This is a genomic window from Synechococcus sp. CC9616, from assembly GCF_000515235.1.
GTDB lineage: Bacteria > Cyanobacteriota > Cyanobacteriia > PCC-6307 > Cyanobiaceae > Parasynechococcus.
On the sequence record NZ_KI911558.1, the window covers coordinates 305204 to 395287 of the forward strand.

The window sequence follows — 90084 nt, forward strand, 5'->3', positions numbered from 1 at the left end:
CACCAGATCAAGAAAATCATTTTCCTTGGTTTCCTGTGTGGGGCTTGAGAGGGCTGCTGCAGGCAGCATCACGGTGGCGACGGCAATCAGCAGAACACGGAACATGGTTCAGAGAAAGTTGGGATTTCAGTTGGTGGTGACGAGCACCGGCGTGCCGACCTTGACGCGGTTGAAGACCTGAATCACGTCGTTATTGAGCATCCGGATGCAACCAAGACTCACTGCGGAGCGAAGTTTGACCCAGTTGGGCCAGGCGGTGCCGTGAATGGCATATTCACCGGTTCCGATCTGCACATAGGCCATGTAACGCACCCCGACCGGATTCTTCGGCCCTGGGGCGATCACCTTGCCTTTCTTGTGATAAGTCGGAGCTGGCTCCATCTTTGTGATGGCATAGCTTCCTGCAGGAGTTGGCGATTCCGGAGCCCCGATAGCGACCGGATATTTACCGATCACCTTGCCGTCATCGAAAAGGGTGAGGTAGCGATTCTTCAGGCTGATCTGGATGGACGTTTCCGCCTGAGCCGGAGTCACTCCAGCAACCCCAACGGCGGCGCTGATTAGTGATGCCAGCAGAATCGGACGGATGGTCATGGGCTCCTGCAACGCTCAACGCAGGCATTTTGACCTATTTGAAAGGGGCTAGCGTCAGACCGTCGAAATGACTGTCTCCGCCCCATGGCCCTGTCTTCAGGATTCCGTCGCGCTTTGCTCGCCAGCGGCGTAGCCGTTCTCTCTGCTCTGACATCAATAGCGCCGGGACGGGCGGGGTTTTCGCCGGAACAGCTGGCCGGTTTTGAGGTGACCCATGTCCGTGGCACCGTCACAACGGTCCTTCCGGATCAGAAGGTTCTGGAGATTGTTGATCCCGAGGGGCACAAGGAGATCATCACGGTCGGAATCGAGATGGCTCCGCTTGGAATCCAAGTGGGTGACGGCGTCGATGTCTCGGTGCTGGATGGACTGGTGGTCGATCTGACGCTCAGCGGTTCCCGGGAGCTGAGTTTCGACAGGGAAGACATCATCATTCCCACCGATATGGGCCCGCTTAAGAAGGGGATGAGGGTGGCGCTTGCCTCGGGAACTGCTCGGGTGATCAAGGTGTCCAGCGAGGACCGCAGCATCAGCCTGATGGGCCCCCTGGGTGGCATTCACAACCTGGATGTTGTGGTGGATGCCAGTGACGATCTCTTCCCCAGGTTGAAGATTGGCGACGTGGTGGACTTTCGTTTGATTCAGCCTGTGGCGGTCGGTTTGGATCGCATCGCCGTTGCTGACGGGATTCCAGGCACCACCGATGCTCAGCCGTTGGTGGCGAAGATCGTCAACAGTGATGCAACGCTCAAGGCGGAACTGCTCCAGGCCTTCGAAATCACCAAGGTGAAGGGCAAGGTGATGCGTCTTTCCCCAGCAGATCGTGTGTTGGAGATCCAGAGTCCATATGGTCACTCCATGCTGATCACCAGTGGCGTGGACCTCTCGTCCTCCGGACTGGCTGTTGGTGACACCGTGACGATTGATTTACTGGATGGTCTTGTCGTGGATCTGCGTCGCAGTCCCGTCAAACGCCTCAGCTTTCGTCGCGAGGACATGATTCTCTCTGAAGACTTCGGGCCTGTTCGCCAAGGTGCTCGGGTAGCCATGGCGACCGGCACGGCGGAGGTGGTGAAAGTGTCAGCCAAAGACCATGAAGTGAGTCTTCGCGGTCCCTTCGGTGGTGTTCACAACCTTGATGTTCGCGAAGGGATCAAAGGTGATCCGGCCAAGACGTTGAACGTTGGGGATTATGTGGAGTTCCGCATGATCAAGCCGATTGCGATCGCCATTCGCAAAAGCGAGTGATCACGCGTCCTTGTGGGAAGCCAGGGCGCGAACCACATCGCCCCTGGTGAGCACACCCACAGGACGACGGGCTTCATCCAACACAAACAGGCGCTGTGTGCTCTTGTCGTGCAACTGGGACGCGGCTTTCGGCAACGGCATGGTCCCAAGGCAACTGTGGGTATCCCGTTGCATCAGATCGGCCACGCTGGTGCCAAGAACCTGATGCACCTGGCGATCCCAGTTGAGGGGATTGCGGAGATAGATCACGCTGTCCAGAAGCATCACGTAAGGCCCCGCATCCACCCCGCTTTCCCGCACCATCAGGTCCTGTTCGGTGAGTTCGCCGATCAAGGCTCCGTCGTTATCCACAACCGGCAAACCACTGATGTGGTGGTCGCTGATCAGCTGCACGGCGTCCTGCAATGAGGTGTCTGCCTTAACGCTGAGCACCGGCTGAGTCATCACATCAGCGACCGTCAGCTGCAGGACCATGATTTGGGTACGACTTCTCGCATTCTGCGCTGTTGGCATCCCTGCTCCGCTCCACAGCCAATGGCCTCACCGTGGCGCGGGCAGTGGTGGGCTTGCCATTGATCCTCGCTTTCGAAGGAGGGTGGTATGGATTGGCTTGGTGGCTGCTGTTGCTGGCTGGCCTGAGCGATGCCGCCGATGGTTGGCTTGCCCGCCGAGCCGGTGGAGGGTCCAGCTGGGGTGCTCGCCTCGACCCCCTGACGGACAAAGTGCTGATTGCAGCACCTCTTATCTGGCTGGCCTCCACGGGAGCCTTGCCGTCCTGGGCGATCTGGTTGCTGATGGCCAGGGAACTGCTGATCTCCGGATGGCGTTCCCAGGCCTTGGATGGGGCCCCCGCGTCAAGCGGGGGGAAGATCAAAACGATCCTGCAGTTCGTATCCCTGCTGCTGCTTCTCTGGCCGCCGGGTTGGAGTGGATCTTCACTTCTGGTTCAGGTGGGCTGGTGGCTGTTCTGGCCATCGCTGCTGTTGGCGATGACCTCAGCCGTGGCTTATCTCAAGCCCCGATCAGCTGGGAGTCTGAACTGAAATCCGGCTCGCTGGTTGGGCTGAGGGTGTAATCGTTCCGGTAACTGTCGGCCAGCCCTGCCGCCAGATCAAATCTGGGCTGCCAGGCCAGTTCCCGTTGAACCCGCGTGATGTCGGTCAGGAAATGGCTGATGCGCAGCGGAAAGGCCTTGCGAGCCTTCGGATCGAGGCCGGAGGGATCGAACGAACGCATTTCAACGCCATCCGGATCCCTGCCGCAGGCCACCGCCGCAGCTTGGATCAGTCCCTTGAAGCTGATCCCCTGGCTGCCAGAGCAGTTGTAGATGCGATTGGCCGACGTCTCCACGTCGATGCATCGGGCCATGGCTTCAGCGAGATCCTCCACATGCCCGAGCTGTGTGATGGTGCTTCCATCTCCTGGTAACGGAACAGGGCGGTCGTTCACGATGCGATCGAAAAACCATCGTTCGATCGGGTTGTAGTTCCCCGGTCCATAGATGTAGGTGGGGCGGAAGCTTGTGAAGGGAATGCCTTCGGAGCGCAGCCAGTTTTCCGTGTCAGCCTTGCCGGCATGGCGGCTCTGGGGGTCTGTGGGGCTGGATTCATTCAGGGGCCAGAGCTCCGAGGCTGCGTAGACCCCGGCCGAACTCACGTAAACGAAACGATGGCTGGGGGCTCCAGTGAGTTCCAGCACGCGTCGACTGTCGTCGAGTTTTCGCCCTGAGCTGTCGACAATCACGTCGAATCCACGTCCCTGCAGAGGCAACAGCCCTTCATGGCTGCTGCGGTCTCCGCTGAGATGTTCCACTCCGTCTGGGACAGCGTTTTTGCCACGGGTGAACAGGGTGAGCGCATGGCCCTGAGCCTGCAGACGGGCCACCAGCGGCTTGCCCACAAAGCGGGTTCCGCCCATCACAAGGATTCGCATGAAATCAGGCCTTAAGAGTGAAAAACGTAGTCAAAGACTGAGTAAAGCTTCCGAAGCTGTTCTGGACGGTTCCAAAGCTAAATGCCCTATGAATTGCCTAAATCACCTACTACTACCCCAATATGTGGAAACCGCCGCTAGGGCATTGGCACCGAGAAAGGCGGATCGGGACCACTGGGAAACTTTGTTGCGGGATCGGCTTAGGAGACTGCCCAGTCCCTGTGGAGTTAAATCAACGTCTGGAGCAATTGACAATACAAACAGTGAACGATAAATCAGTTTTGCTGAATCAAAATCTTGATCATTTTTTTCGATAACGCACTGCCCACTTTCTAACCCCACCATTGCTGACAGGGAATGCTTTGGAAGAGTTGAAATCAGACAGCGTCAGATGTCAGCACTGATTTCTTACCCATTTAGCAGCGTCCGTATCCCCAAGCTCAGCTGCTTTTCTCCAATCGGTGCAAGCTCCTTTGAGATCACCTAATTCTTCCTTTGAATTGCCACGATTGTAGTAGTAGTCTGCATCATTGGGGTCAATTTTAATTGCCTTTGTATAGTCAGCAATTGCTTCCTGATAATCCTTTAAATTATGCTTAGAATTACCACGATTGTTATAGGCCCTACCATAATTAGGGTTGATTTTAATTGCTTTTGTGTAATCAGCAATGGCGCCCTTGAAATCGCCTAATTTTTTTCTCGCAAGCCCACGATTGTAATAGGCAAGGGCATATTGAGGATAAATCTCGATTGCCTTGGTCCAATCAGCAATGGCTCCTTCTAGATTTCCACTTTTTGCTTTATCAAGCCCTGAATTCAACAGATCGACAGCATTCTGTGCGTAGGCTGTCTGCGTTGACAGCAACCCTGCTCCAATTCCAACAGCAGGAGTAAGCCCTACCAGTAACGGGCGTCCTAATGGCAAGAACAAGGCCAAGGCAGCGGCAAAGGCTGTTGTGAAGCGAGGCATCCTTAAGGCTGTATGGCTAGTCCATCTCTAGCCCTAATTGACGATCCCTGTCTGTATCTGGTCTGCCAACACAGAAACCCCACCATAGGGTTGTACTGCGCCCCAATACACCCGATAATAGGCTTAACAAAATTATGTCAGTTTTTATGAGGTCATTACTTAGAATTATTCCACTCATCGGTGTACTAGTTCTTTCTGCAATTCCAATAAAAGCTCAGGAGTTCGATCTTGCTGAAGTTTGCTCTGCCAGCGTAGAGGCTTCGACAGTATGCGGTGCAAGTTATTATCACGGAATGCTTATTCTTTTATGCAGCTTAGAGAAGAACGGTTACGTACCTCCTGAAGTGAAAAAAGCGATTATTCAAGACACCAGAGAATCAAAAGAACAATATAAACTTATTGCACTAGCAGCAGCTATCAAACTAGTCAGGTCACAAGAACCTGATTGCAGAATATGATTCGGCTTGAATTCTTTGAATCTAACCAACTACCCAACATAAAACCCTGTGAAACTCATTCCACTCATCGGTACACTGCTTCTTTCAGCAGCACCAGCTCAAGCCTCTCCGACACCTGAGCAGATAAAAAAACCTGTGAAGCTTCGGAAAAAGTATTGGACGCATGTTTTGGAACAGGAGTGTATATGTCATCGATAACTGGGTTTACATTGCTTTGTATGCTAAGGGAGGCCGGTGAAATAACACCAAAGATATTTGCAGAGACAGAGAAAGGACTTGGAAAAGGACCAGATAAAGAGTATGAAAAGGTTATGTGGAATGAAGGGATGAAAATTGTATTGGAAGAATATCCAAATTGTCCACTCAAACCTATTCCCTAGTTATCGTCTTCAACATCATTTGTTCTTTCAGGCTAGTTCTATGAAACTCTCTCCACTACTTTGTAGACACCTTCTTTCAGCAGCTCCTAGTCAGGCTTTTAATAACTATTGAGAGTTAGATAAAGCTTGTGATGAAACAAGATATTGAATATTTGCATCAGCCAATTGGTCGGCCTAAGCCGATACAGGGACTTTCGCATCTGTAGACCATCCAGCATGCGTAAACGATTCTGAGCGGGGATACCACCCTGGATTCGTTAACTGGTCACTAGGCTGATCGCTATTTTTTCGATTCAAGAGCGCAAGCCGCCACTCCAACTCATGCTTAAGACTGTTTGAATGTTCAGCAAGCTGGACTTGGCCCCGCAATCGAAAGTATTCAGAACGTAATTCCTCCCACTTGATTGCATATTCAAAATCGTGGGGTGTTGAAAGCCTCGGTCGTTTCATGTTTTGTTGGAGTAGATACTTACAACCTAAAGACGTCAAGAATGACCATATTGATTGCAGTAACTTTCCTTTATCGTAATTACCGTACCTGCACTTTGCTTAATATTTTGCTTAAATAATATATTTGCTTAAACATTGATATGGACAATTAGTGAAATGAAAGTAGCCAATCAATTGTCAATGCCTTTCTGGGACTAGGGAATACACATTTCATCCCCATCCTGCTTGAAGCCTTCCGCTCGCCTGCGGATCTCTTGATCAGCGTGTCGGTTCACAGTCCTCAGGGAAGAGACGCGAAACATCGGGATATTGCGCCCAAAGCCCCCTGAGATTCCCTCTCCTTCCAATCCTGTAAGACACAATCCCGTGTTGATTAGGGGCAGGGGACCAACTCGAGGCCAACACATTGCCAGTTCGAATCGCAATGCCATGGTGAACTGCTCCTCCGATCGTCCAAGTCAACCGATACCCGTCGCCTGAACGTTCAATAACGATGTTTGCCTGATATTGGCCGCCGTTGGGATTGCTACCGACGCAACGATACCGACCGACAAGATCTGCAGCTGCTGCTGGAGCAGCCATGAGTGCGGCCATGGCTATCAGCCTTAGTAAGAACAAACGATTCAAATTTCGAACCATCGTAGTCATCTTCGTAACAGCAAAGGCTCAACTGAACACGATGCCTGCAGATCGCATTCCTGAGCTGGTCGCAGAGTCGGCGGAATCAGAATGGATATACGGGGGAAAGGCATGGACATCAGCTGGGGGCCGCAGATCGAGATGGGCCGCATTGCTACGCAAGGGCTCGAGCTAAAGGATCCGGGTGTCGGCCTGGTTGTGCTGGGACTGGCGCTGTTTTTTCTTGAGATTCAGCTGTCGTCAGAGGTGGTCAAGGCTGATCTGCTGGCTGAGAACGAGCAGCTAAGGCTTCGATTGCGGCAGTAGCCACCCATTGAAAAAGACCGGTTGTCTCTCTTGGCTAAGGCCTGCATCGGCTCCACTAGCTCAATCGGGATGCTGGCCAGGACACGTTTGGTTTTCTCGGCGTTGACCGGCACAGCTCCTGCAGCCTTCAAACACGTACGTCACCTGATATCAATTCCGAGTCAGTTCATACAAAAGTATTGATAGGTGATACACCTCTTCTAAGCATTGCGCTTTCAGCCGTCCTAAGTCAGCCGCGCTGCCTGGATGCCCTAAAAAATGCCCTGGCCCGGCTATTCAAAAAGGAATGAAATCCAGTCATAGCCTCAATTGCGAGTCTTCTTTTGCTTGCCCACAAAGCGGGTTCCACCCATCACCAGAATCTTCATGACGTCAGGCCACGGGAACGAAGGTCGCAGGTGCGGCAACAGCAGTGCCAGGTTGGCTCATCGCATGCCGACCATGGCCATGCGGCGCTCGCCCTTCACCGGCATTGGCTTGCTACTGGCTCGCCAGGGATACGGAGTCAGTGAATCAAGGGACTCAAAATATCTGGCCCTCCATCATCTAAGGGGATGTTTGCTCTGGTGAAAGCGTGTGCATTGTGTTGATGACTGCGTTGTACTGAGTATCATGAATCAAATCGGCATTTGATCCGGAATGGCAATCTCCGAGGCCCTGTCGAAGCAGCTGATCAAAAGAAAAGAACTGCTCTACAACATCGGGGCGATCTCTTCATATATATCGATGGTGATTTTTCTGTGGCATGGCATAGTCCTTCTTGTGTCAAAGGAGCAACCAAAACATACGCTGGTTTTGTATGCAGCTTCGACGCTCTTTTCTATTTTGGTGATGGCTCCCTATAAGTGGGATAAGAAGTGGATGAGGATCAAGACCTCGGTTGGAATATCCGTTTTCGGCTTGTCCCTTTTGATCTATCTGATCTGTCTTGTGATGTATTGATTGCGGTTTGGATTGCTCTTGCGTAATCGGTTGTTGATAGGATTTCTCACTTTTTAATATTTCGTTGTTTCGTTAGTGGTTGCGATTGTTTGTTCCATTTACAATCGTCTCCAGAAGTTTCAGGCTTTCAAGGCACGCCAATTTGTGTTGTGCATCAGCAAGCATTGGGCGTCCTTGCGGAGCGCAATCTGCAACCAAGGAGGCTGCTTCAGAGGCTTGAACCTTCAGCAGTTCAATGCAGCGAGAAAGGCGTGCGCCAGGATCTTCAGCCATGGCAGAGGTCTGCTGAGCCATGTTTGGAACAAGTGCTTGAAGCAATTGGTTCAGCGCTCGATGTGCGCCTGATTGATCGGTTTGAGAGGTCATGAAGAAATTTTTATAAACAAAAGCCTTTGGCTTTAAGCGATGAAGCGGGCAGGGAGATCAAATATGTTGGGAATGAAGGCAAGTATGTTCATTCAATGATGCTCTAATCCTAGATGCGCACTTCTTGCTCGATGGGTGCATTCAGATCATCTCCGAGGGAGACGAATTTGAGTTTTTTGTTGCTGATCTCAAGGATTTTGTATTTTTCTGGTCCTTGAATGTAGCCAAAGTCTGGTCCGGTGATCAAGCAGTCTTTCTTGAAACAACGTGTTGTAAAAGTGTGCAACATGGCTCCTTGAATGCCTGGTGGAGTCCAGATTTGGAAGGTGTTTTTGCTGCGGTCGATCTTGACCTTGCAATAGGTTGGACGACCTCCACCGTGGCGGCACAGCGCTTCCAGCGAATCCTCTGGTGCTCGCTCCCCTGGATAGGCTCGTGCTGAATCTGTGGTGATGATGTTATGGCTGAACAGGAAGAGTCCAATAGACATAAGGCATGATTGATTCAACCGAAATGTCATGTCCAGTTAGAGCAAAGTTTCGATCTTAAGCAGTCTGATTGTGTCGACATCAGTTTCTTGTCGTGGCCTGTTGGTTCTTTGTTGATCACACCTTTGATTGTGTTTCTTTTTGGTTTTCAACGTGATCTGATTGTGTTGCGGTGATCGTTTCGCAAAGGAGTGTCATCAATCTGGGCTTGACCAGTTTTGGAGCTGAGTCACAGGGTCCTGAAGAGCGGCCATGAAGCATGGCGCTGCAGGATGGGAGTGCTCCCAAAAGCAGGTCATGGAGATCATCCCTGCCATCGATCTGCTCGATGGTGCTTGCGTTCGCCTCCATCAGGGTGATTACGAGCAGGTGACTCGCTTTAGTGAAGATCCTGTTGCCCAGGCCCGCAGCTGGCAGCAGCAAGGTGCCTCGCGGCTTCACCTTGTTGATCTCGATGGAGCCAAGCGTGGGGAGCCTGTCAACGACGAAGCCGTGCGCGCGATTACGGCTGCACTCGATATCCCTGTTCAGCTCGGCGGTGGCGTGCGCTCCTTGCAGCGCGCTCAGGAGTTGCTGGCCTGCGGCCTTGATCGCGTGATCCTGGGCACCGTGGCCATTGAGCAACCCGACCTCGTGCGCGAGCTGGCGGCGACGTTCCCTAACAGAATTGTGGTTGGCATCGATGCCAACAATGGCCGGGTGGCGACCCGCGGTTGGCTTGAACAAAGCGATGTTCTGGCCACCGACCTGGCGTGTCTTTTCAGTGCGGACAACCTCGCTGCGATCATCACAACGGACATCGCCACTGATGGCACCCTTGCAGGCCCAAATCTGCAGGCTCTGCGGGAGATGGCGGAGGTCAGCCACGTGCCTGTGATTGCTTCCGGTGGCATTGGATGTATGGCAGACCTTCTGTCGCTTCTGGCTCTCGAGCCCCTCGGCGTTTCTGGGGTAATCGTTGGACGAGCGCTCTATGACGGACGCGTTGATTTGGCGGAGGCGATTCGGGCCATTGGTGAGCAACGTCTGCAGGATGTCACCAGCCAGTTGTTAGACATGGCCTGAAGCCTCCACTGGCGGAAGGTTTTAAGGTGATGTCAACGAGCCCCCCTTTGTGGTATAGCGTCAGACCTCCACAGCTTCAACGTCGCCCCTGAATCAGGGGTTGATGGAGGTTTTCGATCGTTGCCGCAACCTCGGAATGCGATTGAGCCGTCAGCGCCGCATGGTGCTCGATCTGCTCTGGAGTGAACGCAGTCATCTGAGTGCTCGCGACATTTTTGAAAAATTGAACGCCCGCGGTCGCAGCATCGGCCACACCTCCGTTTATCAGAACCTTGAGGCGCTTCAGTCGGCAGGGGTGATCGAGTGTCTGGATCGTGCCAATGGACGGCTCTACGGCTACCGCAGCGATCCCCACAGTCATCTCACCTGTTTGGACAGTGGCTCCATCGAAGACATCGATGTGGAGTTGCCGTCTGATCTTCTGGAGCAGATCGAACGACGGACAGGTTTTCGCATCGAGTCGTACACCCTTCAACTCAACGGCCGGCGCACCCTGGAGGATTGAGCCGAGGCTCGTTACCTTGACGGTCTGACCTGCTCGGACCGCCCCTTGGCTGCTTCCAAACCGGTGAGAATTCTCCTCCTGGCACCGGGCCTTCTGGGTGAATCTCTTGCGTTGCAGCTCACGGCGGCGGACAACGACCTCGAGGTTTTGCTGAAGCCCGACCAGCTCAAGGGGCATCCCGCCCTGGTGATCTGGTCGATCGAGGCGATCACCAGCTTCAACGCTATCCGCCGCGAAGCCTTGCTACTTCAGGAGCGCTGGACACCATCCCCGCTCCTGCTGTTGTTGCCTCCACAGGTTTCAGTCAGTCGCGACGAACTGCTGACCCTTCCGGCTGCCGGCCTTTTGCAGAACAGCGACGTTGCCACTCTGCAAGAGGCCATCCCCACCCTGATTGGTGGCGGCCGTGTTGTGGAGATTCACGCTGCTGATGTCGCTCGATCTGAGGCTTCATCGGCCATGGGGCTTGGCCAATGGCTGTTGATCAGTGGCCTGCAACAGATCAGTGACGATCTGCGGGTGATGGACGCCATGTTGAAGCCGCCGCCAGAGCATCCACTGCTACTGCTGATCCTGGAAGGCCGATGCCGTGAGCTGCGTTGTGCCCGCTCCTTGCTGCTCTGGTTGTGGGGCCCTCTTCAGCTCGGATTCGATCATCCGGTGCCGTTTCAGTCCGAACCAGACCACTCCCGCCGGCTCGATGATTCCACCGCAATCACTCTGCGGGAGCGCAGTGCGGTGGCTGTCTGGACGGCCATCCGTGATCGTTTGGATACGGCTGTTCAGGGCGGCCTGAACAATGCCACTGGCAGGTTGCTGGCCATCGATGGGCTTAATCCGGAGCGGAGGCGAGATCTTCTTTTGGCTCTCCTGCACCAACTCGACCAGGTGCTCCAGGAACTCCGTTGCGCCGACGACACGCGATCGTTTTCCCAGGCCTGGACGTCTCTTCAGCCGGAACTTCGTCGTCAGGCTCTGACCAGTGTGGCCGGTCGCTACGTCCAGCTGCCCCAGGGTGACGACCTGCTGCCGGTGGCCGATCAACTGCTCACGCAAGCTGATCTCTCCGGAACAGACGATGAATTGCCGGATGCCAACAGCATGTTGACCCCGTTGCTGGTGAATCAGCCAGTGCTCGTCAATGGCCAGCTTCTGCCCGCGGACGATCCCAGAGCACTGCTGCAGCTGGAAACCCTCGTGAGCAACTGGCTGGTGAGAACTGCAGAGTTGATCGGCGCAGAACTGCTGGATGCCTGTGGAAGCTGGCCGGAGTTGCGTCGCTACTTGTTGCGAGATGCCTTGGTGTCCACAAGGGAGCTGGAGCGTCTCCGGAACCGGCTGAACACTCAGATGCGGATTGCTGACTGGATCGAGCGGCCGGTTCAGCTCTATGAAAGCCGCCGCACCTTGTTCCAGCTTCGACAGGGACGGATTGAGCCACTGCAGCTCACGGAACCCCGTGATCAGGAACTGAATCAACTGGGATGGTGGCAGCGCCAGGTGGCGCTGCTTGTGGAGACCCGTGATGCCCTCGCTCCTCAGGTGCAGGCCTTGGTGAGGCGTCTCGGGGATCTAATGGTGGTGGTCCTCACCCAGGTGGTCGGCCGAGCCATCGGTCTGATCGGCCGTGGAATCGCCCAGGGGATGGGACGCAGCCTCGGACGGGGCTGAATCGAACTTCCAGCAACCAGCCAGCAGTCAGGATGGTCGCTTGCAGCAACCCCCCATGCCCCCTCTGGTCTCTGCACTGATCGGTCTTTGTCTGTCCCTGTTTCTACTGGTCTCCCCCGTTGCGGCTGCCAGGGATAGCAACAGTTACGACGGCAATATCTACGCGTTGTATGCCGGGAACGGGTCGCTGGTTCCCCCGGCGAGCACCCTCGCAGATGCATTAAAGGGCGGCCGCAGCAGCGTTCTCGTTTTTTATCTAGATGACAGTGCCGACTGCAAACGTTTTGCCCCCGTGGTGTCTGAGCTGCAGAGGCTCTGGCTCAGCAACATCGAGTTGTTGCCTCTGAGCATCGACCCCTTGCAGGGGCGTCCCCCGAACGGCCCGCAGGATCCAGCCTCTTACTGGAAGGGACAGATTCCGCAGGTGGTGGTGATTGCTCCGGATGGGACAGTCGTGCTGGACCGTGATGGTCAGGTGCCTCTTGGTGATATCAATGAGGCCATCAGCAAGGCCACGGGTTTGCCTGCTCCAGAGCTGCGGACTGTCAATCCAGGTGGCAATTTCAATGAAGTGAATATCGAGGTAGAGGTGGTCCCTGGGTAGGCCGCTTACGCTGCCGCCGGTTTAAACGGCTGTTGGCCGAACGCTTCTGTGGTTGTGCTGATTCTTCTTCTCCTGCTCGGCCTTGCCGTGGCCTGGATCGAGCTGCGCCATCGCTTGCGGCCCGCTTCCCCCCTCACCATGCGTGCGATCGACTGGGCCGTGGCGCCCCTCGGCAGCGAAGTGCGTGTGACGGGTGTTCTGGAGATCAGCAATCCCCATCACCGCATGGAGGTGTTCGTTCCAGAACTGCGTGTGGATCCCGTTCTGCTGGGCAAGGCTGCTCCGAGCCAACTGCAGGTGTCGACGACCATTGATGCAGACCACCCCGATGAGGACAGCCGGGCAGATGGTTATTGGGCGGCTTACATCGTTAAAGGTCGCAAGTCGACCCGAGCGAAGGTCACCATCACCCTTCGGGACCCATCCGGGAGCAATCCACTGGATCGATTCGACAGCCTCTGGGCTGATGTCCATTGGATCAATTACGGACCGTTCGGACGGCTGGCACGTCGTCAGGGGTTGCTCGTCTCCCTGAATCGGCCGCAGCCACTGACAGCTGCGAATGCCGAGTTTCGAGTCGGAGATGGCTGTCGGGTTCTGCCCCTGCGAACCCATCTGCTTGGCACGCTGGATGATCCGATCGAGATGCTGCGGACCTACGCCTCCGATCTGCTCCAGCCAGGGGATGTGCTCACCATCGGTGAGACCCCTGTTGCTGTGATCCAGAGCCGCTACCGCCACCCGAGCGAGGTGCAGCCTGGCCTGGTGGCGCGTCTTGCCTGCCGGGTGTTTCATCCCACCAGCAGCCTTGCAACGGCTTGTGGTCTGCAAACCCTGATCGATCTGGTCGGTCCAACCCGCGTGCTCGTGGCTTGGATCGGTGGGTTGCTGCTCAAGCTGGTGGGTGTTCCCGGTGGCTTTTATCGACTGGCAGGTGATCAGGCTCGTCTGATCGACGACATCACCGGAACGACACCGCCCTATGACCAGACGATTGTTCTCGGACCTGACGAACCGGAGGCCCTCTGCCAGAGAGCGGCCACGGAGCTGGGGGTTGCCGTCGCGATTGTCGACGTCAACGATCTTGGCCGCGTGAAGGTGCTGGCCTCCAGCCGCGGTTGCGATGAGGAGCTTCTTCAACGGGCGCTACGTCCGAACCCGGCCGGCAATGCCAACGAACGAACTCCTCTTGTTCTGGTGCGCCCCGGCATTGCCTGAGCGATACATTTGAGTCAGTGCTTGGGAGGGAGATCTGGATCTGAAGACCTCTCCCACACTGAGCATTGAACCGCTTGCGATTCGTCACCTGCAGCAACTGCAGATGTCGTCCGAGGCCGATCAGTTGCCCCGCCTGCAAGCGGTGCTGCTGGGCGATTGGCTTGCTCGAATTGAGCAGCGTTTCCCGGATCTGCTGCCGAGTCGCTCGCCACGCTGCCTTGTGGCTCTTGAAAATGAGCACCTGGTCGCCGCCGTCGTGGTGCGGCCCTACAACCGCCGCGGCAGCTGCTGGTCGGTGCAGATGCCTGAGGCCCTGTCTTCCACGACCATCCACAGTGTTCGCAGCATCCAGCTCAACCTGCTTCAGCAGGCTTTGCAGCTGGGCAGCCCACTGGTGCGCAGCTGGGTGGTGCGTTGCCCTGCTGCCGATGTCGATCGCATTGCATTGATGCGGGAACTTGGATTTCAGCCTTTGCGTTCCCTGCAGGCCTGGCGTCCCCCCGAGTCCAGCTCCACTCCAGCTGCAGATGTTGATCTACCCAAGGGTCTGAGCTGGCAGGCGATCAACCGCCGCACGGCCCAGCTGCTCTGGCCGATTGAGTTGGGAGGCAGTTTCAGTCACCTGCGTCAGATCACCGATCGCCACTGGCTTGATCTGCTGGATCGCACGGGGCCGGGCTGTGGTGTGCTTCTCGCCGACGATGCCGTTCTTGCCGGTTGCCTGCAGCTGGGAGAGGGACGTCGCGGGGATCAACTCGAACTCCTGCGCGACCTGGCCTGGGATCCCCGCCTGGAAGAGGCTCTTTCAGCTCTGCTGCAACGCATCCAGCGGGACGCAAACCCTTCGATGTTGATCACCGCTCTCGATGATGAGCCTCTCTCCGATGGTCTTCTCGCTGAGGGCTGGCAACGGGGTGAGGAGCAGTTGCTGCTTGGCCGCAGCATGTGGAGGCGCCAGGCCAGTCCGCGCAATCTGCAGCTGGTGCGGCCCCTCGGGCAGGTGTTTGGAAGGCTTCGGCCGGGTCAGGCTCCCCTGCCAACCCCAAGCCTGGGGCGGCGCTGACGGCCTTGAAGGGGCCCTGTTCCGTGCTCAGCCTCGATGTTGGCCGTCGCCGCATTGGCTTGGCGGGATGTGATCCGCTTGGCATCACGGTGACACCGTTACCTGCTCTGCATCGTGGCCGCTTCCAGAATGATCTTGAGCTGCTGCAAGCCCATTGCACGACCCGCCTGGTCAGGGGGCTTGTGGTCGGGCTGCCTCTTGATGCCGCAGGGGCTCCAACGGCTCAGGCCGTGCACTGTCGCCGCTATGGACTGCGGCTTGCTGCAGCGCTGAAGCTGCCGCTGGCCTGGGTGAATGAGCACAGCAGCACCTGGGCAGCAGGAGAGCGCCATGGATTGACAGGTGATCGGAGCGGTCGTCTCGACAGTGCTGCCGCAGCCCTTCTGCTGGAGCAGTGGCTTCGGGAGGGCCCCTCGCTCAAACCGGTCGATTCGGCGGCCCAAATCCCGGGCGTGGGATTCGATCATGGTGGATCCTGAAGCGACTGAGGATTTGGTCCCATGCGTGATTCAGGGCCCAGTGGCAGTGGCGACGTACCGACCGTGCTGGTCCGGGATGCGGAAGGCCGTGATCTGCTGTGTTTCCTAGAGCAGCTCATTCCCCTCGATGGCAGTGATTACGCCCTGTTGACGCCCGTGGACACCCCGGTGTCCCTGTTCCGTCTCAAGGACGGCGATGAGCCGGAACCGATCACCACCATCACCAGCAGTGAACCGATCCTTTCGGTGGCGGATGTGGTGCTCCAGGAACACGACCTCACATTGGTGCGTTCCGCGGTGACGCTGACGGTGAGTGGAGAACTGGATGAACCCGATCCGGAGGATCTCGAGGACGATGATGAGGATGAGTCGGACGAGGAATCGGAGACCTACGAGTTGCTGGTGAGTTTCATGGTTGATCAAGGGGAATACGGTCTTTACATCCCCCTGGATCCTTTCTTCGTCGTGGCCCGCATGGTCGATGGGCAGGCTGTGCTGGTGGAGGGTGAGGATTTTGATCGGATTCAGCCCCGCATCGAGGCGGAACTGGATGAACGCGAATGGCCGGATTAACCACCCAGCACTGGCTGCATCCGGATTGGGAACCCGGGCTCACGATTGCCCATTTGCCGTTGCCCCATCTGATCGGGTGTGACATCAGGGCGGCAGTGGTTGATGTCGACAGAACCCTGCTTCCCGGCAGTGATGTGAGGCTCCCCGACAGTGTTCGAGCCTGGATGCAGAACGCCGGCGGCAGTCTGTCGCTGCACCTGTTCAGCAACAACCCATCAAGGGCCAGGATTTCGGCCGTGGCCGATCAGCTGGGCCTCAGCTTCACCTGTGGGGCAGGAAAACCCCGTCGTGGAGCCCTTCGACGGGTGATTGCTGAGCTTGGCCTGGATCCCCGTCAGGTGGCGATGGTGGGCGATCGTTTGTTCACCGATGTGTTGTGCGGTAATCGGCTTGGCCTTTACACCGTGCTTGTGCGCCCCGTCAGCGAAGACGGGACACCTTGCCATCACGATCGGGTGCAGCGGTTGGAACGACGGCTCGCGCGTTTGATGGGGGCGCCTTTGGCATGACGCTGTGGGTGTTGAAGCTGGGGACCAGCCTGCTGCGCGGTGATGCCGCGTCCGCCATTCAGGGCTACAGCAACTGCATTGCCAATGCCATCGCTGCAGGAGACCGGGTCGTTCTTGTGACCAGCGGGGCTGTCGGTCTTGGTTGTCAGCAGTTGCAGCTGGCTCAGCGTCCTGATCGGGTGGTTGCCTTGCAGGCAGCCGCGGCGATTGGTCAGGGTCACCTGATGGCTCTCTACGACCAGGCGATGGCCCGCCATGGCATCTCCGTGGCCCAGGTGTTGCTGACCCGTTCCGATCTAGTGGATCGTCGCCGGTACACGAATGCCTCCAGCACCCTCATGCAGTTGCTCGAGTGGGGGGTGATGCCGGTCATCAACGAGAACGATGCACTTTCGCCGGCGGAACTTCGCTTTGGGGACAACGACACCCTTTCGGCTTTGGTGGCGGCAGCCGTGGCCGCTGATCAGTTGGTCCTGTTGACCGATGTTGATCGGCTGTACTCAGCAGACCCTCGGACGGATGCCCAGGCACAGCCGATTGCCGATGTTCACCATCACCGTGAATTGCAGGAGCTTGAGGCGGTCGCCGGTGGGGGGGGGGGTTGGGGAACCGGTGGCATGACCACCAAGCTGGCGGCCGCCCGGATCGCCACGGCGAACGGGATCACGGTGCATTTGGCCGATGGACGCGACCCCTCCTGTCTCGATCAATTGCTCAAGGGTGGGCGCGGCGGAACCGTCTTCCATCCCAGCGTCCATCCTCTCGGCAATCGACGCAGCTGGTTGGCCCATGTTCTGCAGCCTGTGGGCGAGCTGCATCTTGATGAGGGAGCCTGCCGGGCGATCCGGGACCGGGGAGCATCGTTGCTGCAGGTTGGCCTCACCGATGTCAGCGGGGAGTTCGACGCGAATCAGCCGGTCACGCTGCGGGATCCAGCCGGTGGAGAGCTTGGTCGCGGACTCTGCTCCCAGACCAGTGATGAACTGCGAGAAGCCTTGCTGACCTCCGCCAGGGACGGTGCTTCACCCGTTGTGGTGCACCGGGATGTGCTCGTCCTGAGCGATCAGTATCGGTCCTGATCCTGCATCGCCTCTACGATCCGGCCGCTACTCCGCCCATCCATGCGTTTCAGCACTCTGATCAAGGCTCTGCAGCAGGGCCAGGCTGGACTCAAACGTGCTGAGGTTGGCGGCGATCCATTGATCGCCAGTGCTGCTGCTCTCGATCAGGCCCGCTCCGACCAGCTCAGCTTCCTGGAGAAAGGCAATGCTCTCACCAGCGCTTTTGGGAACAGTGCGGTCGGTGCCGTGTTGTTGCCTGATCAGGAGGACTTGATTGCCATCGCCTTGGAGCGTGGCCTGGCGTTTGCTGTTTTGGTCGATCCCCGTCTCGCCTTTGCCGAGGCTCTTGAGCTGCTGCACCCCCGGCGCCGTGCCCAGGCCGGTGTTCATGCCAGTGCGGTGCTGGATGAGCGCGCGGTGATCGAACCAGGTGTGTCCATCGGCCCGCGCGTCTGCATCGGAGCTGACAGCCGGATCGGCGCCGGCAGCGTGCTGCACCCAGGCGTGGTGATTTACGACGATGTGATTGTTGGTGAGAACTGTGAACTGCATGCCAACGCCGTGCTGCACCCCGGCTCAAGGCTCGGCAGATCCTGTGTCGTCCATTCCAATGCGGTGGTCGGTTCGGAAGGATTCGGTTTCGTGCCAACCGCCCGGGGTTGGCGCAAGATGCCGCAGACCGGTCTGGTCGTTCTCGAGGATGGTGTTGAGGTGGGCTGTGGCAGCACCATCGACCGCCCCTCGGTTGGGGAAACCAGGATCGGTGCCGGCAGCAAGATCGACAACCTTGTGCAGGTCGGTCATGGCGTGACCATGGGCCGTGGGTGTGCCCTTGCGTCCCAGGTGGGCATTGCCGGTGGGGCCAGGCTCGGCAATGGCGTGATCCTTGCGGGTCAGGTTGGTGTTGCCAATCGGGCGGTGATCGGTGATCGGGCGATTGCCAGCTCCAAGAGCGGGATTCACGGCGAAGTCGCTGCTGGAGAAGTGGTCAGTGGTTATCCAGCGATTCCCAATCGGCTCTGGTTGCGCTGTTCAGCGGCCTTCAGCAAGCTTCCCGAGATGGCAAAGCTGCTGCGGGAGTTGAAGCGGAGCACCGCTCAGTAGCCTCATCGGCTGTCTGGTCCGGTCCTCCCATGGTTCAGCACCGTGTTGTTCTGCTGTCTGGTGATGGCATCGGCCCAGAGATCACGGCTGTTGCCAGAAGGCTTCTCGAGGTCGTGAGCGAGCGGCATGGCTTCAGCCTCACGTTTGACGAGCAGCTGATCGGCGGAGCTGCCATCGATGTCACGGGAGAACCACTGCCCTCCACAACGCTGGAAGCCTGTCAAGCCGCTGATGCCGTTTTGCTGGCAGCGATTGGCAGCCCTCGATTTGACAGCCTGCCGCGCGACAAGCGTCCTGAGACCGGTCTGCTGGCGCTGCGCTCAGGTTTGAAGCTGTTCGCCAATCTGCGACCCGTCAAGATCGTTCCGTCCCTGATTGAGGCCAGCACGCTTCGCCCGGAGGTGATTGAGGGGGTGGATCTGATGGTGGTGCGTGAACTGACGGGGGGGATCTACTTCGGGCAACCCAAGGGCCGGATTGAAGCGGATGGGGATGTCCGTGGCTTCAACACCATGACCTACTCAGGCAGCGAGATCGATCGCATCGCCAAGGTGGCGTTTGAGCTGGCTACAGAACGTCAGGGCCATCTCTGTTCGGTTGACAAGGCGAATGTGCTGGACGTCAGCCAGCTCTGGCGTGACCGCGTGGATGCGATGGCGTCCGGTTACGGCGGTGTTGAGGTGAGTCACATGTATGTGGACAACGCGGCGATGCAGCTTGTTCGAGATCCCCGTCAGTTCGATGTGCTTCTCACGGGCAACCTGTTCGGCGACATCCTCAGCGATGAGGCCGCGATGCTGACCGGTTCGATCGGCATGCTCCCATCAGCGTCCCTGGGCAGCGATGGGCCCGGTCTGTTTGAGCCTGTGCACGGCTCGGCACCGGATATCGCAGGACAGGACAAGGCCAACCCCATGGCCATGGTGTTGTCCGCCGCGATGATGTTGCGCATTGGCCTGAAGCAGAGTGCTGCGGCCGCGGCTCTGGAACAGGCCGTGGACAGGGTGCTTGCAGAGGGGTTCCGAACGGGCGACTTGCTCTCGGAAGGCTGTACAGCTGTTGGTTGCAGCGCCATGGGAGAGCAACTGCTTAAGGCGCTTTGACGTCAGCGTTGGTGATTTTGGGCTCTGATCTGGCAAACTCGCCGAATCTTGTCTCCCAGCGTCGATGTCGAAGCGTCACCCGGTTGTAGCTGTCACCGGTTCTTCCGGAGCTGGAACCAGCACCGTTAAGCGCGCCTTCGAGCACATCTTCGCCAGGGAAGGCATTACACCGGCTGTCGTTGAAGGCGACAGCTATCACCGTTACGAGCGGATGCCGATGAAAGAGGCCATGGCGGATGCCCTGGCCCGTGGCGAGAACTTCTCCCACTTCGGACCGGAAGCCAATCTCTTTGACAAGCTTGAGGAGCTATTTCGCACCTACGGGGAAACCGGTGCTGGTCAGAAGCGTTACTACCTGCACAGCCCTGAAGAGGCGACTGAGCACAACGCCCGCCTCGGAGTGGATCTCGGGCCCGGTCAGTTCACCCCATGGGAGGACATTCCATCCGGGACCGACCTTCTCTTCTATGAGGGATTGCATGGTGGCGTGAAAGGGGATGGCTATGACGTTGCGGCCCTTGCGGACCTGCTGGTGGGTGTCGTGCCGATCACCAACCTGGAGTGGATTCAGAAGATCCATCGCGACAATGCAGAGCGCGGTTATTCGGCCGAAGCGATTGTGGACACGATCCTGCGACGCATGCCGGATTACATCAATCACGTCTGTCCACAATTCAGCGAAACCGATATCAATTTCCAGCGGGTCCCCACGGTGGACACGTCCAACCCTTTCATCTGCCGCAACATCCCCTCGCCTGACGAAAGCTTTGTGATCATCCACTTCCGTAAGGGAGCGCGTGAGAAATGGGGAATTGATTTCGGTTACCTCCTGAGCATGATTCACGACTCCTTCATGTCCAGCCCCACCAGCATCGTGGTCAACGGCGGCAAGATGGGTTTTGCGATGGAACTGATCCTCACGCCAATCATTCACCGCATGATTGAAGAGAAGAAAAACATCGGCTGACCTGGATCAACGGTTCAATTCATCTCTACACTTGACCTATCTGGGCGATCAGGTGGGTTTATTTCTGTTGTTGTGCCCTCCTTTGTGATCAGCGGTGCAGGTGCTCCGTCGAACACCCCCCGATGGGATCGTGTGAACAGTTCAAAGCTGATTCAACTAGCCCGTTCGGTGTACTTCAGCTATTTGTCGAATACACCATCAGCCCCTGATCCGGTGGGTGTGGTGGTGGATCAAGGTCGCGACGATGGTCGTGTTGTCTTCGAGTCGCCTGTTCTGCTTCCGGATGAGGATTACATCAGCTTCGAGCTGATCCGGCAGCGGGGCTCCCGCCCCAGGACCCGATGCAAGGGTTGATGCTGCCTCTCTGGCTTGGCTTGACCGGAGCCTGTGTGGGCAGCTTCACCAATGTGGTCGCCTGGCGTCTGCCCCGGGACGAGTCCGTGGTCTTCCCTGCCAGCCACTGTCCTCGCTGCGGGCATGCCATTCGCTGGCATGACAACGTTCCAGTGTTGGGCTGGCTGCTGCTGGCTGGACGCTGTCGCGATTGCCATACGCCGATTAGCTGGCGCTATCCGGCGGTGGAAGCTCTGAGTGCCTTGCTCTGGCTGAGCTCGCTGCTGGTCGCTCCCATGGGAGGTGGAGGTCTGCCCATCTGGCTGCAGCCTTGGGCTGGTGTCTTGCTGGTGGCGTTGCTGCTTCCCCTGGTGCTGATCGATCTGGATCATCTGTGGCTGCCGGAGCCGCTTTGCCGTTGGGGGCTGGTGTTGGGGTTGCTGTTCAGCTCAGCGGCCGGAATCCCCTTGTTGGCAGATCATCTGGTCGCTGCTTCCCTGGCCTTGCTCACCCTGGAGGGTCTCAGCGCTCTGGGGGAGCGGGTATTGGGTCAACCAGCCCTCGGTCTCGGCGATGCCAAGCTTGCGGCGATGGGTGGTGCCTGGCTGGGGCTTCCGGGGATTGTGGCTGCCATGGCCGTTGCGGTGATGAGCGGAGCCGTCGTTGGCAGCCTTGCCAGACTCACGGGCCGGTTGCAGGCGAGGCAGGCGTTCCCTTTTGGCCCCTTCATCGCATTGGGTATCTGGCTTGTCTGGCTGCGTGGCCCGTTCTGGTGGTGGGATCAATGGCTGGCCTTGTTCAGGTTTTGAACAAAGGAACCTGTTGTTCAGGTTCGCTTAGGTGTGCATTGATCAAGACGCTGAATCAGAGCATCAAAGCTGCGGGGACGATCCGGCGTGCTGTCTCTGGACTTGAAAGGACTGCGAACAGCAGAATCCTGAATCTTCACCGTTAATTGTTCTTTGGGGCAATCTGCGGATCAAACACCAGATTTTGATGATGCGCCAATTGCTTAAATTTGAGGCGAAGAATCGATGCTTCTTCTCTCTGGTTTTTGGATTGTCTGATGATGTCGGGTCGCTTTTATTTTTGCCGTGGTGGGTATCGCTTTCGAGAGCACTGTGGTGAAAGTGTTTTCGTGAATACGCCTTCTTGTAAGTCTGTTCTTGGATGACATTTCGAGCAGTTTTTACGTCATTCTCAATTTATTTGTGTTGTCGTCACAACAGTCTTTGTAGTTTTAGCGCACCTGTCTCATGCGCGGTTCCTTGAGCTCTTTTTTCGATAGCAACCAGCTTTTGCCGCAGCCCAATTTCCGAAGTTCCAAGCGCTGTTCGCCTTTGCTCGCTGGGTTGGCATTTGCTGTGGCAGGAACTTGCGGATTGGTTCAGCCAGTTTCAGCTGAAATGCCCGATCTTGAGTCTGTTAATGATGATGTTCCGCTCCACGCATCATCGCGAGAGCAGGTCACCAGCATCACTCAGTTTTCTGATATTTACCCAACCGAGTGGCGATTGACAAAATCTATTACTCCTTGCCTGTTGCTTGAAATGGCTTGCAGCTTTTCGGTGTCGCTGTGTTTTCCCTCAAGGAATTGCTGGCCTGAGGGATGTTTCGAGTGCACCGACTTGCAGGCACTGAACTGGGTTTGATGCGATTGGGACTGCGTAACGCCGGGTACGATTGGCAGCGACTTTTCACACCGTTGTCGGACAGTCTTCTGTTGAAGGTGCGGGCTCAGTGACGGGACTGATCCCTCTGCCAGGGCTGCTTAACAGCGCCGGTCCAGACCATTTCCCAGTCGTTTTTCAGGGAGCTTGAGCTGATGTCACTCTTCGACTGGTTTGCGGATCGCCGCAAAGGACAGTTTGTCGGCAAGGTCAGTCAGGAGTCCGACGAAGGGGATGGGCTTTGGAGCAAATGTCCTGAATGCGGCCAGGTGGTCTACGTCAAAGACCTCAAGGCCAACGCGAGCGTCTGCACCAACTGCGGCTACCACCACCGGATCGACAGCCAGGAACGCATTGCCGTGATCGTTGATCCGGGCAGCTTTGAGGCGCTGAATGAGGAGCTGGTTCCCACGGATCCGCTGCTGTTTAAAGACCGGCGTGCCTATGCCGACAGGTTGCGCGAAAGCCAGGCAGGAACTGGTTTGAACGATGCTGTCGTGACAGGACTCTGTCGGGTTGAAGGCATCGCCATGGCGCTGGCGGTGATGGATTTTCGCTTTATGGGCGGCTCGATGGGATCCGTTGTGGGGGAAAAGATCACGCGATTGGTGGAACAGGCCACCGAGCGAGGTCTCCCCCTTCTGATTGTTTGTGCTTCTGGAGGTGCCCGCATGCAGGAGGGCATGCTCAGCCTGATGCAGATGGCCAAGATTTCAGGAGCCCTTGAGCGTCATCGGGAAGCGGAGCTTCTCTACCTGCCTTTGCTGACCCATCCCACGACAGGTGGCGTAACGGCCAGTTTCGCCATGCTTGGAGACCTCATTTTGGCGGAACCGAAGGCTTTGATTGGCTTTGCTGGGCGTCGTGTGATCGAACAGACCCTGCGCGAGAAACTTCCTGACAATTTCCAAACGGCGGAATATCTCCAGGACCACGGTTTTGTGGATGCCATCGTTCCGCGGGTTCAGCTGCGCAGCACCCTGGCTCGCCTGTTACGTCTTCATGGTTGTCGAGCTCTGGAGCTGACCAGCGCATGACAGGTCGCTTGATCGCTTTTTTCGTCGCCGTGGTGCTGGCCTGGGCGTCTCCGGTTTGGGCGGGTCCCGTTGAGTGGGTCGAGGTTCCAGCAACTGAGGCCGGCCAGCAATGGTGGGATCGCGGCAGTGTGCGGGCTGATCGGACGGGTCTGCGCACCGTCCTCAGCCGTTTCACTCCTGCGGTTGAAGACGGTGAATCGCAGCGTCGCGGCTCTTTATATGTGATGCAGATCGATTGTGCTCAGCAGCTGTATCGCGACAAACAGGTCAACGGAATCCCTCGCTTCCAAGCTGACTGGCAGGCAGCAGGATCGGACGATCTGATCGTTTCGGTGATAGATGCTGTCTGCGACGCCCCCTTGACGAGCTGAGATGACTTCGAAGCGTCCGATCGGAGTGGCGATTGCTGGGCTCGGTTTCGGTGATGCGGTTCATCGTCCCGCCCTTGCTGCCAATCCCGGTCTTGAACTTGTTGCCCTCTGGCATCGGCGCCAGGAACGCCTTGATCAGGTCTGTGCCGACTCAGGATTGAAGGGATACACCGACTGGGATGCCCTATTGGCTGATGAAGCGGTGGATGCCGTGATCATTGCCACTCCTCCAGCGCCACGCCATCAACTGGCTTTGCGAGCGCTTCAAGCGGGAAAGCATCTGCTGCTTGAGAAGCCTGTTGCGCTTGATGCGCAGCAAGTGGCGGACCTGCAACGGGAAGCGATCAGCCGGCGACTCAGTGTTGCCGTGGATTTCGAATACAGGGCTGTTCCCCTCTTTCAACAGGCAGCTCGCCTTCTGCAGAACCGAGCGGTGGGACTGCCCTGGCTGGTCAAGATGGATTGGTTGATGAGCAGTCGCGCCAATCCGAATCGAGCCTGGAGTTGGTATTCACAGGCGGATCAAGGTGGAGGCGTGATTGGAGCGCTGGGCACCCATGCCTTCGATACCCTCGCCTGGCTTGTGGGGCCCGTCCAACAGCTCCAGTCCATCACGCGTACAGCCATCGCTGAACGCCCCGATGCCGAGGCTCGACAGCAGCCTTGTGATGCAGACGACATCGCCTTGATCAATGCGGAGCTCGCCAGCCATCAAGGCGGGACTGTGGCGGCTCAGATCGCGCTGGCGTCGGTTGCGCGCAACGGACGAGGTTGCTGGCTTGAGATCTACGGCTCGGAAGGAACTTTGGTGCTCGGCAGTGAGAACCAGAAGGATTATGTCCACGGCTTCTCTCTCACCCTGCATCGCGACGGTGAGGCGTCACGCAGCATTCAGGCCGATGATGATCTGCGGTTTGCCACCACATGGAGCGATGGGCGCGTGGCTCCGGTGGCGCGTTTGCAGAGCTGGTGGGCCGACAGCATCACAACTGGCAAACCGATGGTGCCCGGTCTCTCCGAAGGCCTTGTCAGTCAACAGGCTTGCGACCGCGCTCTTGCGATCTCGCTTGTTTCCGAGTGAGTGACATTCAGATCTGATTGAACGATCTAGTGGATCAAGACGTAGTCAAAATTCGATCAAAACAGACAAATGATGCATTTGCGCTGCAGCAAATCGCACATGCATTGGTAAAGACGGAATGGAGTGAGCTTTTATCGGCCACGAAAATTTCCCTCTACAAAATTTTCAAATGGCATTATCTGATTACCAGTCGGAACTCATCGCAACAGCTCAGTCGCTTGCTTGCCCTGGCAAAGGAATCCTTGCTGTCGATGAATCCACCAAGACGATTGGCAAGCGTCTGGGTTCAATTGGCGTAGAAAACACCGAAGCCAATCGTCAGGCTTACCGGGGGATGTTGTTCACAACAGCCGGTCTGGGAGAGTTCATCAGCGGCGCCATTCTTTACGAAGAGACCCTCTTCCAAAACCATGCAGATGGTGAGTCGATGGTCAAAAAGCTCAACCAACTCGGCATCATCCCCGGCATCAAGGTTGATAAAGGCCTCAGGCCACTGGTGGGGGCCGGAGCTGTTGAAACCCTTTGCACGGGTCTGGATGGCCTGGTTGAACGCGCTGCCGATTACTACGCCCAGGGTGCGCGCTTTGCCAAATGGCGTGCCGTTCTCCAGATCACTGCAGATGGTTGTCCTTCTCCACTGTCTGTCCGAGAAAATGCCTGGGGACTGGCCCGCTATGCCCGTTCAGTTCAGGAGTCGGGCCTGGTTCCCATCGTTGAGCCGGAAATCCTGATGGATGGTGAACACACGATTGAAACCACGGCCCGCATTCAGGAGCACGTCATTCAGGAGGTGTATCACGCCTGTCATGCCAATGGTGTTCTGCTGGAAGGCTCCCTGCTCAAGCCCTCGATGACGGTGCAGGGTGCCGAGTGCACCCAAAAAGCTGACCCCGCCCAGGTGGCTGCCACCACTGTCTGCACGCTGGAGCGCAGTGTTCCCGCCAGCGTCCCTGGCATCGTCTTCCTGTCTGGAGGGCTCAGCGAGGAAGCCGCCTCTGTGTATCTCAATCACATGAACACCATTGAGCGGAAGGCTCAGTGGAACCTCGGCTTCTCTTACGGCCGGGCCCTGCAGCATTCCTGCCTCAAGCAATGGGGAGGCTCGAATCTTGAAGCGGGTCAGAAAGCACTGCTCGCTCGGGCTCAGGCCAATTCGGAAGCGTCCCTTGGTCGCTATGTGCCCGGCTCTCAACCGTCATCCGACGAACAGTTGTTTGTTGCCGGCTACACCTACTGAAGCCATCTGAATAACAAGCCGTTGCGGATTGAGAGACACCACAACGTGACATATTGAACGTCTCATGGGTAAAGTCGCTGCCCTACGGACTTTGCGTCCGCTAGGGCTCTTCTTTGGACTTTCTCTATGGCGCTCGTTCCGCTTCGGCTACTGCTTGATCACGCCGCCGAAAACGGCTACGGCATTCCTGCTTTCAACGTGAACAACCTTGAGCAGGTGCAGGCCATCATGGAAGCGGCTGATGAGACCGACAGCCCGGTGATCCTTCAGGCTTCACGTGGAGCCCGCAGCTACGCCGGTGAAATCTTCCTGCGTCACCTGATTCTGGCCGCAACTGAAACGTATCCCCACATCCCTGTGGTGATGCATCAGGACCACGGCAACGCCCCGGATACCTGCTACTCAGCGGCCATCAACGGTTTCACCTCCGTGATGATGGATGGCTCGCTTGAAGCCGACGCCAAGACACCTGCCAGTTACGAGTACAACGTTGATGTCACCAAGAAGGTCGTCGACTTCGCCCACGCCGTTGGCGTGAGCGTTGAAGGTGAACTTGGTTGCCTTGGTTCTCTGGAAACCGGCAAGGGTGAGGCAGAGGACGGCCATGGCTTCGAGGGTGAGCTGTCCAAGGACATGCTGCTGACCGACCCATCTGAAGCGGCTGATTTCGTTGCCAAGACGAAGTGTGATGCCCTGGCCATCGCCATCGGCACCAGCCATGGTGCCTACAAATTCACCCGCAAGCCCACGGGTGAAGTGCTGGCTATCAGCCGCATTGCCGAGATCCACAAAGCCATCCCCAACACCCATCTGGTGATGCATGGCTCCTCCTCCGTTCCTCAGGAATGGCTGGACATGATCAACCAGCACGGTGGTGCCATCCCCGAGACCTACGGCGTTCCGGTTGAAGAAATCCAAGAGGGCATCCGCAATGGTGTCCGCAAGGTGAACATCGACACCGACAACCGTCTGGCCTTCACGGCTGCTGTGCGTGAAGCCGCCATGGCTGATCCGGCCAACTTTGACCCCCGTCACTTCAACAAGCCTGCTCGCAAATACATGAAGCAGGTCTGTCTTGACCGCTACCAGCAGTTCTGGGCTGCCGGCAACGCCAGCAAGATCAAACAGCAAAGCATCACCCATTACGCCGGCCTCTACACCAAGGGCGCACTCGAGCCCAAGACCGCCGTCGCTGCTTGATCGCAGGCACCGTACACGTTGAAAAGGGGGCCTTTGGCCCCCTTTTTTGTTGTCAGCTCAAGAGGCTGAGTTGGCCCGTCCTGCCATCAAGACGCGCTTGTTGGCCAACCGGCAAGGCCATGTTGGGGCGTCCATGGCCGAGAGGGAGATTCATCACCAGGGGAATGCGGAGGTCCCCGAGTCGTTGTTCAAGGATTTCTTCCATCGTGAAGTCCCCCGGCAGGATGTCGTCTTTTTTCCAGCTGAAGCGTCCACACGCCACCCCTGCAAGACCCCGCATCAAACCGGCGCTGCGCCAGTGCGTGAGCATGCGGTCAATCCGGTAAGGCGCTTCTCCCACATCCTCCAGAACCAGAATGGCCCCCTTGAGATCGGGGAACCAGGGCGTTCCGATCAGGTGGGTCGCCACCGTGAGGTTGGTCACGATGAGGGGGCCGGTGCCCACCCCGGAACGCATCGGTGTTCCGGCAAGTGGTGGGACCGGTTCCCCGCTGAGGAGGGCTGCGGTGCGCTGCCAACGCTCGTCCGGTCCTCCGCTGGATCCGTGGATGGCCCCAGCCAATCCCGCAGCCCATTGGGCCAGCAGCAGAGAGCTGGAGTCGGAGAATCCCACACTCCAGAGGGCGCGTTGAGGAAAACGGAAACCAGCCTCCAGAACCCTGGCACCGCCCCAGCCACCGCCCACGTAAAGCACGCCATCAATCGAGGGATCGTTCCAGGCCGCCTCCATTTCCTTGACCCGGTCCCCATCGGTTCCGGAGAAATATCGCCATTGCTGCCGGACGGCATCTGGAATCTCAAGTTGCCAGCCACGTGCTTCACAGCGTTGCTGCAGGGCAGAGAAATCCGTGTCCGGATCCATCCAGGTGCCGGGATTGACCGCCCTGAGTTTTGATTCGGGGCGCAACGGTGGCGGTGTCTTGCGAGGGGAGCGATTGATGCCGAAGCCAGGACGTGACAGCAGGGAGGCCGTGAGCGCGGTCGCTCCTGAAATCAGTAGCCGCCGCCGGCCGTTCATCAGCTCAACAGCGCTTCCAGCACGGCGCGGCCATCGAGGCCGCCGGTGGCCGGATCACAGGCCCGCTCAGGGTGGGGCATCAGCCCCAGAACATTGCCGGCCGAATTGGTGATTCCCGCGATGTCGGCCACCGATCCATTGGGGTTGTTGAGGTAACGAAGCGCGATGGCATCCTCATCCTGCAGTTGTCTGAGGGTCTCTTCACTGCACTGGAATCGTCCCTCACCGTGGGCGATCGGAAGAACCAGGGGATCCTTCTGGTCGTAGGCCTGAAGCCAGGGACTGCGACAACTCGTGATCTCGAGCGCAGCGTTCTCGCAGATGAAATGCAGATCCTGGTTGCGTGTCAGCGCTCCAGGAAGCAACCCCAGTTCGGTGAGCACCTGAAAGCCGTTGCAGATGCCCAGGACCCGTCCTCCCTTGCCAGCAAAGTCGACAAGTGACTGCAAAACCGGTGCGAAACGGGCGATCGCTCCGCAGCGCAGATAGTCGCCATAACTGAATCCTCCCGGCAAGACCACAGCATCCAGTCCGCCCAGATTCGTTTCCTCATGCCAGAGGCGACGGCTGGCCATGCCCAGGCAGCCTTCCACCGCCCAGCGCACATCCCGATCGCAGTTGGACCCTGGGAAGACAACAATGCCGATGCTCATGGGTTGTCCAGTTCGAGGGACCAGTCCTCGATCACGGGGTTCGCCAGCAGACGGTCGCTCAGCAGCTCGAGGCGCCGACGTGCTTCCTGCTCATCAGGTGCATCAAGTTCAATATCGACGGCCTTGCCGATGCGAAGGCGTTGCAGTCCTTCAATCCCCAGCCTGGCGGCGGCAGCGCGCGTGGCCTCTCCAGCAGGGTCCAGCACGGAGGGACGGAGGTGCACCAGAACGCGAGCTTTAAAACGCGGCACGGGGTTCAAAGGTGCTGGAGGAATCCTGACAGACACCCAACCCTTAAAACATTCATCGGCTCGGCGGTTCCGTGCTTCTCAACGGACGCATGTTGAAGATGACGGTGTCGCCCCTCCGTGTTCCACGTCTCTCCAGATCTGCTTCTGGGCTGCAGGTTGCTTGGCCTCGCCCTGTTGGGCGTCAGCAGCATTGCTGTGGGTGTTCATGCCGCTGCTGATGATTTGCAGTGTCGCCATGGCGATCAACAGTGGACAAGCTGCCAGATGCGTCAGCCGTCACCCGGAGAACATTGGTTCCTCGAGATGGAGAGGCAACGCGTTGAGTTTCGGCACGATGGCAGCGGTCGCGTCCGTATGCGCATCGGCAACGATGCGTCCTGGATTTTTGTGGAACCGCGCTGGACCAGCGGTCACGATCTTTGCTGGGGATCGATCTGCGCACGGGGGCCGATCTCACTGGATTAAGCCGGTATGGGCCATTGCACTGGTCTCTGCCAGTGTGGTTTGAGTCCCGACGGGAATAACGGTGTTCGCGCTCACCTGCCGCGACTGCGGCGCTCCTGTAGAAATTCCCGGTCGTTACGGCTTCAAGCTCAAGAACACGGGAATTAGCACCACGTTGTGCTCCGCATGCCGCCAGGGCACCTTCTTGCAATCACGTGTGGATGGAATCTCTTCAGCCGATCAGCTCGGTGTTTCTGGGGAGCGACGGCGCTGGATCCCCCTGGCAGTGTTGGCCGTCACGTTGGTTTTGATCACAGGAGGACTTTGGCTTCGCAGGGACATGCTCGGGCCGTTGAACAGTCAGGAGGGTTTGCCGACAACGGCGTCACCCTCCAAGTAAATCGTTTGCGTTGGGAATGCAATCTCGACGCCACGCTGTGCAAAAGCCTTCAGGATGTTGAGGTTGATCTCCTGTTGAGCGTTGAGTGCAATGGTGTAATCGCGTGTGTCGATGTAATAGACGAGCTCGAAATTAAGGCTTGAATCAGCAAATTCGGTGAAATGACAGCGATTAAAATTTGTATGTTCAACAGCGTTGACAATGTTCTCAATAAGGGTTGGTATCTCTTGCATAAGGTCGACAGAGGTTTTGTAAGCGACGCCGATCTTATAAATCATTCTGCGCTGACTCATGTCTGCAAAATTGTAGATTGTTCCGCTGGTAAGAGCTGAATTATTCATGACAATGATTTCCCCCCGCAGGTTGCGAAGGCGGGTGGATCGTACGCCAATATGTTCGATCGAGGCCCAGACAGATCCGATGTTGATGAACTGACCAACGGTAAATGGTTTGTCCAGAAGGATCATCAAATAAGCGAATAATTCCTGGGCAGGTTCCTTGAGAGCCAGGCCGATGCCGATGCCGCCGGCACTCAGCAGGCCCCAGATGACGCCCATGCTGACGCCCATGCTCTGGAGCAAAGCAAGAAATCCAACAGCCCAGATGGCGGCCTGAATAAGAGGAGTCAATGCCTCCGCCAGGTGCATTAATTCTTCGTCGCCTGTTCTTCTTGCCAGGCCATGCACAAATCTGGAACTGACGCGAATGGAGAAGCGCACGAACACCAGGGTCAGCATCACCCTGAGAGCAATTTCGTAAACGTTCTGAATGTCTTTGTTAAGGCTGAGGTCCTCTTTAATTAAGTATAAAGTGAGTATAATGCCAAGAGGAATTATCGATTGCGATAATGTTTTCAGGACGAAATCATCGAAATCTGTTTTTGTTCTTTTTGTGATACGCGTTAACACCTTCTTGAAGATCAGTAAGGTGGCCAGGGTGATTCCTATTCCTATCAGCAGGTCGATCACAACCTTGGGCATCATCATCTAAATGCGGAATTTGTTAAGTATTCTGCTTCTAAATTGCCTTCATGGCAATGATTGATTGCGACTCAGCACGATTGCAAGGTTGTTGGCAGGCATGCTGATGCATGCGTTGAGTTCAAAGGCGTTTCGCTCGCTGGCGAGTTCCAGCAGCCATTCCAGGTCACGCACGCCCCAGCACGGATTGCGCTCCTTCAAGGATCGATCAAAAGTGGCATTGCTTTCACTGATGTGACCTCCGTCTCTTTTGAAGGGTCCATAAATGATGAGGGGGGCTCCCTGAGGCAAGAGACGTCCTGCCTGTTCAAGCAAGGCGCATGTGCAGTTGGCAGGGCTGATGTGGAGAAGATTGATGCAGACCAGAGCTGCCAGATCAGTGATGACTGGCGCCGGAAGCTCCCAGGGTTGTTTCTCTACATCGAGATCCAGGGCTGAAGGCATGCGACCGTCTAGGCCTGATGCGGCGATCCAGGCATCAATGCTGCGCCGATGCTCCGGTTCAAGATCGCTGGCCTGCCAGCAGATCCCTGGAAAGCGGCTTTGAAAGGCCACGGCGTGTTCGCCGCTGCCGCTTGCTATCTCCAGCACCGTTCCCGATTTCGGGAGCCAGTTGGCAAGAACGTCAGCAATCGGCTCTCGGTTGCGGGCTGTGGCTGGAAAGATAAGACGTTGGTCGTCGCTGATCATCGGATCAGTCTGGGCAGGGAGTGGCCGCTGTGCTGCTCGCCTGGATCAGCAGTTTGCGGTTGCCACCGCTTCAGCCGGCTGAACCTATTAGTGGAGTCTGAAAGTTGCCGTCGTGGTATGGACGCATACAGCTCAGTTTCGTCGACATGGCGTGAATGGAGATGTCGCTCACCTCTGCATGATTGACGAACACGGAAGCCCCGATTGCCGCCTGGTGATGGAGGCAAAACGATCTCTCGAGGATGTGCTTCGGGTGCTGGATGGCCTGCCCCATACCGATCACATTCGTCGCCAGTTGCTGTCGGTGTACAACCAGCTGGAGGGGATGCATGATCTCAAGCGTGCTGGCGGTGCCGGCGTGTCCTTCCGCTCTTCCGATTGGTGTTCGAAAACGACCGACGTCCCGGCTGGCTGAACTGGCTGTTTCTGGTGATGTTCCTCTGGTCGACCTGGCAGGTGGCCGGCTATTGGCTTCAGCGCCTCAACGGTTGACTCAGGCGATTCCCAGGCCCGTGAGTCGAACGGTTCCCCAGAGATCGAAGACACAGAAAATCAACCCGATCACAATCAGATCCCAGGCACGGTGACGAACAGCCCAGGGGGCAAGAAACAGTTCGGCGACGCCGTGCAGAGCAGTGCCCATCGCGATGTGTTCAAGAACCAACAGGCCATGAGCCAGCAGGAACAACCCGCTGGCCACGCACCGCATCAACACTTGCCACGACCCGCTCAAATTCTCCTGGGAGAGAAAGAACAGCACCTTAAGGGGGTTGGAGCCACAGCTCAAGGGCTTCACCGGCCATGATGTAACAAATTCGTTACAAAGCTCCCATGACCGTCGGCGAAGTGTTCCTTGAGTCCCTGAACAGCGGCGTTATCACGCCGAATGAAGTGGATTGGGTGGCGGCCCATCAGGACGGGTTTAGCCGTGCAGAGGTTGCAACGGCCTTACGCCTCGGACGTCTGATGGATGAAGGACAGGTCAACCTCGGGTGCCGGATCCCCACTCGGGCCATAGAGCATGCGCAGATCAGAGTTGATTGGATCGAACCACTCTGACCCTGGACATCAATCGTCCTACGGATAGTTGTTCGGCACGAAGAACTGCTCGTTGAAGGGTGGACGCTTGTATTCGCCCTGAGGCGGACGATCCGGCATTTCGATCGGCTCAGGTGTCATGTCTTCATAGGGCACTTTGCTCAGGACATGACTCAGGCAATTCAGACGAGCACGACGCTTGTCGTTGGCTTCCACGGTGAACCAGGGGGCTTCAGGAATGTGCGTCTTGGAGAACATCATGTCTTTCGCTTTGGAGTACTCAACCCAGCGATTGCGAGACTCGATATCCATGGGACTGAGTTTCCAGCGGCGTTCCTCGGATTCAATGCGATCTTTGAAGCGTTTTTCCTGTTCCTCGTCGTTGACTGAAAACCAGTACTTCAGGAGCAGGATTCCGTCCTGCGCGATCAACCGCTCGAACTGCGGACAGGTGACATAAAACTGCTCCACCTGTTCTGGGGTGGCGAAGCCCATGACCCGTTCAACACCAGCCCTGTTGTACCAGCTGCGATCAAAGACCACGATCTCCCCTGCGCTCGGAAAATGTTCCACGTAGCGCTGGAAATACCACTGAGTTTTTTGTTGATCGGATGGCGTGCCGAGTGCAACCACCCGGCAACCGCGGGGATTCATCGGTTCGGTGAGTCGTTTAATCGCGCCACCCTTTCCAGCGGCATCCCGTCCCTCAAACAGGATGATCATGCGGTAGCCGGTCGCCTTGATCCAGTACTGCATCTTGACCAGCTCTGATTGAAGCTTGGCCAGGTCTTTTTCGTATTTTTTCTTCTCGAGACGCTTATGGTCGCTGGAGAAGCCTTCTTGGAGCTCCACTAGCAGGTCTTGCGGGTGTTCGACGTCATTATCGCTGTGATCTAGAGCATCGAGCACTGCGTCCATATCGTGCTTGTGGTGCTTGCCCATCCAGGAAGGATTGAATTCCATTCCCTTCATGCCAGAGACCGGTTAAGAAGTCATTGATACTTAGTTTTTTTGAATATTCCCTGTGCCGACGTGTTGTGGGGTAGGCATAAAGCGGCACAAAAGCGGCCTGGAGCTGGTCCCGCGGCGTCGTCGGCCAGCTGGAATTTGAGAGTCCCGCCGTGGCGCTCGACCACGTGGTTGACGATGGCCAGTCCCAGGCCGCAGTGACCCTGTTCGCCGCGGGCTTCATCGAGTCGTTGAAACGGTTGCAGCGCGCGGTCCCACTGATCCGCTGGTATTCCTTCACCCTGATCCCAGACCTCGATCTGGAGATCGTTCTGTTCCTGTCGTAGACGCACCACGATGGGTGCGGTGCCGTAGGTGAAGGCGTTATTGATCAGGTTCGACACGGCTCTGCCAAGAGCGACCGGCCGAAAAGGGGCGTTGATGGGTTTCAGATCAAGCTCAAGTTGTTCGGGGGAGTAGCCGGCCACCACCTCTGCCAGCCATTGATCGAGTGGACAGGTCACCACCGCTTCATTTTCCCCACCGCCGGCATACAGCAGAAACTGGTCCGTAATCCTTTCCAGTGCATCAAGATCGCTGCTGCAACGCTCCTTCTCACTGGGATTGAGCGTCGGCATCGAGAGCCGAAACTGCAGCCTGGTGATCGGTGCTCTCAGGTCATGGGCGATGCCGGCAAGCATCGTGGCCCGTTCGCGGCGATTGGCGGCCAGGCGCAGAACCATGGCATTGAAGCGTGAGGTGATGCGCTGCACCTCCGGGGCTCCACGTGCGGGTACGGCCGGTGGGTCAGAGCCTTCACCCACGCGAGACAGGGCTCGTTCGAGGCCCCGAAGCGGCCGTTCGACTTCCACGAGCAAGTACACGACCCCGGTGATGACCACAGCACCGGCCAGCCCCACCATCAGCAATGTCGGTTCAGGTGGCCAAGCGCGCACCGTGGGAAGTTCAGCGCGCAGCCAGACCGGTTCCAGCGGGGAGATCAACTCAATCCAAACCTGATCGCTTGTCCCGGATCGGCGGGCTGGTACGACCAATGGGCAATGGGACAGACGTGCGCACAGTTCTCGTTGCAGGCCGGTGATTCGCGAATCCCCTTCCCCCCGCGTTCTCGGTAGACGAGGTGGCTGGATGATCACGGCCAGCTGAAGACCCGTGAGTTCATTGATCAGGATCGGCGGGTATCGCTCCAACGTCAGTTCGGTGAGGCGGATGCTCAACGCCAGCTCACGACCGAGTTGAACGGTCTGGAGGCGTTCGAGTTGACGGCCGAACAGCGCCTGCAGCAGCAGCAGAGACAGCATCCAGCTGCCCAGCAGTAATCCGCTCCAGAGGCTGAGTCTGAGGATCAGCCTCCACCAGGGGATGGCCCGGCTCATCTCAGCGGGACCGCAGCGTTGCGTCTGGTATGAAGAATTGGCCTTTCAATCACCCGCAAGAGCACTACTAATAAGTTGCCGCAACGATGCCCTGGTTCAGTACAAAAATCGAAAGTTAGTTGGAAAACCAAGTGATTGGATTTTTTCGGTCAACGAAACCTGGGTCAGAGCATGTAAAAAATTACACATCAGGACTGGTTAACATCTCTTTACAATTGGCGGAGTTAATCAGCTTCCATGGCTTCCGCTCCCGATCCGACGAAGGTTTTCAATGAAAAACTCAACGGCAGACTTGCAATGCTCGGGCTGACCATCGGGCTGGTTACCGAATGGATTACAGGCCAGGGAATCATCCAGCAGGTTTTTGGCATCTTCAACTAAATCGAACATCTGGACAATCCTTTGGTTCAATTTTTTTCGAGAGGGCTTCAATGTAGAACCCTCTCTACCGTCAGTGCGACGAATTATGGGCAATATGATTTGATTGATTGAAAACTTTCTTTGCTCAAGAGGTTTTCTTTTCGAAATATGGTCTGAGACGTTGAAAACGTTTTGGATTTGGAATATCGCACGATTAGAAATGTCAGGTTATGCTGGTTGGTGTCGAGTCTATATTTTGCAAAATATTATGTGCCCATTCTAGAAACAAAACGACGAAAATATTGTTTTGATTTTTAGCGCATATTCCAAAAATCTGAAAGGATGTTAAGTCTCGTCTGTCTTTTTAATGGCTGAATCGATCAATCCTTGTGTGTCCGTATTGAGAGAAGCCACGACGAAAAAAATAATGGAGACCACTCCTGTTAAGGCAATTGCTAAAGCGCTGAGGTTGCTCATCTCGAGATTGCCATATCTAAAGGCGAAATAAAACATTGACTGTACGATTTCCCAATAAAATTGCATTACAAATTTGATGCGGTTTAACGCATTTCAAGATAGAAGAGCATTGTTACGAGACCAAGATGCAAAATAATACAAAAAGAAATTGTTGCTACTCAGATCGTTTTTTGGTGGATTAATTGGATCTAGATATGATTTAAGGATGCTTAAAAAGTAATTTGTTGGATTATTAATTTTACCCAAAAAAGACACTGTAGATCTCTCTAATGAAGGCGTTGGTGTATAAAAACCAGGCGAATAATGCACCACCGCAACCTCCTAACCAAAAGCCATTAGTAAAGTCCCCCCAGCTTGATCGATTGAACAATTCAATGGGAGGTTGGGCAACGGTGGGGCTGGGAAGAGGGTTATAAAATTTTCCGCCGCCCTGACCGTAGAGAAAAAACAAGGCTGTAAGAATATGGATAGCACCAACGGAAGAGAATAAACCGATCAATGTTCCATATTCAGTTGATCGCATCGGTCCAAGGAGAGTAAAGGGCCCGTAAAGGATGTAGCCGAAGGAAGCCCCTAGTTGAACACCTCTCGTCAAGGGTGAAAGACCTTGTCGGTACACCGGCAACTGATTGATCAGAAACTTGATCAGAAAGCTGCTGTTGACTGGTGTTACGAGATCTCCGACGCACGGATCCTGAACTGGCCGGACAAGACTTTTGGAGATTTTTTGAAGCTCTGTCATTATTTCTGAAGACGGTGCTCATTGACCATTTTTGGCAACGGCGAATGGTTCAAGAGAACGATTGATCTATTTCCGTGTAACGGAAGCTTCTGCTTGAAGACCATTCATGCCTCAATTGCGAACATTGGCAAGCATTATTCGATCACAATAGACCTACTTAGATAGCAAATGATATGCGAAATTGACAATATAGTAAGCTGTCAATGTCTATATTTATCATCATAGGATGAGATCATGGATACAATAAAAATAAAAGATGATCTATCTCAGTGCAGTCATCGGGCTGAGCTCCATCCTTTGGATCGCTATTGGTATCGTTACTCATGCCAAATGGACTCAGAAAGTATTTATTCAGGAATCGCTGAAAATACAAAATCAGAATGCAATCATTAAAAAGTATGGATATAGTGCAATTTCTGCTTCAAGAAATCTTCAATTAAAAAAAGGTTTTGTATTTGGTTATTGGGACGAGGATAATCAAGCCAAGGATATAAATATTGCAGGCGCTAAAAGTCCGATTATTTTTGATTTGGTGAATGTCAGTCTTATTGCATTCACGTCCACCGCAATTCTGATTGTCTTAAGCAAAGGGACATTTGCCTCACTAGGTTTTTCGTATTGAATTCTCTTAATCAGCTCATTTATTCTTTACGTCTGTAGATATTTTGCTCGTGCAATTTCCTCGAATTAATTATAATTCTATATCGATATTAACATAAGTTTTAATTGATTAAATATATATGCAGAAATAAATGAGCCCAAGAACAAATATGCATACAGAAAAAGGTAAAGACAAGAATTATTCAGCATGGTTTCATTCAGGCGAACCACCTAATGGTTTTTGGTACAAATCTGGAAATGATATGACTAAGACTTAGTTGTCCTGCACCTGTAACTATGAGCGACAGATATGTAATTAGATATAAGCCCGATGTTTCAAAGTCATAGTTGTGCGCTTCTACGATTGCGAAAGGTGCACCTTGGAGACCGCTGTCGAGAAAATGAAAGACCAAAGCAAATAACATGGTCATAGATAGGCTTATTAATGCAGGCCTGAAAAAAATTCCAAGGGCAACCAATACCGATGCTATTAATTGAGTATATGCTGCAAAATATGTCCATAGTAGATGACTTAGTGGTAGATAGCTGAAATATTTATCTATTACAAATGTAGTGAATCCTTGGGGGTCAGATAGTTTTTCGAGGCCGTGATGGAACATCAATATTGACACCAAAAATCGAATCAGGATAATTACCCCAGATTCAAAAAGGCTAAATGCAAGTCTTGTTTGCATAATCATTTTGCGACACTATTACACTAAACAACGTCAGCCTTTGCTGATGATAGAAATAGTGATAATGCAATGTTGCAAATTTAACATTTTACAGGACAATGGTAATGATCTGTATCCATATATGTGCAAGCGGTAATGCATTAAGAAACATTGGGCCAAGTCATTTAGTACACCCTACGTTTGACATCTAAAAACAACTGCCGCTCAAGAATATAGTTGAGGATATTGAACTGTCGGTATGAATAGTACAGCGCAAAGTGGTAGGAAGAAGATCAATTAAATTTTCGGCGAATGCTGTTCTTAACCAATTTTCAAATTGCCTATTTGGTTGCTTTAATCTTTTCCATAAAGGAACTGATGATATGAGTACAATATCACTTGTTTTTCAAGAAAGGTGGTCAATAGCAGTAACGCCTTCAAATAAATTCTTGACTATATTTCAAAATATTCAATGCAAATGATACCGCCAAGTACATTTGCGACATCTTGATGTTATTGTATGAATCAAAACATTTAATGCAGTCAATGGCATTCTGTGGAGTATGTGACCACAATTGAATTGTGGTGGGAATTTTTAAAATGTTGATGCATCAAATCACGATGAAGCTCGATGACAAGAGTCAATCGTTTGAGTGTTCTGAAGACCAATATATTCTTGATGCTGCAGAGGAGAATGGTGTTGATCTTCCATATTCCTGTAGAGCAGGTGCGTGCTCTACGTGCGTAGGCAAAATTCTTGAAGGCACAGTAGATCAAAGTGACCAGAGTTTTCTTGACGACGACCAACTAGAAGCTGGCTTTGCTCTGTTGTGCGTGTGTTATCCAACCTCAGATTTGGTTGTCGAGAGTGACGTAGAAGATCAGCTTTACTGACTAACGACGAAGTAAAACATTTTCTACAGGGGAAGTGGTCAAATGTTTTTAGTTAGGTATTTTTTTCGATAAGGTAATTCATTTAAGGGTATGAAATTTACGATTGTTTATTCGACAGCTACTGGAAATACCGAAAATATTGCCGAACGATTGCAACAATTAATTCCAAGCTCGGAGTTAAAGGATCTTGACTACGTCGGGCAGACAAGCGATTTAACGGCAGCCGAAGCATTGGTCTGTTGCATACCAACCTGGAATACCGGTGCACCTGAAAAAAGATCAGGAACATCCTGGGATCAACATTTGGATAATATTCGAGGACTCGATTTTTCAAATACTGTTGTGGCCATTGTAGGTCTTGGTGACTCTGCTGCATTTAGCAAGTACTTTTGCGACGCAATGGAAGAGCTTTACACAGCATTCTTAAACACTGGGGCTACCATCATCGGCAAGGTGCCAGCCGAAGATTATATTTTTGACCACTCAAAAAGTAATATCGACGGATTGTTTTGCGGTCTTCCCATTGATGAAGACAATGAATCTGAAAAAACCGAAAGAAGGCTTTCACAATGGGTGGCCCAAATTACTTCTCAGGTTTAAGGATTTTCTATTAATTAGGGGAGCTCTGGATTTAACTTTATAGGTCAAACAGTCAATTCCAGGTCTGGCCATAATTCCTTCTTGAAGTCTAAGTTTGGCTTATTGATGGTTCTTGCAATTTTCCCTGGGCTTCATGCTCTGCGGCGATGTAATAACGGGGTCATTGTCATTTAATAACATCGTTAGGAGCTCATGAATATTGATTTCACCTATTCCTTAAAGGATGCCCCTTTGCTTCTTTTCGGAGAAATGTGTTGGTATTGGAAGGTAAGACCCTTGAAGGATGCTCGAACCTCTGAGTATTCACCTGAATGGGAAAGCCCTAAAACAGCTTGGCGTTCATCGTGCTACTGCAGCGTGTAAATCGCTATCCGATCAAATCATCAAGGGGTGGTGATCATTTCTTCCCTCATGATGCGTTTTGAGGTGGTCGATTATCCAACAAAAAGACTGGGCCAAGCTTGGAATTTGACTACCGAGTTACGATTAATAACCAGCGAAAGACACTGGTCTCAATCACAAATCTTTGGTCATCTTTTAGCTCATATCAGATGTTCACAAGATTTCAGCTCGAGCGAAATTCTTACCAGTCATGATCTTGAATCATTAAATCATCCATTATCTCTCCTTGGAGTATGGCGTCCAAGCCGAACCCACCAAATCTCTGAGGACGATGGTTGGATATCAGATTGTGATAGAGATCATATGATCAGTTTGATTATCGGTAAAAATCTTCTCTTCCGAGTGGAGTCTTACGAGTATTATTCCGCACATAGAAAAAAGCTGTTGCCGCAACCGCAGCTAGAGGTATGGCAGTTAATAAAAGAAGTGCAATCGCTGTATAGTCTTGATTCACAGAATTAAAAATTTTTTATAGTCTATGCTCGGTTTTTGTAGCTGCTTGTTTCTAATTTTACTTGCTGAGAGACGCAAATTTCCAATGGTTCGTGACAACTCTTTCGAGGAGTTGTTTCATACAAGCCATTGCTTCAAGAGGGCTCTGGGACGATTGAAATTGGATTTTAAAAAATCATAAGTAAGTATTTAAGCTCTTCCTAAAATGGGTGAATGAATGGTGTTTTCTAGGCTGTGTAGGAATTGCAACTGGTGAAAGATCCTTTCAAGACTTCTTCATACTTCGCCTATCCTCCTGCCCTTGCTGAAAGGCCTCTAAATCCTTTTTTGCCTCCCACCATTTCACCAAACGTTCGTTACTTTGATATTCTATCCAGTTTGCTTCAGACGCCACAACTTTGGCATGAAGCGCCCTTTCTGTTTTGGTTTCAAAGCGAATGATTCCTTGGTTTAAAGGTGCGTTAATAAAATAATCCCAATTTGGCTCGATCATTTTGTACCACGGTTCTAAGTCCTTTAATAAATTAGTCGCGTCCTCTTTTGAATCACAATCAGATTTGACGAGATTAGGTAAGCAGGAATATTGGAATCAGTTAAATATAATTCATGCAAAATGATTGCCGCGGTTGAGTAAAATTTTAAACTTGATTGTTCATTTTGTTGGTTCATGTTCACGCGTTTGCTCTAAAATTTTTCTTGATATTAGTGGACCTTCATCTTTCGTTGCATGCATGGATTTCCGGATTGTTGCTGTAATCGTCCCAGTGCTTTTAGCCCTCTCTTGGGCTGGTTACAATATTGGTCGAGCTGCGTTGGGTCAGTTACAGATTGCTCTGCTTGATTTCAAGAAAAATACCCAGAACAAATGAAAGTTTCCTTCAAATCTTTGTTTTTTTTATTCAGCTATATCCTTATTTGTGTGGGAATCCTGGTCCTTTCGACACGTCAATCAACACCACAGCCGACAGGCTTGTTGTTGGTCGCCATGGTGACGACCCCATTTATCGTATCAATATGCGGCGGACTTCCGGTCAATTGTCTTCAGAAACTTTAGTTGTTAAGGCTGCTTTTGAGTTTGCTCTTCCAGTCTGCGTTGATGTTTGAGGCTGGATCCTGGCAGGCTGGCGAATTGAGGTAGGCCTAACGTATTTCGTTGGCGATTTGTGTGTGTGGTACACGATGAGTATTGGCTTGATGCGTGAATGCAAGGTTGATATTGTTTCTGCCTCTGGCTGTAATCGTGTATCCATTTCGAGCTATGTCTATGTTATGAGCTTCGATGTTTGCGTGGTTTTATGCCGTTGTGTTTCTTTGGCGCTTGACATGTCTAATGTTTCAGAATATCGATCTCCAAGATTTGTTCCTGACGATATAATTGCCCCAAAAATAGAGTGTAAGAGCCAATGTCAGTACAAAGCCCATCCCTGTTCCCCATTCCAGGGTTTGTTCGACCCCTAAGAAATCGATGCAATGGAAAAAAGCGCCGCACATAAAAAATGCAAAGCCCAAGCCCCTAAATCCCCTGGGCAAGTTATTGATTGATTCAAGCATTGTCTGGTTTGGGGAAGGTTAGTCGAATGACAGCCAGCCATGCCATTGTTATGACTGTGAGTGCTGGCATGACGGCAACAAAGAAGCTTGTCAGGTCATCGCTATTCATGAGTATCTGAAACAAGGCGCTCGCGATTAAAAATAAAAAGCAAGTGGACGCGAATGCTTTTGATCGTATTAGCCTTTGCATCGATCTGGCTGCTGAAATTTGTGCTTCAAGCATTTGATACATTTATCCACTCATCACTATGGCACTCGTGCGTTGATATGATGTTTAATTGATTTATTGCGCGACGTAAAATGATTCATTCGCTTATCTCATAATGGCAAGTCTGCTGATTTAAATTTGAATACTTTTGCGCAGGCTAAACGCCGACCTCACCGAATACAATTCACCACGTTGGGTCAATAGGCTGTTTCCTGGTATATCCAAAGGAAAACCATGGCTGTCATCCTCTTGCTTGTCTGCTGAAGAGTCCATGCCAACCCGTGCGTACGTCTGAGGGCAGAGTCTTCCTCAAATCCTGGTTTCGGTTTCATTGGGTCTGTTCTGGGCTCGTCGCCAATGAGCAGACCTGTCGCAGAATTATTTTCTCGAGCGAGGTTCGCCGTCTGGCACGAAAACGTAGCCATAGCCCCAAACGGTCTGGACATAGCGCGGACGGGTTGGATCCGGTTCCACAAGTTTGCGTACCCGGGACACCTGTACGTCCATGCTGCGGCTGTCGGTGTCGCAGCCCGGGCCACGGGCCAGTTCGATCAGTCGGTCTCGGGAGAGGGGACGGTGCGGGTGCTGCACGAACGAGGCGAGCAGACTGAATTCCCCACTGGTGATCACAACCGGAACCCCATCCTTGAACAGGGTGCGCGCTGAAAGATCGAGCACGTTGTCTCCGAAGCGCACCTGACCGCCCTCCGCCACAGGGGTGCCCGCGGGCATGGTGCTGCGACGCCGCAAGACAGCCTCGATTCGGGCCGTGAGTTCACGTGGCAGAAAGGGTTTGCCCAGGTAGTCGTCGGCGCCTTGTTCAAGGCCGATGATGCGATCAACGGCCTCCCCTCGAGCCGTCAGCATCACAACCGGAAGATCATCGCCGGCATCCCTGAGTCGACGCAGGGCCGTCAGTCCGTCGTCACCCGGCATCATCAGATCGAGGACGAGCAGATCAGGGCGTTGAATTTCCAGTCGAGCCTCGAGTTGCTTGACATCACAGAGGCAACGCACGTCATAACCCTGGTCAAGCAGGTAAGTCCCGACCATCTTTCGGAGTTCCGGGTCATCGTCGACCACCCAGACCATTGACTCTCGGGTCATGCTGACGAGCCAGAAAGGTTGTCTGTCGATCGTATGCAGAGCCTGCTGCTCTGTCGCGACGTGGATGGACCCTGTCACAGCTGCAGGCTGCCGGTCATGTTTCAGTCATCGTCAGCTCCGGGTCCCGTCCATAGGCTGTTGCCATGACTGTCCTGAAGAGATCTGGGGTGCGATTGCTGCCCCTCATCCTTGTTTTGTCTGGCTCAGCCCTGGCTGGCCCGAGCGGACAGGTCATGCGTGTTTACAACAACCGGATGGAGGAGATGTTCATCCGTCTCGATGTCAATCGAGACGGTCGTCTGGATGCTGGTGAACTGGACGGCCATCGCGCGCTCAAGCGCCGGTTGAAGCGTCAAAAGAACCGCAGCTATCTCGTGATTGATGATTTCGGGCCCACGCCGGATGCTCCAAGCGGCCGCCGTTTGAAACGTCGCTTCCGCAAGGCCGATCAAAACAACGACCAGAGACTGAGCCGCCGTGAGGCCAGCTCGATTCCCTGGCTGGAACGTCAGTTCAATGGGTTTGATCGAAATGGTGATGGCAGCATCACACTTCAGGAACTCTGGGACAGCCAGCGCTCTCTGGCTCCTCCTCAGCGTCGCCCCTGAGTTGGCTTGCCGGTCAGCATTCGGATTAATCGCAGCAACCGCCAGAGTCCACCAAGGATCAGGACGGTGGCCAAGATCACGAGTGCTGCGATCAAGACGACGGCGGCAAGTCCGAGGAACGCTTCGAGCAATTGCTGCACGCCGCGGATGAGATCGGCAACGGCCTCGCTCACCAGTAAGACAACGTCAACCTGCTCGGGAAGTTGCTGGATCCCGATGATGATGCCGCTGCCTCCGGCCAGCATCAGCAGCACCGCCGACAGCTGGCGGAACACAACACCAGCTGGAACCCTTCGACGTCTCTGGAAGACACGTCGCGAGCGTGGGTCTCGATGATTTGGAGGTCTCATCGAGGTCATGGCACAAACTGGTGGCCAGCGCCCCGCATCCAGCGTTCGAACTCGATCAGTACCAGCTCATTCGGGCAGTCGATCAGGGTGAGCTGGCCGACGGTGCAGTCGCCGTAGCCGCTGTGATGCAGCGTCAGGTGATACCCGGAACCGCTGAGTCCGCAAACTTCGGGATCACTGCGAACGACAACATCCAGCGAAGCTCCCATCCTGGCCACCCGTCGTCGTAGTTCGGACCAGCTGGCCACCATGAAGCCGAAACCTGCGCGTGACCAGAGTCATCATTCTGGTCGTCACGCCTGCAGAGTCAACGTTCCGCTTCGCTGCTGTCCGCTGCGTCGGTTCTGGTCTCATTTGTTTCTGCTGCTGTTTCTGGCAACGGTTGCGGAATCTCGTTGTTCGGCAAGGGGATCACCATGGCAACCAGGGCGCTGACGGCCAGGGCAAGACCGCCGAGCACAGGGGCTCCAAAGCGGCGCTGGATCGGGATCCGCTCCACCAGTTCGTGGCGGGCCAGCGGCTGATCGACAGGAAGCTGCCAGGACAGGTGGACCCGTTGATCGAGCCTGAGGCGATCCAGAACACGCACAAGGTCGCTGAGTTCAGCGTCATCAAGAAGCAGTTTCAGCGGCTCGACCCCGTCGCGGCTGCTGCGCAGCTCAAGTTGATGACGGCTTCCCTCGGGAGAGACGACTACAAAGCCCTGATCGTTTTCAAAGCGACGGCCGACCCCGGACAGCTGATGACGGGCGTAGGGCATGACGACCGCCATCAGGGCCTCGAGATGTTCACGAGTGCCTTCCAACTCCGGGGCTGCCACAAGCTGGAGCTGCCATCCGGACAGGATGCCGATGCTGTCGTTGCCCTGATCGGCGGACAGGTCGGGATAGCCCTCCACAACCAAGCGGGCTGCCGTTTGTTCGTATCGGTAGGTGTTCTTCTGCATGGTCTTGAAATCAGGGTGTTGGATCCAGCAGGGTTGCGCGCAGGCGATCAATGCCTCCAGGACCAGCAACAAGGGCCAGGGTGTTCACCAACTGCCTCTGCAGACCTTCGCTCTGAAGTGGATCCAGCAATCGAACCACGGCGCCTCGTCGTGGATTCATCCGTTCTTCAATCAAATCCCGCAATCGTTCATCGAGCAGGCCCCAACGTTGTTGTGTGAGCTGTTCCGGCTCCCGTGCTGAGAGCAGCTGATGCAGCATCGGGTAAAGCCTTTCGGCCATCGCACACACCAGGCAGATCAGTGATTCGGCGTCGATGGGATCCATCGGTTCCCGGCGGGTTGAGCGTCTCAAAGGGTTGTGACACCGCCGCTTCCACAATTCAACGCGGTTCGGGAATCGCTCCTGCAACCCCATCTGTTGGCTGGTCCAGAGCATGGCCTCTCCGCCATTGAGATCAAGGGCTTCGATGGTGAGCAGCAGCAGGTCGAGGCGCTCAACCCCCCTGCGGCTGAGCCGGGAGCCGCTTTGCGATGGAGCTTCAGTCATGGCTGCGATGATGCCAGGGGTCATGCCTCTGCGTCATCAAGCTTTGGACCTTGAGTCTTTTATCCGAGCGATTCCTGATTTTCCCAAGCCCGGAATTCTGTTTCGTGACATATCCCCCCTGCTGAAGTCCCCAGAAGCGTTTGCTGAGGCTTTGCGTCAGCTTGGTGCCATCTGTACCGAGCTGCAGCCCGATCTGATTGTGGGAATTGAGGCGCGAGGCTTTCTTGTTGGTGCAGCTCTTGCCCAGGCCCAAGGTCTGGGATTCGTGCCTGTGCGCAAACCCGGCAAACTTCCCGGCGACGTGATCGGAATCGATTACGCCCTGGAGTACGGCACGGATCGCCTGGAAATCCAGAGTGATGCCCTGACAGACAATCCCTCTGTTCTGATCGTTGACGATCTGCTGGCCACCGGTGGCACGGCAGCAGCGACTGGCGAACTCGTGAAGCGTGCCGGGGGACGCCTGGCCGGATTTTCCTTCCTGATCGAATTGACTGGCCTGCAGGGGCGCCAGGCTCTTCCCGGGGATGTGCCCTGTCAGGCCCTTTTTGGTTATTCCTGAGCGTTTTGCCAGTCGAAAACCTGCTGCAGTTGTTCGAGGCTCAGCAGTCCAAAACTCCAGAGCACGATCGGCAGCGGGGCCTGTTCGAGTTCAGCCTGTCGCAGGCCCAGATTCAGGGCATTCGTGCTCAAGCCAAGGCGTCGCTGCAAAAAACGCTGCAGAGCTTCGGAAGGCATGGGCTGGGGATGACTACAAACAACCATCGATCCCAGATCTGATCAAGATCAGTCTGGCAAGGGACTGAGGATCCGCAGTGGTCCATTGGTCATTGCACGAAGGCTGAGGCGCCTGGACAGGGGCAGCTTGTGCAGCAGCATCAAGGCCATGCTGCGAACTGGCAACAGAATCGGCTGACGGTTTGAGAACAGCCGCACAAGCAGATCTGTGGCCAGGCTGACGAAGGCAACATCCAGCAAGCGCTTTCTTGCGTAACGACGAGCCTTTCTTCGGGCCGAATGGGGTTGTTGAGCCAGCGCCGCAAGCGTTTCGACATCCCGCCAGCAGAGGTTGAGCCCCTGTCCACCGACGGGGTGGCATCGGTGAGCTGCTTCACCAACCAGCACTCCTCGCCCTGAGGACAGCCTGCGGGCCAGCATCAACTGTTGCGGGAAGGCAGCGGGTTGATCAAGCAGAAGGTCGGGCTCGATGCCTTCCGGCAATACCCCTGCGAGCTGATCCAGGAAAGCAGATTTCGCCAGGGCGGCCCGGTCCAGACAGCGATCCATAGGTGCGCTCCAAACCACTTGGAAACAGCCGTCGGCAAGGGGCAGGACTGCCAGTGGGCCCTCCGGACGAAACAGCTCATAAGCCTTGCCTGAGTCGATGCCTCGAAGCACGACTTTCGCTGTCAAGCAGCCCTGCTTGTAGCGATGCGACCAGGTCTTGATTCCCCAGGCCTGCCGTGCCGGGGAGCCGGGACCATCAGCAGCGATAACCAGTGAGTCGTTGTGAGGCTGAGGAGGAGTCGTGCCCAGATGCAGATGAATACCCTCTGAAGCCCTCAATCGCTCCAGCAAGGCCTCCATGAGATGGCGGTGGTCCAGGATCCAGCCGATGGCACCGTGGGATTGCGATGAAGGATCGAGATCCTGCAACGAAAACAAAACCGAACGATCAACAGCTGCGTCGCTGAGATCAAGTTCCTGAAATGGAACAAGGGTTGGCAGCAATTCAGTCCAGAGACTGAGTTTTTCGAGCAGACGTCGGCTGGAATGGGTCAGTGCGTAAGCCCTGCTTCGGGCTTTCAGCTCATCAACGCTCTTGGGATCGACAAGATCAACGGAATGTCCCAGCTGAGCCAGTGACAGCGCCGTGAGAGCGCCGCTGGGTCCAGCTCCGAGTATGTGGATCGCTGAGGAAAGGTTGGAGGCCATCCACGGAGTGTGGCGAACCTCCAGCCTTGGCTGCGATTTCAGCCCAGACCCAGCAGCCCGTGAGTGAAGGCTTCACCACCCATCGCAAGCTCGGTGGCAAGCAGAGCGATGAATCCGAGCATGGCCATGCGGCCGTTGAGCTTTTCTGCGCGTTCGTGGAATCCCCAACCCTGCTCAACTTCAACGACTTCCATGCGGGGTTCCGCAGCGAAGGCGTTCAAACGTCCGCCGTCTTCGGTGGTGACGGTGGCACCGCGGATAACGGGGGACGAAGTGGATTGAGCCATGACGTGAAAACGCTTGATTACAACGAAGTGTAAACCAGGATTAAGAAATATGTTCAAACCCGCCTGCGTCAGGTCAGCGCCGAGCCAGGCGCAGTTGACAGAGTTCCTCAAAGGCTGGACGCAGTAGGTAGGGATAGTCGCCGACCCAAATCTTCAGGCCCGGGAGCCAGGCATCGCTGATGGCTCCAATTTTGGAGAAATCTTTGCGCTCGCTCAGAACCAGGCAGCGGATCACGCTGCCGGCTCTGATGACCTGATGTCGTTTTTCCATGGGGAAGGACAGACGGCCCAGATAGCCGTCCTCATCCACCAAATCCAGCAACATCCAGGTGCGACGTTTTTCCACAAGCTCCAGTTCGCCGCGTTGATTGGCTTGTTCGCGGCTTCCCTCGACACGCTCACGTGTGCTCACCTCAGCGACTTCCCCCTCAAACAGCGCTGCGGACGGGTAGCGGCGCAGTCCGGAGTTGCGTTGACCGGCCTGCAGGATCGGTCCCCATAGCAGATACAGCAGAAACACCACACCCACGACGAGCCAGAACGGGCCCCAGCGGCTGGTCATCTGGCTCTGACTGATCAGCAGGGTGAGCACCCCGCCGATCGTTGAAATCATCACGCGCTGAAGAATGTCCCGGGGGGAGCCCAGGCACACGCGGAACTGATTGCCCGTAGCCACAGCGGGAATCAGCCGTTGCAGTTCTCCAGGTCGAAGGGGAATTAGCACCGCAACAACCTCAGATCAGTCGCTCAAGGCCATAAACCAGTGCCGCAAGGGAACGCACCCTTCGAACGGTGAGCAGGACCCCAGGCATGTAGGCGGAGCGATCGATGGTGTCGTGTCGGAGGGTATAGCTCTCACCTGGCGCCCCAAACATCACTTCCTGGTGCGCCACCAATCCAGGCAGTCGGATGGAGTGGAGACGCAATCCACTTTCCCTCAGTCCGCCACGGCTGCCCTGCAGGGATTCATGTTCATCAACCTCAGGGGGATTGAAGCTTTTGCCAAGCTCCTCCATCAATTCAGCCGTCTTAATGCAGGTGCCGCTGGGGGCATCCGCCTTGCGGTTGTGATGCAGTTCCGTCAATTCGGCGTGGTCATAAAAACGCGCTGCTGCCGCAGCAGCCTGCTGGAGCAACACCATTCCAACGGAGAAATTGGGAATGACAGCCCCACCGATTGAAGCCTTCGCGGAAAAGTCCCGAAGGTCGTTGATCTGGGCGGGAGTCAGGCCGGTGGTTCCGATCACTGGATGAACCCCGTAAGCGATGGCAGCCCGGGTGTGGTCATAGACCACTGATGGATGGGTGAAATCCACCAGAACCGCCCCGCCATCGTTGTCCCTCACGGACTGGCTGACGGCGCAGAGACAGCCTTCAAAATCGGAGGTGACGGCGATCTCAAGCTCACCCAAGCCCAGCTCCAAGCCCACATCGGCTCCCTCTTTGCCTGGGGTGTTATCGATCGCGCCCACCAGGGTGCAGTCGTCGGCACCGATCACAGCCCTTATCACTTCGGCACCCATACGGCCAAGCGCACCAGCCACGACAACAGGAACGGAGGAGCTCATCGAAGTGCCGCGAACGCCCCAAAGCCTATGGGGCTGTTCGTGTAACGCCCACGTGTCATTCGGCGCTGCGATCCTGGCCTGACCGTATGGTTCTTTACATTGCTCAAGTCGCGCCGATGTTCACACAGGTCCGCTCCGCCGATCGCCGAGTCGCTCCTGTTGATGGTCAGAACCATCGTTCCGTGATGAAAGCGGTGTATGTGGTTCTTGAGCCGCAGTACCAGAACGCGTTGACCCAGGCTGCGACAGCGTTGAACGCCGCCAATGCCGAACTAGGAATCGAGCTGAGCGGATATCTGATTGAAGAACTCAGGGACGAAAGTAACTATGCCGATTTCTGCGCGGATGTAGCTCAGGCTGATGTCTTCATTGCCTCGTTGATCTTCATCGAGGATCTGGCTCAGAAAGTTGTGGATGCCGTTGCGCCGCATCGCGATCGGCTCAAGGCCGCCGTGGTTTTCCCCTCCATGCCGGAGGTGATGCGCCTCAACAAGCTCGGCAGTTTTTCAATGGCCCAGCTGGGCCAGAGCAAGAGCGCGATCGCCGGCTTCATGAAGAAGCGGAAGGAAGCCGGAGGCGCTGGCTTCCAGGACGCCATGCTCAAACTTCTGAACACGCTGCCGACGGTTCTCAAGTACCTGCCCGTGGAGAAGGCGCAGGATGCCCGCAGCTTCATGCTCAGTTTTCAGTATTGGCTTGGGGGAACGCCGGATAACCTGCGCAACTTCCTGCTGATGCTGGCGGACAAATACGTCTTCCCAGCGGCCGAAGGTTCGGAACGTCCAGCGCTGGATGTCGCCGATCCGGAAGTCTTCCCAGATCTCGGCATCTGGCATCCACTGGCTCCGTCGATGTTCGAGGACCTCAAGGAGTACCTGAACTGGACAGCCAGCCGTCACGACCTGAGTGAAAAGGCCCTCAGCGGCCCGGTGATTGGCCTGGTGCTCCAGCGCAGTCACATTGTCACCGGCGATGACGCCCATTACGTGGCAATGATTCAGGAGCTGGAGTTCCGCGGTGCACGCGTGATTCCCGTTTTCTGCGGTGGTCTGGATTTCTCCAAACCGGTGAATGCCTTTTTCTATGACCCCATCAATCCAGAACAACCGCTGGTGGATGGAATCGTTTCCCTAACAGGATTCGCTTTGGTGGGTGGTCCAGCCCGCCAGGACCATCCCAAGGCGATTGAGTCCCTCAAGAAACTCAACCGTCCTTACATGGTTGCCCTGCCACTGGTGTTTCAAACCACCAAGGAGTGGGAGGACAGCGACCTCGGTTTGCATCCGGTTCAGGTTGCCCTGCAGATCGCCATTCCCGAGTTGGATGGAGCGATCGAGCCAATCGTTCTCTCCGGCCGCGACGATGCCACCGGTAAGGCTCACACCTTGCAGGATCGGGTGGACGCAATCGCTGAACGTGCCATCCGCTGGTCGTCGCTGCGAATCAAGCCCCGTGCAGACAAGAAGCTGGCGATCACGGTGTTCAGCTTCCCGCCTGACAAGGGCAATGTCGGCACGGCCGCCTACCTCGATGTCTTCGGATCCATCCATCGGGTGATGGAGGAGATGAAGGCAAAGGGCTACGACATCAAGGATCTGCCCCGGACGCCCAAGGCTCTGATGGATGCGGTGATCAATGATCCGGAAGCGATTCAGGGTGCTCCTGAACTGTCAATCGCCCATCGCATGAGCGTTGAGGAGTACGAGCGTCTGACGCCCTATTCCGAGCGTCTCGAAGAGAACTGGGGCAAGCCTCCGGGCAACCTCAACAGCGATGGACAGAATCTTCTGGTTTTTGGCCGTCACTTCGGCAACCTGTTCGTCGGCGTTCAACCCACCTTCGGCTACGAGGGTGATCCGATGCGTCTGCTCTATTCCCGCAGCGCCAGTCCTCACCATGGTTTTGCGGCCTACTACACCTACCTGGAGAAGATCTGGGGTGCGGATGCAGTTCTCCATTTCGGAACCCATGGTTCGTTGGAATTCATGCCTGGAAAGCAGATGGGCATGAGCGAGACCTGTTATCCGGACAGCCTGATCGGTGCTCTTCCGAACCTCTATTACTACGCGGCGAATAACCCTTCTGAAGCCACCATTGCCAAACGTCGTGGCTACGCCTCCACCATCAGCTACCTCACACCCCCTGCAGAAAATGCTGGTCTTTACAAGGGGCTGAAGGAACTGGGTGAACTGGTTGGTTCATACCAGCAACTACGCGAAGGCGGCAGGGGCGTTCAGATCGTCAACTCGATTGTGGAAACCGCGCGTCAGTGCAATCTCGATAAAGACGTCAACCTGCCGGATCAGGATGCAGCAGGCATGGATCTGGACGGTCGTGATGCCCTGGTTGGCGCGGTGTACCGCCAGCTGATGGAGATCGAAAGTCGTCTGCTTCCCTGCGGCCTGCACACCATTGGCAAGCCTCCCACGGCTGAAGAAGCCGTCGCCACTCTTGTGAGCATCGCTGCTCTTGAGCGTGAGGAGGATGGACTGCGCTCCCTGCCGGGACTGTTGGCGGAAGCGATGGGTCGCACCATTGAAGACGTCTACAGCGGCAACGACTCAGGTGTCCTTGCCGATGTGGAGCTCAATCGCACCATCACTGAGACATCCCGCGCTGCCATCGGGGCCATGGTGCGCTCCCTGACCGGACGCGACGGCAGAGTCACTCTGCGCAACAGTTTCGGCTGGCTTTACGACCTGCTGAGTCGATTCGGTCTGCAGTTGCCCTCCCCCTGGTTGCGCGCCTGCTGTTCTGCCGGCTTCACCCAGATCGATTCCACCGAGCTCGACAAACTCTTCGCTTATTTGCGCTTCTGTCTTGAGCAGATCTGCGCCGATATGGAGATGGAGAGCTTGTTGAAAGCTCTTGATGGTGAATATGTCCTGCCGGGTCCTGGCGGTGATCCGATCCGAAACCCCGGTGTTCTTCCAAGTGGCAAGAACATCCACGCACTCGACCCCCAAGCCATTCCGACCCGCGCTGCAGTGGCCGCAGCCAAGGGCGTCGTGGACAAACTGATCGAGCGCCAGCGTGAGGAACAGGGCACCTGGCCCGAAACCATCGCCTGCGTTCTCTGGGGAACCGACAACATCAAAACCTACGGGGAATCCCTGGCTCAGATCCTCTGGTTTGTTGGTGTGAAACCCATGCCGGATTCCGTTGGCCGAGTCAACAAACTTGAGCTGATCCCCCTTGAGGAGCTTGGTCGACCCCGGATTGATGTGGTGGTGAATTGCTCCGGTGTTTTCCGGGATCTGTTCATCAATCAGATGGCACTGATCGATCAGGCTGTGAAGATGGCTGCTGAGGCTGATGAGCCCCTCGAGCAGAACTTCGTGCGCAGGCATGCCCTCGAACAGGCTGAAAAAGAGGGCACCAACCTTCGGGATGCCGCCTGTCGCGTTTTCTCTAATGCCAGCGGAAGCTACAGCTCCAATGTCAATCTGGCGGTTGAAAACTCCAGCTGGGAGGAGGAAGACGAACTTCAGGAGATGTATCTCTCCCGGAAAACCTTCGCGTTCAATGCCGACAATCCCGGTGAGATGAACCAGAAGCGTGAGGTGTTCGAAAGTGTGATGAAAACCGCTGATGTGACATTCCAGAATCTCGACTCTGCCGAGATTTCACTCACAGATGTGAGCCATTACTTCGACTCCGATCCCACCAAGCTGATCAAGGGGTTGCGGGATGACGGCAAGGAGCCCACCAGCTTCATTGCCGATACCACCACGGCCAACGCTCAGGTCCGTTCCCTGAGTGAGACGATCCGTCTCGACTCCCGCACAAAGCTGCTGAATCCAAAGTGGTACGAGGGAATGCTTGATTCCGGCTACGAGGGTGTGAGAGAGGTCGCTAAACGCCTCAACTTCACCCTGGGCTGGAGTGCCACCAGCGGTGCTGTCGACAATTTCGTTTACGAAGAGGCCAACGAGACGTTCATCAACGACCCTGAGATGCGAAAGCGTCTGCTGGAGCTCAACCCCCACAGCTTCCGTCGGATCGTTGGCACCCTTCTTGAGGTGAATGGTCGCGGCTACTGGGAAACTTCAGACGACAACATTCAGCAACTGCAGGAGCTCTATCAGGAGGTGGAAGACCGCATTGAGGGCGTCACCACAAGCTGAATACTCAGCGCAACGATCGGTTAAGGCTCCGAACCACCACTGAACCGGCCCTCCAGGGCCGGCTGTGAGATGCTGCGATTCTTAAAATGCACCCCGGCCCAGCGCTGGTAGTCATCCAGGCTCCGCTCGGCTCCGAGCCAGTACAGGTTGAGATCGTCCACGTCGTCCATCGTGGGACTGAGTCGATCCAGTGGTGCTTGAACGAGGCTGTCCAATAAGGCGTGCACCCTCACCAACGAGCGACGATTCAACAGGAACCAGTCCTTGTGGTCTGACCAGTGCTGCACGGAAAGATCACCTTCGCCGTTGCTTGTTTTGTAGAGGTGGAACAGCAGCAAACGGTGAGGGCAGTAGATGTTGAAACCGTGGGTCCAGAGCCTTACGGATAAGGAGATCTCCTCGCCGTAGAAATAGAGTTTTGGGTCGTAGGGCACCAGGTTGACAAGCCCTCCAGGCCCGAACAGAAATCCACCCGCCACAAAGGCATTGGGCACAGGCGCTTTGGGTTGCTGCTCGGGCAGGCGATAACGGCTGATGCCCTGGAATTTGAGGATCCCGTAGTCATCGAAATGATGGGCGGCCATCACCGGAAGCCTGTCGCACTGCAGTTCGCATGGGGGCTCAAAACCGTTTGGGTAAACACTCAACACGGCCATGGGGTCCTGGCATTCCGCCCAGGTTTGGATCAACAGCTCATCCCAGTCGCGAACAGCGCGCATATGACTATCGATCTGGAGCACAAAGGTCTCATTCGCGAAGAACTGCTGTGCTTGGTGACGAGCCCAGCAGGCGCCTTGGCTGTCCCTGGCCGCATAGCGGATCACTGAGAGCTGGGGATGGTCGGGGAAGGCCGCCGCATCCCAATCGGCTGGATCGTTCTCGGCTAACTGCAGACAGATGCCTATGTGCAAGCGAGCGGGATCTGTCGCCATCGCCAGCAAGTTGTGCAGCGTCGCCGGCAGGTCTGGATCGCGATAGGCCGCGATCTGGATGAAGATCGTTGGCCTCACCACAGGGCAGCGGCCATGGAAAGGGTTTGTCGGATCGGTCCGACATCGTGAACCCGCAGCACGGCTGCTCCGGCCTGGGCGCAACGACAGGCCACTGCAGCAGTCCCCCAGATCCTGGCGCGTGGTCTGGGTTCATCGAGAACAGCACCGATGAAGCGCTTCCTGGATGGACCGATCAGTAGTGGGAATCCGTCCTGGGTGAGCTGCTCGAGACCTTTCAACAAGGCAAGGTTCTGCTCATGGGTCTTGGCGAAGCCCAGGCCGGGATCCCAGATGATGGCAGTGGTTGGAATCCCCGCTGCCAAAGCCTCCTCTGTGCGTTCCAGCAGGCCACGACGCACCTGCTGCACTACATCGTCGTAGTCGGTCAGCTGGTCCATGGTGCGGCTGTTGCCACGGCTGTGCATGAGCACGACAGGGCATGCGGCGGAGGCCACCAGATGGAGCATGGCGGAGTCACGACGTCCTCCACTGACGTCGTTCACCCAGTCGGCGCCGGCGGCAAGAGCGGCTTCCGCGACAGGGGCGAGGAAGGTGTCGACGGAGATCAAAGCTTCGGGAAACCGACTCCGGATCTCACGAAGGGGAGGCAGCAGTCGCTTCAGCTCCTCCTCAGCTCCCACCTCCTCAGCGCCGGGTTTTGTGCTCTGGGCTCCGAGATCGAGAACATCAGCGCCTTGCTGAAGTTGGAAGGCGGCTTCAGCAACGGCGCGATCCCGCTGCAGGAAGCGCCCACCATCGCTGAAGGAATCCGGCGTGATGTTGATCACACCCATCACAGCGGTGCGCTGGCGCCAGCCTGTCGGCCAGCGCATGAACTCAGGCCTCCTGGTAGTTGGCAATGCGGGCGAAGCCGTCCGGCTTGAGCGACGCCCCTCCCACGAGCACCCCATCGATATCGCTCATCGACATCAGCTCATCGATGTTTCCAGGTTTGACCGAGCCGCCGTACTGGATCACCAGATCCGTTGCTCCCACCCAACTGCGGATCAGACCACAGATGCGATTGGCTTCCGGGGATTCACAGGTCTTGCCGGTACCGATGGCCCAAATGGGTTCGTAGGCCACAACGAGCTTGTTGGCATCCAGGCCCTCCAGCCCCTGCTCAATCTGGCGCCGGATCACCCGTTCGGCTTCGCCGCGTTCGCGCTGCTCATCGGTTTCACCGACGCAGACGATCGGAATTAGGCCGTGGCCCTGGGCGGTTCTTGCTCGATGGTTGATCTGCTCGTCACTTTCAGAGAAGTATTTGCGTGGCTCGCTGTGCCCCACGATTGTGTATTTGACTTTGTGCTCCAGCAGCATCTCCGCTGAGATCTCAGCGGTGAAGGCACCATTCTCCTGCCAATGCACGTTTTGGCTGGAGAGTTGAACGCGGCTGCCTGCGGCGATGTCCGCCACGGTGGAGATGGCGGTGAACGGTGGCGCCAGCACGATGTCACGGTCATCGGGCGCATCGGCGACCAGAGGTAGGAAGGCAGACATGTAGTCCCTGGCCTGGGAGCAGGTCATATGCATCTTCCAGTTGCCGGCGATCACCCGTCTGCGCACCCCTCAACCCTCAGCAGAACTGCCGGCCAACTTACGGTGTTGTTGAAGTTTCGTCGCCGACGATCGCTTCTTCCCCCGCGAGGTTGACCCGATCCCCCGGTTGGAGCTGCCGGCCTCTGCGCGTCTCAACCTCTCCATTGACGGAGACCCCCCCAGTCTGAATGTGGTGTTTGGCTTCTCCGCCGGTTGCCACCCAGCCCATCCATTTGAGGAATTGGTCAAGCTTCATCGCTGTGGAGCACCGGGATCCCATTGATACTGTGCCGGGATGCTTTCTCCCTCACAGGCAGGCTTTCGACGGCTGCTGCCGTTACTGCGCCCCCATCTGCGGCAGCTGATCGCAGGCCTTGCGTGCATGTTGCTGTACGTCAGCAGCTTCCTTCTGCTGCTCAACCTGGCCGGTGAGCTTTTCCCCTCCTTGAGTTCCAGGGATCTGCCCAAGGTGCTGCTGCTGATCGCCCAGGGGGTCGTCATTTTCGCGGTTCAGAAGCTGGCTCAGTTCGGTCAGGACTCGCTTCTGGCCGGACCGGCTCTACAGGTGAGTCAGCAGCTGAGAAGCGACGTGTTCCGCAGGCTGCAGACCGTGGAACTGGGGGCCTTGGAAAAACTGTCTGCTGGTGATCTCACCTACCGGCTTACGGAAGATGCCGACCGTGTCAGCGAAGTGCTTTACAAAAGCATCCACGACACCGTGCCAAGCGCGCTCCAGCTTCTGGCCGTCCTTGGCTACATGCTCTGGCTTGACTGGAAGCTGACGGCAAGCATTGTCCTCCTCGCACCACTGATCGTCTGGTTGGTCAGTCTGTTCGGGGCGCGTGTGATGGCGGCCACAGAGCGAAGCCAGAAAAAAGTGAGTGAGCTTGCCGGCCTGCTCGGTGAGGCCATTGAAGGTCTTCCATTGGTGCGGGCCTTCGCGGCAGAACCCTGGCTTCAGGATCGTTTTGAACGTGAGATCGACCAGCACCGTCAGGCGCGTCACCGCACCTACAACCTGGTGGCTCTCCAGCATCCTGTTGTCGGGATGATCGAGGTGGTGGGACTGTTCTCCGTGCTGGCGCTGGCCGCCTGGCGGATTGAGAGCGGTGATCTCACCATCGCAGGGCTGAGCAGCTATCTCACCGGTCTGGTGGTGTTGATTGACCCCATTGCCCACGTCACCAATAACTTCAATGAGTTCCAGCAGGGACAGGCGTCCCTGAAACGGCTTCGCCAGATCGAGAGGGAGCCGCAGGAAGCGGCTGATCCGGCCGATGCAATCGCTCTCGGCAACTTGCGAGGCGATTTGGATTTGCAGGGAGTGTGTTTCGGGTATGACCCGGCCCAACCCGTGCTCCAGGATCTCAACCTCGAGGTGAAGGCTGGTCAGGTGCTGGCTCTGGTTGGTCCGTCCGGTGCTGGCAAGAGCACGCTGTTTTCATTGCTGCTGCGTTTCAACTCCGCGCAGCAGGGTCGGATCCTGCTCGATGGAAATGATTTGAGCGCTTTGCGGGCACGTGATCTGCGACGTCAGGTGGCTCTGGTGCCCCAGCGCACCACGGTCTTTTCCGGCAGCATCGCCGAGGCCATCCGTTTCGGTCGTCGCGCCAGCGATGCTGACGTGATGGAAGCGGCACGGCTGGCCAATGCTGATGGGTTCATCGAGAGCCTCCCCCACGGCTACGAAACCCTGCTGGAGGAGCGGGGAAGCAATGTCTCCGGAGGACAACTGCAGCGAATCGCTATCGCCAGGGCCGTCCTGGGGAATCCGGCCTTGCTTCTGCTGGATGAAGCCACCAGCGCTCTCGATGCTGAAGCCGAGGCAGCGGTGCAGGTTGGTTTGAAGCAGGCGATGTCGGGACGCACCGTTCTCGTGATTGCCCATCGTCTGGCAACGGTTCAGGAAGCCGATCAGATTGTGGTTCTCGAGAAGGGATCCATCGTGGACCGAGGCAGCCATGACGCGTTAATGCAACGTGGTGGGCGTTACCGGGAGCTCTGCGAAAGGCAATTCATCAGGGATCTGCAGAATCCCTGAGCGCCGCTGCTGAGCGCCACTACGATCGGCGCGCCGGCATCGATCCCTCCCCGGCGACGAATGATGACTGACTCTGCAGCCAACAACCCCAATCCCGTCTTGACCTTTGAAGGCAAGCGATATGACCTGAACACGCTTCCAGACGAGCTCAAGGAGTTGGTGCGTGGCATGCAGGTGGCCGATGCCCAGCTCCGCATGCATGAGGACACCCTCAAAGTGCTGGCCGTCGGTCGTCAGAGCATGGCGATGCAGCTGAACGAAAAGCTGCAGTCGGTGGCTCCGATTCCAGACGGCCAGAGCTGATTGAACTAGTTCGGATCCGTCTCTCCCGCGCTCTTGAAGCGGTAATCCCTGGAGAGGCGGAACACCGTTCCTGAGAGCAATAACAGCGCCACCAGATTCGGAAGGGCCATCAAGCCATTGAGGGTGTCAGCGACTCCCCAGACAGCACCGCTTGTTCCGGCGATCGAAGCAAAGACCACCATCGCGACCCAGAGGAGTCGAAACGGAAGGATGGCGCCGGTGCCGAACAGATAGGCGGTGCAGCGTTCCCCGTAGAAACTCCAACCCAGAACGGTTGTAAAAGCGAAGACCACAAGTCCGATCGTGATCACGATGCCGCTTCCCGGCAGGCCTGTGTTGAATGCAGCAATCGAAAGGTTCGAACCGCTCAGCTCGTTGGTGCCGTTGATCAGGGACTCACCGGTGGTGGTGATGATCACCAGGGCCGTCATCGTGCAGATGATCAAGGTGTCGATGAATGTGCCCAGCATCGCCACGGTGCCCTGACGAACGGGATCATGGGTGTTGGCTGCGGCGTGGGCGATCGGAGCACTGCCGAGGCCGGCTTCGTTGGAGAAGATGCCGCGTTTGAATCCCATCAGCACCACCTGGCCGAAGGCACCTCCTGCTGCGGCTTCTCCGCTGAAGGCATTGCTGAAGATCATCCCGATGGCGCCTGGAACGCTGCCGATGTTGATCAGCAGCACCACGATGCAGGCGACCACGTACAGCACCGACATCAGCGGCACGATGGCCGAGGCGGCCTGGGCAATCCGTTGGATTCCGCCGATGATCACGGCGAAGACCAAAACACCCAGCACGACGCCGGTGACCACTCTGGGGACCCCGGCGGTTTCGAGAGCAGAGGAAACCTCAAACACCTGCACACCATTGCCGATGCCGAAGCCGGCGAGCATGCCGAAGACGGCGAAGAGTCCTGCCAGCCAGCTCCAGCCCTGGCCGAGGCCGTTGCGGATGTAATACATCGGGCCACCGACATGGTTGCCCTGGGCATCGGTCTCACGGAAATGAACCGCCAGGAGGGCCTCTGCGTATTTGGTGGCGATGCCGAACACGGCAATAACCCACATCCAGAACACTGCTCCGGGGCCGCCCACGGCGATGGCACCAGCCACGCCAGCAATGTTTCCGGTGCCGATGGTGGCGGAGAGGGAGGTCATCAAGGCCTGGAACGGCGAGATCTCCCCTTCGTTCTCGCCATCCGATGGTTCCAGCAGCATACGTACGCCGTAGGGAAGCTTCTGAATCGGCATGAAACGCAGACCAAGCATCAGCACCACGCCCGTGATGGCGATCAGGCTGACGGTGGGCCACCCCCAGACAAGGCTGTTGATTGGACCATTGATTTCACTGACTGCGCTGTCGAAGCCCTCCATCCCCAAAATGAAAAACGTTTTGAGATGGTGTCACAGGCATCCAGTAACGGCAATCCAATTCAAAGGGCTTCGAGATTTTCGAAACGGAATGTCTGGCTTCCGGCAGGTGCATCGCCGTTGGCGTCGCTGTCGATCACGCGTTGCTCAAGAACCCAGGGACCATCGTTCGGAAGAGGTGTGAACGTGTCGGTGAAGCTGCTACGCCCTCCGCGGAGTTCCCCCGTTGCCGGGTCGGCGTATTGGCTGGTGTAGGTGTGACTGAGATATCCAGCGCCGGTCTCGGTGACCTCGGTCGTGTAAATCGTGACGACGGTGCCGTGGATGTGGCGATGCACCATGGTGACCACGTCATCCTTGATGCGGTAACGGTCCCCTTCTCCCTTGCCGCCGACAATCACTTCAGTCCCCACTGAATCCGTATCACCTGCGGTGAACGTGTTCGCCCCATGGGTCTGCTCAAAACTGCGGCGGACACGATGAATCGCCACCTCCCAAAGCTGGGAGTTCATCGCCTTGAGAACCTCGGCATCGTCGATACCATCCACTGAAGCCTTCAGATCTGCTCCGACCTGAAAGGTTCCCTCTTCCCGGCGATCTCCCTGCTCCCAGATGCAGCGACCTCGATAGCCCCCGAAACCAGGTGCCCAGGTGTAGCGATTTTCGTAGGCTCTGCGGAAGGAATCTCGGCAGTCCGTGCCAGGGCTGACTGGAGCAGAAGCGGAGACGGTCACAGCGATTCGGCGAAGAGAATCACACTACAGATTCAGAGGAGTGAGCTGTTATCTGGAAACGGCGTGAATGTCCTGGAGAGCATTGATGCTGAGGCTGGGTTGATCCTGCAGGGCTGTGATGGCTTCAACAGCTGCCCTCGCTCCAGCCAGGGTGGTCACCGTCGGGACGGCGTAATCGAGTGCTGCACGTCGCAGGTATTTGTCGTCATGGGCGGCCTGACGACCGATCGGCGTGTTGATCACCAGCTGCACCTGGTTCGACCGGATCATGTCCTCGATGTTGGGGCGACCCTCATGGACCTTGAGGACAGGCAGCACTGAGAGTCCCGCCTGCTGAAGAGCCTGGGAGGTTCCGCTGGTGGCGATGAGCTTGAAGCCAAGCTCGATCAGACGCGCTGCGACTGGCACCAGTGCGTGCTTGTCGCGGTCATGGGTGGAGAGGAACACTGTGCCCTCTGTGGGCAGTGCTTCTCCAGCTCCCAGTTCGGCTTTGGCGTAGGCCATGCCAAAACTGCTCGCTGAACCCATCACCTCGCCTGTGGAACGCATCTCTGGCCCCAGCACCGTGTCTGATCCCGGAAAGCGCCGGAAGGGCAGAACCGCTTCTTTTATGGTCTGAAGAGGAGGCTTCGGCTCCTCGGTGAGCCCAACCTCGCTGAGGCTTTCTCCGGCCATCAAGCGTGTGGCAAGCCGCGCTAACGGCTGGCCGGTCGCCTTGGCAACGAAGGGCACGGTGCGGGAAGCGCGGGGATTCGCTTCGATGATGTAAACGACTTCATTGCCATCGGCATCCCGTTGAACGGCGAACTGAAGATTGATCAGTCCTTTCACCTGGAGTGCCAAGGCCAGGCCCCGGCTCCAGCTCCGGATTGTGGTTAGGGCCTCTTCTCCAAGAGAAACGGACGGAAGACAACAGGCCGAGTCTCCGGAATGGATCCCGGCCGGCTCGATGTGCTCCATCAGTCCGCCGATCACCACGTTTCCGTCGGCATCGCAGAGAGCATCGACGTCCACCTCCGTGGCGTTCTCCAGGTACTGGTCGATCAAGACCGGGTGATCAGGCTCCACCTGAACCGCCTCCTGCATGTAGCGATTCAGCTCGTTTTGATCAAACACCACCTCCATCGCACGACCACCCAGGACGTAGGAGGGACGTACCACCACCGGGTAGCCAACGCCTTCGGCGACACGACGAGCTTCCTCTTCGCTACGGGCAAGTCCATGACGAGGCTGACGGATGTCCAGTTCGCTGAGAATCGCTTCGAATTGTTCGCGGTCCTCGGCGCGATCGATGGATTCCGGAGACGTTCCCCAGATCTTGCTTCCGGTGGCTTTGCCGTCTTCACTGTCGAGCCAGCGCATCAAAGGGATCGCGAGTTTCAGGGGTGTTTGCCCGCCGAACTGCACCACGAGGCCATCCGGTTGCTCCGCTTCCATGACGTTGAGGACGTCCTCAAGGGTGAGTGGTTCGAAGTACAGGCTGTCGCTCGTGTCGTAATCGGTGGACACCGTTTCCGGATTGCTGTTCACCATCACCGTTGTGATTCCCTGTTCCTGTGCTGCAAAGGAGGCATGGCAGCAGCAGTAATCGAACTCGATGCCCTGACCGATGCGGTTCGGCCCTCCACCAAGAATCATCATCTTTCTGTCGCCTTGCGGCGGAGCCACCTCGGTTGGTGGAGCCAAGGTGATGAGACGTCCATCCGCATCAATGCGCTGCATCGGACGTTCGTAGGTTGAGTAGTGGTAGGGCGTTGTGGAAGCAAACTCCGCCGCACAGGTGTCAACGGTTTTGAACACTGCCCGTACGCCGAGGGCATGCCGGTGACAACGCACCTGCAATTCATCACTGCTGGTGGCCCAGCCGATCTGGCGGTCGGAGTATCCCAGTTGTTTGAGCGTGAACAGAGCCTCGACGTCGAGCTCCTCAAGGCTCCGGCTCTGCAGCAGATCCTGTTCCACTGCGATCAGCCCCCGCAGTTTGGCCAGGAACCAGGGGTCGATGCCGCTGAGGGCGTTGATGGTGCTGTCGCTGCGGCCACGCAACATCGCTGTCCGCACGGTGAGGATCCGATCTGGAGAGGCAGTGCGCAGGCGTCGATCGATCTCGCTGTCGCTGAAGTCCGGTTCCTGCCGGTCTCCTCCCCAGCCCGCGAGTCCGGTTTCCAAAGATCGCAGAGCTTTCTGGAATGACTCCTCGAAGCAGCGACCAATGGCCATCGCTTCACCCACGGATTTCATCGATGTGGTCAGCACCGCTGGACTTCCACGGAATTTCTCGAAGGCGAACCGAGGGATTTTGGTGACCACGTAATCGATGGTCGGCTCAAAGCATGCCGGCGTTTTGCCTGTGATGTCGTTGAGGATTTCGTCGAGGGTGTAGCCAACGGCGAGGCGGGCGGCGATCTTGGCGATGGGGAAGCCGGTTGCTTTGCTGGCGAGGGCGGATGATCGACTCACCCTCGGGTTCATTTCGATCACCACCACATCGCCGTCGGCTGGGTTGATCGCGAACTGAATGTTGCTTCCGCCAGTGGCGACGCCAATTTCACGAATGATCGCGATCGACTGATCGCGTAAACGCTGGTATTCGCGATCCGTGAGTGTTTGAGCCGGGGCCACGGTGATCGAGTCACCCGTATGCACCCCCATGGGATCCAGGTTCTCAATGCTGCAGACGATCACCACGTTGTCTGCCAGATCGCGCATCACCTCCAGCTCGAATTCCTTCCAGCCAAGAAGGGATTGCTCAATCAGGATCTGAGAAACAGGACTCGCCTCCAGGCCGCTCTTGCAGATGGCGGCGTATTCCTCAGGGTTGTAGGCGATGCCTCCACCGCTGCCGCCGAGGGTGAAGGCCGGGCGAATGATGCGGGGAAAGCTGCCGATCGCCGCACCGACCGCCTCCGCCTCTTCCAGCGATGAAGCGATTCCGGAGGGGCAGACCCGCACCCCGATCCGTTCCATCGCCTGCTTGAACAGAAGCCGGTCCTCCGCCTTCTGAATCGCTTGCAGATCGGCTCCAATCAGCTCGACACCGAAGCGCTCCAGGGTTCCGTTTTCAGCCAGATTGACCGCCAGGTTCAAGGCGGTCTGCCCACCCATCGTCGGCAACAGGGCATCGGGGCGTTCGATGTCGATCACCCGTGCGACCACATCGGGTGTGAGCGGTTCGATGTAGGTGCGGTCCGCCATGCCGGGGTCGGTCATGATCGACGCCGGATTTGAATTGACGAGAATCACCTCGAACCCTTCGGCTCTTAGGGCCTTGCAGGCCTGGGTGCCTGAATAGTCGAATTCACAGGCCTGGCCGATGACGATCGGACCAGATCCCAGCAGAAGGATGCGACGCAGATCGGTCCGCCGGGGCATGGGCTTGGAGGAACGGCCAAACAAAAACAGCTTCCCATGCAGCAGTGCAGGGGTCGACGTGAGAGCGTTTCGGCGCCGGAGCCTCGCTACCTTTAATAAAGATCGAGATCACGGACACGATGAGTGAGCTCCAGCGCCTCAAGGGGCTGCTGCCACCGGAGATGCAGAGCTGGGTGTTCGTGGAGTCCGCAGCTGCGGTCGATCCACCGTTGATCACCCTTGAGGAAATCGGTCGCGACGAGGTGGAGATCCAGGTCGATCTTGATCCCTGGGACAAGTTGGCGCTCGATCACCGCAATCTGTTGTTCTGGCATGAGGTCGGCCGCATCCAGAACGACACCATCCCCCGCGATGGCTGGGAAATGGCGGCTCTGGCGATTGGGCTGGGCGGCGCCATCGGTGAGCTCTGGGTGCAAGACGGCCTGTTGTTGCTCATGGCCCTCGGGCTGTCCGGTTTTGCTGGCTACAGGCTGTACCTGAAGAACAACTCCGAGAAACGCCTGCAGGATGCGATCACTGCAGATGAGCGCGCCATCGACCTGGCCTGCCGTTTCGGCTACAGCGTTCCTAACGCTTATCGCAGTCTTGGGGGTGCTCTCAAGGAGCTGGTCGAGCAGACACGCAAGAAGCGCAAACGCGGTTTCTACGAAGACCGGCTGGAAGCCTTGAGAAAGAGTGCCAGCAAGGCTCGCGCCGAGATGGCCCAACAGGAGGGCTCCAGGAGTTCAGTGACCAGCGAGAACGTGTATGGATAGCGTCCAGCTGGCCGAACTCGCTGCCGATGCCTGTGACGATCGAAAAGCGTCCGATATTCGATTGATCCGTGTGGACGAGGTTTCGAGTTTGGCGGATTGGATGGTGATCGCCGGAGGTCAGTCCGATGTGCAAGTCAGGGCGATCGCTGGATCCGTTGAAGATCGTCTGGAGGCGGAGGCGGAACGACGTCCGCTGCGCAAGGAGGGTATCAGTGAGGGGCGCTGGGCACTGCTCGATTACGGCGAACTGATCGTTCATGTGCTGCAGCCAGGCGAACGTGGTTACTACGACTTGGAATCTTTTTGGAGTCACGGGGAAAGCCGAACGTTTCTAAGTTCGGATTGATTGCGGTTGCTGAATGTCTGAAGCCGTCGCCTGCCCAGTTCCTCCTGAGCAGAGACCTCTTGAGGAGTTCGAACAGCTCAGCCGATCCTGGTTTTTTTCATGGCCGGCTGGTGAGTGTCCCCATCTGCGGCGCGCCTTGCTGATCAGCTGGCTGATGCTTCTACCCGTCAGCACCCTTGTGGCAAGCGGCAGCTGGACGCTGAAAAATGACCCACCCCGACTCGTCGCTGCCGGAGCCGTAGCGGCCCTTGTGCTGCCTTTGTTGCTGTTGATGCGTCAGTGGCTGGGCTGGACCTACGTGATGAAACGTTTGCTTGCTGAAACAGTCGATTATGAGGAATCTGGTTGGTACGACGGTCAGATCTGGGAGAAACCTCTGTCCTGGAGAGAGCGGGATCTTCTGGTCGCCCGCTATGAGGTTCGACCGATTCTTGGCCGCCTTGGACGCGCCATGGCCCTTGCCACGGGCTTGATGCTCGGGGGTGCAAGCCTCTGTCAGGCTCTCTGAAGCCAGGTTGCTGTTGAGCATGCCCCTTACCCCCGGGTTCAGCGCTGCAAAGCGTTCGGGAACCCCTCCTCTGGAGGTCACGCTGAAACGGGGTTGCATCAGTGAGTCGCTGCATCGCGTTCATGCCGTGGTCTGTGATGGCCGCGGGCGCGTGCTGATGTGTGCAGGTGATCCCCGTTTCGAAACCTTCATCCGTTCCGCCCTGAAGCCCTTTCAGGCTCTGCCGTTCCTCAGCAGCGGTGCCGCTGAGCAGATGGAGGTGGGTGATCGAGGTGTCGCAATTAGTTGTGCCTCCCATGCCGGCACCAATACCCATGCCCGGGAGGCGTTCAAGCTGCTCTGGAAAGCGGATCTTGAGGCTTCGCAGCTTCAGTGTCCGATCCCAGAGGGTGCGGATAGTCCCCTCCAGCACAATTGCTCGGGGAAGCATGCGGCTTTTCTGGCCACTAGCCGAAAAATGGCCTGGCCAATCGAGAACTACCTCCAGAGCGACCATCCCCTGCAGGTGGAGGTGAACCGCCGGGTTGCTGAATTGCTTGGGCTGCCTGCTGAAGAGCTTGTGGCTGCCAGAGATGACTGCGGCGCACCAACCCTTCGGCTTCAGCTTGCGCAGATGGCGCTTCTCTACGCCCACCTCGGTGCATCGCGGCAGGCCGAGTTTGAACAGATCTCAAGGGCGATGCTGGCGCATCCGGAGCTGATCGCTGGCGATGGGCGGTTCGATACGGAACTGATGCGACGCAGCCATGGCCAGGTGCTCAGCAAGGGTGGGTCTGAGGGAATCCAGTGCCTGAGTCGGATCGGTGAAGGGTTGGGCGTTGCCATCAAGGTTGAGGATGGCTCGAAACGTGCCAAGCAGGCCGTGGCACTGCATCTGCTGCGGCAGCTTGAGTGGCTCACCCCGATGGGCCTGCAGGAGTTGGAGGAGCAGGTTTTGATCATCAACCCAGGCGTGAACCTCGAAGTCACCGGTGAACTTCGTTTTCAGGAAAGCTGAAGCTTTTTGGTGTCACGCGACACCGATGTGTATGATTTTGGAGGACGACGCGGGGTAGAGCAGTCTGGTAGCTCGTCGGGCTCATAACCCGAAGGTCGGGAGTTCAAATCTCCCCCCCGCCACCAAATAATTTAAAAGGCCAACATTCAGGTTGGTCTTTTTTTATGGCTGTTCAACATGAATAATTGATCGACATTTTTATCGTCGTCGCGAATGGTTGGGATCTCTGTTGACTAGAGACAACGCCTCGAGCATTGAGCATTGATTGATCAGTTAAGTTGAGATGCTGCATTTTTAAGGAGATTGAATGGCATTGGTAAATTCATCAATGATGTTAGTTTTGAATCAAGATGAGTGATTGCTTCGAGCCCAATGGTGAATGCTTCTCTGAACTGGGCGTCGATCCAGGGTTTGGTTTTGATCTTATTTGGAATTCCCGCTTACTTGATTTCACTCGTTCATCTTGATTGGTTGACAAGACGGAACATTAAACAAAGAAAAACGGCTTTTGAATGGGTCCTCTTTGTGGTGACGTTTTGCGGAAGAGCACTGTGTTTGCCATTCGTGGCCGGCGTTCTGTTTTTTCAGGGCTGGAGATTGGATCCCATCCTTCAGTTTGGTGTTTTCCTTTTGGGTGCTGGTGTGATTGCTGAAGCCTCAGCATCCACGCTGAAATATTTTGAGCAAAACCGTCATTTCGAATCTGAGTTACGTTTGGGTGCGGATGATTCACAAAAATCCGCGATGGCATTGCGTGTGCAAGACCATGTTTGGTTGTGGGCAATCCTGCATGCATCCTTGCCACTTGTTAGTTTTTACTATGCTTTGACGCGGCGTACGATCACCCCCTTTTTGTGGGACGTCTTGGTTCGTTTTGTCGTGGTCCTGCTGTCAAATCTTGTTGTTTATGTGCTGGGTTTAATGTTCGGTTGGTGGCGGCCTGATAGTTCGCTCGTCGGCGTGAGTCCAGGCCTCATTTTAGTGTTTATCTCAATCTTGTTGGGATTGAATTGGTGCGCTGCTGTGTTTGCCGCTCGTTATGGGATGATCCAAGCCAAGAAATATGCTCGTTTGCATTTAGGCATTCAATCGTGATGATCAGTGATGTGTCATCAAGCTCATCATGTTGTTTGTCTGCGTTGAAGGTTGATCTCCATCGACCAGCATTTTTGATTGACTCCGATTGACGACACCACCATGAGCAGTGCATCTGGGCCTCTTGATGGATCGTGGGATGCGATTGTCGTTGGCTCAGGTGCGAGCGGTGGTGTCGCCGCCATGACCCTGGCGGAGGGCGGCGCCCGGGTGCTGGTGATTGATGCCGGACCGGATTTCACTGCCAGGGTTGCTTTCGGTAATGCCCTCGGCAATGCCGCCAGGCGACTTGCTGGCATCAGCAGTGGTCGTCATCGACGTCAAAGCCAGCACCCCGGTTACTGGAAGGCCAATCCGACCCTTTATGCCGATGAGCGTCTGCATCCTTACGACGTTCCATCGGATCGCCCATTTTTATGGACCCGTGGCTTGCAGGTGGGGGGGCGCAGTCTCACCTGGGGTGGCATCACTCTGCGGCTTTCGGATCATGATCTCGTTGGCGTGGAGGTTGATGGTGAGCGCATCGGCTGGCCACTGCGCGCCTCGGATCTCTCCGCTCACTACGGCTACCTCGAGCGCTGGCTGGGGGGGCATGGCGCCCGCGACGGACTCCCTGGCCTGCCGGATGGGGAGCTGACGTCACCCCTTCCCTTGACGGCGGCTGAACAGCGTTTCGCGATAGCCGTTCAACAGCAGTGCGGCCACACCGTCATCCATTCGCGTGGATTCGGCCCGCCCGCTGCTGATCTCGAGAATGGCTGGCCACGCTCCAGCAGTCGCGGCAGCAGTCTGCCCCGAGCCATGGCGACGGGTCGCGTCCGTTTGCTTGCCGACCACATGGTTGAACGGATGCTGTTGCAGCCCGATTGTTCCAGGGCGACAGGTGTGATCGCCATCGATCAGCGCAATGGTCAGCGCCATCGCTTGCAAGCTGATTTGATCGTGCTTGCTGCCTCCACGATTCAGAGTGTTTCGCTTCTGATTCGCTCCCATGAGCAGCAGATCTCCGGAGGTTTCGCGGATCCTTCCGGACGGCTCGGGACACGGTTGATGGATCACGTGTCCACCAGTCAGTTCTTCAGTTTTCCCGGTCGCAGTCAGGGGGCGCAACCTGCCCTCAGCGGCGCCGGCAGTCTGTTTCTTCCCTTCGGACGCAACTTGCAGGATGCCGATTTCCAGGGGGGCTACGGACTCTGGGGGGGGATCGGTCGTTTTGATCCGCCGCGATGGCTGATGCGGAAACCGACCTCCACGACTGGTTTTCTGATCGGTCATGGCGAGGTGCTGCCCCGAGCTCACAACCAGGTCCGCCTCAGTGATCGCACCGATCGCTGGGGTGTCCGGGTTCCCTACATCGACTGTCGCTGGGGTGACAACGAGGCGGCGATGGTGACTCACATGCGGCGCACCATGGCGGAATGCATTGAGGTTGCCGGCGGTCAGGCGCTTGCCATGTCTGATCTGTTCCACCTGCCGATGATCGAGCCGCTGATGCGCAACAGCGTTGCGGCGTCGGACCGGGCAGCCCCACCCGGGTATTACATCCATGAGGTTGGCGGAGCCCCGATGGGCTCAGACCAACGGGTGAGCGTGGTTGACCCCTGCAATCGTCTCTGGCGGGTTCCCAACGTGCTGGTCGTGGATGGTTCCTGCTGGCCGTCTTCGGCCTGGCAGAGCCCGACGCTGACGATGATGGCTTTAAGTCGACGGGCCTGTCTGCTGGCTCTCAGTTCTCGGGGCGCGTGAAGAGATCGTCCAGGTAGCGCTCAACTACAGAACGTTCCGCACAACCGTTCTGGAACAGGAAATGGGCCAGAGCGGAACTCATCACGCGGTATTGATCCCAGTGGGGATGGGCACCAATGAACTGCTTCATCCCGCGGTAGAGAACTTCCGGTATTTCAGTTTCCAAACTCACGTAGGCCGAAGCCGTCTGTGTTGCGTTCGCCGCTGCACCAATGTCGTGGCAGCGCTCCAGGTGATTTCGATCCATTCAGGGTGTGACTCGCTCGTGTCAACAGGACCAAGGAAGCCACAGAAGGTGGCGTCCCGTCAAAACAGGTTCAGACCGAACACATGAGTCTGAGACAGGTTGAGACAGGCTGCGGCGCAAGCATTCTGAGTAACGCTCTGGGCCTGTGCCCCTGCGACCTAGGGCTTGATGAGGCCCTGTCAAGCGTCTTGTGGAACCTGCTCCAATCTTCACAAGAGCACCGTTCCAGGCCGCTGCGACGGCATGGCCTGTGGAATAGCTCTCAAGGCCTGTGGAAAACTCCTGGAAAACTTGGAGGATGTCCGATTGATCAGATTTTTAAATCTGAGAAAAATCCAATCCGTCCCTTGCGAGAACCATGGCTGGCTTAGCCCAAGACCAACTACTTCTCTTAAGGGTTCTGTAAAGGATCGACCGATCTCAGGGTTGTCGGACCCAGGGGATGGTCGGCATGGGGGTAAGGCGGATGGGAGTGGCCGTGATCAAGGCTGTGGTCATGGGAGAGGCTGTGGTCATGGGAGTGGCTGTGCGGAATGGGGCGTCCGTCCGGTTGGCAGGCTCCGGTGCATTCCCGCTCGCAGAGGGTGCAGCTTTCTTCAATTCCTTCGACGTGATGGTGGTGACTTTCCTGGGCTCGCCCGACGTCTTGCTCGAACCCCAGAACCTGGGCGCGGTACTTGCAGAGTGAGCAGTTCATCGCCGTATCCCCGCGCAGGACTTCATCCACGCGTTCTCGGAAGGTGTCCACCACGAGCGGATGGTCTCCCAGATAACCAGCGGAGAGAAATTCCACCTCGGGATGGTCGACGGCAACCCGTTCTGTGTGCTGTCGGATCCGGCTCACCAGCACACCGGAGAACAGGAAGTAGGGGGCCACAATGATTCGGCGAAATCCCAGTTTCACCACGTGGCGCAGTCCGGGTTCCACCAATGGAAAGGTGACGCCGGAATAGACGGTTTCTCCCCAGCCAAAGCCGAAGCCTTCCACCAGCATCCGCGTCACCTTGGCGACGTTTGAGTTGGCATCTGGATCGGAGGATCCCCGACCCACCACCACCAGAAGCGTTTCCGAAAGAGGCACCTGATTCGATGCGGTCTCCAGGGTCTGTCTGACTCGCGCCCCGGCGGCGGCAACCATGAGTCGGTCCACACCCAGTTCTCGGCCGTAATCGATCGGTAGTCCCGTTTCAGCGGTGTAGGTATTGAGAACGGAGGGAATGTCGTTCTTGGCATGCCCTGCTGCAAACAACATCGCCGGTATCGCCAGAATCCTGGTAACACCCTTCTCTCTGAGGGAATCGAGACCATCTCTCAGGATCGGCCTGGCGAATTCCAGGTAGCCGTGTTCCACCGGCATGGGCTCCAGGCTTGGCCGCAGGGCGGCCACCATCTGCGCGAATTCCTCGACGGCGAGCCGGTTGCGGCTCCCGTGGCCGCAGATCAGAACACCGAGTCGGTCCTGGGATCGTTCGGTGCTGGATTCAGCCAAGGGGTCGCGTCCGCTGATCGAATGGAATGACCCTATTCGACAAGCCCTGAGGGCACATTGATGTCCGATCTGTTCAATCCGCAGGCAGCTGATGCATCGGTGTCCGGGCTTCTCTCACCTGGTCCGCAAGAGTTGTCCGATCTGCTGCGTGGCTGGAGAGGTTCGAAACCTCTGCTGGTCTGTGGTGGAGGCACCACGTCCCGTTGTGCCTCCGATGGGCACTGGACCCTCGATCTGAGGCCCGGATTCGAGACGAGGTCGCTTGTTCCAGCGATCCCTGCGATCCGTATCGGTGGGGGCTGTCGGATGGGCGAGGTGTTGGATCACCTGGCCACCCAGGGGCTCACGCTTCCGGGAGGACTCTCTGGATTGCCAGGACTCGGTTACGTCCTCACCGGCGGAATCGGACCTCTGGCGCGGACCAACGGACTGGCCATTGATCGCTTGCTTCAGATCTGTGGCGTCTGGGGGAACGGCGATCCTTTCGTTCTGGATCGATCCGATGACCGCCACTGGCGAGCCCTGTGTGGTGCAGCCCCCTTCCTTGGGGTTGTGACCGAAGTCAGCATGGCAACGTCACCGTTGCGTCCGCTTTGGATCGAACAGGGTTCGATGCCACCAGCCGATCTTCCGCAGCGGATGCTCAAGGCTGAGAGTTCACCGGACTGTGAGTCACTCCAGTGGCACTGGGCAGAAGACGAGCAGCTGCGCTGGCTGCACGTGTCCCAGCAGCCTGCAGCATCGGCTGTGCGAATCGGGGGTTTGCATCAGCTGCCGTCGCTGAGCGGAGCACCGTCAGCCAACGAGCGGTTGCATGCTGAGGTGATCGGTCTGCTGGGACCAGCTGCGGCCACTGGCTGGAACGACGTGATGCCGGCACTGAAACGCCTGATGCGATCTCGCCCTCATCCCGGTTGCAGCCTGTCCGCTCAGCAACTTGGAGGGGCGACCACGCTCGTGCCACCCCAGGCGACGGCGTTCGTTCATCGAGACGCCGTCTGGAAGCCATGGATTACGGCGATGTGGCCCGCGGGGGACTTGACTCTGCGTGCGCGCAGCCTGTCCTGGCTTGAAGAACTCTGGGCTCTGCTCATACCGATCTGCCCTGGTGTGCATCTCGCCCAGCTGCATCACCACCTTCCTTTTCATCAGCGGGAGCTGAGGCTGGCCTATGGCGATCATCTTGAGGACTTGCGCGATCTGAAGGCTCGACTCGATCCGAATGGCAACCTGCCGGCGCTCTGATCTACGGTCGCCGCTGGCTTCGGCGTCCCGTCATGGTTCAACGATCCAGTTCAACGCTGGTGAGTGAATGGTTCAACAACCCCAGCAAGGATCTGCTGTCGGGCCTGGTGGTCGCCTTCGCCATGATTCCCGAGGCGATTGCCTTTTCAGGCATTGCCGGAGTGGATCCGCAGGTTGGTTTGTTCGGGGCTTTCTGCCTCTCCTTAACCATTGCCGTTGTCGGTGGACGCCGGGCAATGATCACCTCCGCAACAGGCTCAACCGCCCTTCTGATGACGGGGCTGGTCAGCTCGGGAGAGGCAATCGGCCCAGGCCTCGGGGTTCAGTACCTGATGGTGGCTGGTCTGGTGACGGGTTTGCTGCAGATTCTCTGGGGTTATTTGCGTCTGGCGTATCAGATGCGTTTCGTGCCCCAGGGGGTGCTGAGCGGCTTCGTCAACGCTCTGGCGTTGCTGATTTTCCAGGCTCAGTTGCCGCAGCTGGGTTTGGATCTGCATCACAGCGAAGCTTCAGCCGCACTCCCTCACGGTGGCCAGATTCCGATTGTCTGGGGGTTGGTGGTGCTTGGCCTTCTGATTATTTACGGCTTGCCTCGACTCACCCGCATCGTGCCGTCACAGCTGGTGGCGATTGTGGTGCTGACGGCCATCACCTTGGGCCTGAATCTGGATCTTCCCAGCGTCGACAGCCTGGGCAAGCTCCCGGAGGGGTTGCCGTCCTTCTCAATCCCCTTCGGCGAGGGAGGGGTTCCTTTCAATCTCGAGACACTTGGCCTGGTTCTCCCCACGGCCCTCGCGATTTCGCTCGTGGGTCTGATGGAGACGTTCCTTACGCAGGACATCCTGGATGACAAGACCGACATCACCACCGACAAAAACGTCGAGGCCCGCGGTCAGGGTGTGGCCAACATCGTGGCCTCGTTGTTTGGCGGTATGGCTGGCTGCGCTCTTGTCGGGCAGTCCGTGATGAATATCGACAACGGTGGGCGCACGCGCCTGTCCACCCTGTTTTCAGGGGTCAGCCTGCTGGCCATGATCCTGCTGGCGGGCTCCTGGCTCAAGCAGATCCCGATGGCGGCACTGGTGGCTGTGATGATCAGCATCGCGGTGAGCACAGCTGATCTCAACGGTTTGCGGAATCTGCGCCGTATTCCAAAGAGCGACACATCGGTGATGTTGATGACCTTTGCCGTCACCATGCTCACCACGCCCCACAACCTGGCTCTGGGCGTACTGGCTGGGGTCGCGCTCGCCGGAATTCTCTTCAGCCGCAAAGTGGCCAAAGTGATTCAGGTGGAGACCATTGATCTCAACGACCAAGAACGTCTGTACAAAGTGACGGGACAACTGTTCTTCGTCAGCAAGGTTTATTTCATCCAGGGGTTCGATCTGCATGACCATCGCCAGCGGATCACGATCGACATGGGTTCGGCCCACATCTGGGATCAAAGCGGAGTAGCTGCTCTTGATCAGGTGATGCGTAAGTTTCGCCTCGGTGGCTCTCAGGTGGACCTTGTTGGCCTGAATGATGAAAGCCTGGATCTGTTCGAACGGATCGGAGGTCAGGAATCAGCCCATGCCTGATGTCAGGCCTCGGGGGTGTCGCTCGGACGCAAAATAATGACGATCGTGCCGGCCACGATCACGAGAATCAAAATGCCTCCGGCAATCAAGGGAAGCAGCAGATCACTGTCCATGAGCTTTGCCGTGAAACCGGCATCATGGCGATTCAGCGCTGGGCTCTTGGGTCGTAGAGCAAAGCGAGACAAACCGTCAGGTCGTCTCTCATCCCAGTCAACCGCGTCTGAATCTGCTGGTCCTCTGGGTTGAGCTGCACATAGCGGAGAGTGACGTCGTTGCCGATGCTCATCAGCAGGCAGAGCGTTTCAAGATCACCGCTGCCTGTCGCTCGGTCTTTCGCCCCATCAACAAGCACTTTGAGCAGCGCCATCTTGTTGTTGTAAGCCTGGCGATCGCCTTCCTGCCAGGCCATTGCCGGCTGCAATGGGAACAACGCCACAACCAATCCCGCAAGCCATGCGGCTGTTTTCATCGGCGCGGGTTCAACATGGCGCAAAGGTAGGTGCACTCAACGCACAAGCCGTTGCATCTGGGACAATCCCCATCCGATCCGTACCAGTTTTATGAACTGTCGACGACCATTCGCTCTGATCGGTGCCATCGCAGCGCTGAGTTCTCTGGCTGCTGGGTGCGCCACTCTCGATGCTGGTGATCGTTCCAGGCTGGATCTCGTCAAGCAGCGCGGGGAACTGATCTGTGGTGTCAGCGGCAAGATTCCGGGCTTCAGCTTCCTCAAGACCGATGGTGGATATGAGGGCCTTGATGTGGACGTTTGCAGGGCCATGGCTGCTGCATTCCTTGGAGAGGCCGACAAGGTTCAGTTCCGTCCCCTCACCGCCCCGGAACGGTTCACGGCGCTTCGCTCCGGAGAGATCGACCTGTTGTCCCGCAACACCACGCAAAACCTGAGTCGTGATTCCGTGGGCGGCAACGGCGTCAGCTTCGGCCCTGTCGTCTTCCATGACGGTCAGGCTCTGATGGTGAAGAAGGGCAGCGGGTTCAACTCTCTGAGCGATCTCAGTGGTGAGGCGATCTGTGTCGGCTCCGGCACGACCACAGAGCAGAACCTCAATGACGCCTTCGAGGCCCGCAAGCTGCCTTACACCCCGATCAAATATCAGGATCTGAATCAGGTGGTGGGGGGATATGCCCAGGGACGTTGTGCTGCCATGACATCCGATCGTTCCCAGCTCGCTGCCGCGCGTTCGGGGCTGCCTGACCCTGAACAGCACGTCATTCTCGACGACCGTCTCAGTAAGGAACCCCTGGCCCCCGCTGTTGTGGGTGGAGACCAGTCCATGGCCGACGCGATGCGTTGGGTGGTCTATGCCCTGATCGAGGCTGAGGAGCGTGGCATCACCCAGTCCAACCTCGATGAGATCTTGGCCAAGGCGGATGCCGATCCCAGCCAGGCTTCACTGCGACGTTTCCTTGGAGTGGATGGCGGGCTGGGAAGCAAGCTTGGTCTCCCCGATGATTTTGTGGTTCAGGTGATTCGATCCACTGGCAACTACGGCGAGATCTATGAGCGCCATCTCGGGGCTGACAGTGAGGTGGTGATTCCACGCGGCAGCAATCGTCTTTCCAAAGACGGTGGCCTGATGATCTCTCCACCCTTCACCTGATGCGGCTGTTCTCCAGCAGGCGAGAACTCTGGATCCAGGTGGTCCTGGTCCTTGGTGTGCTCGGCGTGTTGGCGCTGCTGGTGAACAATCTCGCCGTCAATCTGATCCGCACAGGCCTTGGGCTCAGTTTCAGCTGGTTGGGTCGACCCGCGGGCTTTGCCTTAGGGGAGAGTGCGCTCCCCTACAGCCCCTCCGATTCCTACGCCTGGGCACTCACCGTGGGCTGGTTCAACAGCCTCAAGGTGATCCTGGCCGGGCTGGTGTTGTCCACGTTGTTGGGCGTGTTGGCTGGAGCGGCCCGCAGCAGCAGCAACAGGCTGCTGCGCCAGCTTGCGGCTGGCTATGTGGCTCTGATTCGTCAGGTTCCGCTGTTGCTGCAGCTGTTGTTTTGGTATTTCGTGGCGTTCCTTGGCTTGCCGGAGAACCCGCTGGGCGGCCTGATCGAACTCTCGAACCAGGGCATCCAGTTGCTGGGCCTGAAGCTGAGTGTGGAGTTCTGCGCCGTGCTCACCGGTTTGACCGTGTTCACAGGGGCCTCGATCGCGGAGGTGGTGCGCGGTGGGATCAACGCTGTGCCGAGGGGGCAATGGGAGGCCTATCGCAGCCTGGGCCTCAGTGAGGGCCTGGGAATGCGCCGCATCGTTCTGCCGCAGGCCTTGCCGGCGATCCTCCCTGCTCTCACCAGCCAGTACCTCAATCTCGCCAAGAACAGCACCCTGGCGATTGCTGTGGGTTATGCCGACCTCTATGCGGTGAGCGACACCTCGATCACGCAAACAGGCCGTGCGATTGAGGGCTTTCTTCTGCTGTTAATCAGCTTTTTGCTGTTCAACTTGCTGATCAGCGGTGGGATGACGGCTCTGAATTCCATCGTCTTGGGGCGTGTGAGGAGAGGTCGCTGATGAATCGCTGGCTGGACCGTTTCATCAGTGCTGTTGTGCTAGCTCTGGTCGGCTGGGCTGCTGCATCGCTTCTCCATTGGCTGGTCACCGGAGCGGCCTGGTCTGTGGTGGAGTCCAATCTCTCTCTGTACGCGGTGGGTAGCTATCCGGAGGCGGAGCGCTGGCGACCACTGCTCTGGATTGCGTTGTTGCTGCTGATGACGCTGGTCACCCTGCTGGGGCCCCGTTCCGGCTGGCTGCGACGTGCACTCCCCGCCCTTTGGATGGCGATGGTGCCGATTGGTGTTGTTCTGCTGGCGGGTGGTCTGGGACTGCTGCCCGTGGCATCACGGGACTGGGGTGGCCTCAGCCTGACGCTGTTGCTCACGGCAGGGAGCGGCGTTCTGGCCCTCCCGTTCGGCGTGATGCTGGCTATGGGCCGTCAGAGCGCACTGCCCGTTCTGCGTTTCGCCAGTGCGGCCTACATCGAAACGATGCGTGCAGTCCCCCTAATTGCGGTGCTGTTTTTCGGTCAGCTTTTGATTCCCTTGTTTCTGCCCGTCGGGTTGGAACTCAATCGGGTGCTGCGGGCCGTGGTGGCCTTCGCTGTGTTTGCAGCGGCCTACATCGCTGAAGATGTGCGCGGTGGTCTGCAAGCGATTCCCCCCACTCAGGTGGAAGCAGCTGCAGTGCTGGGCCTTTCGCCGTTGCAGACCATGCAGCTTGTTGTGCTCCCCCAGGCGCTGCGCATCGCCTTGCCAGCCCTTACCAACCAGGCGGTGGGTCTGCTCCAGAACACCAGCCTTCTGGCGATTCTTGGGCTTGTGGAGCTGCTTGGCATCAGCCGAAGCCTGCTGGCCAATCCCGCGTTCATTGGGCGCTATCTGGAGGTTTATGTGTGGCTTGCCGCTGTCTACTGGCTGGTCTGCACTGCCATGGCACTGTTGGCACGTCATCTTGAAATCCAGCTCGACCCTGTTCGTTCCTCTCGCTGATTGATGACCGTCGCCATCCGTGCCACCGATCTGGTGAAGAGCTTTTCACCAGGCCAGCGCGCTCTCGATGGCGTGTCTCTGGAGGTGAGGTCTGGCGAGGTGCTTGTGGTGATGGGGCCATCGGGTTCAGGCAAGAGCACCCTGATCCGCACCTTCAATGGCTTGGAAAGCTTGAACTCAGGGCAGCTGGATGTGTTGGGTATTCCGTTGGATGCCAGCTACGACCCACGGCAGGTGAGAGAGATCCGCCGTCGCGTCGGCATGGTGTTTCAACAGTTCAATCTTTTCCCCCATCTGTCTGTGGTGGAGAACATCACCCTTGCTCCAATGAAGGTTCAACAACGCAGCCTGTTGGAGGCCGAAGAGCGGGCGATTGAGCTGTTGGATCAAATGGGAATCCGAGACCAGGCGAGGAAGTTTCCAGGCCAGTTGAGTGGCGGCCAGCAACAGCGGGTTGCGATCGCCAGAGCCCTGGCGCTTGATCCCGAAATCATGCTTTTCGATGAACCCACCAGTGCTTTGGATCCGGAGCGCGTGAAAGAGGTGCTGGATGCCATGCGGCAGCTGGCCAGGGGTGGCATGACGATGGTGGTGGTCACCCATGAGCTTGGGTTCGCCAGAGAAGTGGCGGATCGGGTGATGTTCATGGACGAGGGCCGTGTGGTGGAGACGTCCGATCCGGAAACATTTTTCAGCAACGCCCGCGAAGAGCGCAGTCGCCGTTTTCTCAGTCAGATGAGCGGCTGAATCAGCGATCTGAGCCTCGCCAGGAGCAACCAACGCGAGGAGGCAATTATTGTATTGACGGGTACAAAATTGACATTTGTTTGGGCTTCCCCGATGATGAATACTCAAATGCTTTCATTATGTCTGGGTACGACGATTTTCTGAGTAGTCTTGATGATTCAGGCTCCGATGATTCAGGCACAGTAGGAGCAGTCAGTCTTGATGAAATTCTCTACTACGGCCAGGATGCCGATTGGGGCTGGAGTAGAAGTGACTACCTAGGGCTGTATAAATTATCTGACAACACTGTTTTGTTGGCCGCGGCACGACCGGGAGTGAGTCTGGCTGATCAGGATCTTCAGATTTTAGGCGAGGTTAGTAGCGATTATGAGCCTGAGTTTTTAACTGATTACTGGATTGCTTTGGCGGGTTGGCGAAAGGGCACGAATGGCCATGATTCAGCCGAGGGCTTCAGGGTCGTTTATTCAAACGGAGATAGAAATGGATACGGTGATCAGTATTGGTTGCAGACGTTTGAGTTCTATGGAGACGCCTTTCACGAGCAATCGAGAGCAATTGGTTTTCCGGAGCCGCTCGGTTCAACTGGGCTAAGCCGTTTAGAAGAATTGCATGAGTTTGATATCAATGGAGACGGCTCGACTGGACGTAAAGGATTGAACAGTGACGAGACTCCTGGAACCTCTGTTGGCCTGACTCCAGGATCAGGAAACACGTCGACGTCCTCGCCCAATAAGCCTGATACGAGTGACGTGCAGGGGCTGTTGGATCAGCTGGGTTCCATCGGTGATTCTGGAAATCAGCCGATTACTATCAATATCGTTAACAACACAAATACAGGTTCTGGCAATATAACGACGGGAGATATTAATCAAGGAAATACGTATATTACTTTTACGATCGGGACCATCAACCTTAATATGAATAAGGCGATTTACGAGCCGGGTCGTAAGTCGGACGTTGTCGAAGGAACATCTCGCGACGATATTATCGCCGCAGGTCCTGGTAAAGATACGTTGATAGGAGGTCGTGGAGATGATTATTTTGTTGTCGGATCTGTAGATGAAGATGTCAAAAAGAAAAGCATTGATGTGATTAAGGACTTCAGGGGTGGTGACCAAATTGTTTTGGATGATCAAGCCTATGATGCGATCGGAGATGATATTGAAGTTGCGGTTACTGATTCAAAGAAAGAGTTGAAGAGCGCCTCCAAAGACGACGCCTCGATTATTTATGATCAAGGCAAAGGTAAATTGTTTTATGATGCCAATGGCGATAAGAAAGGATTTGGTAATGACGGCGGGCAGATTCTCAAACTGCAAGGAAAGCCAGAGCTTGAAGAAGATGATTTCTCCTACCTTGACGAAAAAGCTGAGTCGATTGACGAACTCATTGATGCTGGAGTGGATTCCACGCCATCAACAGAGTCGTCCCCTGATCCTGCTGACGCCACCATCGTTCCCGTGAACGAGGTGTGATTTGAGCTGAGCTCTCGCAATCAAAAACCAAAATGCTGCTCAGTTAGCGGACGGCTCAGGGTTGGTTTTGTTGGCTTTGATTGAGTACTCGATCCGATCGTCGTCCGAGCAGCAAAACGCACCGCAGTACTGCTCCAGCGCGTCATAGGCGTCGTCGTAGCTGTTGAAGCGCCGTCGTGTCATCGCGTCCTCTCCGCCGTCATCCCGCTGCAGTCGGTAGCTGGCTGGCTTTGCTGGGCTTTGATCAGGCCTCAATGGCGGGGATGCGCTCAAGAGCCTGTTCCACAGCCATGAGCTCCCGTTCGGTATCAAGCCAGCTTTCGTTGCCATCGGGGAGGCTTTGAACTTGCTCCGAGAGAAGGACCTGCAATTGCTCAAGCCGTTCCAGCAATCCGCGACGACGTTGCAGAGAAAGCAGACCTTGAACGGAGCGTGCCAGCATCCAGTTGATTGCCATGGACGGTAACAAGCCTGGCACACAGCTCTCGTCGTCTGCGCGCCTTTGCTCGAATTCCTCAAGGACCTTCTGCCTTGTCTACTGATCGGCTTCTGGCTTGGGAGGCGCTACCCGGGACGTTCCGGCGTCCTGGCAACCCCGCTTGTGCGTTATGGGGTGCCGCTCAGTGTGATGGGGCTGCTTCTCAAGGGGGGGCTGGGGCCTCGCGTTCTGCTGGCCGCTGTCCTTGCGGCGGGTGTGATCGGCAGCGTTCTCCTGCTCGCTCGATGGATCGTCCCGCTCCGCCATCTCCTGCATGGTCCCTGCGGACAGCTCGGCTGCTGCGTCGGCAACACGGCTTACTTCGGTGTCCCTGCGGCCTTGGCGCTGCTCCCAGCGTCTGCGCTGCCAATCACCATCGGCTACGACCTCGGCGCCACGTTGCTGGCCTGGTCCGTTGGCCCTTTGCTGATTGCCGGGGAGAGCAGTGATGGCAGCGGTCTATGGAGCCGATTGCTGAAGGCGCTGCGAGGTAGCCCGGCTGTGCCTGGCTTGATTGGTGCCTTGCTGGTGCAGCTCACGCCATGGGTTGACCGGGTCGCAACCGTGTTGTGGTGGCCATCTCGCGCGGTCATTCTTCTTGCCCTCATCGTTGTGGGCATGCGGCTTGGATCGCTCTCGCTGTCCACGAACCAGTCCGACACCCGACTCCCTTTGCTCCTGCCTGCCCTTGTGGGGAAACTCGTTCTCTTCCCGCTGTTGTTGCTGTTGGTCGGGCTCGTGCTCGGGCTGGATCCGGTGATGATTCAGGCGATCACGCTTCAGGGAGCGGCACCGACAGCCATTTCAGTGCTGTTGATCGCGGAAGCTGTTGGTCGCGACCAGGCGATTGCAGCCGGCCTCGTGCTGTGGAGCACGCTGTTGGCCCTCTTGAGTTCACCCTTGTGGGGATATGGCTTGGTTGTGTTGTTCCAGGGGGGCTAAATGATGTGGTCTGATCATCACCAGCGCTCAGCCAATGATCCAACAATGAATTAACTGAATAACTTTTATTAAGAAGCCTTAGATCGGTCGGGATTCCGCCTTGTAACGCTGATTCAGCTGTCGTTACATTGGAGATATGTCAAGGGAGGTGACCATGGGACAGGTCGATGTAGCTGGTTCTTTAGGGCTGTTGTTGTTGATTTCGGCATTGACTGTTCTGGGATATCGAATCAATCATGTGATTTAGCAGTGTTGTGATGGTCGGCTCTGTTTTCCGAACTTCGAACTTCTCCAGTAAATCGCTGAGATTTAGGGAGCCATTGTTTCTCTCATCGATGTTTTGACAGCTCATCGTCATCAATAACGTGGGTTTTCCAGTTGCCGTTGTTGCTTTACTGTTGAAGAGATTTTGTGATTCAGGTTGATGTCACCAGTAGGCATGCTGTTCGGTACCGTCTGGAATGGAGTACGGCGCAAGTTTAATGTCTGCTTAAATTAGAGTTTTTGGAAATGCCTTGATGCTCTCGAGGTGTTCAGAGCATAGAATCAATTGCCTCTCGAAGCTCACGAACAGATTGCTATTCGTTGCCTCAACACTGCAGGACGAGCATTCCGGCCAAGCATTCCTTTGATCTTGTCGATAAGTCAGCCTTCCCCGGTCTTGATCAAGTGTTTGAGTCGTTTTAACCGCTTGATGGCCTTGTTCAGGGTTGTTCTACCGACGTGGTTCAACATCACCGGACTCATTCTCTGCATCTTTTCAGTTTTAATGTTACTGAACTCGATACATTGCTTCAACGAATCAATGAGATTTGTTGGGTTGCCAATTTGATTGTCTTGGTGGCGTACTTGTTCCATGTATAGATCTTCTGTGTACTCAGGCTTCTTCTCTACAGTGGCTGTCAGCAGTTGTTAGACATTTGTGTTTTAAGCGCTAGGCTTTGAATAACTTGCTGAATTACATGAACGTTCTTGATCAACCAAGTGAGGATGCCAAGAAAGAGCTCAGGCGTCAACGACTCATATCAGTTCTTTTCCAAATAGGTTCTATTATTGCCTATGCAGCGATTGCAAATTTTGTCATTCATGCTTTGACGTTGGTGAGGCTCAAAGTTGCTGCCGAGCTCTCGATCACCCTTTATGCGCTGCTCTTTTGCATTCAGCAGTTATTGCAGTTGGCCTACAAGTGGGATAAGTTCTGGTTAAGGATTCAGTCTTCAGTTTTAATTATTGCATATGGCTTTGTCTTTGTGCTTTATGTCTATACAAGAACGGCGCCCGGATTTACACCATTGTCCGGACATGTTGCAGGTTGATCGAGTAAGACATTCATTCGTAAACGGTTGGTACATATTGGAATAAGCATTCGATCATTGAGAAACTCTGAAAGGGTATGTGTGCCGTTGCTTTAATTAATTACTTCTGTTGTCAGATGATTAGCAGTCAATGCCCCTTATGAGTAAGTACCTTCAGCCTCCAAGTAGTCATTGTAGCCGGCAAGTTGGCTTAATAGGCACAACTTCAGAGATAAAGTAAACAGCGACGCATGCCGACAAGCGTCTCTAGAGGAGAACAAGCAACGACGACTCAAGCATCATTCTGATTGTCCAGCCCCCTTAATGACAGGCTAGAGTTCTCATTCATAGATATTGAGTGTCAAGTAATCTAGTTTAGCTTTACCCAAAAATCCTGAGTTGGAGTGATCGTTTGAGGCAAATAAGTATCACGTCGATTCCGAAATGGGCACTAATGTGCGCAACTCTATTGCTTAAGGGTTTGGGCTGCATCTAGAACATTTGAAGAATTACATCTTGTATATGTAAGAATATTATCTCGGAAGCGAATAAGAGGCCAAAATGTATCCGATGCTGAGTTTGCATGCAGACGATGACTGGCTACACTAAGTTTAGAAAATCGCATTAAAAGATTGGCAAAAGAAATTTCTACTTCTCTCACGAAAAATCTCAAGCTAATACGGTCGGGAGAATATATCCAATTCAAGGACACACTGTCCCCGAATAAGGTCCACGAATATATTTTTAGTATAAAGGATGGCGCTCGGGTGCCTATTGCCTTTGATGTATGGAACATGCAGGACAATATCGACATAAGCCTATGGAAATTCAACAATAAAAAAAATAACTGGAGCTATATTTCTGAGTCTGTAAATAGTGGAAATACGGATGAATATATTTTTGCCTTGTTGTCTTCAGGAGAGTATTTGCTGGAGCTTAAGTACAAAAATTCATTCATCAGAGAAGAGCTGCCTTCAAAATATAAAGTGAGTTTTGATGCAAAATATTTAGCTAAAACAATGAAACTTCCAAATGATCCACTATTTGATTCTCAATGGCACCTACTAAACACCGGTCAAAGCTTAGGCTTATTAGATCTTGATATTCGTGCGCCTGAGGCTTGGAAAAGACAATCTGCCAGCCCGAATATCACAGTAGCAGTGATTGATGGTGGAATAGATGTGGAGCATCCAGATTTGGTCAACAATATCTGGTCAAACCAAAATGAAATTCCTGAAAACGGGATTGATGATGATAAGAATGGATTTATAGATGATTTAAATGGCTGGAATTTTGTGGAGAATACTCCTTCAGTCATTCCAAGCGAACATGGCACGCATGTGGCAGGTATTATTGGCGCAGAAGGAAACAATAATATTGGTGTCTCTGGCCTTACTTGGGACGTCAATATGATGTCACTAGATATTTTTGGGGATAAAACCAAATATGACAGTGAAGATCTTTTTGATGCGATTCATTATGCAGTAGACAATGGCGCAGATGTTATCAATATGTCAATTGGATATACGGTTCCATTTGCCACTCTTGAGAGATTCAAGCAACTGTCTCCTGATTTGTATCGAGGATATATTGATGCATTGAATTATGCTGTTGATCGTGGTGTTACTCTGATAACTTCGGCTGGCAATGATAATTCTGATGATCTCAATAGTTTAAGCTTGCCAGCGGCTTTTGCAACGGAGGTACCTGGATTTATATCTGTTGCGGCGATAACTGATGAAGGGAGCATTACAGATTATTCTAATTTTGGCAGTCAAGTTTCAGTTGCTGCCCCTGGAGGATCCTCCATTAGCAATAAGACAAAGATAATCAGTACCTTGCCACGCGACAAAGGTTTGTATGGAGGAATGCCGGGAACAAGTATGGCAGCTCCAATTGTGTCTGGAGCAGTAGCACTAATGTTAGAGAAGAACAAAAAACTACTCCCCGAAGATATCTTATGGATTTTGGATGAAACATCTACGAAGGATCAATCGCTCAAGAGATTTGTTAAATCATCTGGGTATTTAGCAGTTGACCTGGCAGTCAAAATTGCAGGCAAATATAATTCTAAAATGAAAGATAGTTCTACTACAGATAATCAGCAATTTAGATATAACTTTCTCTACGGCACCGCCACTGGAGATCTGTTTGAAGTGAATCAAAGCAATTTTTCCCGATCAGGCGATTTTCCGTCATTAATCCAATTCAACTCAAATCATGGTGATAGAATATTAATTCATCGAAAAATTTTGCCAGGCTTCACATCGGATAATTTCTCGTTTGATCTGGCTAATAACAAGAAAAGTCTTCAAAAAAAGTCTGAGACAGACTCTGACTTTGTTTACGATCGAAGTACGGGTAATCTTTACTATAATCAAAATAAAGAAGGCAAAGGTTGGACTGATAGCAGTAAAGAAAGTAGCTTATTGGTGAATATTGTAGATAAACCAAATCTGAGTGAAAGTATGATTTCGTTGGTAACTAGTAGAAAGAGCAGCTCTATCAGCTTGAGCCCTAATCGAACGATACCATTGGATCAGCATGTCGGTGATACAAATTTTGCAAAGTATTTATTCAATAAATCAGGTAGAGATTTTAAGATAAACTATTTTGTTGATCACAAAGGATTGCATGGAAATAATGCGTCTATGGATCGCGGCCTGCTTGAATATATTGACAGCACATTAAAGTTGTTGGATCAAAATACAATTTTGAAGTTTGATGGTGCTTCACATGCTAAGGCAGATCTTGTGATTGGAGCCAGTAAAAAATCTCAATTTGTTGGCATTAATGAGATGTCCTGGGGGCTTTCCGTGGGTTTTGATTTTAGCTCTAAGCCAATAGATAAACTACTTAATCATTACAATGCGGCCCTTGAAATTGCTACGGCACTAGGAGTATCTTATTTGCCAGAGAAGTCAAAAGGTATTTATTCATTTGAGGATTCAATCGCAGCTTGGCCACTATCAAATGAGATTGCGGACAACTTTGGCATAACAAATAGTGATTTTGATGCTATAAATCATGCCTGGAGTGTCTTTCTCTGAATAAGATATGTAGCGCAGAATCAGCAACTCGCCTTTTCCTTTACTCCTGTTCACCACCCTGGGCGAACAATACTTCCAACGCTGCTTCATCTAGTTCAATATCTGTGAATGCCCTACCGTTGTTCATCTCGTCCAGCTCGTCTGCTCGTTCGTTGCGATCGAAATCATAACCGCCCTTTTTGCCATCACTGATCACACGCTTGAGTGCTTTGCTGGGCTTCAGCGTGATGTCCACCAACACGTCAGCTTCTTCTGAATCAGACAGTGTAGCAATCTGCTTTTTGGTGTCGCCGCCGTGCTCGTGATCATGGTCCCGTGTAAGAGCATCAAATGCCTCCATTCTTCTAACTTTATTTATTCGCTGAGGGCAAAGAAGGTACCAGTTCTATCGCCTGCTAATCACTTCTCCAGGACTACAATCCCAGGACGTCTAACCTTCAAAAAATGCTCAGTCGACGGGTGACCGAGTGATTTGAAAGTCAACATCAGCCATAGATGTTGGGATTCGATTCGTAGACATCCCAGCCTTGGGCAATCAGATTGAGATCTTGCTTCGTCAAGAAGGGTCCGTCCTGTTCAATGAGTTCGTCGCCACCCATAATCGTATTTGGATGATCGTCGAAGAAGTCGGTCAAGGGGTGTTCAAGTCCGAATATGTGTCCAATTTCGTGAGAGATCGTGGACTTGGTATCGAACTTGGCGAGCTTCTTATCATTTTTGATAATAGTGTCTTCCCAACAGATCGATGGAAGGCCGAGATCGAAGTTGTCAGCGGGATCCCAGGCCCCAACACTGTCTTCACCAAGATCATTAAGCATGTTATTGAACTTGGCCATACCGATATCAGCCTTGGCAGGAGTCTTGACAACTTTGATATCAAATCTAACTAAATCTTCGAGAGATTTTAATTGCTTATTAATGTGCTTAAGCTCTTTCTTGTTGATTCTCTTGGTACCTATTGCAGCTTTTTTATCGATAAAAATTTTTAGAATATTATCATCAAGATAGTAATAGTCAAGGTCGTCCGCCAAGGATAGATCGAAGGTTGCTTTGGAGTCGGGTGACTTGACTAACAAGCCTTGGCTGTCTTGTTCTTTAAGGTAGTCGAGGTCTGCATCGCCCTTGGTACGAGAGTGTGCTGAATGACCATAGAGTTGAGGCATCGCTTAAGATACTGTTGCTGTCTCTTAAATCTACAGCTGTTCGTAATTTCAAATCTTTGGTAATTCGATGGAATTGAATTGGAAAATGCTTGGCAAGCTAAAGATAGTCCTTTTGTTACATCCGCGTGCTATTTGAATTTCTAATTGGATCCCTCAACTCCACTAAATCCAGCGACCGCTGCGATGACAAGTAGTAGTTTCTTGCAGGTAACTATTCTTTGATTTTTACTTTCAGTGCTCTAGGCTCTCCTTGCGTTCCTTTCTCCCTCAAGAGCTCCGAGAGTAGTTTTGTAGTCATCTATACCTGATAGCTAACACATATTGGGCTTCCTATAGTGGCTCATAAAGGCCTTAGAGTTTTCTAATGAATAGGCTCATCAATTTGTGCATATGTCCTAGTAAAATCAAAAGGATATTTGAGCCCTCTCTACATATCAGCAAGATACTGCTTACCCCCATCCTGCTTTCTACTTCTGATCGTTGCTTTGAAGGCGCAATATTCCCATCCTAGAATGGTTGTTAAGGTCTCTTGCAATTTTTTTTGGGATGGTGGCTGATGGTAATTGTTGCTCGAAGGTATAGTCTTTATGTGTGGTTGTTAAATCGGATTCTAGTTATGATTGTAAGTAGTCATTGCTTTTTAATTCAACCGCTTTGCGTATTGTGTAGGCCTGAGAAATATGGAAACTCTTGAAACGCTTAATGATGTAACTAACTCAAAAGTTGCATATGCGTTGAAAACCTACCTGTCAGCAGTAGCTTCAGTAGCAGTTGGGTTAGTTGATTCAGCATCTCCTGTGAACTGCCTCTATAAGTGTTCGCTATAAATGTTCATCAAAAACCCCGCCAATCGAGCGGGGCAGTGCATTTCATTTAGGATCCACCACTATTTCTACCCTCCTGTTGGCCACCCATCCCCATCAGTGTTGTTAGAGCTGAAGCATCCATTTCCACGTTGCTGAATGCACCTGCATCATTCATTTCATCTAGTGCAGCACCAAGTTCAGCCTTATCGAACTTGTAACCCTCTTTCTTGCCAGCCTTCGCGATGCTCTTGAGACCCTTCTTGGGATCAATCAACGTCTCGCTATACAGCTGAGACATCTTGTCGTCGCCTAATTTTTCGCTTAGTGCACCGATCTGATCCTTGATGTCACCAGCGTCAGACGCTGTAGCGCCGTCAAAGCCTGTTAATCCATCGAAGTTATCCGTAGACAGCTCTGGCTTGCCTTTGAACGAGGCGAGCAGACCACCGACCTTCTTGGCGCCCCAGCCCTTAGCTGTGTCGTTGTCGTTCAAGTAGAGCTTGCCTTTCTTCTCGTCATAAACCACATCCGCATCGGACTTCATCAATGTCTTGAGTTCCTTCTTGCTGCTGGCGATGGCAAAGCTGCCGCCGTCAGTGCCATCAACAAGGATCAGGGCATCAGCATCGAGGGTTTTGAGTTTGGCTGGTCTCTTGGCTGAGAACTCAACAACCACTTCGCCATGGTCGTGTCCGTGGTCATGACCGTGATGGTCATGGTCGTGGTCGTGCTCGTTTGCCATGACGATTAATGCGTGGTGAGGCTTTCTAGTCGCATTTCAGTGATCCAGCTTGAAAAAAGTGACGCTTTAGCTGTTGCTCGTTGATCAGCGCATCAATAACCCCGCCATTGCTGACGGGGTGGAGTGCATCTAAATCACCGCCATTGATTCAGCAATCACCATTTTGACCCCGCTCTTGTTCACCACCTTGGGAGAACAGTGCTTCCATCGCCGCTGCATCTAATTCAATATCAGTAAAAGCTCCACCGTTGTTCATCTCGTCCAACTCTTCTGCGAGTTCATCGCGATCAAAGACATAACCTTCTTTCTTGCCATCCTTGATCACACGCTTGAGTGTTTTGCTGGGCTCCAGTGTGAAGTCAACCAAAAGATCAGCTTCTTCTGAATCCGTCAGTATTTCCCGGTAGGCAGCAATCTGCTCTTTGGTGTCACCGCCGTGCTCGTGATCATGGCCGTGCTCGTGATCATGGTCGCCCGTAACAGCATCAAATGCCTCCATCCCCTCGAACTGCTCAGCACTCAACTCAGGCTTGCCTTTAAACCGGGCGATCAATCCACCCACCTTTTTCTTGCCCCAGCCCTTCTCCTCACCGTTGGCATTCAGATACAGCTTGCCTTTCTTCTCGTCGTAGACCACATCCGCATCAGACTTCATCAGCTGCTTCAGTTCCTTCTTGCTGGAGGCAACCGCAAAGGATCCATCCTCGATGCCATCAACATGGATCAGGGCGTCGGAATCAAGGGTTTTGAGCTTGCTGGGTTTCTTGGCTGAGAACTCCAGCACCTCCTCACCATGGTCATGTCCGTGGTCATGACCGTGATGGTCGTGGTCGTGCTCTTTTGCCATGACGATCAATGCGCGAAGAGGCTTTCTAGCTGAGTTTCAATGATCAATCCTGAAAACAGTGACGCTTTAGCTGTTGCTCGTTGATCAGCTCATCAAAAACCCCGCCATTGCTGACGGGGTGTGATTAAGCGGCTGATCGAATCAACAATCCCTAACCGGTACCATTACCTTTGTGAGCTTGCTCCTGCTCACCACCTCGTGAGAACAGCGATTGCATCGCTACAGCATCTAATTCAATATCATCAAATGCCCCACCGTTGTTCATTTCATCTAACTCTTCTGCTAGTTCGTCGCGATCAAAAACATACCCTTCTTTCTTGCCATCCTTGATCACACGCTTCAATGCTTTCTTGGGCTCCAATGTGAAGTCAACCAACAAATCAGCTTCTTCTGAATCCGTCAGTATTTCCCGGTAAGCAGCAATCTGCTCTTTGGTGTCACTACCGTCCTCGTGGTCATGGTCGTGCTCATGATCATGGTCGCCCGTAACAGCATCAAATGCCTCCATACCCTCAAACTGCTCAGCACTCAATTCAGGCTTGCCTTTGAACTTGGCGATCAGCCCACCAACCTTCTTGGCACCCCAGCCTTTAGCAGTGCCGTTCTCGTTGAGGTACAGCTTGCCTTTCTTCTCGTCATAGACCACAGCAGCATCGGATCTCATCAATGCTTTGAGATCTTTCTTGCTGGATGCGATGGCAAAGCTGCCGCTCTCGGTGCCCTCAACGCTGTAGCTGGCATCAGGATCAACGGCTTTGACCTTGCTGACCTTCTTGGCGTTGAAGTCAGGCATG

The 90084-nt window shown here is 55.3% G+C and carries 104 protein-coding genes and 1 tRNA gene (1 of these 105 running past the window's edge); 59 read left to right on the top strand and 46 right to left on the bottom strand.

The window, feature by feature from the left end; genetic code table 11:
- On the bottom strand, positions 1-105 hold the start of the coding sequence (locus SYN9616_RS0101795; RefSeq protein WP_198015117.1) for a hypothetical protein. It extends 165 nt beyond the left edge of the window; only the first 105 of its 270 coding nucleotides appear in the window; its start codon is at positions 103-105; its stop codon lies beyond the left edge, outside the window.
- A gap of 21 nt (positions 106-126) precedes the next feature.
- Complete coding sequence (locus SYN9616_RS0101800; RefSeq protein WP_028951604.1) at positions 127-594, bottom strand: L,D-transpeptidase; 468 nt, start codon at positions 592-594, stop codon at positions 127-129.
- Positions 595-678: 84 nt separating this feature from the next.
- Here SYN9616_RS0101800 and SYN9616_RS0101805 point away from each other — a divergent pair, with 84 nt between their 5' ends.
- Positions 679-1842 (top strand): hypothetical protein, encoded by a 1164-nt coding sequence (locus SYN9616_RS0101805; RefSeq protein WP_028951605.1) that lies wholly within the window; start codon positions 679-681, stop codon positions 1840-1842.
- Here the strand turns inward: SYN9616_RS0101805 and SYN9616_RS0101810 are convergent, their stop codons facing one another.
- Positions 1843-2316: a CBS domain-containing protein gene (locus SYN9616_RS0101810; RefSeq protein ID WP_028951606.1), complete on the bottom strand. Its 474-nt coding sequence runs from the start codon at positions 2314-2316 to the stop codon at positions 1843-1845.
- Between the two features lie 32 nt (positions 2317-2348).
- Here SYN9616_RS0101810 and SYN9616_RS0101815 point away from each other — a divergent pair, with 32 nt between their 5' ends.
- On the top strand, positions 2349-2885 hold the full coding sequence (locus SYN9616_RS0101815; RefSeq protein ID WP_028951607.1) for a CDP-alcohol phosphatidyltransferase family protein: 537 nt from the start codon (positions 2349-2351) through the stop codon (positions 2883-2885).
- Here the strand turns inward: SYN9616_RS0101815 and SYN9616_RS0101820 are convergent.
- Together SYN9616_RS0101820 and SYN9616_RS0101825 are read right to left on the bottom strand one after the other, a co-directional pair.
- Positions 2854-3774 (bottom strand): NAD-dependent epimerase/dehydratase family protein, encoded by a 921-nt coding sequence (locus SYN9616_RS0101820; protein WP_028951608.1) that lies wholly within the window; start codon positions 3772-3774, stop codon positions 2854-2856. The two genes, SYN9616_RS0101815 and SYN9616_RS0101820, sit on opposite strands and share 32 nt — an antisense overlap.
- Positions 3775-4168: 394 nt before the next feature.
- Positions 4169-4744: a tetratricopeptide repeat protein gene (locus tag SYN9616_RS0101825; RefSeq protein WP_028951609.1), complete on the bottom strand. Its 576-nt coding sequence runs from the start codon at positions 4742-4744 to the stop codon at positions 4169-4171.
- 146 nt (positions 4745-4890) lie between these two features.
- Here SYN9616_RS0101825 and SYN9616_RS16970 point away from each other — a divergent pair, with 146 nt between their 5' ends.
- From SYN9616_RS16970 to SYN9616_RS0101840, 4 genes are all read left to right on the top strand, one after another.
- On the top strand, positions 4891-5202 hold the full coding sequence (locus SYN9616_RS16970; RefSeq protein ID WP_156918622.1) for a hypothetical protein: 312 nt from the start codon (positions 4891-4893) through the stop codon (positions 5200-5202).
- 1580 nt (positions 5203-6782) lie between these two features.
- On the top strand, positions 6783-6977 hold the full coding sequence (locus tag SYN9616_RS0101835) for a hypothetical protein (protein WP_028951610.1): 195 nt from the start codon (positions 6783-6785) through the stop codon (positions 6975-6977).
- Positions 6978-7343: 366 nt separating this feature from the next.
- Complete coding sequence (locus SYN9616_RS16975) at positions 7344-7547, top strand: hypothetical protein (RefSeq protein WP_198015118.1); 204 nt, start codon at positions 7344-7346, stop codon at positions 7545-7547.
- A 69-nt stretch (positions 7548-7616) separates the two neighbouring features.
- Complete coding sequence (locus SYN9616_RS0101840; RefSeq protein ID WP_028951611.1) at positions 7617-7919, top strand: hypothetical protein; 303 nt, start codon at positions 7617-7619, stop codon at positions 7917-7919.
- Positions 7920-7991: 72 nt separating this feature from the next.
- Here the strand turns inward: SYN9616_RS0101840 and SYN9616_RS14965 are convergent, their stop codons facing one another.
- Both SYN9616_RS14965 and SYN9616_RS0101850 read right to left on the bottom strand, forming a co-directional pair.
- A complete protein-coding gene (locus SYN9616_RS14965; RefSeq protein ID WP_037990577.1) occupies positions 7992-8285 on the bottom strand; it encodes a hypothetical protein in 294 nt (97 codons plus the stop codon).
- A 109-nt stretch (positions 8286-8394) separates the two neighbouring features.
- The gene (locus tag SYN9616_RS0101850; RefSeq protein ID WP_028951612.1) at positions 8395-8775 is read right to left on the bottom strand and encodes a hypothetical protein; all 381 of its coding nucleotides are present in this window, start codon (positions 8773-8775) and stop codon (positions 8395-8397) included.
- 295 nt (positions 8776-9070) lie between these two features.
- Here SYN9616_RS0101850 and hisA point away from each other — a divergent pair, with 295 nt between their 5' ends.
- The 21 genes from hisA (at position 9071) to fba (ending at position 27624) form a co-directional block, all read left to right on the top strand.
- Positions 9071-9838: a 1-(5-phosphoribosyl)-5-[(5-phosphoribosylamino)methylideneamino]imidazole-4-carboxamide isomerase gene (hisA, locus tag SYN9616_RS0101860; protein ID WP_028951613.1), complete on the top strand. Its 768-nt coding sequence runs from the start codon at positions 9071-9073 to the stop codon at positions 9836-9838.
- 103 nt (positions 9839-9941) lie between these two features.
- Positions 9942-10343 carry a Fur family transcriptional regulator gene (locus tag SYN9616_RS0101865; protein WP_037990579.1) on the top strand — a complete coding sequence of 134 codons (402 nt, stop codon included), beginning with the start codon at positions 9942-9944 and terminating at the stop codon, positions 10341-10343.
- A 45-nt stretch (positions 10344-10388) separates the two neighbouring features.
- The gene (locus SYN9616_RS0101870) at positions 10389-12014 is read left to right on the top strand and encodes a DUF3685 domain-containing protein (RefSeq protein WP_028951615.1); all 1626 of its coding nucleotides are present in this window, start codon (positions 10389-10391) and stop codon (positions 12012-12014) included.
- 55 nt (positions 12015-12069) lie between these two features.
- A complete protein-coding gene (locus tag SYN9616_RS0101875; RefSeq protein WP_028951616.1) occupies positions 12070-12618 on the top strand; it encodes a thylakoid membrane photosystem I accumulation factor in 549 nt (182 codons plus the stop codon).
- Between the two features lie 57 nt (positions 12619-12675).
- Entirely contained in the window at positions 12676-13836 is a 1161-nt protein-coding gene (locus SYN9616_RS0101880) for a F420-0:Gamma-glutamyl ligase (RefSeq protein WP_156918878.1), read from the top strand.
- Between the two features lie 103 nt (positions 13837-13939).
- On the top strand, positions 13940-14899 hold the full coding sequence (locus SYN9616_RS0101885; RefSeq protein WP_156918624.1) for a hypothetical protein: 960 nt from the start codon (positions 13940-13942) through the stop codon (positions 14897-14899).
- Between the two features lie 5 nt (positions 14900-14904).
- Positions 14905-15378 carry a Holliday junction resolvase RuvX gene (ruvX, locus tag SYN9616_RS0101890; protein ID WP_037990582.1) on the top strand — a complete coding sequence of 158 codons (474 nt, stop codon included), beginning with the start codon at positions 14905-14907 and terminating at the stop codon, positions 15376-15378.
- 21 nt (positions 15379-15399) lie between these two features.
- On the top strand, positions 15400-15951 hold the full coding sequence (locus SYN9616_RS0101895) for a DUF3727 domain-containing protein (RefSeq protein ID WP_028951620.1): 552 nt from the start codon (positions 15400-15402) through the stop codon (positions 15949-15951).
- The gene (locus tag SYN9616_RS0101900) at positions 15939-16460 is read left to right on the top strand and encodes a YqeG family HAD IIIA-type phosphatase (RefSeq protein WP_028951621.1); all 522 of its coding nucleotides are present in this window, start codon (positions 15939-15941) and stop codon (positions 16458-16460) included. Before SYN9616_RS0101895 ends, SYN9616_RS0101900 begins: the two co-directional genes overlap by 13 nt.
- On the top strand, positions 16457-17539 hold the full coding sequence (gene proB / locus SYN9616_RS0101905) for a glutamate 5-kinase (RefSeq protein ID WP_028951622.1): 1083 nt from the start codon (positions 16457-16459) through the stop codon (positions 17537-17539). The genes SYN9616_RS0101900 and proB overlap by 4 nt, the downstream gene beginning before the upstream one ends.
- Positions 17540-17581: 42 nt before the next feature.
- Entirely contained in the window at positions 17582-18625 is a 1044-nt protein-coding gene (gene lpxD / locus SYN9616_RS0101910; RefSeq protein ID WP_028951623.1) for a UDP-3-O-(3-hydroxymyristoyl)glucosamine N-acyltransferase, read from the top strand.
- A gap of 29 nt (positions 18626-18654) precedes the next feature.
- A complete protein-coding gene (leuB, locus tag SYN9616_RS0101915) occupies positions 18655-19728 on the top strand; it encodes a 3-isopropylmalate dehydrogenase (RefSeq protein ID WP_028951624.1) in 1074 nt (357 codons plus the stop codon).
- Positions 19729-19792: 64 nt separating this feature from the next.
- A complete protein-coding gene (locus SYN9616_RS0101920) occupies positions 19793-20695 on the top strand; it encodes a phosphoribulokinase (protein ID WP_028951625.1) in 903 nt (300 codons plus the stop codon).
- Between the two features lie 72 nt (positions 20696-20767).
- Entirely contained in the window at positions 20768-21049 is a 282-nt protein-coding gene (locus SYN9616_RS0101925; RefSeq protein WP_037990585.1) for a hypothetical protein, read from the top strand.
- Entirely contained in the window at positions 21049-21837 is a 789-nt protein-coding gene (locus SYN9616_RS0101930) for an A24 family peptidase (RefSeq protein WP_028951627.1), read from the top strand. The genes SYN9616_RS0101925 and SYN9616_RS0101930 overlap by 1 nt, the downstream gene beginning before the upstream one ends.
- Positions 21838-22296: 459 nt before the next feature.
- Complete coding sequence (locus SYN9616_RS16980; RefSeq protein ID WP_232199897.1) at positions 22297-22680, top strand: hypothetical protein; 384 nt, start codon at positions 22297-22299, stop codon at positions 22678-22680.
- 173 nt (positions 22681-22853) lie between these two features.
- Positions 22854-23735 carry an acetyl-CoA carboxylase, carboxyltransferase subunit beta gene (accD, locus tag SYN9616_RS0101945; protein ID WP_028951628.1) on the top strand — a complete coding sequence of 294 codons (882 nt, stop codon included), beginning with the start codon at positions 22854-22856 and terminating at the stop codon, positions 23733-23735.
- Positions 23732-24106, top strand: a complete 375-nt coding sequence (locus SYN9616_RS0101950; RefSeq protein ID WP_028951629.1) for a hypothetical protein — start codon at positions 23732-23734, stop codon at positions 24104-24106. Before accD ends, SYN9616_RS0101950 begins: the two co-directional genes overlap by 4 nt.
- Position 24107: 1 nt before the next feature.
- Positions 24108-25187 carry a Gfo/Idh/MocA family protein gene (locus SYN9616_RS0101955; protein WP_028951630.1) on the top strand — a complete coding sequence of 360 codons (1080 nt, stop codon included), beginning with the start codon at positions 24108-24110 and terminating at the stop codon, positions 25185-25187.
- 169 nt (positions 25188-25356) lie between these two features.
- Complete coding sequence (locus tag SYN9616_RS0101960; RefSeq protein WP_028951631.1) at positions 25357-26424, top strand: class I fructose-bisphosphate aldolase; 1068 nt, start codon at positions 25357-25359, stop codon at positions 26422-26424.
- A 126-nt stretch (positions 26425-26550) separates the two neighbouring features.
- The gene (fba, locus tag SYN9616_RS0101965; RefSeq protein ID WP_028951632.1) at positions 26551-27624 is read left to right on the top strand and encodes a class II fructose-bisphosphate aldolase; all 1074 of its coding nucleotides are present in this window, start codon (positions 26551-26553) and stop codon (positions 27622-27624) included.
- A 52-nt stretch (positions 27625-27676) separates the two neighbouring features.
- Here the strand turns inward: fba and SYN9616_RS0101970 are convergent, their stop codons facing one another.
- The 3 genes from SYN9616_RS0101970 to purS are packed head-to-tail and all read right to left on the bottom strand — an operon-like array spanning position 27677 to position 29546.
- A complete protein-coding gene (locus tag SYN9616_RS0101970; protein WP_028951633.1) occupies positions 27677-28642 on the bottom strand; it encodes an LD-carboxypeptidase in 966 nt (321 codons plus the stop codon).
- Positions 28642-29295, bottom strand: a complete 654-nt coding sequence (gene purQ / locus SYN9616_RS0101975; protein ID WP_028951634.1) for a phosphoribosylformylglycinamidine synthase subunit PurQ — start codon at positions 29293-29295, stop codon at positions 28642-28644. The genes SYN9616_RS0101970 and purQ overlap by 1 nt, the downstream gene beginning before the upstream one ends.
- Positions 29292-29546 (bottom strand): phosphoribosylformylglycinamidine synthase subunit PurS, encoded by a 255-nt coding sequence (gene purS / locus SYN9616_RS0101980; protein WP_028951635.1) that lies wholly within the window; start codon positions 29544-29546, stop codon positions 29292-29294. The genes purQ and purS overlap by 4 nt, the downstream gene beginning before the upstream one ends.
- 117 nt (positions 29547-29663) lie before the next feature.
- Here purS and SYN9616_RS0101985 point away from each other — a divergent pair, with 117 nt between their 5' ends.
- Complete coding sequence (locus SYN9616_RS0101985; protein WP_051410912.1) at positions 29664-30011, top strand: hypothetical protein; 348 nt, start codon at positions 29664-29666, stop codon at positions 30009-30011.
- A gap of 61 nt (positions 30012-30072) precedes the next feature.
- Positions 30073-30390 carry a Tat pathway signal protein gene (locus tag SYN9616_RS0101990; protein ID WP_156918627.1) on the top strand — a complete coding sequence of 106 codons (318 nt, stop codon included), beginning with the start codon at positions 30073-30075 and terminating at the stop codon, positions 30388-30390.
- Here SYN9616_RS0101990 and SYN9616_RS0101995 read toward each other — a convergent pair.
- Both SYN9616_RS0101995 and SYN9616_RS0102000 read right to left on the bottom strand, forming a co-directional pair.
- Positions 30351-31370 carry a mechanosensitive ion channel domain-containing protein gene (locus SYN9616_RS0101995; protein ID WP_037991179.1) on the bottom strand — a complete coding sequence of 340 codons (1020 nt, stop codon included), beginning with the start codon at positions 31368-31370 and terminating at the stop codon, positions 30351-30353. The genes SYN9616_RS0101990 and SYN9616_RS0101995 overlap by 40 nt on opposite strands.
- A gap of 48 nt (positions 31371-31418) precedes the next feature.
- The gene (locus SYN9616_RS0102000; RefSeq protein ID WP_028951639.1) at positions 31419-32060 is read right to left on the bottom strand and encodes a DUF938 domain-containing protein; all 642 of its coding nucleotides are present in this window, start codon (positions 32058-32060) and stop codon (positions 31419-31421) included.
- Between the two features lie 178 nt (positions 32061-32238).
- Between SYN9616_RS0102000 and SYN9616_RS16260 the strand changes: the two genes are divergently transcribed.
- On the top strand, positions 32239-32475 hold the full coding sequence (locus SYN9616_RS16260) for a hypothetical protein (RefSeq protein ID WP_071991400.1): 237 nt from the start codon (positions 32239-32241) through the stop codon (positions 32473-32475).
- A gap of 78 nt (positions 32476-32553) precedes the next feature.
- Here the strand turns inward: SYN9616_RS16260 and SYN9616_RS0102010 are convergent, their stop codons facing one another.
- A complete protein-coding gene (locus SYN9616_RS0102010) occupies positions 32554-32769 on the bottom strand; it encodes a hypothetical protein (RefSeq protein WP_037991181.1) in 216 nt (71 codons plus the stop codon).
- Positions 32770-32891: 122 nt separating this feature from the next.
- Between SYN9616_RS0102010 and SYN9616_RS0102015 the strand changes: the two genes are divergently transcribed.
- The gene (locus SYN9616_RS0102015; RefSeq protein ID WP_028951642.1) at positions 32892-33119 is read left to right on the top strand and encodes a hypothetical protein; all 228 of its coding nucleotides are present in this window, start codon (positions 32892-32894) and stop codon (positions 33117-33119) included.
- An 18-nt stretch (positions 33120-33137) separates the two neighbouring features.
- Here SYN9616_RS0102015 and ppk2 read toward each other — a convergent pair whose 3' ends face one another.
- Both ppk2 and SYN9616_RS0102025 read right to left on the bottom strand, forming a co-directional pair.
- The gene (gene ppk2 / locus SYN9616_RS0102020; protein ID WP_051410913.1) at positions 33138-34061 is read right to left on the bottom strand and encodes a polyphosphate kinase 2; all 924 of its coding nucleotides are present in this window, start codon (positions 34059-34061) and stop codon (positions 33138-33140) included.
- Positions 34062-34090: 29 nt separating this feature from the next.
- Positions 34091-35443 (bottom strand): ATP-binding protein, encoded by a 1353-nt coding sequence (locus SYN9616_RS0102025; protein ID WP_051410914.1) that lies wholly within the window; start codon positions 35441-35443, stop codon positions 34091-34093.
- 237 nt (positions 35444-35680) lie between these two features.
- Here SYN9616_RS0102025 and SYN9616_RS16985 point away from each other — a divergent pair, with 237 nt between their 5' ends.
- Positions 35681-35824: a high light inducible protein gene (locus SYN9616_RS16985; RefSeq protein WP_156918628.1), complete on the top strand. Its 144-nt coding sequence runs from the start codon at positions 35681-35683 to the stop codon at positions 35822-35824.
- A 694-nt stretch (positions 35825-36518) separates the two neighbouring features.
- On the opposite strand, the gene SYN9616_RS16265 is transcribed toward SYN9616_RS16985, so the two are convergent.
- Complete coding sequence (locus SYN9616_RS16265) at positions 36519-37022, bottom strand: photosystem I reaction center subunit XI (RefSeq protein ID WP_071991401.1); 504 nt, start codon at positions 37020-37022, stop codon at positions 36519-36521.
- Positions 37023-37278: 256 nt separating this feature from the next.
- Between SYN9616_RS16265 and SYN9616_RS0102045 the strand changes: the two genes are divergently transcribed.
- Positions 37279-37644, top strand: coding sequence for a hypothetical protein (locus tag SYN9616_RS0102045; RefSeq protein ID WP_028951646.1), 366 nt, complete (start codon positions 37279-37281; stop codon positions 37642-37644).
- A gap of 196 nt (positions 37645-37840) precedes the next feature.
- Here the strand turns inward: SYN9616_RS0102045 and SYN9616_RS18170 are convergent, their stop codons facing one another.
- On the bottom strand, positions 37841-38323 hold the full coding sequence (locus SYN9616_RS18170; protein WP_071991402.1) for a DoxX family protein: 483 nt from the start codon (positions 38321-38323) through the stop codon (positions 37841-37843).
- Positions 38324-38896: 573 nt separating this feature from the next.
- Here SYN9616_RS18170 and SYN9616_RS0102050 point away from each other — a divergent pair.
- The 3 genes from SYN9616_RS0102050 to SYN9616_RS16990 all read left to right on the top strand — a co-directional run bounded on the left by SYN9616_RS0102050 (position 38897) and on the right by SYN9616_RS16990 (position 40654).
- Complete coding sequence (locus tag SYN9616_RS0102050; protein WP_037990592.1) at positions 38897-39190, top strand: 2Fe-2S iron-sulfur cluster-binding protein; 294 nt, start codon at positions 38897-38899, stop codon at positions 39188-39190.
- 90 nt (positions 39191-39280) lie between these two features.
- A complete protein-coding gene (gene fldA / locus SYN9616_RS0102055; RefSeq protein ID WP_028951648.1) occupies positions 39281-39790 on the top strand; it encodes a flavodoxin FldA in 510 nt (169 codons plus the stop codon).
- Positions 39791-40183: 393 nt separating this feature from the next.
- A complete protein-coding gene (locus SYN9616_RS16990; protein ID WP_198015119.1) occupies positions 40184-40654 on the top strand; it encodes a hypothetical protein in 471 nt (156 codons plus the stop codon).
- Between the two features lie 256 nt (positions 40655-40910).
- On the opposite strand, the gene SYN9616_RS0102065 is transcribed toward SYN9616_RS16990, so the two are convergent.
- Positions 40911-41138: a hypothetical protein gene (locus tag SYN9616_RS0102065; protein WP_028951649.1), complete on the bottom strand. Its 228-nt coding sequence runs from the start codon at positions 41136-41138 to the stop codon at positions 40911-40913.
- A 238-nt stretch (positions 41139-41376) separates the two neighbouring features.
- Between SYN9616_RS0102065 and SYN9616_RS0102070 the strand changes: the two genes are divergently transcribed.
- Positions 41377-41514, top strand: a complete 138-nt coding sequence (locus tag SYN9616_RS0102070; RefSeq protein ID WP_028951650.1) for a photosystem II protein Y — start codon at positions 41377-41379, stop codon at positions 41512-41514.
- Positions 41515-42782: 1268 nt separating this feature from the next.
- Here the strand turns inward: SYN9616_RS0102070 and SYN9616_RS0102085 are convergent.
- Positions 42783-43511, bottom strand: a complete 729-nt coding sequence (locus SYN9616_RS0102085) for a response regulator (RefSeq protein ID WP_028951653.1) — start codon at positions 43509-43511, stop codon at positions 42783-42785.
- A gap of 143 nt (positions 43512-43654) precedes the next feature.
- Between SYN9616_RS0102085 and SYN9616_RS0102090 the strand changes: the two genes are divergently transcribed.
- Positions 43655-44119, top strand: coding sequence for a hypothetical protein (locus tag SYN9616_RS0102090; protein WP_028951654.1), 465 nt, complete (start codon positions 43655-43657; stop codon positions 44117-44119).
- Here the strand turns inward: SYN9616_RS0102090 and SYN9616_RS0102095 are convergent.
- From SYN9616_RS0102095 to SYN9616_RS0102110, 4 genes are read right to left on the bottom strand one after another with little or no spacing between them, the layout of a single operon-like run.
- The gene (locus SYN9616_RS0102095; protein WP_232199898.1) at positions 44104-44469 is read right to left on the bottom strand and encodes a hypothetical protein; all 366 of its coding nucleotides are present in this window, start codon (positions 44467-44469) and stop codon (positions 44104-44106) included. The genes SYN9616_RS0102090 and SYN9616_RS0102095 overlap by 16 nt on opposite strands.
- Before the next feature lie 5 nt (positions 44470-44474).
- Positions 44475-44720, bottom strand: a complete 246-nt coding sequence (locus SYN9616_RS0102100) for a hypothetical protein (RefSeq protein ID WP_028951656.1) — start codon at positions 44718-44720, stop codon at positions 44475-44477.
- 56 nt (positions 44721-44776) lie between these two features.
- Positions 44777-45415: a DUF4335 domain-containing protein gene (locus tag SYN9616_RS0102105; RefSeq protein ID WP_028951657.1), complete on the bottom strand. Its 639-nt coding sequence runs from the start codon at positions 45413-45415 to the stop codon at positions 44777-44779.
- 10 nt (positions 45416-45425) lie between these two features.
- A complete protein-coding gene (locus tag SYN9616_RS0102110; protein ID WP_028951658.1) occupies positions 45426-45962 on the bottom strand; it encodes a DUF3038 domain-containing protein in 537 nt (178 codons plus the stop codon).
- 22 nt (positions 45963-45984) lie between these two features.
- On the opposite strand from SYN9616_RS0102110, the gene SYN9616_RS0102115 reads away from it, so the two are divergent.
- Complete coding sequence (locus SYN9616_RS0102115; RefSeq protein WP_232199899.1) at positions 45985-46524, top strand: adenine phosphoribosyltransferase; 540 nt, start codon at positions 45985-45987, stop codon at positions 46522-46524.
- Here SYN9616_RS0102115 and SYN9616_RS0102120 read toward each other — a convergent pair.
- From SYN9616_RS0102120 to dapB, 5 genes are all read right to left on the bottom strand, one after another.
- Positions 46515-46727 carry a DUF2949 domain-containing protein gene (locus SYN9616_RS0102120; RefSeq protein WP_028951660.1) on the bottom strand — a complete coding sequence of 71 codons (213 nt, stop codon included), beginning with the start codon at positions 46725-46727 and terminating at the stop codon, positions 46515-46517. The two genes, SYN9616_RS0102115 and SYN9616_RS0102120, sit on opposite strands and share 10 nt — an antisense overlap.
- Positions 46728-46748: 21 nt before the next feature.
- Positions 46749-47897 carry an FAD-dependent monooxygenase gene (locus SYN9616_RS0102125; protein ID WP_028951661.1) on the bottom strand — a complete coding sequence of 383 codons (1149 nt, stop codon included), beginning with the start codon at positions 47895-47897 and terminating at the stop codon, positions 46749-46751.
- Positions 47898-47935: 38 nt separating this feature from the next.
- Positions 47936-48184 carry a high light inducible protein gene (locus SYN9616_RS17815; RefSeq protein ID WP_028951662.1) on the bottom strand — a complete coding sequence of 83 codons (249 nt, stop codon included), beginning with the start codon at positions 48182-48184 and terminating at the stop codon, positions 47936-47938.
- A 73-nt stretch (positions 48185-48257) separates the two neighbouring features.
- Complete coding sequence (locus tag SYN9616_RS0102135) at positions 48258-48908, bottom strand: hypothetical protein (RefSeq protein ID WP_028951663.1); 651 nt, start codon at positions 48906-48908, stop codon at positions 48258-48260.
- A 10-nt stretch (positions 48909-48918) separates the two neighbouring features.
- Entirely contained in the window at positions 48919-49752 is an 834-nt protein-coding gene (gene dapB / locus SYN9616_RS0102140; protein ID WP_028951664.1) for a 4-hydroxy-tetrahydrodipicolinate reductase, read from the bottom strand.
- Positions 49753-49868: 116 nt separating this feature from the next.
- Between dapB and SYN9616_RS0102145 the strand changes: the two genes are divergently transcribed.
- Positions 49869-53879, top strand: a complete 4011-nt coding sequence (locus SYN9616_RS0102145; RefSeq protein WP_028951665.1) for a magnesium chelatase subunit H — start codon at positions 49869-49871, stop codon at positions 53877-53879.
- Positions 53880-53899: 20 nt separating this feature from the next.
- Here SYN9616_RS0102145 and SYN9616_RS0102150 read toward each other — a convergent pair whose 3' ends face one another.
- Genes SYN9616_RS0102150 through SYN9616_RS0102165 form a run of 4 tightly spaced genes read right to left on the bottom strand, consistent with a single transcriptional unit; the run spans position 53900 to position 56669 of the window.
- Positions 53900-54889, bottom strand: a complete 990-nt coding sequence (locus tag SYN9616_RS0102150) for a GlcNAc-transferase family protein (RefSeq protein WP_028951666.1) — start codon at positions 54887-54889, stop codon at positions 53900-53902.
- On the bottom strand, positions 54886-55704 hold the full coding sequence (folP, locus tag SYN9616_RS0102155) for a dihydropteroate synthase (protein ID WP_028951667.1): 819 nt from the start codon (positions 55702-55704) through the stop codon (positions 54886-54888). Before folP ends, SYN9616_RS0102150 begins: the two co-directional genes overlap by 4 nt.
- Before the next feature lie 4 nt (positions 55705-55708).
- Positions 55709-56440 (bottom strand): triose-phosphate isomerase, encoded by a 732-nt coding sequence (tpiA, locus tag SYN9616_RS0102160; protein WP_028951668.1) that lies wholly within the window; start codon positions 56438-56440, stop codon positions 55709-55711.
- Positions 56441-56471: 31 nt separating this feature from the next.
- Positions 56472-56669, bottom strand: a complete 198-nt coding sequence (locus SYN9616_RS0102165) for an RNA-binding S4 domain-containing protein (protein ID WP_028951669.1) — start codon at positions 56667-56669, stop codon at positions 56472-56474.
- A 39-nt stretch (positions 56670-56708) separates the two neighbouring features.
- Between SYN9616_RS0102165 and SYN9616_RS0102170 the strand changes: the two genes are divergently transcribed.
- Positions 56709-58454 (top strand): ABC transporter ATP-binding protein, encoded by a 1746-nt coding sequence (locus SYN9616_RS0102170; RefSeq protein WP_028951670.1) that lies wholly within the window; start codon positions 56709-56711, stop codon positions 58452-58454.
- Between the two features lie 63 nt (positions 58455-58517).
- A complete protein-coding gene (locus tag SYN9616_RS0102175; protein WP_028951671.1) occupies positions 58518-58757 on the top strand; it encodes a DUF6447 family protein in 240 nt (79 codons plus the stop codon).
- 5 nt (positions 58758-58762) lie between these two features.
- Here the strand turns inward: SYN9616_RS0102175 and SYN9616_RS0102180 are convergent, their stop codons facing one another.
- From SYN9616_RS0102180 to carB, 3 genes are read right to left on the bottom strand one after another with little or no spacing between them, the layout of a single operon-like run.
- Positions 58763-60133: a sodium:alanine symporter family protein gene (locus SYN9616_RS0102180; protein WP_028951672.1), complete on the bottom strand. Its 1371-nt coding sequence runs from the start codon at positions 60131-60133 to the stop codon at positions 58763-58765.
- Between the two features lie 59 nt (positions 60134-60192).
- Positions 60193-60864 carry a DUF3386 domain-containing protein gene (locus SYN9616_RS0102185; RefSeq protein WP_028951673.1) on the bottom strand — a complete coding sequence of 224 codons (672 nt, stop codon included), beginning with the start codon at positions 60862-60864 and terminating at the stop codon, positions 60193-60195.
- 48 nt (positions 60865-60912) lie between these two features.
- Complete coding sequence (gene carB / locus SYN9616_RS0102190) at positions 60913-64236, bottom strand: carbamoyl-phosphate synthase large subunit (protein ID WP_028951674.1); 3324 nt, start codon at positions 64234-64236, stop codon at positions 60913-60915.
- A gap of 119 nt (positions 64237-64355) precedes the next feature.
- Between carB and SYN9616_RS0102195 the strand changes: the two genes are divergently transcribed.
- From SYN9616_RS0102195 to SYN9616_RS0102225, 7 genes are all read left to right on the top strand, one after another.
- Positions 64356-64991 (top strand): DUF3318 domain-containing protein, encoded by a 636-nt coding sequence (locus SYN9616_RS0102195; RefSeq protein ID WP_028951675.1) that lies wholly within the window; start codon positions 64356-64358, stop codon positions 64989-64991.
- Positions 64984-65337, top strand: coding sequence for a ribosome silencing factor (gene rsfS / locus SYN9616_RS0102200; RefSeq protein WP_028951676.1), 354 nt, complete (start codon positions 64984-64986; stop codon positions 65335-65337). Before SYN9616_RS0102195 ends, rsfS begins: the two co-directional genes overlap by 8 nt.
- A gap of 13 nt (positions 65338-65350) precedes the next feature.
- On the top strand, positions 65351-65845 hold the full coding sequence (locus tag SYN9616_RS0102205) for a CGLD27 family protein (protein WP_028951677.1): 495 nt from the start codon (positions 65351-65353) through the stop codon (positions 65843-65845).
- Positions 65846-65864: 19 nt separating this feature from the next.
- Positions 65865-66842 (top strand): asparaginase, encoded by a 978-nt coding sequence (locus SYN9616_RS0102210; RefSeq protein ID WP_028951678.1) that lies wholly within the window; start codon positions 65865-65867, stop codon positions 66840-66842.
- Between the two features lie 48 nt (positions 66843-66890).
- Positions 66891-66967 (top strand) — tRNA-Met (locus tag SYN9616_RS0102215).
- Between the two features lie 250 nt (positions 66968-67217).
- Positions 67218-67937 (top strand): hypothetical protein, encoded by a 720-nt coding sequence (locus SYN9616_RS16025; protein WP_198015121.1) that lies wholly within the window; start codon positions 67218-67220, stop codon positions 67935-67937.
- A gap of 102 nt (positions 67938-68039) precedes the next feature.
- Positions 68040-69683: a GMC oxidoreductase gene (locus tag SYN9616_RS0102225; protein WP_028951680.1), complete on the top strand. Its 1644-nt coding sequence runs from the start codon at positions 68040-68042 to the stop codon at positions 69681-69683.
- On the opposite strand, the gene SYN9616_RS0102230 is transcribed toward SYN9616_RS0102225, so the two are convergent.
- Together SYN9616_RS0102230 and SYN9616_RS0102235 are read right to left on the bottom strand one after the other, a co-directional pair.
- A complete protein-coding gene (locus SYN9616_RS0102230; RefSeq protein ID WP_028951681.1) occupies positions 69664-69930 on the bottom strand; it encodes a DUF2811 domain-containing protein in 267 nt (88 codons plus the stop codon). The two genes, SYN9616_RS0102225 and SYN9616_RS0102230, sit on opposite strands and share 20 nt — an antisense overlap.
- A gap of 391 nt (positions 69931-70321) precedes the next feature.
- Positions 70322-71419, bottom strand: a complete 1098-nt coding sequence (locus SYN9616_RS0102235) for a sirohydrochlorin chelatase (RefSeq protein ID WP_028951682.1) — start codon at positions 71417-71419, stop codon at positions 70322-70324.
- A gap of 60 nt (positions 71420-71479) precedes the next feature.
- Here SYN9616_RS0102235 and SYN9616_RS0102240 point away from each other — a divergent pair, with 60 nt between their 5' ends.
- Both SYN9616_RS0102240 and SYN9616_RS0102245 read left to right on the top strand, forming a co-directional pair.
- A complete protein-coding gene (locus tag SYN9616_RS0102240) occupies positions 71480-72664 on the top strand; it encodes an FAD-binding protein (RefSeq protein ID WP_037990598.1) in 1185 nt (394 codons plus the stop codon).
- Between the two features lie 32 nt (positions 72665-72696).
- The gene (locus tag SYN9616_RS0102245) at positions 72697-74247 is read left to right on the top strand and encodes a SulP family inorganic anion transporter (RefSeq protein WP_028951684.1); all 1551 of its coding nucleotides are present in this window, start codon (positions 72697-72699) and stop codon (positions 74245-74247) included.
- A gap of 145 nt (positions 74248-74392) precedes the next feature.
- On the opposite strand, the gene SYN9616_RS0102255 is transcribed toward SYN9616_RS0102245, so the two are convergent.
- Positions 74393-74716: a hypothetical protein gene (locus tag SYN9616_RS0102255; protein WP_028951685.1), complete on the bottom strand. Its 324-nt coding sequence runs from the start codon at positions 74714-74716 to the stop codon at positions 74393-74395.
- A 91-nt stretch (positions 74717-74807) separates the two neighbouring features.
- Here SYN9616_RS0102255 and SYN9616_RS0102260 point away from each other — a divergent pair, with 91 nt between their 5' ends.
- The 5 genes from SYN9616_RS0102260 to SYN9616_RS0102280 all read left to right on the top strand — a co-directional run bounded on the left by SYN9616_RS0102260 (position 74808) and on the right by SYN9616_RS0102280 (position 79967).
- Positions 74808-75869 (top strand): amino acid ABC transporter substrate-binding protein, encoded by a 1062-nt coding sequence (locus tag SYN9616_RS0102260; RefSeq protein WP_028951686.1) that lies wholly within the window; start codon positions 74808-74810, stop codon positions 75867-75869.
- A complete protein-coding gene (locus SYN9616_RS0102265) occupies positions 75869-76771 on the top strand; it encodes an ABC transporter permease subunit (protein WP_028951687.1) in 903 nt (300 codons plus the stop codon). Before SYN9616_RS0102260 ends, SYN9616_RS0102265 begins: the two co-directional genes overlap by 1 nt.
- On the top strand, positions 76771-77745 hold the full coding sequence (locus SYN9616_RS0102270) for an amino acid ABC transporter permease (RefSeq protein ID WP_028951688.1): 975 nt from the start codon (positions 76771-76773) through the stop codon (positions 77743-77745). Before SYN9616_RS0102265 ends, SYN9616_RS0102270 begins: the two co-directional genes overlap by 1 nt.
- A 3-nt stretch (positions 77746-77748) precedes the next feature.
- Positions 77749-78492, top strand: a complete 744-nt coding sequence (locus tag SYN9616_RS0102275) for an amino acid ABC transporter ATP-binding protein (protein WP_028951689.1) — start codon at positions 77749-77751, stop codon at positions 78490-78492.
- 80 nt (positions 78493-78572) lie between these two features.
- Positions 78573-79967, top strand: coding sequence for a calcium-binding protein (locus tag SYN9616_RS0102280; protein ID WP_156918630.1), 1395 nt, complete (start codon positions 78573-78575; stop codon positions 79965-79967).
- 39 nt (positions 79968-80006) lie between these two features.
- On the opposite strand, the gene SYN9616_RS0102285 is transcribed toward SYN9616_RS0102280, so the two are convergent.
- Positions 80007-80222 (bottom strand): hypothetical protein, encoded by a 216-nt coding sequence (locus SYN9616_RS0102285; protein WP_028951691.1) that lies wholly within the window; start codon positions 80220-80222, stop codon positions 80007-80009.
- Positions 80212-80409 carry a hypothetical protein gene (locus SYN9616_RS14985; protein ID WP_051411066.1) on the bottom strand — a complete coding sequence of 66 codons (198 nt, stop codon included), beginning with the start codon at positions 80407-80409 and terminating at the stop codon, positions 80212-80214. The genes SYN9616_RS0102285 and SYN9616_RS14985 overlap by 11 nt, the downstream gene beginning before the upstream one ends.
- A gap of 60 nt (positions 80410-80469) precedes the next feature.
- Here SYN9616_RS14985 and SYN9616_RS0102295 point away from each other — a divergent pair, with 60 nt between their 5' ends.
- Entirely contained in the window at positions 80470-81387 is a 918-nt protein-coding gene (locus SYN9616_RS0102295) for an AEC family transporter (protein ID WP_028951692.1), read from the top strand.
- Between the two features lie 645 nt (positions 81388-82032).
- Here SYN9616_RS0102295 and SYN9616_RS0102300 read toward each other — a convergent pair.
- Positions 82033-82245: a hypothetical protein gene (locus SYN9616_RS0102300; RefSeq protein WP_028951693.1), complete on the bottom strand. Its 213-nt coding sequence runs from the start codon at positions 82243-82245 to the stop codon at positions 82033-82035.
- Positions 82246-82349: 104 nt separating this feature from the next.
- Between SYN9616_RS0102300 and SYN9616_RS0102305 the strand changes: the two genes are divergently transcribed.
- Both SYN9616_RS0102305 and SYN9616_RS16030 read left to right on the top strand, forming a co-directional pair.
- Positions 82350-82703 (top strand): hypothetical protein, encoded by a 354-nt coding sequence (locus SYN9616_RS0102305; RefSeq protein ID WP_037990602.1) that lies wholly within the window; start codon positions 82350-82352, stop codon positions 82701-82703.
- A gap of 746 nt (positions 82704-83449) precedes the next feature.
- Positions 83450-85732: a S8 family peptidase gene (locus tag SYN9616_RS16030; protein ID WP_156918631.1), complete on the top strand. Its 2283-nt coding sequence runs from the start codon at positions 83450-83452 to the stop codon at positions 85730-85732.
- A gap of 40 nt (positions 85733-85772) precedes the next feature.
- Here SYN9616_RS16030 and SYN9616_RS0102315 read toward each other — a convergent pair whose 3' ends face one another.
- The 5 genes from SYN9616_RS0102315 to SYN9616_RS0102335 all read right to left on the bottom strand — a co-directional run.
- Positions 85773-86072 (bottom strand): hypothetical protein, encoded by a 300-nt coding sequence (locus SYN9616_RS0102315; protein ID WP_028951695.1) that lies wholly within the window; start codon positions 86070-86072, stop codon positions 85773-85775.
- A 145-nt stretch (positions 86073-86217) separates the two neighbouring features.
- Entirely contained in the window at positions 86218-86895 is a 678-nt protein-coding gene (locus SYN9616_RS0102320) for a hypothetical protein (RefSeq protein WP_028951696.1), read from the bottom strand.
- 873 nt (positions 86896-87768) lie between these two features.
- On the bottom strand, positions 87769-88443 hold the full coding sequence (locus tag SYN9616_RS0102325) for a hypothetical protein (RefSeq protein WP_028951697.1): 675 nt from the start codon (positions 88441-88443) through the stop codon (positions 87769-87771).
- 148 nt (positions 88444-88591) lie between these two features.
- The gene (locus SYN9616_RS0102330; protein ID WP_037990604.1) at positions 88592-89290 is read right to left on the bottom strand and encodes a hypothetical protein; all 699 of its coding nucleotides are present in this window, start codon (positions 89288-89290) and stop codon (positions 88592-88594) included.
- A gap of 151 nt (positions 89291-89441) precedes the next feature.
- On the bottom strand, positions 89442-90084 hold a 643-nt coding region (locus tag SYN9616_RS0102335; RefSeq protein WP_028951699.1), incomplete at its 5' end, for a hypothetical protein.

What these genes read in the sequence shown, in the direction of transcription:
- SYN9616_RS0101800 (WP_028951604.1), bottom strand. Translation starts at nt 594, where the DNA reads ATGACCATCCGTCCGATTCTGCTGGCATCACTAATCAGCGCCGCCGTT.
- SYN9616_RS0101805 (WP_028951605.1), top strand. Translation starts at nt 679, where the DNA reads ATGGCCCTGTCTTCAGGATTCCGTCGCGCTTTGCTCGCCAGCGGCGTA.
- SYN9616_RS0101810 (WP_028951606.1), bottom strand. Translation starts at nt 2,316, where the DNA reads ATGGTCCTGCAGCTGACGGTCGCTGATGTGATGACTCAGCCGGTGCTC.
- SYN9616_RS0101820 (WP_028951608.1), bottom strand. Translation starts at nt 3,774, where the DNA reads ATGCGAATCCTTGTGATGGGCGGAACCCGCTTTGTGGGCAAGCCGCTG.
- SYN9616_RS0101825 (WP_028951609.1), bottom strand. Translation starts at nt 4,744, where the DNA reads ATGCCTCGCTTCACAACAGCCTTTGCCGCTGCCTTGGCCTTGTTCTTG.
- SYN9616_RS16970 (WP_156918622.1), top strand. Translation starts at nt 4,891, where the DNA reads ATGAGGTCATTACTTAGAATTATTCCACTCATCGGTGTACTAGTTCTT.
- SYN9616_RS0101835 (WP_028951610.1), top strand. Translation starts at nt 6,783, where the DNA reads ATGGACATCAGCTGGGGGCCGCAGATCGAGATGGGCCGCATTGCTACG.
- SYN9616_RS16975 (WP_198015118.1), top strand. Translation starts at nt 7,344, where the DNA reads ATGACGTCAGGCCACGGGAACGAAGGTCGCAGGTGCGGCAACAGCAGT.
- SYN9616_RS0101840 (WP_028951611.1), top strand. Translation starts at nt 7,617, where the DNA reads ATGGCAATCTCCGAGGCCCTGTCGAAGCAGCTGATCAAAAGAAAAGAA.
- SYN9616_RS14965 (WP_037990577.1), bottom strand. Translation starts at nt 8,285, where the DNA reads ATGACCTCTCAAACCGATCAATCAGGCGCACATCGAGCGCTGAACCAA.
- SYN9616_RS0101850 (WP_028951612.1), bottom strand. Translation starts at nt 8,775, where the DNA reads ATGTCTATTGGACTCTTCCTGTTCAGCCATAACATCATCACCACAGAT.
- hisA (WP_028951613.1), top strand. Translation starts at nt 9,071, where the DNA reads ATGGAGATCATCCCTGCCATCGATCTGCTCGATGGTGCTTGCGTTCGC.
- SYN9616_RS0101865 (WP_037990579.1), top strand. Translation starts at nt 9,942, where the DNA reads ATGGAGGTTTTCGATCGTTGCCGCAACCTCGGAATGCGATTGAGCCGT.
- SYN9616_RS0101875 (WP_028951616.1), top strand. Translation starts at nt 12,070, where the DNA reads ATGCCCCCTCTGGTCTCTGCACTGATCGGTCTTTGTCTGTCCCTGTTT.
- SYN9616_RS0101885 (WP_156918624.1), top strand. Translation starts at nt 13,940, where the DNA reads ATGTCGTCCGAGGCCGATCAGTTGCCCCGCCTGCAAGCGGTGCTGCTG.
- SYN9616_RS0101895 (WP_028951620.1), top strand. Translation starts at nt 15,400, where the DNA reads ATGCGTGATTCAGGGCCCAGTGGCAGTGGCGACGTACCGACCGTGCTG.
- SYN9616_RS0101900 (WP_028951621.1), top strand. Translation starts at nt 15,939, where the DNA reads ATGGCCGGATTAACCACCCAGCACTGGCTGCATCCGGATTGGGAACCC.
- proB (WP_028951622.1), top strand. Translation starts at nt 16,457, where the DNA reads ATGACGCTGTGGGTGTTGAAGCTGGGGACCAGCCTGCTGCGCGGTGAT.
- lpxD (WP_028951623.1), top strand. Translation starts at nt 17,582, where the DNA reads ATGCGTTTCAGCACTCTGATCAAGGCTCTGCAGCAGGGCCAGGCTGGA.
- leuB (WP_028951624.1), top strand. Translation starts at nt 18,655, where the DNA reads ATGGTTCAGCACCGTGTTGTTCTGCTGTCTGGTGATGGCATCGGCCCA.
- SYN9616_RS0101920 (WP_028951625.1), top strand. Translation starts at nt 19,793, where the DNA reads ATGTCGAAGCGTCACCCGGTTGTAGCTGTCACCGGTTCTTCCGGAGCT.
- SYN9616_RS0101930 (WP_028951627.1), top strand. Translation starts at nt 21,049, where the DNA reads ATGCTGCCTCTCTGGCTTGGCTTGACCGGAGCCTGTGTGGGCAGCTTC.
- accD (WP_028951628.1), top strand. Translation starts at nt 22,854, where the DNA reads ATGTCACTCTTCGACTGGTTTGCGGATCGCCGCAAAGGACAGTTTGTC.
- SYN9616_RS0101950 (WP_028951629.1), top strand. Translation starts at nt 23,732, where the DNA reads ATGACAGGTCGCTTGATCGCTTTTTTCGTCGCCGTGGTGCTGGCCTGG.
- SYN9616_RS0101955 (WP_028951630.1), top strand. Translation starts at nt 24,108, where the DNA reads ATGACTTCGAAGCGTCCGATCGGAGTGGCGATTGCTGGGCTCGGTTTC.
- SYN9616_RS0101960 (WP_028951631.1), top strand. Translation starts at nt 25,357, where the DNA reads ATGGCATTATCTGATTACCAGTCGGAACTCATCGCAACAGCTCAGTCG.
- fba (WP_028951632.1), top strand. Translation starts at nt 26,551, where the DNA reads ATGGCGCTCGTTCCGCTTCGGCTACTGCTTGATCACGCCGCCGAAAAC.
- SYN9616_RS0101970 (WP_028951633.1), bottom strand. Translation starts at nt 28,642, where the DNA reads ATGAACGGCCGGCGGCGGCTACTGATTTCAGGAGCGACCGCGCTCACG.
- purQ (WP_028951634.1), bottom strand. Translation starts at nt 29,295, where the DNA reads ATGAGCATCGGCATTGTTGTCTTCCCAGGGTCCAACTGCGATCGGGAT.
- SYN9616_RS0101995 (WP_037991179.1), bottom strand. Translation starts at nt 31,370, where the DNA reads ATGCCCAAGGTTGTGATCGACCTGCTGATAGGAATAGGAATCACCCTG.
- SYN9616_RS0102000 (WP_028951639.1), bottom strand. Translation starts at nt 32,060, where the DNA reads ATGATCAGCGACGACCAACGTCTTATCTTTCCAGCCACAGCCCGCAAC.
- SYN9616_RS16260 (WP_071991400.1), top strand. Translation starts at nt 32,239, where the DNA reads ATGATTGACGAACACGGAAGCCCCGATTGCCGCCTGGTGATGGAGGCA.
- SYN9616_RS0102010 (WP_037991181.1), bottom strand. Translation starts at nt 32,769, where the DNA reads ATGCGGTGCGTGGCCAGCGGGTTGTTCCTGCTGGCTCATGGCCTGTTG.
- SYN9616_RS0102015 (WP_028951642.1), top strand. Translation starts at nt 32,892, where the DNA reads ATGACCGTCGGCGAAGTGTTCCTTGAGTCCCTGAACAGCGGCGTTATC.
- ppk2 (WP_051410913.1), bottom strand. Translation starts at nt 34,061, where the DNA reads ATGGAATTCAATCCTTCCTGGATGGGCAAGCACCACAAGCACGATATG.
- SYN9616_RS0102025 (WP_051410914.1), bottom strand. Translation starts at nt 35,443, where the DNA reads ATGAGCCGGGCCATCCCCTGGTGGAGGCTGATCCTCAGACTCAGCCTC.
- SYN9616_RS16985 (WP_156918628.1), top strand. Translation starts at nt 35,681, where the DNA reads ATGGCTTCCGCTCCCGATCCGACGAAGGTTTTCAATGAAAAACTCAAC.
- SYN9616_RS16265 (WP_071991401.1), bottom strand. Translation starts at nt 37,022, where the DNA reads ATGACAGAGCTTCAAAAAATCTCCAAAAGTCTTGTCCGGCCAGTTCAG.
- SYN9616_RS0102045 (WP_028951646.1), top strand. Translation starts at nt 37,279, where the DNA reads ATGATCTATCTCAGTGCAGTCATCGGGCTGAGCTCCATCCTTTGGATC.
- SYN9616_RS18170 (WP_071991402.1), bottom strand. Translation starts at nt 38,323, where the DNA reads ATGATTATGCAAACAAGACTTGCATTTAGCCTTTTTGAATCTGGGGTA.
- SYN9616_RS0102050 (WP_037990592.1), top strand. Translation starts at nt 38,897, where the DNA reads ATGTTGATGCATCAAATCACGATGAAGCTCGATGACAAGAGTCAATCG.
- fldA (WP_028951648.1), top strand. Translation starts at nt 39,281, where the DNA reads ATGAAATTTACGATTGTTTATTCGACAGCTACTGGAAATACCGAAAAT.
- SYN9616_RS0102065 (WP_028951649.1), bottom strand. Translation starts at nt 41,138, where the DNA reads ATGATCGAGCCAAATTGGGATTATTTTATTAACGCACCTTTAAACCAA.
- SYN9616_RS0102070 (WP_028951650.1), top strand. Translation starts at nt 41,377, where the DNA reads ATGGATTTCCGGATTGTTGCTGTAATCGTCCCAGTGCTTTTAGCCCTC.
- SYN9616_RS0102085 (WP_028951653.1), bottom strand. Translation starts at nt 43,511, where the DNA reads ATGACCCGAGAGTCAATGGTCTGGGTGGTCGACGATGACCCGGAACTC.
- SYN9616_RS0102090 (WP_028951654.1), top strand. Translation starts at nt 43,655, where the DNA reads ATGACTGTCCTGAAGAGATCTGGGGTGCGATTGCTGCCCCTCATCCTT.
- SYN9616_RS0102095 (WP_232199898.1), bottom strand. Translation starts at nt 44,469, where the DNA reads ATGAGACCTCCAAATCATCGAGACCCACGCTCGCGACGTGTCTTCCAG.
- SYN9616_RS0102100 (WP_028951656.1), bottom strand. Translation starts at nt 44,720, where the DNA reads ATGGTGGCCAGCTGGTCCGAACTACGACGACGGGTGGCCAGGATGGGA.
- SYN9616_RS0102105 (WP_028951657.1), bottom strand. Translation starts at nt 45,415, where the DNA reads ATGCAGAAGAACACCTACCGATACGAACAAACGGCAGCCCGCTTGGTT.
- SYN9616_RS0102110 (WP_028951658.1), bottom strand. Translation starts at nt 45,962, where the DNA reads ATGACTGAAGCTCCATCGCAAAGCGGCTCCCGGCTCAGCCGCAGGGGG.
- SYN9616_RS0102115 (WP_232199899.1), top strand. Translation starts at nt 45,985, where the DNA reads ATGCCTCTGCGTCATCAAGCTTTGGACCTTGAGTCTTTTATCCGAGCG.
- SYN9616_RS0102120 (WP_028951660.1), bottom strand. Translation starts at nt 46,727, where the DNA reads ATGGTTGTTTGTAGTCATCCCCAGCCCATGCCTTCCGAAGCTCTGCAG.
- SYN9616_RS0102125 (WP_028951661.1), bottom strand. Translation starts at nt 47,897, where the DNA reads ATGGCCTCCAACCTTTCCTCAGCGATCCACATACTCGGAGCTGGACCC.
- SYN9616_RS17815 (WP_028951662.1), bottom strand. Translation starts at nt 48,184, where the DNA reads ATGGCTCAATCCACTTCGTCCCCCGTTATCCGCGGTGCCACCGTCACC.
- dapB (WP_028951664.1), bottom strand. Translation starts at nt 49,752, where the DNA reads ATGAGCTCCTCCGTTCCTGTTGTCGTGGCTGGTGCGCTTGGCCGTATG.
- SYN9616_RS0102145 (WP_028951665.1), top strand. Translation starts at nt 49,869, where the DNA reads ATGTTCACACAGGTCCGCTCCGCCGATCGCCGAGTCGCTCCTGTTGAT.
- folP (WP_028951667.1), bottom strand. Translation starts at nt 55,704, where the DNA reads ATGCGCTGGCCGACAGGCTGGCGCCAGCGCACCGCTGTGATGGGTGTG.
- SYN9616_RS0102165 (WP_028951669.1), bottom strand. Translation starts at nt 56,669, where the DNA reads ATGAAGCTTGACCAATTCCTCAAATGGATGGGCTGGGTGGCAACCGGC.
- SYN9616_RS0102170 (WP_028951670.1), top strand. Translation starts at nt 56,709, where the DNA reads ATGCTTTCTCCCTCACAGGCAGGCTTTCGACGGCTGCTGCCGTTACTG.
- SYN9616_RS0102175 (WP_028951671.1), top strand. Translation starts at nt 58,518, where the DNA reads ATGACTGACTCTGCAGCCAACAACCCCAATCCCGTCTTGACCTTTGAA.
- SYN9616_RS0102180 (WP_028951672.1), bottom strand. Translation starts at nt 60,133, where the DNA reads ATGGAGGGCTTCGACAGCGCAGTCAGTGAAATCAATGGTCCAATCAAC.
- carB (WP_028951674.1), bottom strand. Translation starts at nt 64,236, where the DNA reads ATGCCCCGGCGGACCGATCTGCGTCGCATCCTTCTGCTGGGATCTGGT.
- SYN9616_RS0102195 (WP_028951675.1), top strand. Translation starts at nt 64,356, where the DNA reads ATGAGTGAGCTCCAGCGCCTCAAGGGGCTGCTGCCACCGGAGATGCAG.
- rsfS (WP_028951676.1), top strand. Translation starts at nt 64,984, where the DNA reads ATGGATAGCGTCCAGCTGGCCGAACTCGCTGCCGATGCCTGTGACGAT.
- SYN9616_RS0102205 (WP_028951677.1), top strand. Translation starts at nt 65,351, where the DNA reads ATGTCTGAAGCCGTCGCCTGCCCAGTTCCTCCTGAGCAGAGACCTCTT.
- SYN9616_RS0102210 (WP_028951678.1), top strand. Translation starts at nt 65,865, where the DNA reads ATGCCCCTTACCCCCGGGTTCAGCGCTGCAAAGCGTTCGGGAACCCCT.
- SYN9616_RS0102225 (WP_028951680.1), top strand. Translation starts at nt 68,040, where the DNA reads ATGAGCAGTGCATCTGGGCCTCTTGATGGATCGTGGGATGCGATTGTC.
- SYN9616_RS0102230 (WP_028951681.1), bottom strand. Translation starts at nt 69,930, where the DNA reads ATGGATCGAAATCACCTGGAGCGCTGCCACGACATTGGTGCAGCGGCG.
- SYN9616_RS0102240 (WP_037990598.1), top strand. Translation starts at nt 71,480, where the DNA reads ATGTCCGATCTGTTCAATCCGCAGGCAGCTGATGCATCGGTGTCCGGG.
- SYN9616_RS0102245 (WP_028951684.1), top strand. Translation starts at nt 72,697, where the DNA reads ATGGTTCAACGATCCAGTTCAACGCTGGTGAGTGAATGGTTCAACAAC.
- SYN9616_RS0102255 (WP_028951685.1), bottom strand. Translation starts at nt 74,716, where the DNA reads ATGAAAACAGCCGCATGGCTTGCGGGATTGGTTGTGGCGTTGTTCCCA.
- SYN9616_RS0102260 (WP_028951686.1), top strand. Translation starts at nt 74,808, where the DNA reads ATGAACTGTCGACGACCATTCGCTCTGATCGGTGCCATCGCAGCGCTG.
- SYN9616_RS0102265 (WP_028951687.1), top strand. Translation starts at nt 75,869, where the DNA reads ATGCGGCTGTTCTCCAGCAGGCGAGAACTCTGGATCCAGGTGGTCCTG.
- SYN9616_RS0102270 (WP_028951688.1), top strand. Translation starts at nt 76,771, where the DNA reads ATGAATCGCTGGCTGGACCGTTTCATCAGTGCTGTTGTGCTAGCTCTG.
- SYN9616_RS0102275 (WP_028951689.1), top strand. Translation starts at nt 77,749, where the DNA reads ATGACCGTCGCCATCCGTGCCACCGATCTGGTGAAGAGCTTTTCACCA.
- SYN9616_RS14985 (WP_051411066.1), bottom strand. Translation starts at nt 80,409, where the DNA reads ATGCTGGCACGCTCCGTTCAAGGTCTGCTTTCTCTGCAACGTCGTCGC.
- SYN9616_RS0102300 (WP_028951693.1), bottom strand. Translation starts at nt 82,245, where the DNA reads ATGGAACAAGTACGCCACCAAGACAATCAAATTGGCAACCCAACAAAT.
- SYN9616_RS0102305 (WP_037990602.1), top strand. Translation starts at nt 82,350, where the DNA reads ATGAACGTTCTTGATCAACCAAGTGAGGATGCCAAGAAAGAGCTCAGG.
- SYN9616_RS0102315 (WP_028951695.1), bottom strand. Translation starts at nt 86,072, where the DNA reads ATGGAGGCATTTGATGCTCTTACACGGGACCATGATCACGAGCACGGC.
- SYN9616_RS0102320 (WP_028951696.1), bottom strand. Translation starts at nt 86,895, where the DNA reads ATGCCTCAACTCTATGGTCATTCAGCACACTCTCGTACCAAGGGCGAT.
- SYN9616_RS0102325 (WP_028951697.1), bottom strand. Translation starts at nt 88,443, where the DNA reads ATGGCAAACGAGCACGACCACGACCATGACCATCACGGTCATGACCAC.
- SYN9616_RS0102330 (WP_037990604.1), bottom strand. Translation starts at nt 89,290, where the DNA reads ATGGCAAAAGAGCACGACCACGACCATCACGGTCATGACCACGGACAT.